At 69.3% G+C, this 111803-nt stretch carries 94 protein-coding genes; 55 read left to right on the top strand and 39 right to left on the bottom strand.

All coding sequences use genetic code 11. The features are described 5' to 3' along the window. Positions 1 to 130: 130 nt before the first annotated feature. The 4 genes from ACGFSB_RS27410 to ACGFSB_RS27395 form a co-directional block, all read right to left on the bottom strand. Positions 131 to 808: a potassium channel family protein gene (locus tag ACGFSB_RS27410; RefSeq protein ID WP_393404510.1), complete on the bottom strand. Its 678-nt coding sequence runs from the start codon at positions 806 to 808 to the stop codon at positions 131 to 133. Further along, positions 808 to 1476, bottom strand: coding sequence for a potassium channel family protein (locus ACGFSB_RS27405; protein WP_393404507.1), 669 nt, complete (start codon positions 1474 to 1476; stop codon positions 808 to 810). The genes ACGFSB_RS27410 and ACGFSB_RS27405 overlap by 1 nt, the downstream gene beginning before the upstream one ends. A gap of 175 nt (positions 1477 to 1651) precedes the next feature. Beyond that, positions 1652 to 1891 (bottom strand): hypothetical protein, encoded by a 240-nt coding sequence (locus tag ACGFSB_RS27400; protein WP_393404504.1) that lies wholly within the window; start codon positions 1889 to 1891, stop codon positions 1652 to 1654. Further along, complete coding sequence (locus ACGFSB_RS27395) at positions 1891 to 2220, bottom strand: ArsR/SmtB family transcription factor (RefSeq protein ID WP_393404501.1); 330 nt, start codon at positions 2218 to 2220, stop codon at positions 1891 to 1893. Before ACGFSB_RS27395 ends, ACGFSB_RS27400 begins: the two co-directional genes overlap by 1 nt. 185 nt (positions 2221 to 2405) lie before the next feature. On the opposite strand from ACGFSB_RS27395, the gene ACGFSB_RS27390 reads away from it, so the two are divergent. The 3 genes from ACGFSB_RS27390 to ACGFSB_RS27380 all read left to right on the top strand — a co-directional run bounded on the left by ACGFSB_RS27390 (position 2406) and on the right by ACGFSB_RS27380 (position 8446). Continuing rightward, on the top strand, positions 2406 to 4784 hold the full coding sequence (locus ACGFSB_RS27390) for an MMPL family transporter (RefSeq protein WP_393404498.1): 2379 nt from the start codon (positions 2406 to 2408) through the stop codon (positions 4782 to 4784). A gap of 73 nt (positions 4785 to 4857) precedes the next feature. After that, positions 4858 to 6918, top strand: a complete 2061-nt coding sequence (locus ACGFSB_RS27385; RefSeq protein WP_393404495.1) for an APC family permease — start codon at positions 4858 to 4860, stop codon at positions 6916 to 6918. A 148-nt stretch (positions 6919 to 7066) separates the two neighbouring features. Further along, positions 7067 to 8446, top strand: coding sequence for a class I SAM-dependent RNA methyltransferase (locus ACGFSB_RS27380; RefSeq protein WP_393404492.1), 1380 nt, complete (start codon positions 7067 to 7069; stop codon positions 8444 to 8446). Positions 8447 to 8695: 249 nt separating this feature from the next. Here ACGFSB_RS27380 and ACGFSB_RS27375 read toward each other — a convergent pair whose 3' ends face one another. After that, positions 8696 to 9112 (bottom strand): PIN domain-containing protein, encoded by a 417-nt coding sequence (locus tag ACGFSB_RS27375; protein WP_393404489.1) that lies wholly within the window; start codon positions 9110 to 9112, stop codon positions 8696 to 8698. Next, positions 9109 to 9372, bottom strand: a complete 264-nt coding sequence (locus ACGFSB_RS27370; RefSeq protein WP_393404486.1) for a CopG family transcriptional regulator — start codon at positions 9370 to 9372, stop codon at positions 9109 to 9111. Before ACGFSB_RS27370 ends, ACGFSB_RS27375 begins: the two co-directional genes overlap by 4 nt. 741 nt (positions 9373 to 10113) lie before the next feature. Between ACGFSB_RS27370 and ACGFSB_RS27365 the strand changes: the two genes are divergently transcribed. Genes ACGFSB_RS27365 through ACGFSB_RS27355 form a run of 3 tightly spaced genes read left to right on the top strand, consistent with a single transcriptional unit; the run spans position 10114 to position 12367 of the window. Beyond that, on the top strand, positions 10114 to 10749 hold the full coding sequence (locus tag ACGFSB_RS27365; protein ID WP_393404483.1) for an ATP-binding cassette domain-containing protein: 636 nt from the start codon (positions 10114 to 10116) through the stop codon (positions 10747 to 10749). Beyond that, positions 10746 to 11612 (top strand): metal ABC transporter permease, encoded by an 867-nt coding sequence (locus tag ACGFSB_RS27360; protein ID WP_393404480.1) that lies wholly within the window; start codon positions 10746 to 10748, stop codon positions 11610 to 11612. The genes ACGFSB_RS27365 and ACGFSB_RS27360 overlap by 4 nt, the downstream gene beginning before the upstream one ends. Further along, entirely contained in the window at positions 11570 to 12367 is a 798-nt protein-coding gene (locus tag ACGFSB_RS27355) for an ABC transporter substrate-binding protein (RefSeq protein ID WP_393404477.1), read from the top strand. Before ACGFSB_RS27360 ends, ACGFSB_RS27355 begins: the two co-directional genes overlap by 43 nt. Before the next feature lie 86 nt (positions 12368 to 12453). Here the strand turns inward: ACGFSB_RS27355 and ACGFSB_RS27350 are convergent, their stop codons facing one another. Further along, a complete protein-coding gene (locus ACGFSB_RS27350) occupies positions 12454 to 14130 on the bottom strand; it encodes a class I adenylate-forming enzyme family protein (RefSeq protein WP_393404474.1) in 1677 nt (558 codons plus the stop codon). A 1-nt stretch (position 14131) separates the two neighbouring features. Further along, positions 14132 to 15889 carry a CoA transferase gene (locus tag ACGFSB_RS27345; RefSeq protein ID WP_393404471.1) on the bottom strand — a complete coding sequence of 586 codons (1758 nt, stop codon included), beginning with the start codon at positions 15887 to 15889 and terminating at the stop codon, positions 14132 to 14134. Positions 15890 to 16011: 122 nt separating this feature from the next. On the opposite strand from ACGFSB_RS27345, the gene ACGFSB_RS27340 reads away from it, so the two are divergent. After that, positions 16012 to 17199: an acyl-CoA dehydrogenase family protein gene (locus ACGFSB_RS27340; protein WP_393404888.1), complete on the top strand. Its 1188-nt coding sequence runs from the start codon at positions 16012 to 16014 to the stop codon at positions 17197 to 17199. Here the strand turns inward: ACGFSB_RS27340 and ACGFSB_RS27335 are convergent. Both ACGFSB_RS27335 and ACGFSB_RS27330 read right to left on the bottom strand, forming a co-directional pair. Continuing rightward, positions 17187 to 18182 (bottom strand): sugar ABC transporter permease, encoded by a 996-nt coding sequence (locus ACGFSB_RS27335; protein WP_393404469.1) that lies wholly within the window; start codon positions 18180 to 18182, stop codon positions 17187 to 17189. The genes ACGFSB_RS27340 and ACGFSB_RS27335 overlap by 13 nt on opposite strands. After that, positions 18179 to 19291 carry an MFS transporter gene (locus tag ACGFSB_RS27330; RefSeq protein WP_393404886.1) on the bottom strand — a complete coding sequence of 371 codons (1113 nt, stop codon included), beginning with the start codon at positions 19289 to 19291 and terminating at the stop codon, positions 18179 to 18181. Before ACGFSB_RS27330 ends, ACGFSB_RS27335 begins: the two co-directional genes overlap by 4 nt. 358 nt (positions 19292 to 19649) lie before the next feature. Here ACGFSB_RS27330 and ACGFSB_RS27325 point away from each other — a divergent pair, with 358 nt between their 5' ends. From ACGFSB_RS27325 to ACGFSB_RS27315, 3 genes are read left to right on the top strand one after another with little or no spacing between them, the layout of a single operon-like run. Continuing rightward, a complete protein-coding gene (locus ACGFSB_RS27325; protein WP_393404466.1) occupies positions 19650 to 19928 on the top strand; it encodes a hypothetical protein in 279 nt (92 codons plus the stop codon). After that, positions 19928 to 22216: a heavy metal translocating P-type ATPase gene (locus tag ACGFSB_RS27320; RefSeq protein WP_393404463.1), complete on the top strand. Its 2289-nt coding sequence runs from the start codon at positions 19928 to 19930 to the stop codon at positions 22214 to 22216. Before ACGFSB_RS27325 ends, ACGFSB_RS27320 begins: the two co-directional genes overlap by 1 nt. A gap of 2 nt (positions 22217 to 22218) precedes the next feature. Beyond that, on the top strand, positions 22219 to 22740 hold the full coding sequence (locus ACGFSB_RS27315; protein ID WP_393404460.1) for a copper chaperone PCu(A)C: 522 nt from the start codon (positions 22219 to 22221) through the stop codon (positions 22738 to 22740). A 105-nt stretch (positions 22741 to 22845) separates the two neighbouring features. Here ACGFSB_RS27315 and ACGFSB_RS27310 read toward each other — a convergent pair whose 3' ends face one another. After that, complete coding sequence (locus ACGFSB_RS27310; protein WP_393404457.1) at positions 22846 to 23631, bottom strand: AraC family transcriptional regulator; 786 nt, start codon at positions 23629 to 23631, stop codon at positions 22846 to 22848. A 120-nt stretch (positions 23632 to 23751) separates the two neighbouring features. Here ACGFSB_RS27310 and ACGFSB_RS27305 point away from each other — a divergent pair, with 120 nt between their 5' ends. From ACGFSB_RS27305 to ACGFSB_RS27280, 6 genes are all read left to right on the top strand, one after another. Continuing rightward, positions 23752 to 24912, top strand: coding sequence for an MFS transporter (locus ACGFSB_RS27305; RefSeq protein WP_393404884.1), 1161 nt, complete (start codon positions 23752 to 23754; stop codon positions 24910 to 24912). Between the two features lie 96 nt (positions 24913 to 25008). After that, entirely contained in the window at positions 25009 to 25788 is a 780-nt protein-coding gene (locus ACGFSB_RS27300) for an amino acid ABC transporter ATP-binding protein (RefSeq protein WP_393404454.1), read from the top strand. Positions 25789 to 25824: 36 nt separating this feature from the next. Further along, complete coding sequence (locus ACGFSB_RS27295; RefSeq protein WP_393404451.1) at positions 25825 to 26664, top strand: glutamate ABC transporter substrate-binding protein; 840 nt, start codon at positions 25825 to 25827, stop codon at positions 26662 to 26664. A gap of 80 nt (positions 26665 to 26744) precedes the next feature. After that, the gene (locus ACGFSB_RS27290; RefSeq protein WP_393404448.1) at positions 26745 to 27410 is read left to right on the top strand and encodes an amino acid ABC transporter permease; all 666 of its coding nucleotides are present in this window, start codon (positions 26745 to 26747) and stop codon (positions 27408 to 27410) included. After that, positions 27407 to 28339 carry an amino acid ABC transporter permease gene (locus tag ACGFSB_RS27285; protein WP_393404445.1) on the top strand — a complete coding sequence of 311 codons (933 nt, stop codon included), beginning with the start codon at positions 27407 to 27409 and terminating at the stop codon, positions 28337 to 28339. Before ACGFSB_RS27290 ends, ACGFSB_RS27285 begins: the two co-directional genes overlap by 4 nt. A gap of 137 nt (positions 28340 to 28476) precedes the next feature. Continuing rightward, positions 28477 to 28860 (top strand): winged helix-turn-helix transcriptional regulator, encoded by a 384-nt coding sequence (locus ACGFSB_RS27280; protein ID WP_393404441.1) that lies wholly within the window; start codon positions 28477 to 28479, stop codon positions 28858 to 28860. Here ACGFSB_RS27280 and ACGFSB_RS27275 read toward each other — a convergent pair. Then, positions 28824 to 30164 carry a phosphatase PAP2 family protein gene (locus ACGFSB_RS27275; protein ID WP_393404881.1) on the bottom strand — a complete coding sequence of 447 codons (1341 nt, stop codon included), beginning with the start codon at positions 30162 to 30164 and terminating at the stop codon, positions 28824 to 28826. The two genes, ACGFSB_RS27280 and ACGFSB_RS27275, sit on opposite strands and share 37 nt — an antisense overlap. A 41-nt stretch (positions 30165 to 30205) precedes the next feature. Then, complete coding sequence (locus tag ACGFSB_RS27270) at positions 30206 to 31186, bottom strand: LysR family transcriptional regulator (protein ID WP_393404438.1); 981 nt, start codon at positions 31184 to 31186, stop codon at positions 30206 to 30208. A 146-nt stretch (positions 31187 to 31332) separates the two neighbouring features. Here ACGFSB_RS27270 and ACGFSB_RS27265 point away from each other — a divergent pair, with 146 nt between their 5' ends. Both ACGFSB_RS27265 and htpG read left to right on the top strand, forming a co-directional pair. Then, complete coding sequence (locus ACGFSB_RS27265) at positions 31333 to 32622, top strand: MFS transporter (RefSeq protein ID WP_393404435.1); 1290 nt, start codon at positions 31333 to 31335, stop codon at positions 32620 to 32622. Beyond that, on the top strand, positions 32619 to 34457 hold the full coding sequence (htpG, locus tag ACGFSB_RS27260) for a molecular chaperone HtpG (RefSeq protein WP_393404433.1): 1839 nt from the start codon (positions 32619 to 32621) through the stop codon (positions 34455 to 34457). The genes ACGFSB_RS27265 and htpG overlap by 4 nt, the downstream gene beginning before the upstream one ends. Positions 34458 to 34486: 29 nt before the next feature. On the opposite strand, the gene ACGFSB_RS27255 is transcribed toward htpG, so the two are convergent. The 7 genes from ACGFSB_RS27255 to ACGFSB_RS27225 all read right to left on the bottom strand — a co-directional run bounded on the left by ACGFSB_RS27255 (position 34487) and on the right by ACGFSB_RS27225 (position 39839). Then, the gene (locus ACGFSB_RS27255; protein WP_393404430.1) at positions 34487 to 35149 is read right to left on the bottom strand and encodes a LuxR C-terminal-related transcriptional regulator; all 663 of its coding nucleotides are present in this window, start codon (positions 35147 to 35149) and stop codon (positions 34487 to 34489) included. Further along, positions 35134 to 36519: a sensor histidine kinase gene (locus tag ACGFSB_RS27250; protein ID WP_393404427.1), complete on the bottom strand. Its 1386-nt coding sequence runs from the start codon at positions 36517 to 36519 to the stop codon at positions 35134 to 35136. The genes ACGFSB_RS27255 and ACGFSB_RS27250 overlap by 16 nt, the downstream gene beginning before the upstream one ends. A 32-nt stretch (positions 36520 to 36551) precedes the next feature. Further along, positions 36552 to 37217 carry a 4'-phosphopantetheinyl transferase gene (locus ACGFSB_RS27245; RefSeq protein ID WP_393404423.1) on the bottom strand — a complete coding sequence of 222 codons (666 nt, stop codon included), beginning with the start codon at positions 37215 to 37217 and terminating at the stop codon, positions 36552 to 36554. Further along, on the bottom strand, positions 37217 to 38110 hold the full coding sequence (locus ACGFSB_RS27240; RefSeq protein ID WP_393404421.1) for a metallophosphoesterase family protein: 894 nt from the start codon (positions 38108 to 38110) through the stop codon (positions 37217 to 37219). Before ACGFSB_RS27240 ends, ACGFSB_RS27245 begins: the two co-directional genes overlap by 1 nt. 84 nt (positions 38111 to 38194) lie before the next feature. Further along, a complete protein-coding gene (locus ACGFSB_RS27235; RefSeq protein ID WP_393404418.1) occupies positions 38195 to 38614 on the bottom strand; it encodes a hypothetical protein in 420 nt (139 codons plus the stop codon). A 131-nt stretch (positions 38615 to 38745) separates the two neighbouring features. Next, entirely contained in the window at positions 38746 to 38991 is a 246-nt protein-coding gene (locus ACGFSB_RS27230; RefSeq protein WP_393404415.1) for a DUF397 domain-containing protein, read from the bottom strand. Next, a complete protein-coding gene (locus ACGFSB_RS27225) occupies positions 38988 to 39839 on the bottom strand; it encodes a helix-turn-helix domain-containing protein (protein WP_393404413.1) in 852 nt (283 codons plus the stop codon). Before ACGFSB_RS27225 ends, ACGFSB_RS27230 begins: the two co-directional genes overlap by 4 nt. Positions 39840 to 39999: 160 nt before the next feature. Here ACGFSB_RS27225 and ACGFSB_RS27220 point away from each other — a divergent pair, with 160 nt between their 5' ends. Beyond that, positions 40000 to 40473 (top strand): ATP-binding protein, encoded by a 474-nt coding sequence (locus ACGFSB_RS27220; protein WP_393404410.1) that lies wholly within the window; start codon positions 40000 to 40002, stop codon positions 40471 to 40473. Between the two features lie 95 nt (positions 40474 to 40568). Here ACGFSB_RS27220 and thrS read toward each other — a convergent pair whose 3' ends face one another. The 4 genes from thrS to ACGFSB_RS27200 all read right to left on the bottom strand — a co-directional run bounded on the left by thrS (position 40569) and on the right by ACGFSB_RS27200 (position 45552). After that, a complete protein-coding gene (thrS, locus tag ACGFSB_RS27215) occupies positions 40569 to 41798 on the bottom strand; it encodes a threonine--tRNA ligase (protein WP_393404878.1) in 1230 nt (409 codons plus the stop codon). A 424-nt stretch (positions 41799 to 42222) separates the two neighbouring features. Beyond that, positions 42223 to 44007 (bottom strand): coagulation factor 5/8 type domain-containing protein, encoded by a 1785-nt coding sequence (locus ACGFSB_RS27210; protein ID WP_393404407.1) that lies wholly within the window; start codon positions 44005 to 44007, stop codon positions 42223 to 42225. A gap of 184 nt (positions 44008 to 44191) precedes the next feature. Further along, positions 44192 to 44680 carry an ATP-binding protein gene (locus ACGFSB_RS27205; RefSeq protein WP_393404405.1) on the bottom strand — a complete coding sequence of 163 codons (489 nt, stop codon included), beginning with the start codon at positions 44678 to 44680 and terminating at the stop codon, positions 44192 to 44194. An 8-nt stretch (positions 44681 to 44688) separates the two neighbouring features. Further along, positions 44689 to 45552 carry an MEDS domain-containing protein gene (locus ACGFSB_RS27200; RefSeq protein WP_393404402.1) on the bottom strand — a complete coding sequence of 288 codons (864 nt, stop codon included), beginning with the start codon at positions 45550 to 45552 and terminating at the stop codon, positions 44689 to 44691. 144 nt (positions 45553 to 45696) lie between these two features. Between ACGFSB_RS27200 and ACGFSB_RS27195 the strand changes: the two genes are divergently transcribed. Then, positions 45697 to 46605 (top strand): aminoglycoside phosphotransferase family protein, encoded by a 909-nt coding sequence (locus tag ACGFSB_RS27195; RefSeq protein WP_393404876.1) that lies wholly within the window; start codon positions 45697 to 45699, stop codon positions 46603 to 46605. A 21-nt stretch (positions 46606 to 46626) separates the two neighbouring features. Here the strand turns inward: ACGFSB_RS27195 and ACGFSB_RS27190 are convergent, their stop codons facing one another. The 4 genes from ACGFSB_RS27190 to ACGFSB_RS27175 all read right to left on the bottom strand — a co-directional run bounded on the left by ACGFSB_RS27190 (position 46627) and on the right by ACGFSB_RS27175 (position 51017). Next, positions 46627 to 48588 carry an ABC transporter permease gene (locus ACGFSB_RS27190; RefSeq protein WP_393404399.1) on the bottom strand — a complete coding sequence of 654 codons (1962 nt, stop codon included), beginning with the start codon at positions 48586 to 48588 and terminating at the stop codon, positions 46627 to 46629. 193 nt (positions 48589 to 48781) lie between these two features. Further along, the gene (modA, locus tag ACGFSB_RS27185; RefSeq protein WP_393404397.1) at positions 48782 to 49618 is read right to left on the bottom strand and encodes a molybdate ABC transporter substrate-binding protein; all 837 of its coding nucleotides are present in this window, start codon (positions 49616 to 49618) and stop codon (positions 48782 to 48784) included. Positions 49619 to 49696: 78 nt separating this feature from the next. Continuing rightward, complete coding sequence (locus tag ACGFSB_RS27180) at positions 49697 to 50104, bottom strand: helix-turn-helix transcriptional regulator (protein WP_361052082.1); 408 nt, start codon at positions 50102 to 50104, stop codon at positions 49697 to 49699. Positions 50105 to 50240: 136 nt separating this feature from the next. Then, the gene (locus tag ACGFSB_RS27175) at positions 50241 to 51017 is read right to left on the bottom strand and encodes an arylamine N-acetyltransferase (protein ID WP_393404394.1); all 777 of its coding nucleotides are present in this window, start codon (positions 51015 to 51017) and stop codon (positions 50241 to 50243) included. Positions 51018 to 51115: 98 nt separating this feature from the next. Here ACGFSB_RS27175 and ACGFSB_RS27170 point away from each other — a divergent pair, with 98 nt between their 5' ends. The 5 genes from ACGFSB_RS27170 (at position 51116) to ACGFSB_RS27150 (ending at position 55099) form a co-directional block, all read left to right on the top strand. Further along, on the top strand, positions 51116 to 52270 hold the full coding sequence (locus tag ACGFSB_RS27170) for an epoxide hydrolase family protein (protein ID WP_393404391.1): 1155 nt from the start codon (positions 51116 to 51118) through the stop codon (positions 52268 to 52270). A 113-nt stretch (positions 52271 to 52383) separates the two neighbouring features. Beyond that, complete coding sequence (locus ACGFSB_RS27165) at positions 52384 to 52764, top strand: cell division protein SepF (RefSeq protein ID WP_393404388.1); 381 nt, start codon at positions 52384 to 52386, stop codon at positions 52762 to 52764. A 107-nt stretch (positions 52765 to 52871) separates the two neighbouring features. Then, positions 52872 to 54038, top strand: coding sequence for an ATP-binding protein (locus ACGFSB_RS27160; protein WP_393404385.1), 1167 nt, complete (start codon positions 52872 to 52874; stop codon positions 54036 to 54038). Further along, the gene (locus ACGFSB_RS27155; RefSeq protein ID WP_393404382.1) at positions 54035 to 54358 is read left to right on the top strand and encodes a nucleotide pyrophosphohydrolase; all 324 of its coding nucleotides are present in this window, start codon (positions 54035 to 54037) and stop codon (positions 54356 to 54358) included. The genes ACGFSB_RS27160 and ACGFSB_RS27155 overlap by 4 nt, the downstream gene beginning before the upstream one ends. Positions 54359 to 54613: 255 nt before the next feature. Continuing rightward, a complete protein-coding gene (locus ACGFSB_RS27150) occupies positions 54614 to 55099 on the top strand; it encodes a DUF6099 family protein (RefSeq protein ID WP_393404873.1) in 486 nt (161 codons plus the stop codon). A 68-nt stretch (positions 55100 to 55167) separates the two neighbouring features. On the opposite strand, the gene ACGFSB_RS27145 is transcribed toward ACGFSB_RS27150, so the two are convergent. Beyond that, positions 55168 to 56091 (bottom strand): LLM class F420-dependent oxidoreductase, encoded by a 924-nt coding sequence (locus ACGFSB_RS27145; protein ID WP_393404379.1) that lies wholly within the window; start codon positions 56089 to 56091, stop codon positions 55168 to 55170. 172 nt (positions 56092 to 56263) lie between these two features. Here ACGFSB_RS27145 and ACGFSB_RS27140 point away from each other — a divergent pair, with 172 nt between their 5' ends. From ACGFSB_RS27140 to ACGFSB_RS27115, 6 genes are all read left to right on the top strand, one after another. Continuing rightward, positions 56264 to 56713 (top strand): cold-shock protein, encoded by a 450-nt coding sequence (locus ACGFSB_RS27140; protein WP_393404376.1) that lies wholly within the window; start codon positions 56264 to 56266, stop codon positions 56711 to 56713. Positions 56714 to 56883: 170 nt separating this feature from the next. Next, a complete protein-coding gene (locus ACGFSB_RS27135; protein ID WP_393404870.1) occupies positions 56884 to 58410 on the top strand; it encodes a 3' terminal RNA ribose 2'-O-methyltransferase Hen1 in 1527 nt (508 codons plus the stop codon). Further along, complete coding sequence (locus ACGFSB_RS27130; RefSeq protein ID WP_393404373.1) at positions 58407 to 60995, top strand: polynucleotide kinase-phosphatase; 2589 nt, start codon at positions 58407 to 58409, stop codon at positions 60993 to 60995. The genes ACGFSB_RS27135 and ACGFSB_RS27130 overlap by 4 nt, the downstream gene beginning before the upstream one ends. A gap of 83 nt (positions 60996 to 61078) precedes the next feature. Then, the gene (locus ACGFSB_RS27125) at positions 61079 to 62305 is read left to right on the top strand and encodes an arginine deiminase (protein ID WP_393404370.1); all 1227 of its coding nucleotides are present in this window, start codon (positions 61079 to 61081) and stop codon (positions 62303 to 62305) included. Positions 62306 to 62400: 95 nt separating this feature from the next. After that, positions 62401 to 63399, top strand: coding sequence for an ornithine carbamoyltransferase (argF, locus tag ACGFSB_RS27120; RefSeq protein ID WP_393404367.1), 999 nt, complete (start codon positions 62401 to 62403; stop codon positions 63397 to 63399). A gap of 104 nt (positions 63400 to 63503) precedes the next feature. Beyond that, positions 63504 to 64967, top strand: a complete 1464-nt coding sequence (locus ACGFSB_RS27115; RefSeq protein ID WP_393404364.1) for an amino acid permease — start codon at positions 63504 to 63506, stop codon at positions 64965 to 64967. Here the strand turns inward: ACGFSB_RS27115 and ACGFSB_RS27110 are convergent. Further along, a complete protein-coding gene (locus ACGFSB_RS27110; protein WP_393404361.1) occupies positions 64948 to 65364 on the bottom strand; it encodes an ATP-binding protein in 417 nt (138 codons plus the stop codon). The genes ACGFSB_RS27115 and ACGFSB_RS27110 overlap by 20 nt on opposite strands. Positions 65365 to 65706: 342 nt before the next feature. Here ACGFSB_RS27110 and ACGFSB_RS27105 point away from each other — a divergent pair, with 342 nt between their 5' ends. Both ACGFSB_RS27105 and ACGFSB_RS27100 read left to right on the top strand, forming a co-directional pair. Beyond that, on the top strand, positions 65707 to 66534 hold the full coding sequence (locus ACGFSB_RS27105; protein ID WP_393404358.1) for an enoyl-CoA hydratase family protein: 828 nt from the start codon (positions 65707 to 65709) through the stop codon (positions 66532 to 66534). A 2-nt stretch (positions 66535 to 66536) separates the two neighbouring features. Then, complete coding sequence (locus ACGFSB_RS27100; protein ID WP_393404356.1) at positions 66537 to 68849, top strand: bifunctional salicylyl-CoA 5-hydroxylase/oxidoreductase; 2313 nt, start codon at positions 66537 to 66539, stop codon at positions 68847 to 68849. 22 nt (positions 68850 to 68871) lie between these two features. Here ACGFSB_RS27100 and ACGFSB_RS27095 read toward each other — a convergent pair whose 3' ends face one another. Together ACGFSB_RS27095 and ACGFSB_RS27090 are read right to left on the bottom strand one after the other, a co-directional pair. After that, positions 68872 to 69699 (bottom strand): PaaX family transcriptional regulator C-terminal domain-containing protein, encoded by an 828-nt coding sequence (locus ACGFSB_RS27095; RefSeq protein WP_393404353.1) that lies wholly within the window; start codon positions 69697 to 69699, stop codon positions 68872 to 68874. A gap of 18 nt (positions 69700 to 69717) precedes the next feature. Then, positions 69718 to 71358 carry an AMP-binding protein gene (locus ACGFSB_RS27090; RefSeq protein ID WP_393404350.1) on the bottom strand — a complete coding sequence of 547 codons (1641 nt, stop codon included), beginning with the start codon at positions 71356 to 71358 and terminating at the stop codon, positions 69718 to 69720. Between the two features lie 103 nt (positions 71359 to 71461). Here ACGFSB_RS27090 and ACGFSB_RS27085 point away from each other — a divergent pair, with 103 nt between their 5' ends. The 3 genes from ACGFSB_RS27085 to ACGFSB_RS27075 are packed head-to-tail and all read left to right on the top strand — an operon-like array spanning position 71462 to position 74020. Continuing rightward, a complete protein-coding gene (locus ACGFSB_RS27085; RefSeq protein ID WP_393404347.1) occupies positions 71462 to 72727 on the top strand; it encodes an acyl-CoA dehydrogenase family protein in 1266 nt (421 codons plus the stop codon). Continuing rightward, complete coding sequence (locus tag ACGFSB_RS27080) at positions 72724 to 73122, top strand: RidA family protein (protein ID WP_393404344.1); 399 nt, start codon at positions 72724 to 72726, stop codon at positions 73120 to 73122. Before ACGFSB_RS27085 ends, ACGFSB_RS27080 begins: the two co-directional genes overlap by 4 nt. A 55-nt stretch (positions 73123 to 73177) precedes the next feature. Then, entirely contained in the window at positions 73178 to 74020 is an 843-nt protein-coding gene (locus ACGFSB_RS27075) for an alpha/beta fold hydrolase (protein ID WP_393404341.1), read from the top strand. Positions 74021 to 74266: 246 nt separating this feature from the next. Here the strand turns inward: ACGFSB_RS27075 and ACGFSB_RS27070 are convergent, their stop codons facing one another. Next, on the bottom strand, positions 74267 to 75796 hold the full coding sequence (locus ACGFSB_RS27070) for a helix-turn-helix domain-containing protein (protein ID WP_393404339.1): 1530 nt from the start codon (positions 75794 to 75796) through the stop codon (positions 74267 to 74269). 134 nt (positions 75797 to 75930) lie between these two features. Continuing rightward, on the bottom strand, positions 75931 to 77820 hold the full coding sequence (locus ACGFSB_RS27065; protein WP_393404337.1) for an amidohydrolase: 1890 nt from the start codon (positions 77818 to 77820) through the stop codon (positions 75931 to 75933). 156 nt (positions 77821 to 77976) lie between these two features. Between ACGFSB_RS27065 and ACGFSB_RS27060 the strand changes: the two genes are divergently transcribed. Further along, complete coding sequence (locus ACGFSB_RS27060) at positions 77977 to 78975, top strand: LacI family DNA-binding transcriptional regulator (protein ID WP_393404335.1); 999 nt, start codon at positions 77977 to 77979, stop codon at positions 78973 to 78975. Here ACGFSB_RS27060 and ACGFSB_RS27055 read toward each other — a convergent pair. Further along, positions 78957 to 80069 (bottom strand): alkene reductase, encoded by a 1113-nt coding sequence (locus ACGFSB_RS27055; protein WP_393404332.1) that lies wholly within the window; start codon positions 80067 to 80069, stop codon positions 78957 to 78959. The genes ACGFSB_RS27060 and ACGFSB_RS27055 overlap by 19 nt on opposite strands. 87 nt (positions 80070 to 80156) lie before the next feature. On the opposite strand from ACGFSB_RS27055, the gene ACGFSB_RS27050 reads away from it, so the two are divergent. The 4 genes from ACGFSB_RS27050 (at position 80157) to ACGFSB_RS27035 (ending at position 87628) form a co-directional block, all read left to right on the top strand. Then, the gene (locus tag ACGFSB_RS27050) at positions 80157 to 81074 is read left to right on the top strand and encodes a sigma-70 family RNA polymerase sigma factor (protein WP_393404330.1); all 918 of its coding nucleotides are present in this window, start codon (positions 80157 to 80159) and stop codon (positions 81072 to 81074) included. Positions 81075 to 81208: 134 nt separating this feature from the next. Then, complete coding sequence (gene acnA / locus ACGFSB_RS27045) at positions 81209 to 83938, top strand: aconitate hydratase AcnA (protein WP_393404328.1); 2730 nt, start codon at positions 81209 to 81211, stop codon at positions 83936 to 83938. 175 nt (positions 83939 to 84113) lie between these two features. Continuing rightward, positions 84114 to 86114 (top strand): ATP-binding protein, encoded by a 2001-nt coding sequence (locus ACGFSB_RS27040; RefSeq protein ID WP_393404325.1) that lies wholly within the window; start codon positions 84114 to 84116, stop codon positions 86112 to 86114. Beyond that, a complete protein-coding gene (locus ACGFSB_RS27035; RefSeq protein WP_393404323.1) occupies positions 86111 to 87628 on the top strand; it encodes an ABC transporter substrate-binding protein in 1518 nt (505 codons plus the stop codon). The genes ACGFSB_RS27040 and ACGFSB_RS27035 overlap by 4 nt, the downstream gene beginning before the upstream one ends. A 60-nt stretch (positions 87629 to 87688) precedes the next feature. Here ACGFSB_RS27035 and ACGFSB_RS27030 read toward each other — a convergent pair whose 3' ends face one another. The 3 genes from ACGFSB_RS27030 to ACGFSB_RS27020 form a co-directional block, all read right to left on the bottom strand. Next, the gene (locus ACGFSB_RS27030) at positions 87689 to 88081 is read right to left on the bottom strand and encodes a VOC family protein (RefSeq protein ID WP_393404321.1); all 393 of its coding nucleotides are present in this window, start codon (positions 88079 to 88081) and stop codon (positions 87689 to 87691) included. 94 nt (positions 88082 to 88175) lie between these two features. Next, entirely contained in the window at positions 88176 to 88424 is a 249-nt protein-coding gene (locus ACGFSB_RS27025) for a hypothetical protein (RefSeq protein ID WP_393404318.1), read from the bottom strand. Positions 88425 to 88566: 142 nt separating this feature from the next. After that, positions 88567 to 89133, bottom strand: coding sequence for a DUF1062 domain-containing protein (locus ACGFSB_RS27020; protein ID WP_393404315.1), 567 nt, complete (start codon positions 89131 to 89133; stop codon positions 88567 to 88569). A 195-nt stretch (positions 89134 to 89328) separates the two neighbouring features. On the opposite strand from ACGFSB_RS27020, the gene ACGFSB_RS27015 reads away from it, so the two are divergent. After that, complete coding sequence (locus ACGFSB_RS27015; RefSeq protein WP_393404312.1) at positions 89329 to 90423, top strand: trypsin-like serine peptidase; 1095 nt, start codon at positions 89329 to 89331, stop codon at positions 90421 to 90423. Here the strand turns inward: ACGFSB_RS27015 and ACGFSB_RS27010 are convergent. Next, entirely contained in the window at positions 90366 to 94241 is a 3876-nt protein-coding gene (locus tag ACGFSB_RS27010; protein WP_393404309.1) for a GH92 family glycosyl hydrolase, read from the bottom strand. The two genes, ACGFSB_RS27015 and ACGFSB_RS27010, sit on opposite strands and share 58 nt — an antisense overlap. Positions 94242 to 94712: 471 nt before the next feature. Here ACGFSB_RS27010 and ngcE point away from each other — a divergent pair, with 471 nt between their 5' ends. From ngcE to ACGFSB_RS26945, 13 genes are all read left to right on the top strand, one after another. Then, positions 94713 to 96146 (top strand): N-acetylglucosamine/diacetylchitobiose ABC transporter substrate-binding protein, encoded by a 1434-nt coding sequence (gene ngcE / locus ACGFSB_RS27005; RefSeq protein WP_393404307.1) that lies wholly within the window; start codon positions 94713 to 94715, stop codon positions 96144 to 96146. A 201-nt stretch (positions 96147 to 96347) separates the two neighbouring features. Further along, positions 96348 to 97262: a carbohydrate ABC transporter permease gene (locus tag ACGFSB_RS27000; RefSeq protein ID WP_393404867.1), complete on the top strand. Its 915-nt coding sequence runs from the start codon at positions 96348 to 96350 to the stop codon at positions 97260 to 97262. Between the two features lie 21 nt (positions 97263 to 97283). Beyond that, on the top strand, positions 97284 to 98177 hold the full coding sequence (locus ACGFSB_RS26995) for a carbohydrate ABC transporter permease (RefSeq protein ID WP_393404305.1): 894 nt from the start codon (positions 97284 to 97286) through the stop codon (positions 98175 to 98177). A gap of 148 nt (positions 98178 to 98325) precedes the next feature. Then, on the top strand, positions 98326 to 99588 hold the full coding sequence (locus ACGFSB_RS26990) for an extracellular solute-binding protein (RefSeq protein WP_393404302.1): 1263 nt from the start codon (positions 98326 to 98328) through the stop codon (positions 99586 to 99588). Between the two features lie 135 nt (positions 99589 to 99723). After that, positions 99724 to 100602, top strand: coding sequence for a carbohydrate ABC transporter permease (locus ACGFSB_RS26985; RefSeq protein WP_393404300.1), 879 nt, complete (start codon positions 99724 to 99726; stop codon positions 100600 to 100602). Continuing rightward, complete coding sequence (locus ACGFSB_RS26980; protein ID WP_393404297.1) at positions 100602 to 101486, top strand: carbohydrate ABC transporter permease; 885 nt, start codon at positions 100602 to 100604, stop codon at positions 101484 to 101486. Before ACGFSB_RS26985 ends, ACGFSB_RS26980 begins: the two co-directional genes overlap by 1 nt. Before the next feature lie 209 nt (positions 101487 to 101695). Further along, entirely contained in the window at positions 101696 to 102895 is a 1200-nt protein-coding gene (locus ACGFSB_RS26975; RefSeq protein WP_393404294.1) for an ROK family protein, read from the top strand. A 120-nt stretch (positions 102896 to 103015) separates the two neighbouring features. Beyond that, entirely contained in the window at positions 103016 to 104134 is a 1119-nt protein-coding gene (locus ACGFSB_RS26970; protein ID WP_393404291.1) for a substrate-binding domain-containing protein, read from the top strand. A 180-nt stretch (positions 104135 to 104314) separates the two neighbouring features. Beyond that, complete coding sequence (locus tag ACGFSB_RS26965; RefSeq protein WP_393404288.1) at positions 104315 to 105103, top strand: ATP-binding cassette domain-containing protein; 789 nt, start codon at positions 104315 to 104317, stop codon at positions 105101 to 105103. After that, the gene (locus tag ACGFSB_RS26960; protein ID WP_393404284.1) at positions 105100 to 106389 is read left to right on the top strand and encodes a sugar ABC transporter permease; all 1290 of its coding nucleotides are present in this window, start codon (positions 105100 to 105102) and stop codon (positions 106387 to 106389) included. The genes ACGFSB_RS26965 and ACGFSB_RS26960 overlap by 4 nt, the downstream gene beginning before the upstream one ends. A gap of 189 nt (positions 106390 to 106578) precedes the next feature. Beyond that, positions 106579 to 108513, top strand: coding sequence for a 1-deoxy-D-xylulose-5-phosphate synthase (dxs, locus tag ACGFSB_RS26955; protein WP_393404281.1), 1935 nt, complete (start codon positions 106579 to 106581; stop codon positions 108511 to 108513). A gap of 161 nt (positions 108514 to 108674) precedes the next feature. Then, on the top strand, positions 108675 to 110177 hold the full coding sequence (locus ACGFSB_RS26950; RefSeq protein WP_393404279.1) for an amino acid permease: 1503 nt from the start codon (positions 108675 to 108677) through the stop codon (positions 110175 to 110177). 5 nt (positions 110178 to 110182) lie between these two features. Then, positions 110183 to 111676, top strand: a complete 1494-nt coding sequence (locus ACGFSB_RS26945) for an ArnT family glycosyltransferase (protein ID WP_393404277.1) — start codon at positions 110183 to 110185, stop codon at positions 111674 to 111676. The last annotated feature ends 127 nt before the right edge of the window (positions 111677 to 111803 follow it).

The raw sequence follows: 111803 nt of genomic DNA, 5'->3' as shown, positions 1-111803 counted from the left end.
GGGTGGTGGTGGGGCGGGTTGGCGTCGGTGTTGGCGTTGATCTTCGCCCGGGGGGGGTTGTGTCGGTTGTGGTGGGGGGGGGGGGGGGCCCCCCCCCCCCCCCCCCTCCACGTACAAGCAAGCGCAGCGCCTAGCTGGCCGCGTCCTCACGGCGTACCGAAAGCAGGTCCTCCAGCTGCTCCTCGCGGGCCTGTGCCGCCACGAAGAGGAGCTCGTCACCCGCCTCGAGGGAGTCCTCCGCGGTCGGCGCGAGGACGCGCGTGCCGCGGATGATCGTGACGAGCGAGGTGTCCTCGGGCCACTGCACATCGCCGACCCGCGTGCCCGCGAGGGCCGACTCGGGCGGCAGGGTCAGCTCGACGAGGTTCGCGTCGCCGTGGCTGAAGCGGAGCAGCCGGACGAGATCGCCGACGCTGACCGCCTCCTCGACGAGCGCGGACATCAGACGCGGGGTCGAGACCGCGACGTCTACGCCCCAGGACTCGTTGAAGAGCCACTCGTTCTTGGGGTTGTTCACACGGGCGACGACCCGGGGGACGCCGTACTCGGTCTTCGCGAGCAGCGAGACGACGAGGTTGACCTTGTCGTCGCCGGTCGCGGCGATCACCACGTTGCAGCGCTGGAGCGCCGCCTCGTCGAGCGAGGTGATCTCGCAGGCGTCGGCGAGCAGCCACTCCGCCTGCGGGACGCGCTCGACCGAGATGGCCGTCGGCGCCTTGTCGATGAGCAGAATCTCGTGCCCGTTCTCCAGGAGCTCACCGGCGATGGAACGTCCCACCGCGCCCGCTCCGGCAATGGCGACCCTCATCAGTGACCGCCTTCTTCAGGGCCTTCGGCGAACGCCGCTTCGACCTTCTCCACGTCGTCGGTGCGCATCATCACGTGCACCAGGTCGCCCTCCTGGAGCACCGTCTGGGAGGTCGGCAGGACCGCCTCGCCCAGCCGGGTGAGGAAGGCCACGCGGACGCCGGTCTCCTCCTGCAGCTCGCTGATCTTGTGGCCGATCCAGGCCTCGGACGCGTGCACCTCGGCGAGCTGTACGCCGCCGGTGGGGTCGCGCCACAGCGGCTCGGCCCCGGAGGGCAGCAGCCTGCGCAGCATCTGGTCGGCGGTCCAGCGGACCGTGGCGACGGTGGGGATGCCCAGGCGCTGGTAGACCTCGGCGCGGCGCGGGTCGTAGATACGGGCCGCGACGTTCTCGATGCCGAACATCTCGCGGGCCACGCGGGCGGCGATGATGTTCGAGTTGTCGCCGCTGCTGACCGCGGCGAAGGCGCCCGCCTCCTCGATGCCGGACTCGCGCAACGTGTCCTGGTCGAAGCCGATGCCGGTGACGCGGCGCCCGCCGAAGCCGGAGCCAAGGCGGCGGAACGCGGTGGGGTCCTGGTCGATCACGGCGACCGTATGCCCCTGTTGTTCCAGGGTCTGCGCGAGAGCCGATCCGACTCTCCCGCAGCCCATGATGACGATGTGCACGCCCGTCCTTCCGGCTGTGTCAATACTTTTTGCTCAGGCTGAACGGTAAAAGCGTCTCAGACCGAGGCCCAAGCTACACACGCACGGTCCCCGCAGGGCACCCCCGTGCACGGGCCGGTGCTCAATCGCCGCTGCGGACTCAGTCCACGCTGCGGACTCAGTCCACGCTGCGGACTCAGTCCACGCTGCGCAGCAGGCCCTCGACGGACTTCAAGCGGTACCCGATCTCGACGAGCTGCAGCCTCGCCGCCTCCTGCTCGGACCTGGCGCGCTCGACGACGTCCCGGTACTGCTCCATCGCCTCGGCCCACTGGCGGTCGCGCTCGCGGTTGCGCTGCGACTGGAAGTAGGCGACCGCCACGACCGCGCCGGCGAGTATCAGGAAGAAGGCGACCGGGATGATCACGTCGTCCATTAAGACCCCTCAGGTGAGTGCTGTCCGGCCTCGTCGGAGGCGTCCTGCCGGACGGCCGCGAGGATCGTTTCCAGGTTCAATCGCACGTCGAACGGCGCCAGTTCGAAGTACTTGAGCGCCTTGCCGTCGTCGGAGAGTTCCAGGCGGCCGACGACGAGACCGGCCTTCTCCAGACGTTCGAGGTGCATGTAGAGCAGGGGCCGGGAGACACCGAGCCGCCGCGCCAGTTCGCTGACGTACAGCTGTCCGGGGGCGAGCTCGGTGATGATCCGGATGCGCTGGGCGTGGCCGACCGCGGAGAGGAAGGCGAGCAGCTCTTCGCTGTCCATGGCCCGCCTTCTCATTGGTCTTCTCGCTGGTCTTCTCACTGGTCCCGAAGCCTGTCAGCCAAGACTTACGCATGACGGGATCCACTGTCAATCCGCCTTCCCTCGCTTCGAATGACAGTTGACGGGCTGTTCCTACACCTGTCAGTCTCCACTTACATATGAAGGCTGAAAGGGCGGGGATGGTCATGAGGAAGCGATCGGTCACGGTGCGCGTGGCGAGATGGAGCGCGCTGCACCCAGGGCGAGCGGTCATCGGCTGGCTGCTGTTCGTGGTGCTGTGCCTGGGCGGCGGGATAGCCGCCGGCATGAACAGCGCGACCTCGGAGGACTTCCGGGTGGGCGAAGCGGGGCGGGCGGAGGCTCTGGCGACCGAGGGCGGGGTGCAGCTGCGGTCCACGGAGCAGGTGCTGATCCGAGCCGATTCGGGACCGCTCGACAAGGCGGGATCCCTCGACAGGCCGGGACCGCTCGACAAGGCGGGACCCCTCGACAGGCCGGGACCGCTCGACAAGGCCGCCGCGGGCGCCGCCGTGAAGGACATCACCACCCGGATGAAGTCGCTGCCCGAGGTCGCCTCGGTGGCACCGCCGGTGCGGTCGGCCGACGGGCGGGTCCTGCGGGTCCAGGTGGAGCTGAACGGCTCCGAACAGGACGACCAGGAGAACGTCCCGCCGCTCCAGGCCCAGACCGAGGAGGCCGCGAAGGACCACCCGGGCCTGGTGATCGAGGAGACCGGCGACGCCTCCGTGAGCAAGGGCGTCGACGACCAGCGCGACGAGGACCTGCAGTTCTCCGAGGCGATCACGCTGCCCGTCACGCTGATCACGCTGGCCGTGGTCTTCGGCTCGGTCGTCATGGTCGGCGTACCGCTGCTGCTCGCGGTCACCTCGATCATGGCGACGATGGGCCTGGCGATGCTGGCCTCGCACCTGCTGCCGGACACCGGCGTCGGGATGAGCATGATCCTGCTCATCGGCATGGCCGTCGGCGTCGACTACACGCTCTTCTACCTCAAGCGCGAACGCGAGGAGCGGGCCCGCGCGGGCGGCCGACTCACCTCCGAGGCCCTGGTCGAGGCCGCCGCCGCGACGGCGGGCCGCGCCATCGTGGTCTCCGGGATCGCCGTGATCGTCTCCACCACCGCGCTCTTCCTGGCCCGTGACGTCATCTTCGACTCCCTCGCCACCGGCACCATCCTGGTGGTCGCCGTGGCCGTGGTCAGTTCGGTGACGGTGCTGCCCGCGCTCCTCGTCATGCTCGGCCGCCGTGGTGAGCGGCGTACGGCCAAGCGCGCCGCTAAGCGCATCGCCCGGGGCAAGTCCGTCCAGGCGTACGGCGAGAAGAAGCCGGGGCGCGTCTGGAACGCCCTGCTCGCGCCCGCCCGCAGGCGCCCGGCGCTCACCCTGTGCCTCGCGGTCCTCGCCATGCTGGGGCTCGCCCTGCCCGCACTGAACATGAACCTCAAGTACCCCGCGCGGGACAGCTTCTCGCGCGACATCGAGGCGATGAAGGGGTACGACAGGCTGCTCGACGCCTTCCCCGAGCAGCGGATCCGGCACCTGGTCGTGGTGCGGGCCGAGGCCTCGCAGGCCGCCGATGTGCGGGCCGCCCTGCACGATCTCGACCGGGAGGCGGCGGCCGACCCTCTCTTCTCGCACCCCTCCCGTACTCCGCTTGTCCGCTCCTCAGAGGACCGGAGGACCACCACACTGGAACTGAACGCCCCGCACCCGACGTACTCGAAGAAAGCCGAAGTCTCGCTCGACCACCTCCGCGACGACTACCTCCCCGCGACCGTCGGCAAGCTGCCCGGCGTCGAGACGGCCGTCACCGGCGAGGTGCCGCGCGGCACCGACTACGTGGAGCACCAGAACCAGAAGCTGCCGCTCGTCCTCGGCTTCCTGCTCCTGATGACCTTCGCCATGACGGTCTTCGCGTTCCGCTCCGTCGTCCTCGGACTGCTCGGCATCGTGCTCAACCTGCTCTCCGCCGCGTCCGCGCTAGGGCTGCTCGTCCTGGTCTTCCAAGGGGAGTGGGCCGAGGAGTTGCTCTCGTTCATCTCGCTCGGCGGGATCTCGTCGCGGGTGCCGCTCTTCCTCTTCGTGATCCTCTTCGGGCTCTCGATGGACTACCAGGTGTTCGTGGTCAGCCGGATCCGGGAGGCCGCACTGAACGGCGTACCCACCCGACAGGCCGTCATCCACGGCATCAGCTCGTCGGCCAAGGTCGTCACCAGCGCTGCCATCGTGATGGTCACCGTCTTCGCGAGCTTCGTGATGCTGCACATCCTGGAGATGAAGCAGATGGGCTTCGTCCTCGCGGCGGCCGTCCTGCTCGACGCGTTCGTGATCCGCATCATGATTCTGCCCGCGGCGCTGCTGCTCCTCGGGCGCGCCACCTGGTGGCCGTCCCGTGCGATCCGCCGGGCCGAGGAGCGGGCGGCCGAGCGCTACGGGACCCACGGGGCACACGGGGCGGAGGAGGTTCCTGAAGCACCGGAGGACGCCGACCCGCGTCCGCTTTCCGGGCATTGGGCGGAGCCCCGGACGGCGCGTCGTGGCTAACCGGAGCAGTTGCCGGAGCAGTTAGGGGGTGGTGGGTGGGCGGGCACCCATTCGAACGCTTACGATCCTCTGCGTGTCCAAACTGACCGACGTGCCCAAACGGATCCTCATCGGGCGCGCTCTGCGCAGCGACCGGCTAGGGGAAACCCTCCTGCCGAAGCGCATCGCACTACCCGTGTTCGCGTCCGACCCGCTCTCCTCCGTGGCGTACGCGCCGGGGGAAGTGCTCCTCGTCCTCTCGATCGCGGGTGTGTCGGCGTACCACTTCAGCCCCTGGATCGCCGTCGCGGTCGTCGTGCTGATGTTCACCGTCGTCGCGTCGTACCGGCAGAACGTGCACGCCTACCCGAGCGGTGGTGGCGACTACGAGGTCGCCAACACCAACCTCGGCCCCAAGGCGGGCCTCACCGTGGCCAGCGCGCTCCTTGTCGACTACGTCCTGACCGTGGCGGTGTCGATCTCATCGGGCATCGAGAACCTCGGCTCGGCGGTCCCGTTCGTCGTCGAGCACAAGGTGCTCTGCGCCGTCGCCGTCATCGTGCTTCTGACGGTGATGAACCTGCGCGGCGTGAAGGAGTCGGGCAAGCTCTTCGCCATCCCGACGTACGTCTTCGTGGCGGGCGTCTTCATCATGATCGCCTGGGGTTCCTTCCGCGGCATCGTCCTCGACGACACGATGAAGGCGCCCACCGCCGACTACGTGATCAAGCCCGAGCACCAGGGCCTCGCGGGCTTCGCCCTGGTCTTCCTGCTCCTGCGCGCCTTCTCCTCCGGCTGTGCCGCACTCACCGGTGTCGAGGCGATCAGTAACGGCGTCCCGGCCTTCCGCAAGCCCAAGAGCAAGAACGCGGCGAGCACCCTGGCCCTGATGGGCGCCCTCGCCGTCACCATGTTCTGCGGCATCATCGCGCTCGCCATGACGACCAAGGTCAGGATGGCCGAGAACCCGGCCAAGGACCTGTTCCACAACGGTGCGTCGGTCGGCGCCGACTACGTCCAGAACCCGGTGATCTCCCAGGTCGCCGAGGCCGTGTTCGGCAGCGGCAGCTTCCTCTTCATCGTCCTCGCCGCGGCCACCGCCCTCGTCCTCTTCCTCGCGGCCAACACCGCGTACAACGGCTTCCCGCTGCTCGGCTCGATCCTCGCGCAGGACCGCTACCTGCCGCGCCAGCTGCACACCCGCGGCGACCGGCTCGCCTTCTCCAACGGCATCGTGCTGCTCGCGGGCGCGGCCGTACTGCTCGTCTGGATCTACGGCGCGGACTCCACGAAGCTGATCCAGCTCTACATCGTCGGCGTCTTCGTCTCCTTCACGCTCAGCCAGATCGGCATGGTCCGGCACTGGAACCGCCATCTGCGCACCGAGAAGGACCAGGCCAAGCGCCGCCACATGATCCGCTCGCGGGCGATCAACACCTTCGGCGCCTTCTTCACAGGCATGGTCCTGATCGTCGTACTCGTCACGAAGTTCACGCACGGCGCCTGGGTCGCGCTGCTCGGCATGGTGATCTTCTACGCGACGATGTCGGCGATCCGCCGCCACTACGACCGCGTGGCCGAGGAGATCGCAGCCCCGGAGACCCCGTCCGACGACAGCGTGCGCCCCTCGCGCGTGCACTCCATCGTCCTGGTCTCCAAGATCCACCGCCCGACGCTGCGCGCCCTGGCCTACGCCAAGCTGATGCGCTCGGACTCGCTCGAAGCGCTCAGCATCAACGTCGACCCGGCGGAGACCAAGGCGCTCAAGGCGGAGTGGGAGCGGCGCGGCATCACCGTGCCGCTGAAGATCCTCGACTCGCCCTACCGGGAGATCACGCGGCCGATCATCGAGTACGTCAAGGGGCTCCGCAAGGAGAGCCCGCGCGACGTGGTCAGCGTGATCATCCCCGAATACGTGGTGGGCCATTGGTACGAGCACCTGCTGCACAACCAGAGCGCGCTCAGGCTCAAGGGCCGCCTGCTCTTCACCCCCGGTGTGATGGTGACGTCCGTCCCCTACCAGCTCGACTCCTCCGAGGCCGCGAAGAAGCGGGCCCGGAAGCGGTCGGAGTGGAACGCGCCGGGTGCGGTGCGGCGGGGCCCGGTGGAGAAGCGCACGAAGGAACCGAGCAAGAGCAGCGGCAACAAGCCCTGACCTCCCGCGCAGCTCCTTCCCGTTCCTATGCCCCTTCCCCTTCTCCTTGCTGTTGGTGAGCGGCCGGACGACACCCACGTAGACTGGTGGGCTGTTGTCCGGCCGTTTTTTCGACCGATCCCCTTTTACGTTGTGGAGTCACCCCGCCATGCAGGCAGAACCGACGAATTCGCAGGCGGGGAACTCGCAGGAGGGCTCGCCCGAGAAAGCGCCCGAGAACTCGCTCGTGGGCAAGGAGTACGAGGTCGAGGTGGGCGCCGTCGCGCACGGAGGCCACTGCGTCGCCCGCACGGCCGAGGGCCGGGTGCTGTTCGTCCGCCACACGCTCCCCGGCGAGAAGGTCATCGCGCGCGTGACGGACGGTGACGAGGACTCCCGCTTCCTGCGCGCGGACGCGGTGACGGTCCTCGAGCCCTCCAAGGACCGCGTCGAGGCACCCTGTCCCTACGCGGGCCCCGGCCGCTGCGGCGGCTGCGACTGGCAGCACGCGAAGCCGGGCGCTCAGCGCCGCCTCAAGGGCGAGGTCATCACCGAGCAGTTGCAGCGCCTCGCGGGCCTGACCCCCGAGGAGGCGGGCTGGGACGGCACGGTCCTCCCGGCGGAGGGCGACAAGCTTCCCTCGGGCCAGGTCCCGGCCTGGCGCACGCGCATGCAGTACGCGATCGACGCCGACGGCAACGCGGGTCTGCGCCGCCACCGCTCGCACGAGGTCGAGCCTATCGAGCACTGCATGATCGCGGCGCCCGGCGTCTCGGAGCTCGGCATCGAGAAGCACGACTGGTCCGGCATGGAGTCGGTCGAGGCGATCGCGGCCACGGGCTCCCAGGACCGCCAGGTGATCCTGGAACCGAAGCCGGGCGCGCGCCTCCCGCTGGTGGAGCTGGACAAGCCGGTCTCAGTCCTCCGAGTCGCCGAACAGGACGGCGGCATCCACCGCGTCCACGGCCGCCCCTTCGTCCGCGAGCGCGCCGACAACCGCACGTACCGCGTCGGCAACGGCGGCTTCTGGCAGGTCCACCCGAAGGCCGCGGACACGCTGATGCTCGCCGTCATGCAGGGCTTGACGCCCCGCAAGGGCGACACGGCCCTCGACCTCTACTGCGGCGTCGGCCTCTTCGCGGGCGCGATCGCCGACCGGGTCGGCGACAAGGGCGCGGTCCTCGGCATCGAGTCCGGCAAGCGAGCGGTCGAGGACGCCCGCCACAACCTCGCTGCCTTCGACCGCGTCCGCATCGAACAGGGCAAGGTCGAGGCCACCCTGCCGCGCACCGGCATCACCGAGGTCGACCTGATCGTCCTCGACCCGCCGCGCGCGGGCGCGGGCAAGCAGACGGTGAAGCACCTGGTGGGCCTGGGTGCGCGGAGGATCGCTTACGTCGCGTGCGATCCGGCCGCGCTGGCGCGGGACTTGGGGTACTTCCGGGACGGGGGGTATCGGGTGCGGTCGTTGCGGGCGTTCGATCTGTTTCCGATGACGCATCACGTGGAGTGCGTGGCTATTTTGGAGCCCATCGCGAAGGCCGCCTGACCTGCGGTTTGTGGACGCGGGCACGGTTTCGACCTCTTTCCCTGATGGAAAGAGGTCGAGGCGTGATGGCTTGGCTATACGGTCTCTGACCTGGGCTTTTTCGTTGTGATGGCTGATTGTTGCTCGGTCTGCGAACGGGGCCTTCCAGAAGTCCTGACGCTGGAATGACGCTCGTTCTGACGGCCTGTCGGGTGCGGTTCTGCCGGGCGCGGGCGGCTGGCCGTACAGCCCGAAGCGGGGTGGTTTCCGTCAGACCTTGATCACGGTGACCCGTGTTCCGCAGAGGGCGATGAGGTCCTCCGGGGCGGAGGTGAGCACGGTGGTGGGCCCAGGGGCGGCGAGCGCGGTCGCGGCGAGCATGGCGTCGATGGCGTATTTGTGGCCGTGGAGCCCGGCGTCGGTGAGAAGTGTGGCGGCGTGCCGGGCGAGTTCGTCGGTGACCGGTTCCACGACCAGTCGGGAAAGGGTCCACTCCAGGGCGGGGCGGTTGATCCGGGGGTGGATGACCTCGACCAGGGTGGCCGCGGAGGTGATGACCCGGAGATCGTCGGCGCGGGCGAGGGCGAGCCAGGCGGTGACCGTGCGGTCGCGGAGGACGGCTTTCGCCAGTCCTCCGCTGTCCAGGACGAGGGTGCCGCCCGGGATCGCGGGGGAGGTGCGGGTCACGCGGCGTCCGCCCGGTCCGAGCCCTGCTGCTGCCGGGCTTGGTGGAGTTCGTCGCGCAGGGCCTGGATCTCCTCGTCGGTGACGGGGCCGTGCTCGGCCTCCGCGACAGCGATGAGTTCGTTGAGGCTGTCGCGTTCGACCTGGCGGGCGACCGCTGCGGCGACGTAGGCAGAGAGGCCGGAGGGCCCGCTGCGGTCGCGGGCTGCCTCGGCGAGACCCCGCGGCATGGTGATGGAGTACTTGCCGGTAGCTTCACTCATGCCATCTATCCTACCGTTAGTACTCCTCCTGATCCGGTGTCGTTCGGGCAGCAGGGAGCAGTGTGGTGACAAGAACTTGTCCACGCAGTCGCCGACCGATCTCATCGAGGGTGGGAGGCACGAAGCCTGGGCGCGTTCGGCGAAGGGACTGTGTCGCCGGAGATGAGCTACCGGCCGAGGCGCAGTTTCTCGTCGGAGAGCTGCAGAGGTAGGAGTTGCCAGGCGATTTCCTGGTGCAGGACGTACGAGATGCCTTGCGGGCAGAGCTGGTCGGGCGCCGGTTTCGGCCCCGGTGGGCAGGTGCTGCCTCAATGTCGGATCGACCTGGGTGACGCTCGACTGCGCCGGAACGGCGGCGAATGCTGGATGCGAGCTACTTGACCGCATCCAGCAGCTCGCGGCACACGGTGGCAGCGGCGCCCGTCGTCTCGGAGCAGATCCGGCAGTGCTCGTGGTGCTGGGCGTGGTGGCACAGTCCAGGTCCTGGTTGATGGCGGTGCGCAGTTCGTCCGCGTCCTTCTCGGCGAGCATCCCGGCGGCGCAGGCAGTGACGGCCTGCTCGCACGATGCGAGGGCCTCCGTGGCGCGGGCGAGGAGTTCGTTGCCGAGGGGGCTTGAGGTGGCGACGCTGTCGAAGAGTTCCCGTGTCTGGAGCATGACGTCCGATACGAACTGCTTCGGGGGCTCGGGAACTGGGCGCCTTTCCCATCCGACTGCTCTCCCGTGACCAGGGAGGTGGGAGTGGGCGGACTGGACGTACGGATGCGTGGCGTCGGCTGTCGGCACGGGCGCGTGGATGCCGTACGCGGGGTGGATCTCGATGTCGCGGCCGGCGAGCGGGTGGCGCTGACCGGTACCAATGGCTCGGGCAAGACCACGCTGCTGCGGGCGCTGCTCGGACTGCACCGCACGGTGGACGGCGAGATCACGGTGGGGGACCGGTCGGCGCGTACGTCGGCCGAGTGGGCCTGGCGGAGGCGCGCGTGCGCGTGGATTCCGCAGAAACCCGCAGCGGGCCGGTTTCCGCTGCTCGCCGAGGAGTTGCTGACCAGCAGCGGCGCTGCGGGCGAGGCAGTGGAGGCAGCGGAGAAGCTGGAGGTGGGGGCGTACGTCGACCGGCCCCTGCACACATTGTCCGGGGGCCAGCTGCAGCGCATGTATCTGGCGCGGGCGGTCGGGTCCGTCGCGGCCGGGGCCGGGGTGTTGCTCGCCGATGAACCCACCGCTGCCCTGGACTTCGCCGGTCAGGAAGAGGCTGCTGATCTGCTCCTTTCGCTGTCGGTCACGCTGATCGTGGTCACCCATGACCGGGCGCTGGCCGATCGGTGCGAGCGGGTGCTCGAGATGGCCGCGGGCCGGCTGCGGCAGGTCGTATGAACCTCGCCCTGACCGACCTCGGTGCGTTGCTGCAGCTCATACCCGTGCAGCGGGCCGGTGCCGCGCTCCTGCTCGCCGCTGTCGGGCTTCCGGTGATCGGCGTGGTGATCGTCGGGTTGGACATCATGCCGGTGCGGTTCGCGATGATGCACGTGGCTCTGCTCGGCATCGCTGTCGGGCTGCTGACGGGACTCGACCCGATGGTGTGCGCGCTGATCGCCTGCGCGCTCGCCGGAGCCGGCGTCGCGCCGCTGGCCCGCACCCCGGACGGACTCTCCGGTGCCATGGGCCTGTTGATGAGCTTGGCCATCGCGGCCGCGCTCCTCACGCTCTCGGTGTCGGGGGTCAACGCCTCCGGTGCGTTCGCCCTGTTGTGGGGGTCGATTCTCTCGGTGGGCTCTGCCGACCTGTGGGTCCTTGGCATCCTCGCCGTCCTGGTGCCGGGTCTCTTCTGGTGGCGTCGGCGTGATCTCGCGCTTTTGCTGTACGACCGTGAACTCGCCCTCTGCTCAGGGGTCCGCGTCGAGCGGCTGACCCTGCTCCTGCTGGTCCTGGTCGCCGTGGCGGTGGCCGGGGCCATCAAGCTGACCGGCGCGCTGCTGGTGGACGCGCTGACCCTGCTGCCGGCGCTGGCGGCCCGCCGCCTGGGCACCTCACTGACCTCGATCACGCTGTGGGCCGTGTGCATCGGGATCGCCGTCAATACGACCGGCTTTCTCATCGCGCTGTCCTTGGACCTGCCTCCCGGTCCGGTCCTCGTCCTGACGGCGGGGGCCGTGGCCCTCGGCGCCCATCTCATTCCCGAACGGAGAACCCGCTCATGGCGCGCACCCGCGTCCGCATCATTTCCCTCCTCGCACTGACCGGAGTCCTGTCTCTCACCGCCGCCTGCGGTGATTCCGCAGACTCCTCGGACGGTGAGCATCCGCACAACGGTGATCCGAAGATCGTGGCCACGACCGCCTGGGAGGGCGCCTTCGCGAAGGCTGCGGGGGCCAAGGACGTACAGGTCATCGTCCCGCAGTCGGTGCACCACGCCCCTGACTACGACCCGAAGCCGTCCGACCTGGCGGCGGTCGCCGAGGCCGACTTCGTCCTGTACGCGCCGTTCGAGCCGTACGCCGACAAGATCAAGGAAGCTGCGGGCTCCGACGCCGAACTCATCAAGGTGAATCTCGACAACGACGCCGACAACGCCACGGCCCAGGTGTCCGCGCTGGGCGCGAAGTTCGGAACCGAGGACGCCGCTGCGAAGTGGAAGAAGTCCTTCGACGCCGAGTACGGCAAGCTGCAGGGTGAACTGAAGGCCGCGTGGCCGGACGGCAAGGCTCCGGTTGTCGTGGCTCAGGTCTTCTCCGCCTGGTCGGCGAAGATGGCCGGCGCTGATGTGGTGGGCATGTACGGCCCGGAGGCGGTTACCGCCGGACAGCTGTCCAAGCTGTCGGCGAAGAAGCCCGCCTTCGTCCTGGACAACGCGCACATGTCGACAGGGCCGGTGCTGCCCGATGCGGGCGCCAAGCAAGTGGAGATCGTCAACTATCCGGGCAAAAACCTGGAGCTGTTGCCCGTCTACCGCAATGCGGCGGAGGTCGTGAAGAAGGCCATGGCCGGTTCCTGAGCCTCTGCGAGGCACGGGAAGGAGACGTCCCGGGGCGTGCTGGAGGCGTCCAGGGGCCGTCCCCGGGGCGCCTCCTTCCCGCTCGGTCAGACTGCCTGCGCCACAGGAGCGGGATCTGGTGCCGTGTCCTCGGTGAACCGCGCCCGCAGCACGGCCCGGTCGGGCTTCCCGGCAGGCGTCAGCGGCAGCACCTCCACCACAAGGAGCCGCTCCGGATGCTTACGCCGCTCCAGGCCGTGTGTGTCCAGATGGGCGCAGAGTTCCTCCAGGGTGGGCGTCTGTCCTTCGCGGGTCACTACGCAGGCCGCGAGCCGCTCGCCCATCAGCGGGTCAGGGATGCCCACACACACGACGTCCCGGATGCCCGGGTGTGCGGCCAGCTCGATCTCGACCTCGGCGGGGCTGATGTTGGCCCCGCCGCGGATCACCACATCCTTCAGGCGCCCCACCACACGCAGCATCCCGTCCTGCCCGAGTACGCCGAGGTCACCGGTGCGTACCCAGCCGTCGGCGGTGCGGTAGCGGGCATCCAGCTCGGGGGCCCCGACGTAGCACAGTGGTGTCATGGGCCCGCGGGCGACGATCTCGCCGACCGTGCCGAGCGCCACCTCCTCCATCTCCCGGGTGCCGGGGACGGCGATGCGGATGTCCGCGACCTTGGCATCCGGATGGCCCGCCAGCACACCGGGCCCCTTCGTCTGCTCCAGCGGTTCACCAAGCCCTGTATGGCAGTTGACTCCATCTGCCGACCCGTACAGGTTGACGACCGGGCAGCCGAAGGCACGTCGTGCCTCCTCGGCGGTGGCCGCGTCGAGGGCGGATCCGCCGAGGACCAGTGCGGTGGGCGCGGGCAGGTCACGAGGCGCTTCGGCGAGCCGGTCGAGCATCATCCGGATCATCGTCGGCACGCCGAGCACATGCGTCGGCTCGTGCTCGGCGATCGCTTCCAGGGCGGCCTCGGGCGTGAAGTGGTCGAGCAGGACCAGGGTTCCGCCGTGCCGGGCGAGTGCGACAGCGGTGCCGTTGCTGCCGAAGGCGGAGGCGAGCGGCACGAGGAAGAGGCAGCGGGGCGGTGTCCCATCGGGCATCAGGGACGCCAGGAAATTGCCGCGGCCGCCGGCCAGCGCGTTGTGCGAGTACGCGACCATCTTCGGCTCGGCCTCGGAGCCCGAGGAGACCAGGATGCGCGCGGCGGAATCAGGGCCGGGACGTGCGGGGACGAAGGCTGCCGCAGCCGAGCGCAGCAACTGCGAGAGCGGCACAGTGCCCTCCGGTGCGGTGCCTGGGCCTGCCGCGATCACCGTATGCAGCGCGGGCAGTTCGCCGGCCGATTCCAGCAGTTCCTCCGCATGGCGACAGCCCCGGTGTTCGATGGCGGCGATCACCGCGACCGCCTCGGACCTGCGGAGCAGGGATGCCGCCTCACGGCCGCCGCGCCCGATCGGGAAGGGCAGCGCGATGGCGCCAAGTGCGGCCAGGGCGAGGTCGGCGATAACGGCATGGCGTCCATTGGGCAGTTGTACGCCGACGACATCGCCCTGGCGTATCCCGAGCCCGGCGAGCCCGGTGGCCAGACATCGCACCTTGCGGTCGAGCGCGGTGTAACAGAGCTTTCCCTTGGCGTCGATCACCGCGGTGCGATGGAGGTCGGTGATCTGGTGGGCCCGGTAGAGGCTGTAGAGGTCGAGGTCGGGGCAGGTGCCCTCGACCGCCCAGGAGCGGCGCAGCTGGGCGGGAAGCAGGTCGTGCAGTTCGACGGTCATCTCAGAAGCTCCAGGGGTCGGGAACGGTGGGCGCCCCATGTGCGTCGCGGCTGATCGAGCCGGAGAAGCGCGGGTCGTGGTGCAGGGCGGCCAGGTCGGTGGTGACGGCGGCGGCGGTCAGCCCGTGGGTGCGCAGTTGGGACAGGGCGTCGTCGGTGGGCAGGCCGCTCAGGTCGTACGCGGCGGCTGCGGCGGCGCAGGAGTCGCTGGGGGCGATCCAGCCATCGGCGGTGGGCAGGGGGCGGCGGAAGCCGGCAGGTTTCCTGGCCCAGGTTCCGGCGGCGGCCTGCCGCAGGGCGGGCGCGGTGAGCACGTCCGCCGCGCCGAGGAGAGAGGAGTCCACGTGCACGCCACGGCCGGTGCGTTCGCGAAGCACAAGACCGGCGAGGACGGCCTCGGCCCCGAGTAGCCCACCGAGCACGTCAAGGAGGGTCATCAGGGAGGGCGCGGGCGGCTCGTCGGCGGGCCGCGCCGCCTCCCCGACACCCGTGCGGGCCTGCACCATGAAGTCGGTGCCCATCGGGGCGTCCGTGAGCCGGTCGGCCCAGCCGCTCGTGTACGCGTACACGAGCGCCGGGTTCCCTGCGGCCAAGTCCTCTCTGTCCAGCCCGAGTTGGGCGGCCTTGCCCGGCGCCCAGTTGTGCAGGAACACATCGGCGGCCGCGGCCATCTCGCGCAGCCGCTGCCTGCCGCTCGCCGACTTGATGTCGACCTCGACGGCCTTCTTGCCCCGGTTGAGGGCCAGCCACCGCGCGGAGATCCCGGAACAGGCAGGCGGCATACCGCGCAGCGGATCCCCGCCCGGCGGCTCGACACGGATCACTTCGGCACCGAGCAGGCCCAGCAGGTGAGCGGTGAGGGGGGCCTGGATGCGGCGCCCTGCTTCCAGGACCGTCAGGCCCTCAAGCGGCCTCCCACTGCAAGGTTTTGGGGCATACGTGGCTTCGTGCGAGGTCAGTGTCCAAGGGGGCGCCCCATCGTGCTCGGCAGCCCGCTCGGTCAGGGATCGCAGCGGGCACACCTCCGCGCCGGATGCCCCGGCGGCGTACCGGATGCGCTCCCACGCGCTCGCCCGCACCGTGTCGTGCAGCACCTGCGGGAACGGGGCGCAGGCGGTGGCGTACCGGAACTGGAAGGGCCGCCAGCCCGCGCGCAGCGCATCCTCGGGTGCATCGAGTGCGCGCCAGAAGGCGGCCCATGCCCCGGGGTCGAGCGTCTCCAGCTCGAAGACGGTCCCGTCGGCGGCCGTGAACGGAGGCCCTCCGCGGGCGGCTGACACGGCTTCGCCTTCGTCGGCCCCGGCTGCGGCCAGATACTGCGAGACGGCCAGGAGACCGGCCCGCTGCACGCTCGTCCGCACCTGCTTGACCTGCCCTCCGCGGGCCTGGGCCAGCAGACCGGCGAGCAGCCCCTGCACGGTGAGCACACCGGTGGCGGTGGCGGCGTAGTCGACGGCCAGGCCGCGCGGGGAGCCGTCGCGGCGGCCGTGCACCGCCATGATGCCGGTGGCGGCCTGCGCCGTGGCCTCATCGGTCAGACCGTTCGACTCACCCCAGGTCACCTCGGCTGTGACGTCATCGAACCCGTCGCCCCCCAGGGCGAGATGCTCGCTCGGCGCCTCATTCGCCTCATTCGCCGGAGCCCCCAGGAGGCGCAGATGTTCCCGGACAAGTTCCGCACCGGGGGCGGGTGGCCCGCAAGCCTGAAGCCGCAGCCCGTCCAGTGGCCGGACCGTCCGCGCGGTGGATGGTGTCGCCATGCCTCTCCTCACCAAGATGTGCTGGTGTGCAGGGAACCCGGGAGCTGTCGCGCCCGACCTGTTCTTCGTAGGAAGCAGTCGGACTGCCGTTCCCATGGGTTCCCGGGAGGCTGGAGGAAATGATGGAAAGTCATACGAGTGCGCTGCGTGGGCTTCCCCCGTGTCCCGCTGCAACAGCCGAGTTGCGAGAGCAGGTGGCGTCATTCGTACGCCGGAACGTGATGCCCTGCGAACCCGTTCTGGACGCCGGCGGACCGGAGGCGGCAGCGGCGTTGCGCTCCCTCCAGGAAGAGGCGAAGGAGCAGGGCCTGTGGGCCTTGCCGCTTCCCGCCGACCTCGGCGGCCAGGGGCTGCCGCTGGCCGAGTACGCCCATATCGCCGAAGCCGAAGGCGCCAGTGATCACGGACCCGCGGCGCTCGGCTCCGCACCGCTCCTCGACGGGCTGATGTTGCGGCGCCACGGCAGCAGCCGCGTACGCGAGCTGTATCTGAAGCCTCTGGCCGCCGGCGAGATCCGTATGTCGTACGCGATGACGGAACCCGACACGCCCGGCACCGACCCCTTCCTCACCGAGTCCACCGCCACGCAGTCGGCCGCCGGAGACTGGACGGTCAACGGCCGCAAGTGGTTCATCAGCGGCGCCGCCGACGCCGACCTCATCACAGTCCTCGCCCGCACCGACGGCACCGCTCCGGACCGCGAGGGCCTGTCCCTGTTCCTGGTGCCCACTTCAAGACCCGGCTTCACAGTGGTGCGCGACCTGCCGGTCCTCGGGGCGGGCGGACAGTGCGAGATCGCCTTGGAGGAGGTCACCGTGGACGCGGGCCACCTGCTCGGCGAGCGCGGCCAGGCTCTCGCCATCGCGGGTGAACGGCTGCTGCTCGGCCGCACCCTGCGCTGCCTGCGCTGGCTGGGGCAGGCCCAGCGAGCCTTCGACTTGATGCGCGAGCGCGCCCAGACCCGTACCCGGTCCCGAGGACCTCTCGGTGACCTGCAACTCGTCCAGCGCCATCTCTTCGAGTCGCTGCTCGCCCTGCGTTCGACCCGGCCGCTCGTGTACGAGGCGGTGGCGCAGCTCGACGCCGGACGGGATGCCCATGTGGAGGTCGGCCTGGCGAAGGTGGCCGCCGCCCGTACGCTTCAGCAGGTCGCCGACGCCGCGATCCAGGTCCATGGCGCGGCGGGCCTCGGCCCCGACACCGCGCTGCCCGCGCTGTTCCGCACCGGCCGGATGGCCCGCATTCTGGACGGCCCGGACGAGCTGCACATCACGTCGGTCGCTAGGCGGGTACTGCGTCAGATGTCGTGAGGGCCGACCAGTCCCGTGAGGATGGCGAGGCCGAGTGCGAGGAAGAAGTCGCCCCAGATCAGCTCGTGTCGGGTGGCTGTATTCGCGGCGAGGTCGTAGCAGCCGTCAAGGAGTTGGCCCGTCGGCGTCAGATGGCGGTGGACCAGCTGCTCGAGCAGGGCGATGGCCGGCTCGTGCCGGCCGAGTTTGAGCAGAGCGACCGCGGTGATCGCTGCGGCCGAGGTGTCGAGCGGCCCCTCGGTCCTGTCCTCGTCGGCCAGGGGAATCTCCGGCGGCCCCGCCAAGTGGTCCGCGACGTCGAGGCGTTCGTCCGCACCTAGCTGCGTCAGGGCATCGGAAGCTGCGAGCAGGAGCCAGGCCCGTCCCCGGCTCCAGCCCGGCGGTGGTTCCTCGCACGGAATCCAGCCTGTCGCAGGATCGAATCGCGAGGCCATCTGCCCGGCGCAGAGTGCGAGATGCCTCCGTAGATGCGACTCGGCCGCCGATGGGTCGACGGTGGCCAGGAGCGGTACGAGCCCCGGCACCGCGTCCGCGCGGGCGATCAGCCGCGGCCCGCCGAAGGCCGAACCCCAAGGAACGAGACCGAGTTCGGGGTCGTACGCATCCAGGCAGGCCACGGCCGCGCGGTGTCGTAGCTCTGCCGCACCGGGTTCGTCCGCGAGCGTCGTCCCGTACCAGAGGATCAGTCCACGCGTGGCGGTGTCGGCGTCCACCCGATCCGCAAGCCGGTCCGTGCACCGCCTCGCGGCCTCACGGTCGTGCTTCTCGCCGCTGTGCCGGGCCCGCAGCCACAGCAGTCCCGCCCAGAAACCGCCGGTCCACGATCCGCGCCGCGTCGTGGTCCAGCGCCCGCTGTCCGGCTCCGCGAACAGCGGGAAGCGATCGCCTGCTTCGGCATGGGTGAGGGCGGCCCGGTCGAGCAGGGCGATCAAGGCAGGGGCGGCCCAGGCAGGCGCGGCCCAGGCAGGAGCGGTCCGGGTCATGCCATCGCCGTCCGGTCCCGTACCGCCCAGATCACCGCGACCACGCACGCTCCCGCGAACTCACCGGCGACAAGCAGCCAGCCACCTGCGTAGTGCCCGCCCGCCGCGAGGAGTCCGAACAGCGGCGGCCCGAGCGCGAAGCCGGCGAAGAACCCTGCGGAGACCAGAGCCGAGTCCTGTCCGGCCCGCCCGGGTGCCGCACGCTGCATCACGAGGACCATCGACACCGCGTTGGCCGCGACCGCGAAGACGCCCACGGTCACCGCGCCCAGCCAGACCAGCGGATGCACACATGCGGCGGCAGCGAGGAGCAGTGCGGCTCCCACCGCGCCTGCGGCCAAGAGCCCCGGAAGCCGCACGGCGCGCCCCGGATGGCCGGCTATCTTCGCCCAGCCCACGCGGCCCGCGATCCCTGCGACTCCCAGGACCGCGACCAACGCTCCTGCCGACGTGGGCCCGAGCCCGAGCCGCTGCGTGCCGTACAGCGCCACGTACGTGTTCACCGAGGCGATCCCACAGCCGAGGAACAGCGAGAACACCGCGAGCCACGCGGTAGAACCGCGCGGTACCCAAGCCGTGGCCACGGCCTTCGCAGGTGGGTCGGCGGGCAGTGCCCGTGCCGCCCAGTACGCAGCGATGACCGATGCCCCGGCCGCCGTCCATATCGCGACCCGCCACCCCGCGCCCCCGGCCAGAGCGGCCAGTGGCAGCCCGGCCATGAAGGCGCCCAGCTGCACCCCGGACTGCTTCATACCGGTGACCGGACCGCGCTGATCCGGGGCGAAGGACGCCAAGATGGCCCTGTTCGTCGCGGGATTGGCCAACGCCTGTGGCAACCCGCCGAGCGCGACCGAGGCGAGGAGGATCCCGACACCCGACGCCGAACCGATCAGTGCCAGTGCGACGGCGGAGATCAGCAGCAGCGCGACGAGGCAGCGGCGTGGGCCCACGCGGTCCACCAAGCGCCCGCCGAACGGCGAGAGCACCGCCGCGGCACCGAACCCGACCGTGGTGGTCAGACCGAGGACCGTGGGCGAGATGCCCAGATCATCGACGATGCGCGGGCCAAGGGCCCCGAGCAGGAACAGCTGCAGCATCGAGAACGCCATGGCACCGGTCAGCAGCGCGGTCAGCGCCCCGCCCCGGCCGTCACCGCCTGGAGCATCTGTGCCGGCCGCCGCCCGCACTCCTTGGCGTTCCGCCTCCACGGTCCCTCCGTTCCTTGCCGGTCCGAACCATTCGGACTTGGTGAGGAGTCGGTTCGCGCGGGCCCCAAGTTCCCGGCATTTTCCATGTCTTGCGTCACGGCGCGTGGAACGGGCTGCGGGCGGGCCATGTATGTGATGCGCATCACATATTGAGCCGGGAACGCGTCCGTTCCCGTATCCGACCACTGGCAAGACACCCTGCGCCCTGCGCCATGACATGACGCGGGGGAGCGGGTGGCCGACACGATCGGGAGAAGCAGTGAGCCAAGCCTACGGAGGCGAGCAAGCCTCCGCGTCACCGTCCTCCGAGCGCTCGAAGCTCCGATGGCTCCCGCCACCTGCGCTCTTCGGGTTCATCCTGTTGCTCGCCGTGATGTTCGGGCTTTCCTACGCCGTGGGGCACGCGGTCGGTCCGGTCGCTCCAGGCATGCACGGGACGAGCAGCGGCGATGACCCCGGTGGGCATGGCGGCGCGCCGGACTCCGGCGATACGGGCGGCATGGACGGGACGGACATGGACCACGGGAGCGGTGGCTGATGGGGGCCGTCTCTGTGCCGTCCCTGACGGTCACCGACATCGCGGTCGGCGGGATGACGTGTGCCGCGTGTGTGCGGCGCGTCGAGAAGAAGCTGGCCAAGCTCGACGGGGTCGCGGCGAGCGTGAACCTGGCGACGGGCAATGCGCGAGTCAGTCACCCTGCCGAGGTCAGCCCGCACGAACTCGTCGCCGCTGTGGAGCAGGCGGGCTATACGGCCCGGCTGCCCCGACCGGAGCGGGCGGGTGACACGGACGAGGACGGCCAGGAGTCGGCGGCGGACCGCGCCGAGCGGTTGCGGCTGATGGTGGTCGCGCTGCTTTCGGTTCCGGTGCTTGTGCTCTCCATGGCTCCGGCGCTGCAGTTCGGCAACTGGCAGTGGTTCTGTTTCATGCTGGCCGCGCCGGTCGCGGTGTGGGGGGCCTGGCCCTTCCATGAGCGGGCGTTGCGCGGGGTGCGGCACGGGGCGGCGACGATGGACTCGCTGGTGTCACTCGGCGTGGTGGCGTCATTCTGCTGGTCGGTGTACGCGCTGTTCTTCGGCGGCGCGGGCCGGGCGGGGATGCGGATGCCGTTCACGCTGATGCCGTCCGCCGCCGACGGGGTCGCCCACCTGTATCTGGAGGCGGCGGTCGGCGTGCCCCTGTTCGTGCTCGCCGGCCGGTTCCTGGAGGCACGGGCGCGGCGGGGGACGGGGGCGGCACTGCGGTCGCTGGCCCGGCTGAGTGTGAAGGACGTCGCCGTCCGTGAGGGGCGTCATGAGCGCCTGATCCCCGTGGAGCAGCTGACTGTCGGTGACACCTTCCTCGTCCGTCCGGGCGAGCGCGTAGCCACTGATGGTGTCGTGGTGGAGGGGAGTTCGGCTGTCGACCAGGCCCTGGTGACCGGTGAGAACGAGCCGGTGGAGGCGGGCCCCGGAGACACGGTGACCGGGGGCGCGGTCAACGCCGGCGGACTGCTGGTCGTGCGGGCCGCCGCGGTCGGCGCGGACACCCAACTGGCCTGTATCACACGGATGGTGACCGAGGCGCAGGCAGGCAAGGCACGCGCGCAGCGACTCGCGGACTCCGTGGCCGGCGTGTTCGTCCCGGTGATCCTCGCGCTCGCGGTGACCACGCTGGCCTTCTGGCTCGGTGCGGGGGCCGACGCACAGGCCGCGGTCACCGCGTGCGTGGCGGTCCTGGTCGTGGCGTGTCCGTGCGCGCTGGGACTTGCCACGCCGACGGCGCTGATGGCCGCGACCGGGCGCGGTGCGCAGCTCGGCGTGCTGGTGACGGGACCGCAGGCGCTGGAGGGCTTGCAGCACATCGACACCGTCGTCCTGGACAAGACCGGCACGCTCACCTCGGGCCACATGAGCGTCGCCCGGGTCACCGTCGTTCCCGACGCTCCGGCGGAGAGCGAGGTGCTGCGTCTGGTCGCGGCGGTCGAGGAAGCGTCCGAACATCCGCTGGGAAGGGCGATCACCGTGCATGGTGTGCGCACGCTCGCTGACGAAGTCCTCCCCCCAGTACGGGACTTCGTCGCTGTTCCCGGCTTCGGTGTACGAGGCCGGGTCGAGGAGCACCTCGTCGAGGTGTCCGCCGTCCCGGAGGATGTGCCCGACACGCTCGCCGAGGCGTTGCGGACCGCCGAGGAGGCCGCACACACCGCCGTCCAAGTCAGCATCGACGGGACGGTCGTGGCGCTCATCGCCGTGGGAGACGTGATCCGCCCCGGCAGCTATCGGGCCGTGGACCGGCTGCGCCGACTGGGTGTGCGCCCGGTCCTCGCCACCGGCGACCGCCAGGCCCCGGCCCGCGCGGTCGCCGCGCAACTGGCCATCGATACCGTCCACACCGCCTGTTCACCCGAGGACAAGGCGGCCCTTGTCGCCGCGCTCAAGGCCGAGGGCCGCCGGGTCGCGGTCGTCGGTGACGGCGTCAACGACGCGGCGGCCCTCGCCTCGGCCGACCTCGGAATCGCCATGGGCGCGGGAACGGACGCGGCGATCGGGGCCGCCGATGTGACACTCGTACGCGGCGACATCGAGGCTCTGGCCGACGCGGTGTGTCTGTCCCGCACCACGCTCGCCACCATCCGGGCCAACCTGGTGTGGGCGTTCGGCTACAACGTGGTGACCGTGCCGCTGGCCATGGTGGGACTGCTCAATCCGATGCTGGCCGCCGCGGCCATGTCCGTCAGTTCGGTCCTTGTCGTCGTCAACAGCCTGCGCCTGCGGACCTGGCAGCCCGGGTCCACCCCCGCCCGTACGCACAAGCCCCGGCAACGGGCGAGGAGCAGCTGGTGACCATGTCCGGATCCACCGCCGGGCCTGCCCGACTGGTGCAGCGTCTCAAGCAGTCCGCGGTCGCCGCCGCCGCTCCGGTAGCCGCGTGCCTTGTCGCTCTCGGCGGGCTGACCGCCTGGACCTCCCTCGGCCACGCCGGCACACCGCCTGACCTGAGCGTCACCTGGGCCTACGTGTTCCAGCCGACGGGCGGGACTCCCGAAACGGTGGCCCTCTTCCGCATCACCAACAAGGGCAGTTCGGCTGACGAGTTGACCGAGGTGACCTCGCCGGACGTGCCGGCCGGGATCGCCCTGAGCCAGCACCGGATGACCCCGGACGGCGCGGCCTACCGAGCCGCCGCGGACCGGCTTCAGGTGCCCGCGCGGGGCACGCTGGCCATGACGCCGATGTCGAGCGATGTGTCGGTGCCCGCCGACCGTGACTGGCGTGTGGGCGACCGGATCTCGTTCGACCTGCACTTCGAGCACAGCGGCACGGTGCGGGTCCGCGCGGAGGTCATACGGCCGGGATCTTTCGGCTGACCACAACTTGCCCGACGCCCACTGTGGACAGCCGTCTGCTGGCGCTCGTCCTCCTTGCGCTCGGACTGGGCGTTACTCCGCGAACGTGCTTGCCGCCTTGGCCCGTCATTCCTGCTGCGGTTTGCCCATGCCTGCCATGCCTGCCATGCCTGCTCGGTAGGAACCTGGCGTGCTGCCTGCCGACTGCGCGAAGGTCTGGACGAAGGCGCTGGTTGTCGCCCATCCGCAGGCGTGGGCGGTGTCGGTGACGGTGGCGCCCTCGGCGAGCATGACCATTGCGCTGAAGATCCGGGCACGGGTGCGCCACTGGGGGAAGGTCATGCCGAACTCGTCGCGGTAGAGGCGGGAGAGGGTGCGCTCGCTGGTGTGCACGCGGCCGGCGAGCTGGGCGAGGGTGCAGGGCCGGTGCAGGTCTTCTTCGACGAGGCGGCAGGCGTCGGCCAGTCGTTGGTCGCGGGCTGCGGGCAGGGCGACGGGCTGGGCTGTCACGCGGCGTAGCCGGTCGCGCAGCACTGATTCGATGTGCCGGGTCTCGGTCTGCGTGAGGGTGGTGCTGGTGAGTGCGATGAGCAATTCGCGTACGAGAGTGTCGACGGCGATGACCGTGGGGCGTTCGGCGTCGAGCAGGGGCGTCCTGCCGTGGGCGGGGAAGCCGAGGGTGTGGAAGCGGCTTTGGCCGTAGAAGCGGTGTTGGTGCCAGGTATTCGCCGGAATCCACAGGGCGCGGTCGTTGGAGGCGATCCAGGAGCCGTGTTCCGTGGTGATCGCGAGCACGCCCGAGCTGACGTAGATCAGCTGGTGGTCGTCGTGGCGGTGCCGGTCGATGGTCTCGCCGCCCCCGTGGAACCGTGTAACGGTCGGCGCGATGGGCTCGTGGCGGATCTGCGACATAGGTAGGCAGAATACGGGAAGTGCGCCCGGGGTGCTCCCGTCCATCGTGAGTGTGTGACAACGATCCAGGAAACAAGTACTCCCCATGAGGCGGGTGTTCCACCCGGGCACTGGCGGCGGATGCGGATCTGGGCCGGCGCCCATGCCGTCGACGACTTCTACCAGGGCCTCGTACCCGCCGCGGTCCCCTACTTCGTGCTACACCGCGACTTCAGTTACGTGCAGGCTTCGGGTCTCGCACTTGCCGCGACGCTCGGCAGCGCATTGCCGCAGGTGCCGATCGGGCTGCTCGCCGACCGGTTCCGGCTGCGATGGATGTCGCCGCTGGGGGTCAGCCTGGCGGGTATCGGGGCAGGCTTGTCGGGTCTTGTGCCCTCCTACCCGCTGGTTTTCGCCCTCCTGCTGATGGCGGGTGTCGGTATCGCCATGTTCCATCCGCCGGCGGGGCGCGATGCGCGCCGTGCGGCCGGGGGCAGTGCCACCGCGATGAGCTACTTCGCTGCGGGCGGCAGCGTGGGGTTCTTCGTCGCCCCGGCGCTGGTCACACCGGCCCTTGGCAACCTGGGGATGGGCGCGACCGCGCTGTTCATCCCGCCTGCCGTCCTCATGGGCTTCGTCCTGCTGCGCCACCACAACCGCACGTCCGATACGGCGGTCAAGAAGGTGCAGCGCCAGGGCAGGGACCGGCCGGGCCTGTTCGCGACCCTGACCGCCGTCGAGATCGTGCGGTCCACCATCTCGACCGGGCTCAACACTTTCATCTCGCTGTACTGGATCCGTCACCTGGAAGCGAGCACGGGCCTCGGTGGTCTCGCCCTGACACTCGCACTCGGCGGCGGTGTGGCCGGCACGCTGCTCGGCGGGCGTCTTGCAGACCGCATCGGCATGGTGCGCACCGTACAGATGGGCAACGCGGCAATGCTGCCCGCCCTGTGGCTCATGCTCATCTGCGACGACAAATACGTCGCGCTGCCACTTGCGCTGCTGGTCGGCCTGATCTCGAACATCCCGTTCGCCGTCCTCATCAAGCTCGGTCAGGACTACCTGCCCAGCCGGCCCGGGACCGCCGCCGGAGTCACTCTCGGCCTCGCGATGAGCGCCGGCGGCCTGTTCATGCCGCTGCTGGGCCTCATCGCAACCCACTACGGTCCCCGAGGCACGCTCGCGGTACTCGCCACCGTGCCGGTGCTCGCGATGCTGCTCTCCGCCTTCTTGCGCGAACCGGTCCAGGACGAACCGGTGCCCGCCGAGGACACACCCCTCACCGTCCCACCGCAGTAGCACGGGCGCCGACGGGTCCCGACGGCCTTGAGCGAACCGTCGTAAACCCCCGCTCTCGGCGTGCGGCTTCCTTTTGGAAGACGGACCATGAAGCCAATGAGCGGAGTAGGTGTGACCAAGGAAGTTCCCACCCCGGCCACGGGCGATCTGGTCGTGCTGAGCAACGTCAACAAATACTTCGGCGAGCTCCACGTCCTCCAGTCCATCGACCTGACCATTGCCCGTGGCGAGGTCGTCGTCGTCATCGGGCCGTCCGGGGGCGGGAAGTCCACGCTGTGCCGCGCCATCAACCGCCTGGAGACCATCGATTCCGGCGAGATCGTCATCGACGGAAAGCCCCTGCCCGCCGAAGGCCGCGAGCTGGCCGCGCTGCGGGCCGATGTGGGCATGGTCTTCCAGTCCTTCAACCTCTTCGCGCACAAATCCGTGCTGCACAACGTGACGCTCGGCCAGGTCAAGGTGCGCAAGAAGGACAACAAGGCCGCCGAGGAGAGGGCACGCCAGCTGCTCGACCGGGTGGGTGTCGGCTCCCAGGCGGAGAAGTACCCCGCGCAGCTCTCCGGTGGCCAGCAGCAGCGCGTCGCGATCGCCAGAGCGCTGGCCATGGACCCGAAGATCATGCTCTTCGACGAGCCGACCTCTGCGCTCGATCCCGAGATGATCAACGAGGTCCTTGAGGTGATGCAGCAGCTCGCCCATGACGGAATGACCATGGTCGTCGTCACCCACGAGATGGGATTCGCCCGTTCGGCCGCCAACCGCGTGGTGTTCATGGCGGATGGCCGCATCGTGGAGGAGACAACGCCCGCTCAGTTCTTCAGCAACCCGAGCAGCGAGCGGGCCAAGGACTTCCTCTCGAAGATCCTTCACCACTGATCCGGGGCGGGGCCCTTCAGCACTAGGAAGATCACTATGAAGTTCCACAAGGCCACTGTCGCGGCCGCCGCCGCGCTCGTGCTGTCCCTGACCGCCGTCGGCTGCAGTTCGGACGACAGCGGCGGCGGCGACACGAGCTCGGACGGCAAGAAGATCACCATCGGCATCAAGTTCGACCAGCCGGGCATCGGCCTGAAGACCCCGGACGGCAAGTACACGGGCTTCGACGTCGACGTGGCCACGTACGTCGCCAAGGAGCTCGGACATGACCCCGGCGACATCGAGTGGAAGGAAGCCAAGAGCGCCGACCGCGAGACGCTGCTCCAGCGCGGCGATGTCGACTTCATCGCCGCCTCGTACTCGATCAACCCCGAGCGCGAGAAGAAGGTCGACTTCGCCGGCCCCTACCTCCTGGCGCACCAGGACGTCCTGATCCGGGCCGACGACGACTCCATCAAGAAGCCCGCGGACCTGAACAACAAGAAGCTCTGCTCGGTCACCGGCTCCACCTCGGCGCAGAACGTCAAGGACAAGATTGCGCCGAAGGCTCAGCTACAGGAGTACGGCGGCTACTCGGAGTGCCTGACCGGCCTGGAGAACAAGGTCATCGACGCCCTGACCACCGATGACTCGATCCTCGCCGGCTATGCCGCGCAGCCCGACTTCAAGGGCAAGTTCAAGCTCGGCGGCTTCAAGCTGAGCAACGAGAACTACGGCGTCGGCGTCAAGAAGGGCAGCGATCTCAAGGCCCAGATCAACACCGCCCTCCAGAAGATGGTCAAGGACGGCTCCTGGGACGACGCCGTCAAGAAGAACTTCGGCCCGGCCCACTACAAGAACGAGCCCGCACCGAAGATCGGCGTCATCGTCAGCTGAAGCCGGTGCCCCAGGGCGCGCCGCCCTCGAAGCGGCGCGCCTCGCCCTTGACTCACGCGGAAGGCGGGAGGCGGGAGACGGTGTTCGACTTTCTCGAGGGTTACGACCTGCTGGCCGCCTTCTGGGTGACAGTGCAGCTCACCTTCTACTCCGCCGTCGGCGCCCTGATCTGGGGAACGGCACTGGCTGCCATGCGCGTCAGCCCGGTGCCCCTGATGCGTGGCTTCGGCACCGCCTACGTCAACGTGGTCCGGAACATCCCGCTCACCGTGATCATCGTCTTCACCTCGCTGGGCCTGTTCCAGACGCTCGGCGTCACCCTCGGCGCCGACAACTTCACGACGATCAACTTCCGGCTCGCCGTGCTCGGTCTGATCGCCTACACCTCGTCGTTCGTCTGTGAGGCGCTGCGGTCCGGCATCAACACGGTGCCCGTCGGCCAGACGGAGGCGGCGCGTGCCATCGGCCTGAACTTCCCCCAGGTGCTGAGGCTCATCGTCCTTCCACAGGCCTTCCGTTCCGTGGTGGGCCCGCTGGCGAACGTGCTGATCGCCCTGACCAAGAACACCACCGTGGCCGCCGCGATCGGTGTCGCGGAGGCCGCGGCGCTGATGCGGGAGATGATCGAGAACGAGGCTCAACTCATCCTCATCTCCGCCGTCTTCGCGGTCGGATTCATCTGCCTCACCCTCCCGACCGGTCTTTTCCTCGGCTGGGTGAGCAAGAAGGTGTCGGTGAGGCGATGAGTGCCCAGAACGTCCTGTACGACGTCCCGGGGCCGCGTGCCAAACGGCGCAATGTGCTGCTCACGGTGGTGTTCCTGGTCGCCGTCGCCGCCCTGATCTGGTGGGTGGTCCAGAGCCTCGCTGACAAGAACCAACTCGCATGGGTCAAATGGCGGCCCTTCTTCACGGACTCCCGCGCCTGGCAGACGTACCTCCTGCCGGGGCTCAAGAACACGCTCATCGCCGCTTCGCTTGCCATGGTCATCGCGCTGCCGCTCGGAGCGCTGTTCGGCATCGCCCGGCTCTCCGACCACGGGTGGGTGCGGGGTGCGGCCGGCACCGTCGTGGAGTTCTTCCGCGCCATTCCGGTACTGATCCTGATGCTCTTCGCGAACGCGGCGTACTCCGAGTACACCGACATCAGCCCCGGCAGCCGGCCGCTGTACGCCGTGGTCACCGGTCTCGTCCTCTACAACGCCTCCGTACTCGCGGAGATCGTACGAGCCGGAATCCTGTCCCTCCCGCGGGGCCAGACCGACGCGGCCAAGGCGATCGGTATGCGCAAGAACCAGGTCATGCGCCACGTGCTGCTGCCGCAGTCGGTCACCGCGATGCTGCCGGCGATCGTCAGCCAGCTGGTGGTCATCGTGAAGGACACGGCGCTTGGCGGCGCGCTGCTCGGCTTCTCGGAACTCCTTGCGTCGGTCCGCCCGATGAGCGCGAACTACGGTGCGAACACCATCGCCAGTTTCACCGTGGTCGCAGTGATTTTCGTCGCGCTGAACTTCGCGCTCACGTCCTTCGCGAGCTGGTTGGAAGGCAGGTTGAGGCGCGGCAAGAGGTCAACCGGCGCGGTGGTCGGCGCGGACGCGGTCGACCAGCTTGCGACGCCGGGCGAGCATGTGAGCCACGACGATCTCGGCGGGGCGGGCGGCACCTCCAGTAAATGACGACGGCCCCGTGACGCACAGCCGGTATCCTTGGTCAGACGGGGGTCTGCGGCGGTGCGGGCCTCTTCGACGAGCCCGCGCAGGCCGAGTCCGATGGCGGCGGCTGCTGCGCCGCCCCGGCCGTGGTCAGGAATCTGATGGTGCCCAAGCAGCTGCTCAACGGCCTACCCGAGGACGCCGATCTGAGGCGCTCGGACTCCCTGGCGCGGGAGATCTTCTCGGACGTCGCCAACAAGTGGGCGCTCCTGATCATCGAGGCGCTCGGCGAGCGCACCCTGCGCTTCAGCGAGCTGCGCAACGAGGTCGAGGGCATCAGCCACAAGATGCTCACCCAGAATCTGCGCATGTTGGAGCGCAATGGCCTGGTTGACCGGAAGGTGTACCCCACCGTGCCGCCACGAGTCGAGTACACCCTCACCGAGCCGGGCCGGGGCCTGCGTGCCGCGGTCGATGTCATGTGCGGCTGGACCCACCAGCACCTCGGTCACATCGAGAGTGCACGCGGCCGTTTCGACGTCTGAGGGGCGCACGGCACCACTCTCGGTTCCCATCGTTCGGTGGTCCGTACGTAGCCGTAGATGACCGAGGCCAGGGCAAGGAGGAGCAGAGGTCCTGCCACCCACGGATGCTTCGCCATCTCCATCGGCAGATAGCGGTACGACACCAGGAGCGCGGCGAAGACCGTCGTGCCGTAGGTGATCAGCTGGATTCCTGAGCGGTCCCAGCCGTGGTCGAGCGAGCGCAGAGCCGCCTCGACCGTGAGCGCGAACACCACGCCGGCGATGAGGTCCACGCCGTAGTGGTAGCCGAAGCCCAGCGTCGCGCAGAGCGTGGCGGTCAGCCAGAACGTCCCCGCGTAGCGCAGAAATCGTGGGCCCTTGCGGGAGTGGATGAAGATCGTGGTGGCCCACGCCGTGTGCAGGCTGGGCATGCAGTTGCGTGGGGTGATCCCGTCGTACGGAATCGGGTGCGGGGCACTGAGGGGTGGTGGCGTGTGCGGCCACAGGTCCGCCCATGCCCACTGCAGGCCGCCGGTGCCCGAGGTGCCCGGACCGTAGGCGAAGATCGGGCCGACCACCGGGAAGATCATGTAGATGCCCGGCCCGAGGAGGCCGATCACCAGGAACGTACGCACCAGGTGGTGGCGCGGAAAGCGGCGCTCGGCCGCCACGTCGCGCAGCTGGTACACGGCGACGACGATCGCGGCCACCGCGAGCTGGGCGTAGACCAGGTCGAGAACGTGGGTGCCGAGCGGCCCTGTGGCCTCGAGCAGTCGGCCTGCCAGCCAGGACGGGTTGCCCAGCGCGTGATCGGCGGTCGCCACGTACTGGTCGAGCACGGTCGGGTGGGTCTTCGACGTGATGAGCAGCCAGGAATCGCCTGTCTTGCGGCCGGTCACCAGGAGCAGGCCGAGGCCGACGCCCTTCAGTAGAAGGGTGCGTTCCTGGCCGGTGCGGCGCGTGAAAGCGATGACCCCGCAGCCCAGCATCACCCACAACGCGCCATTGCCGAAGAACTGCCCCTCGGGCACCTCGGCGCCGACCGCCCACCGCACCAGCACGAAGACGACGTCGATGCCGATCGCGGCACCGGCCGCGATGAACCGCTGCCGCCAGGTGAGCACCACCATCATCAACGCCAGACCGCCGTACAGCGGACCCGGTTTGGGCGCGAATATCACCTCGCGCGCCTGGTTGGTGATCGGCCCCGGCACGCCGCCGTAGCGACGCGAGGCGATCTCCAGCGCGATGAGGAATCCGAGGGACACCACAGACGCCGTCGCCCACAGCACCGCCCGTGGGCTGCGCCACGCGGTGGACTTGATCCCGCGGTCTATTCGTGAAAACAGCCGCGGAGGTATAGGTATCAATTGTTTGACCGATTTGGTAGGTGATATTTCCCGCGAGGCTGATCATGCCATCGGCGTGCCCAGGAGGGGAGCCAGGCTGTCTCGGGGAGCGGTGCCAGGCCGGTGAAGTGGTCGATGACCGACCGGAGTTCCGGGTGCGGATTCGCGCTCGGGAAGATGAGCGAGAGCGGGTACACGAGCGCCGGATTCACGAGCGGGATGCGGCGTATGTCGTAGTTCGTCGGCCAGATGTACCGGTCGCGCGCGCCTACGAGGGTGGCCACGTCCGCGGAGTCCGCGAGGGTGTCGAGGAGTACCTCGTTGCCGAAGTTCGGGCCCGTGGCGTCGATGCGGAGGTCGAAGGCGGTGGCCAGCTGGGCGTAGAACTCCGCCCATTCGCTCAGTGGCGCGATACCGGGCACCCAGATCCGGTGCCCGCGCAGCTCGGAGGGTGTCAGCGTCCGTGCGGCGGCGAGCGGGTGTCTCGGGCCGACCAGGAGTTCCAGCGGGGAGCCGAACGCGGGGATCATCCGCACGTCGCGCGGCAGCGTGGCCGGGTCGGTGATCGTGCGGAACGAGGCGTCGACATCGCCTGCCTGGACGGCGGCGACGGCCACGCGCGGGTCGTCGACCCTGAGGGTCACCACGTCGAGGTCGGTCCCGGGACGCGACCGCCAATAGTCGTGCAGGATCACGGCCTGCGCGGACCGCAGGCCGAGAACGTCGATGCGCAGGGCCCGCGAGCCCGGTCTGATCGCGGTGACGGCGCGATCGACACCCGCGATGATGCTCCGGGCGTGCGGGAGGAAGGCCTGACCGTCGAGCGTCAGCTCGACCCCTCGGGCGGTGCGGGTGAACAACCGGACGTCGAGTCCGCGCTCTAGGGTCGCGATCCGCTTCGACACGGCCTGCTGCGTCACGCCGAGCTCGTCGGCCGCGTGGCGCAGCTGTCCGAGATCGGCGGCGCGGACGAACGATCGCACCGCCTCGGTATCCATCGAGCCAGCTTATGCGTGCCCCTGTGCGTGCCGCTGTGCCTGCCCAACCGATCGTTGTGGCCAGGCAGGGAGTCGGTTGTTTGATCCTGTGGCTGTGCTGCTGATGTGATGCGGAGAACCAAGGATCGGTTGTCGCGAGGAGCCGTATGCACGTGCAGTTGGGGCGCAGTTTCGGCTGGCTGTGGTCTGCCTACGCCGTCAGTACATACGGTACGTGGCTCGCCTTCGGGGCTTTCCCGCTGATCGCGGTCCGAGTGCTGGATGCGACGGCGTTCGCCGTCTCGCTCCTGGAGGCGGCCGGGCTCGCGGTCGCGGCGATCGTCGCGTTCTCGCTCGGGCCGTGGGTCGAGCACCGGGCCAAGCGTCCTGTGATGATCGCGATGGACCTGATCCGGTTCGCCGCGATGGCGAGTGTGCCGATCGCGTACGTCATCGACCTGCTGTCCTACGCCCAACTGCTGGTCGTCTCGGTCATCTCCGGGACCGCGAACATCGCCTTCAGCGCCGCGTCCGGCGCCTATCTGAAGTATCTCGTCCGTAGCGATCAACTCCTCGTGGCGACCGGGAGGTTCGAGGGCACGAGCTGGGTGGCGACCGCGGTGGGCCCGCCCCTCGGCGGCGCGCTCATCGGGCTGCTCGGTCCCGTCATGACCGTCATGGCCGACGCCCTCAGCTATCTGCTGTCCGCGCTCGGAGTCCTCCGTATCCGCGGCGGCGACGTCGCGACACCCCGCCGCGACCAGGCCACCAGATTGCGCCCGGCCGACCTGCTGGGCGGCTGGCGGTTCATCGTCGGCGACCACGTACTGCGGTGCCTGTTCCTCAACTCGATCCTGGTCAGCGGTCTCATCATGGCCACCGCCCCGCTCATGGCCGTCCTCCTGCTCGGCCAGTACCACTTCCCTGCCTGGCAGTACGGTCTCGCCTTCGGCATCCCGGCACTCGGCGGCTTCGTCGGCGCCCGCCTCTCCGCGGGCCTCGTGACCCGCTACGGACAGGACCGGGTCATGGCCGTCTCCGGCTGGCTGCGATCGATCTTCCCGCTCGGGCTCGCCTTCATCCAGCCCGGCATCCCCGGACTCCTCACCGTGATCGTCGTCGAGGGTCTGCTGATCACCTGCATGGGCATCTTCAATCCGATCTACGCGACGACACGCCTGCGACGCGTTCCCGCGGATCATGCCGCCCGGGTCCTCAGCACATGGAGCGCAGGCAGCAAACTCCTCCAGGCCGCCCTGATGGTGATCTGGGGCTTCCTCGCCACACTGACCAGCCCTCTCACCGCGATCACCATGTCCGGCGTACTCCTGCTCGCCACCCCGCTCCTGCTGCCGAGGCGGAAAGGAGCCGGGTCCGGGGACCGGGGCGTGCGCAGCTCCTCGGCTCCTGGAAGTGTGGGCGCCGCACAGATCAATTCACCGGAGGGGAAGTCATGACTACCGAGACGCTGGAGTTCCAGGCCGAGGCGCGGCAGTTGCTGGAGTTGATGGTCCATTCGATCTACTCGAACAAGGACATCTTCCTGCGCGAACTCGTCTCCAACGCCTCAGACGCCCTGGACAAGCGGCGCCTTGCCGGTCTGCAGGACGAGGGTCTCAGCGCGGATGACCTGCACATCGAGATCGAGGCCGACAAGGAGGCCCGCACGTTGACCGTGCGGGACAATGGCATCGGCATGTCGCGCGACGACGTGGTGGAGCTGATCGGCACCATCGCCAGGTCCGGCACGGCCGAGATGCTGCGCAGGCTCAAGGAGAGCAAGGAATCAGCCGAGTTGATCGGCCAGTTCGGGGTCGGTTTCTACTCCGTGTTCATGGTGGCCGACAAGGTCACTCTGCTCACCCGCAAGGCCGGTGAGGAAACCGGGGTGCGCTGGGAGTCGGACGGCGACGGCACCTACACGATCGAGCCCGTGCAGTCCGTGGAGGAGGCCCCGGAGGGCACGTCGGTCTGTGTCCACCTGCGGCCCACCGACGAGGACGACGCACTCTACGACTACGCCGACGAAGGGAAGATCCGGGAGATCGTCAAGCGGTACTCGGACTTCATCTCGTTCCCGGTCCTGATGGCGGGCGACACGCTCAACTCGATGAAGGCGCTCTGGGCCCGCCCGCGTTCGGAGGTGAGCGAAGAGGAGTACCGGGAGTTCTACCGGCACGTCAGCCATGACTGGACGGACCCGCTCGACGTCATCCAGATGCGCGCGGAAGGCACCTTCGAGTACGAGGCCCTGCTGTTCCTCCCGTCGCGGGCCCCGCACGACCTCTACCAGCGTGACGCCCGCCACGGCCTCCAGCTGTACGTCAAGCGCGTGTTCATCCTGGACGACAGCCGCGAACTCCTGCCCGACCACCTCCGCTTCGTCAAGGGAGTCGTGGACGCCGCCGATCTGTCGCTGAACATCTCCCGCGAGATCCTCCAGCAGGACCGGCACATCCAGCTGATCCGACGCCGCCTCGCGAAGAAGGTCCTCGCGTCCGTCAAGGACCTGATGACCAAGGACGCCGAGAAGTACCGCACGTTCTGGGGCGAGTTCGGCCCCGTGGTCAAGGAGGGCCTCCTCGACGGAAGCGAGGATCACAAGGCGATTCTCGACATCGCCTCCTTCGCCTCCACCGCCGGCGAGGAGCCCACCACCCTGGCCGACTACGTCGCCCGGATGCCGGAGGGCCAGGACAAGATCTACTTCATGACCGGCGACAGCCGCGCACAGGTCGAGAACTCCCCGCACATGGAGGCGTTCAAGGCCAAGGGGTACGAGGTCCTGCTGCTCACCGACAGGGTGGACGAGATCTGGGTCGAGGCGGTCCGCGAGCACGCGGGTACGGAGTTCAAGGCCATCACCCGCGGCGCGGTCGACCTGCCGTCCGACGAGGAGCCGTCGGTGGAGGAGGCCGGGGCCTACGCGGCGGTCCTTGCCTGGCTCAACGAAACCCTCGACGACGTCAAGGACGTACGCCTGACGACCCGGCTCACCAACTCACCGGCGTGCCTGGTCAGCGACACCGATGGCCTCACGCCGGCCCTGGAGAAGATGTACAAGGCGATGGGCCAGGAGCTCCCGCCGGTCAAGCGCATCCTCGAGCTCAATCCACAGCACCCGCTGGTCGGCGCGGTGAAGACGGCGTACGACCAGCGCGCGGGAGACCCGGAGCTCGCCGAGACGGCCGAGCTGCTCTACGGCACCGCCCTGCTCGCGGAAGGCGGCGATCTTGCCGACCCGGCACGGTTCGCCGCGCTGCTCGCCGATCGCCTCAGCAAGACGCTCTGAGCTCTGGCTCTTGAAGACGCTCTGCGCTCTCACTCCTCCAGCGGCGCGTCGGCGCCGAGGTAGGTGAGGACCGCCCTGACCCGGCGGTTGGTGTCGTCGTCGGTGGTGAGGCCGAGCTTGGCGAAGATCGTGGTCGTGTACTTGCTGATGGCGCCCTCGCTCAGGAACAGCCGGGCCGCGATCGCCGTGTTGGAGAGGCCCTCGGCCATCAGCGCGAGCACCGAGCGCTCCCGCTCGGTGAGCGCGGCGAGCGGATCGGCCCGCAGGGGTCTGCCGAGGAGCTTCGCCACGACCGTCGGGTCGAGTGCCGTACCGCCGTCGGCGACGCGGGTCAGGGCGTCCATGAACTGGCCCGCGTCGAGGACGCGGTCCTTGAGCTGGTAGCCGATGCCTCCGTGCCCGTCGGCCAGCAGCTCGCGCGCGTACAGCTGTTCCACGTGCTGCGAGAGGATGAGGACGGGCAGTCCCGGAATCTCGCGGCGGGCGGCGAGAGCGGCCTGTAGCCCTTCGTCGGAGAACGTCGGTGGCAGCCGGACGTCCACGATCGCCGCGTCCGGCTTCAGGGCGAGCAGCGCGTCGAGCGTGGCGGGCCCCGTGTCGACCGCCGCGACCACGGTGTGCCCGTGCGCCTCGATGATGCGGACCATCCCGTCGCGAAGCAGGAAGAGGTCTTCGGCTACGACAACGCGCACGGCACCGCCACAGTGATGTGAGTGGGACCCCCGGTGGGGCTGACGATCTCCAGGCGGCCACTGAAGGCCGCCATCCGACGCTGGATTCCGTGCAGCCCCGAGCCCGCCGACGCGGCGGCTCCGCCGACCCCGTCGTCGGTCACCGCCACGGAGAGCGTCTGCTGCGTATAGGCGAATGCGACCGTCACCCGGGAGGCCTCGGCGTGCTTGGCGACATTCGCCATCAGTTCGGCGACGGCGAAGTAGACGGCCGACTCGACGGGACGCTCGACCCTGGAGGGCACCGTGCTGTGCACGGTGATCTTGACGGGAACGTCGAGTGCCAGGGCCTGTACGGCGTCCACCAGACCGCGCTCGGCGAGTACGGGCGGGTTGATGCCGCGCACCAGTGAGCGCAGCTCCGCGAGCGCGGTCGCGGAGGCGCCGCGGGCCTCCGCGAGGAGTGCCTTCGCCGCGGCGGGATCGGTGTCGACGAGCAGCTCGGCGGCCCCCACCGACATGCCCATGGCGAGCAGCCGGGCCTGGGTCCCGTCGTGCAGGTCCCGCTCGATGCGCTCCAGTTCGGCCGCCTGGGTCTGGGTCAGGTCCGCCTGGATGGCCTCGAGTTCCTTCACCCGCCCGCCGAGCCAGGAGCGCGGGATCGGTCCGAGGAACCGATGTGCCACGGGCCGGAAGATCCGCCACGCGAACGGGGCGGCGGCCAGAGCGGCGACGATCAGTGCGATGCCGTATCCGATGAGATCCGGCGTCAGAACCATGTACACGCCCCCGGCGAGCCCGAGCAGCGGCAGGGCGGCGACCGGAAGGACGGTCACACCCGCGACCAGCCCCCACAGCCCGTCCCAGTGCAGCTGGGGGTCGTGGAACCGGGCGTGCACCTTCGCCCGGCGGCGTGCTTCCCGCTCGGAGCGGTGGTACTCGTGGCCGTCCCACCAGTAGCCCGTCGACATGCGGCTGACCTGGGGAACGGAGCGGTAGGTCACCTCGAACCGCTCGTCGGACCGCTCGTCGAACCGCTCGTCGGACTGCCCGGTGGGCCGCCCGGTGGACCGCTCGCCCAGCCAGCTTTCCGCGCGACGGCGCGCGGCCTTGGCGAGCGGGCGGCTGGTCGCCGGGTGCACGACCCAGAGGGCCACGGCGATCCACAGGATCACCATCAGTGTCTGTCCGATGCCCACAAGCGCCCGTACGGCCAAGGGGGCGCTCAGCCCCTCGGACCAGGAACGGACCACGTGGGAGCCGCCGATCCCGACGGTCAGACACACCGCGGGCAGCAGCAAGGTCAATCCGGTCAGTACCGCGGACCGGTACAACCCACGCACGATCTCGACCCACCAGCGCAGTGGACCGCCTCCCGCGGGCAGCCTCATCCGTCTGATCCTTTCGCCACTACGCCATTCTGTCAGCCGGGGTGGGGAACCGTCAGCGCGCTGATGATCAGGCCGTCGCGGGCGACCCACCGCCCCTCGAAGTGACTGAGCCGCCGTCCCCCCACCAGCGGTCCGGGGACAAGCAGTTCGGCACGGAAGCGTCCGTCCTGGTGGACCTCGATGTCCGCCTCCTCGAAGCCGAGCCACTTCCCGGTCAGCGGAAACCACGCCTTGTAGACGGACTCCTTGGCGCTGAACAGCAGCCGGTCCCAGTGGACGGAGGGCTGCCCGGCGGCGAGGAAGGCCAGGCGTTCCCGCTCCGCGGGGAGCGAGACGGAGTCCAGGACGCCGTCCGGGAGCGGGCCGTGCGGTTCGGCGTCGATGCCGATGGAGGCCAGGTCGGTGGCGCGGACGAGGGCGGCGGCGCAGTAGCCGTCGCAGTGGGTCATGCTGCCGAGCAGGCCGTCCGGCCAGCGCGGGGCGCCGCGCTCACCGGGCAGGACGGGCTGCGGCGGGACGCCGAGCTTCCGCATGGCCCGGCGGGCACAGGCGCGCACGGCGGCGAACTCGTGACGCCGCTTGTCCACCGCCCGCGCCACCACCGCCTCCTCCTCTGGGTGGAGCACGGCGTGGTCGGCCTCGTCGCCCGCCCGGCTCTCCACGGCCACCACGGAGTCGGGGAGCAGTTCCTCGATCATCAGCCCTGCCCTTGCTGCGGTTTCATCGGGTTCATCGGGTTCATCGGGTTCGTCTGCTTCGTCGGCAGGATGGGGCGCAGCCTGCCGGGCGCAGCCGGACGGCGGCGCCACTCACGCGGATAACCGACCGATACCTCTTCGAAGCGGACACCGTCGTGCCAGGTGGTCCTGGGGATGTGGAGATGGCCGTAGACCATGGCGGCCACCCGGAACCTGCGGTGCCAGTCGGCGGTGAGACGGGTGCCGCACCACATGGCGAACTCGGGGTACCACAGGACATCCATGGGGTGGCGGTCCAACGGGTAGTGATTGACGAGGACCGTGGGCAGGTCGTCGGGAAGCGCCGCGAGCCGGCGCTCGGTCCCGGCCACCCGGTCCTGGCACCAGGCCTCACGGCTCGGATAGGGGTCGGGGTGCAGCAGGTACTCGTCGCTGCAGACCACGCCGGTCTTGTGCGCGTAGGCGAGACCCTCGTCCTTGGTGGCGCAGCCGGCCGGCAGGAAGCTGTAGTCGTACAGCAGGAACAGCGGCGCGACGGCGACCGGGCCGCCGGGTCCGTCCCAGACCGGGTAGGGGTCCTCCGGGGTGATCACGCCCAACTCCCGGCACATCTCGACCAGGTGCTCGTAGCGTGCGGCGCCTCGGAGGGTGACGACGTCCTTCGGGTGCGTCCACAGTTCGTGGTTGCCGGGAGCCCAGATGACCTTGCGGAAGCGGCTCGCCAGCGTTTCGAGGGCCCATCGGATGTCGGCCACCGTCTCGGCGACGTCTCCGGCCACGATCAGCCAGTCGTCGTCGGATTCGGGCGCCATCTCCTTCACCAGGGCACGGTTCTCGGCATAGCTGATGTGCAGATCGCTGATGGCCAGGAGTTGCCCGGTACCGTCGGCCATCGATGTCCCCCTCGTTGCCGCCCACGTGACAGCGACCACGACAACACACCTCACGGCATTCGGACAAGCGTTCAAGAGCCCGGCTCAAGCGGTCTTGGGGAACGTGGCGCGCAGGGCCGCCCCCCTGGTGACGACCGCACCGAGGACGAGGGCCAGGGCGGACACACCCTGCATCACGGCGAACCACGCCGGGCAGAGGCCGGGGATCAGGTCGACACCGATGATGGCGATCGGCAGGATGACGGTCAGGGCACTCAAGCGCTCGTACGCCTGTCGCGATCCCTTCGAGACATCGACGGCCATCTTGTGGAGCAGCGCGGTGGCCGCGAGCAGGAGGGCGGACCGCACCCACATGAACGAGGACACCGAGTGCCCGCTGATCGCCATCACGGCGACCGTGGCGAGAACGATGCCGCTGATGGTGCCGTAGAGCGCGATGCTCTTCTTCAGCGTGTCAACGGCTTCTTGGACCTGCGGGGTGCCGGGCTGCGCTTCCTTGCTCATGGCTTTCTTCCTCCGTCTCGTGGCGATGACGATGACGCTACGGAGGGCATGAGCGGCGCGGTATGGGTCTGAACGTACGGGTGGGTGGGCCTAGACCCACCCACTGCGACCAGGCGTTTTACCTTCGGCGTTCAGTCCTTCGCTGCGTACGAGAGGAAGCGCTGCCAAGTCTCTGCGCGGACCGCGAGTTGAGGGCCGTGCTGCACTTTGGAGTCCCGTACGTGCACGGCCTCAGGGCACGCGGCGACCTCGACACAGTCGCCCTCGCTGCCGCTGCTGTAGCTGGACTTGTGCCAGGCGAGGGCCACCTCGACGCAGGAGTCGCCCTGCGAGCCGCTGTAACTGCTCTTGAACCAGGCCAGTTTGGACGTGCTCATAGCGCTCCTCGCATTCGCTTCAATAGGCCCAGGGAGTCCTCGGGGGTCAGGGCCTGTGAGCGCATCTTCGCATAGCGCTGTTGAAGCACGCTGATCTCTCTGGGGTCGGTGATCAACCGCCCGTTCTTCTGGCCCTCCGAATACCCGAACCACCGATTCTCCGGCGTCTCCGCCAGCTGCATCGGCCCATCCAACCCCGCATGCACCGGCTGCCGCAGAGGCATCAGCTGGAACTCCACGTTCCAGTGCCGCTCGACCACGCCCAGCAGGTGGTCGTACAGCTCCCGCGTCACCTGCTCCCCGCCCGTATGCCGCTCAAGCACCGCCTGTTCCACGATGAAGCTGAACGCCGTCGGCGGTTTCCGGCTCGTCGCCAGCAGGTCCTGGCGGGCGAGCCGCGCCGTGACGCGTTCGCTCAACTGCTGCTCGTCCGGCAGCGGTGGCACGCTGAACGACACCGCCCGCGCGTAAGCCTCCGTCTGCAACAGGCCCGGCACCACCCGGCATTCGTACGTGTACAGACTCACCGCCTCCGCCTCGAACTTCGCCCACTGCCGAAACCAACTGGCCAACCCCGGTTGCCGGGACAGATGCCGCGCCGCGCCCCGCAGCGCTCCGAACGCGTCCAGAAGCTCCTCCGCCCGCTCCACGAAGTCCGGCTGCGGAAACCGGCGGCCCTGCTCGATCTTGGCAACCGTCTGAACCGAGTACCCGGCCAACTCGGCGAACTCCTCCTGGGTCAGGCCCGCCCGTTTGCGGAAGGCCTTGAAGACTTCGCCGAACGTCCGCAGACTGTCCGACACCTCCGGCTCACTACAGCCCGGCGACCCGCTCGCACCGTCCGTCATACGAGGACACCTCCATTGCGCCTGCCCCGCATACCGCTCCCAACGCACCTATGGTTACGGTCAGTTGCCACCCCTGTCCACTCTGCGTACTAGTACTCTGACGCAGAGTGCTAGTCGCTGACCTGGTGTGCGGAGCCCGCAGGCGGCCATTTTTGGGGCCATGACGCCCAGTCCAGCTCCCCAAGTGCCCGTCACCGAGCGTTTGTTCGCCCAGCGATTCAGCTCCACTCCGCGTGGCGCGCGCCTCGCCCGGCACCTCGCTCTGCACCGGCTCGACGCCTGGGGCATCCCGTACGACTCCGACGCCTCGGACACGGCCGCGCTGCTCGTCGCCGAGCTCGCAGCGAACGCCGTCACTCACGGCCGCGTTCCAGGCCGTGACTTCGAGGTGCGGCTCAGCCTCGACGCGTACATCCTCCGGATCGATGTGTCGGACTCGCGCGGAGAGTGTCTCCCCGAAGGGTGGCCGGGCGCCGTCGAAGCCCCGTCCGCCGGGGCGGACGGCGGACGGGGGCTTCTGCTCGTCGAGGCGCTGGCCGACCGGTGGGCCGTGCTCGACCGCCTGCCCATCGGCAAGACGGTCCGCGCCGAGCTGTACCTGGGCGCCCCTCGTGACGTGCCGACCGCTGGATAGCTGCACACGTGACCCGCGTGACCTTCGAGACGATCCTGCCGTCGTTGAGACGGCGATCCGGATGAGGAGCATGTTCTCCTCGCCGGTGCCGGTGCCTACCGCGAGGCCGGGCTGTCCCACAGCCCGGTGCTGTGGGCGTCGATGAGCGCGCCGATGCGGGTGAGGAAGCCGTCGGCGGGCTGTGGTTCCAGGCGGCGGCCATCGCGCAGGCGCACGGCGACGTGGTCGTCCGCGGACTCCTTGGTGCCGATGACCGCCTGGTACGGCACCAGGCGGGCCTCTCTGATGCGGGCGCCCAGGGTGCCGCGTTCCGGGCCTGCGATCTCGGCCCGCAGCCCGAGGTCCCGGCAACGCCGGGCGAGGGACTCGGCGTTGGGCAGTTCGGCTTCGGAGATCGGCAGGATCGCCAGCTGGATGGGGGCGAGCCAGGCGGGGAAGGCGCCGCCGTGCTGTTCGATGAGGTGGGCGACGGCCCGTTCCACGCTGCCGATGATGCTGCGATGGACCATGACAGGGCGGTGTTTCGCGCCGTCCGCGCCGATGTAGTGCAGGTCGAACCGCTCCGGCTGGTGGAAGTCGACCTGCACGGTGGACAGGGTGGATTCCCGGCCCGCGCCGTCGATGACCTGGACGTCGATCTTGGGGCCGTAGAACGCGGCCTCGCCTTCGGCCGCTTCGTAGGGCAGGTCGGAGCGGTCGAGGGCGTCGGTCAGCAGGGCGGTGGAGCGCTGCCACATCTCGGGGGCGGCGACGTATTTGCCGCCGGGGCCCGGCAGGGAGAGCCGGTAGCGGGCCGGGGTGATGCCGAGCGCCTCGTACGCCAGGCGGATCATCTCCAGGGCGGACCGTGCCTCCTCGGCGACCTGGTCCAGGGTGCAGAAGATGTGCGCGTCGTTGAGCTGGATGGCCCGGACGCGGGTCAGACCGCCGAGCACCCCCGAGAGTTCGGAGCGGTACATGCCCCCCAACTCCGCCATACGCAACGGGAGTTCGCGGTAGCTGTGCGGGCGGGAGCGGTAGATCACCGCGTGGTGGGGGCACAGGCTCGGGCGCAGGACGACCTGCTCACCGCCGAGGTCCATCGGGGGGAACATGTCGTCGCTGTAGTGGGACCAGTGGCCGGAGATCTCGTACAGCTCACGCTTGCCGAGCACCGGCGAGTACACGTGCCGGTAGCCCGCGCGCCGCTCGGCGGTGCGGATGTACTCCTCCAGGGTGTGCCGGACGGCGGCGCCGTCGGGCAGCCAGTACGGCAGTCCCGCGCCGATCAGCGGGTCGGTGTCGAACAGGTCGAGCTCGCGGCCGAGCTTGCGGTGGTCGTGCATGGCGGTCATGGCGGTCTCCTCGCGTACATCGGGCGAGTGGCCGCAGCGCGAAGCCCCGGGGCACTCGCCCCGGGGCTTCGACTAGGACATCGGTCAGCGCGCCGGGACACTCTCCGGCGTCGTCGTCATAGCGGCGCGCTTCATGCCGGGCACGCTAACAGGAGAGCCCCGATGTCCGCCCGGTCTTTTTCGTCGGCCGCGAGCCTGGGCCGGCAGGAGCCGCATCGCCGACTACGCGGCTCCTGCCGCAGCCCTTCGTGGTGGGAAATCCCGCGTCTCACCTATGGAGGGCGCCATGCCACCCGCATACGGGGCAGCGGCCACCAACTGGCCGCTCCTCTCGCACAGTTAGGACGGTACTCCGCCCTCGACTTCACCGTCCGCACTCGGGCGAAGTGGGGCGAAGTAGAGACGGGGGTGGAGCTCAGGGGAAGGAGACCACCTTGGACGGAACCGTGTCGGAGCCCGATGTGGGGGAGCCGGTCGCGTTGATGACGTGCGCGTACTGCCCCTTGCCGCCGAGCGAGACGACCAGCAGGTGGTGGAACTTCACGTCCGGCTTGTCCGGGGCGGCGAACCCGTGCTCCTGCACGATGGTCGGGTCGACGTTGTAGAAGCAGTAGCTGCCGAGCCCCCAGCCCTCGTGGGTGGTGACGGAGTCGGCCACCTTGTACGCGGCAAAGCCCCGGAGGCTGCCGTTCTGGATGGCGGCCTGGTCGGGGGCGTCGTACGCCTTCTCGTTCTGATAGAAGATCGTGCGCCCGCGCTCGCCGTTCCACTGCACGTCGTACTTGTTGAAGTGCTCCACGAACAGGCCGGTGGCCAGGACGTCCGCGCCGTTGACCACCACGCCGTAGTCGGCCCGGTTGGTCTCCCAGCCCACGCCGTCGCCGTGGTCGGCGCGCCAGACCCAGGTGTGGTCGACGATGGTGTGCCGGGTGTTCACCACCATGCTGGTGGTGGCCTTGCCCGCGCCCGCCCCGCCGATGCGGATGAACACGTCCTGGACGGTGGTCGGGTTGCCGACGTGCGAGGTGTTCGCCCCCTCGGGGCCGATCTCGACCAGGGTCCGGGAATTCTGCGGGCCCGCGTCGACCAGGAACCCGGCAAGACGCACCCCGTCCACGTCGGCGGTCTTCAGCGCGGTCACGCCGCCGTCCGGGATGAGCGTGGCGTAGCCGATGCCGAGGACCAGGGTGTTGGCCTTCTTGACCTCGATCGACTGGTCGAGGTGGTAAATGCCGGGGGTGAGCAGGAGGTGGAGCCCCCGGTCGAGGGCGGCGTTGAGGGTGGCCGCGCTGTCGCCCTCCTTGGCGAGGTAGAAGGCGGAGAGGGAGAGGGACTGGCCCTGCGGGGTGCCGTTGCCCCAGCTGGTGCCGCGGGCGTTGGTGCGCAGCGCGGGCACGAAGACCTTGTGCTCCCCGCCGTCGAGGTAGAGGAACGGCTTCTCGCGGGAGTACGGGGTGCTGTTCAGGGTGGTGTAGGGCGGGTCGGGGAAGGTGTCGTCGGGGGCGCCCTCCACCCCGGAGAAGACCATGTTCCACACCGCGTTCAGCCAGCCGCCGACCGAGCTGTCACGGGTGTACCACTGCTGCTGGGAGTACGGCTGGACGGTGCCGTCGATCCGGCTGTCGGCTATGTAGCCGCCGCTGGCCCAGCCGTAGCCGTTGGGCGAGAGGTTCAGGTTGCCGCGCACGTGCATCCGGCGGAACGGGGCGGCCTGCGCGACCGCCCAGCGGTTGGTGCCGCTGACGGGGGAGAGGGAGAGGTTCTCCGCCGAACGCCAGAAGTTCTGCGTGGCGTTGCCGTTGAACCAGCCCGCGTCGACGGTGATGTCGCCGTTGATGTGGGTGTCGTCGGGGGTCAGGCCCAGGCCCATGATCGACGTGTAGAAGCCGAGCTGGGCGTTGAGGCCGCTGTAGGTGCCCGGCTTGAAGAGCAGGGCGTAGCGCCCCGCGGCGAACTGCGCCGACTCCTGCCGCTTGAACACCTCGTCCAGCTTGCCCTGGATGCCCGGCGTCGACGGGTCGAAGACGATGACGTTCGGGCCGAAGTCCGGATCGGCGGCGACGGCGGGCTGTGGACGGGCAGTGGCCGCGGTCGCCGGGGCGGCGGTCGCCGGGGCGGCGGAGAGCAGGCCGGTGGCCGGGACCGCCAGAGCCGCGGCGATGGCGGTGCGACGGGAGAGGGTGGATCTCGCGTCAGACATGGGCAACTCGCTTCAGTGGTGGGGGGATTGATGCATTGGGCCGCACTGGGGGTGCATTCTGGGGTGCCTTTAAAAGGTGAACGAGGATCTGCGTGAGAGCGCTCTCACGCGTTGGATAGTTGTGTCTGTGATGAGTCGCGTCAAGGGGTTGCGCACGATGTCCCATGAACCCCATCGCGGCCCCTCAGCCGAGCAGTGCCACCAGAGTGACCGTCGTCCCCGCCGCGCAGGCCGCGACCTCGAAGCGGTCCGCCAGGGCCTCGGCCAGCCACAACCCGCGCCCGTTCTCGGCCTCGTCGCAGTCGGGGAGGGTGCCTGCGGGCGGTGGCTTCCGCTGGGGCAGGCCCGGACCGCTGTCCGTGATGACGCACCGCAACTCGCCATCCGTGTGCGCCAGCTGGAGGCGGCCCTTGCCGCCCCCGTGCACGGCCGCGTTGCTCGCGACCTCGTGCACGGCGAGCACGAAGTCGCTGAGCCGGGGATCGCAGAGGCCCGCGTCCTCGGCCCGGCGGGTGACGTGGAGGCGTACGCGTGCCAAGTCGGCGATGGTGAAGGGAAGTTCCAGGACGGCTGCCCCGGCCGACGCGGGGGCGATGATGCCGGTGAGGGGATCCCGCCGGGGGGCCGGGTCGCCGCCGTCGTGGTCGTTGCCGATACCGCGGTTGAGGATCACAGCGCGGATCACCCTTCGCCCAGGACGAGTTGAGGTACGTCGGCGGCTCCGCAGAGCCGTATCACCTTGTCTTGCACGGGGTGGCAGCGGACCATGAGGACCTGGTCGCGGGGGAGTCCGCGTGCGAGACGCACCAGCCGCGAAGCGCCGTGTACGTCCATGAAGCAGAGCTCGGAGAGGTCGAGCACGCGGGGGCGGCCGGGGCCGGTGAGGGCATGTGCGAGGGCCGAGTCGAACTCCTCGCGCGTGGCGAGATCGACGTCGCCCGCGATCCGCAGCACGGTGCCGGTCCTGCTGATGTCCAGGGCGCCCAGGCGGTGCAGGACCCTCTTGGGATGAGCGACGTGGATCCGGCCGATGAGACCGTCGTCGAACTTCCGCCGGTCGTATTCGCAGATGGCGGTGAACCCGATCTCGGCGAAGAGCGGCGTGAGGCCGCTCTCGTACTCGACCAGCAGGTCCTGGTCGACGTCCGGCTCCGCCGCCCAGCACATGTCGCCGACCGCACGGAGCCCCGCGAAGCCTTGGTGCCGGGCCTGATCGGTCATCTCCACCCAGGTACGGGCCCGTTCGGCCGGGTCGAAGCCGGTCACCGGGTCGTAGCCGGGGACTTCATTGACCACGGAGAGCCGCCCGTCCATGAGCGCGGGGCCGAGCGGGAAACCACTGGCGCTCAGGTGCTCGGCAGCGATGGCGGGCGTGGTGGCCGGGTCGGTGAAGAACACCACACGCTCGCCCCGCGAGAGTCCGATGTCCGCGTACGCGGCGCGGAGTTCCCAGCGGCTCTCTTCGTCGTCGAACCCGAGACAGGCATGGTCCCCGGAGTTCATCCGGGTGACGGAGACCGCCCTGCCCGCGGAGCTGGCATCCATGGGTCAGACCCTAAGGGCCGATCAAGGAGCGATGGCAGCGGTGATCACAGTTGACCGAAGTCGTTCCGTTCGCTGGATAATTCGTTGCGTGGCGCGATCGTCGGAGGCGATGATCGCCGCATGGATCCGACTCCGCCCGACGGCATGGTTCCGACTCCGCCCGACGGCCGTGCCGGAATCGACGCGGCCTTGGTGAAACGTCTGGTCGCCGCGCAGTTTCCGCAGTGGAGCAGTCTCTCCGTGCGTCCGGTGCAGGTCGACGGCTGGGACAACAGGACCTACCGCCTCGGCGACACCATGACGGCCAGGCTGCCCACCGCCGCGGGCTATGTCCCCGCGGTCGCCAAGGAGAACGAATGGCTGCCCCGGCTCGCGCCGTCCCTGCCGTTCGCCGTACCGCCGATCCTGGGCCAGGGCGCTCCGGGCGAGGGATACCCCTTCCCGTGGTCCGTCCGCGGCTGGCTCGACGGAGAGACGGCGGCCCGCGAACGCATCGCCGACATGACGCGGTTCGCGCTCTCGGTGGCCGAGTTCCTCCTCGCCCTCCAGCACTGCGACACCACCGGCGGTCCGCTCGCGGGCGAGCACAGCTGGTATCGGGGAGCGTCTCCCGCGTACTACGACGAGGAGACCCGGCGGTGCATCGCCGCTCTCGAGGGGCGCGTCGACACCGCTCGGGCCACCGCCGTCTGGGAAGCCGCCCTCGCCGCCGAGTGGCGTGGGGCGCCCGTGTGGTTCCACGGCGACATCGCCTCCGGCAATCTGCTGGTCGCCGAAGGGGAGCTGACCGCCGTCATCGACTTCGGCACATCGGGGGTCGGCGACCCGGCCTGCGATCTGGTGATCGCGTGGGGGAAATTCTCCGGTGCGAGCCGGGAGGCGTTCCGGCAGGCGGTCGGCCAGGACGACGGCACGTGGGCGCGGGCCCGCGGGTGGCTGCTGTGGAAGTCCCTGCTTGTCCTGAGCGGGTGCGTCGACACCGATGAGGAGCAGGCCGCGGTCAACCAGCGGTTGATCGCGGAGGTCCTGACCGACCATGAGCTCTTCGGCTGACGCCGCTCATGCGAGCAGGACTCAGGTAGGAACGACCGTCGCCTCCGTCGCCTTCACGCTGGTCCACACCGATGTCCCGTCGGTGAGCCCGAGTTCGGCGGCGGCCTGCGGGGTGATCTCGGCGACGAGGTCCGGAGCCTGCGGCGAGGTGATCAGGAGGCGCAGGCGGCTGCCGCTCGTGGTGATCTCGCGGATGGTGCCGGGCCATACGTTGCGGGGGCTGCCGGTGGGCTTGTCGCGGTGCACGGAGACCGCCTCCGGAGCGATGATCGCCAGGGCTTCGGTGCCCGGCGGGATGGGGTCGGCGATCACGAGGGTGCCGCCGCCGGGCAGGGCGAGGCCGTCGGGAGTGCCGGTGCCGGGCCAGGCGTTGCGGCCCAGCATCCTGGCCACCCACGGGGAGCGCGGGTGCCGGGTCACCTCGGCGGGCGTCTCGTCCTGGAGGGCGAGGCCCTGGTCGAGTACGAGCACCCGGTCGGCGAGCGACACCGCCTCCACGGGGTCGTGCGTGACGATCAGGCAGACACCGCCGAAGGTGTCGAGGTGCGTACGCAAGGTGTGGCGCACATGGGCCCGGGTGGTCTGGTCGAGCGCGGCGAGCGGCTCGTCCAGGAGGAGCAGCCGGGGGCGGGCCGCCAACGCCCTCGCGAGCGCCACCCGTTGGGCCTGACCGCCGGAGACCTGGGCGGGCCTGCGGTGCGCGAGGTGGCCGACGCCGAGCCGGTCGAGCCACTCCTGCGCGCGACGCCGGGCCTCGGCCCGCGGGACGCCGTGGGCGCGTGGGCCGTACGCCGTGTTGGCGAGTGCGCTCAGGTGCGGGAACAGGGCGCCGTCCTGCGGGACCCAGGCGACGTGGCGGCGGTGCGGCGGAAGGCCTGTGACGTCGGTGTCGCCGAGGCGGAGTTCGGCGTGGGCGCGCGGGGTGAGGCCGAGCAGTGCGCGAAGGAGCGTGGTCTTGCCCGCGCCGTTCGGCCCTACGACGGCGATGGTGGTGCCCGGTTCCGCGTCCAGGGTCAGCTGGTTGAAGCCGGTGACTTCGGCGTGCAGGGGCCAGCGTTCATCGGGAGGCGGGGGGCTGGTGAAGGGGCCGGTCGCGGGGGCTTCGGGGAGCGCGGGCGCGACAGCCTCGTCCGACACTCGCTCGGAGGGCTTGTCGCGTCGCCCGTCGCGTCGCCCGCTCGGCGTGCTCATCCAACGGCCGCGCAGCGCGACGAGCACCACCATGGCGATGGCGAGCAGCAGCAGCGACACGGACGTCGCGGCCTCGGGGGAGCCCTGGAGCAGGAGGTACACCTGTAGCGGCAGGGTCTGCGTACTCCCTGGGAGGTTGCCCGCGAAGGTGATGGTCGCGCCGAACTCGCCGAGGGCCCGCGCCCAGGTCAGCGCCGCCCCCGCGATGAGTCCGGGGGCGACCATGGGCAGCGTGACCGTGCAGAACACCCGTACCGGCGAGGCCCCCAGGGACGCCGCGGTCTCCTCGTAACGGGGGCGAAGACCGCCGAGCGCGCCTTCGAGGCTGATGACGAGGAACGGCATCGCGACGAACGTCGCCGCGATCACCGCCCCGGACGTGTGGAACGGCAGGGTGATCCCGAACGTTTCCTCGAGCCACGGGCCGAGAAGGCCGCGCCGCCCGAAGGCGAGGAGTAGAGCGACGCCGCCGACGGTGGGCGGAAGCACCATCGGGAGCAGTACGAGGGAACGGACGACCGCCTTGCCGGGAAAGTCGACGCGGGCGAGCAGCCAGGCCAACGGCACCCCGAGCAGGAGCGAGAGCCCCAGCGCCCAGAAGGAGACGATCAGCGAAAGCTTCAGCGCCTCTGTGGTGCCTTCGCTGGTCAGATGGGAGCCGAGGTCGCCCCATTCGGTGCGGACGAGAATGCCGAGCAGCGGCAGCATCAGGAACGCGATGGCGAGCAGCGCGGGGATCGCGAGGGCGATCGGGGTGCGGGGGCCAGGGGTGCGGCCGGGGAGGCGTTTCATCGTGGTCCCTGGGTGCGCTCGGTGCGAGGGTGTTGCGAGGGTGTGAGGTGAGGGGGCGCCCGGGGCGAGCCGGGGGATGGCCCGGTCCGCGCCCCGTCCGGGGAGGCGGTCGGCCCCCTCACCCCGGCTGGTGCGTGCTGCGGCTACGGCTTCGTGAGGCCGGTGCGGCTACGGCTTCGTGAGGCCGGTGCGGCTACGGCTTTTCGAAGCCCGCGTCCTGGAGGATCTTCTGCGCCTCGGGCGTGGAGAGCCACTTGACGAACGCGGCCGAGGCCTCGGCGTGCTTCGACGACTTCAGCGTGGCGGCGGGGTAGTCCGCGATCGCGTTCTGGCCGTCGGGGATCTTGACCGCGTCGACCTTCTTGGTGGCGGTGGCCGCGTCGGTCTTGTAGACGAGACCGGAGTCCGCCTCGCCCAGCTCGACCTTGCTCAGGACCGCGCGGACGTTGGGCTCCTGCGAGACCGGCTGCACGTCGATCTTCTGGGCGTCCAGGATCTGCTTGCTGTAGCGGCCGACCGGCACCTCGGGAGCGGCGAGGACGACCTTCAGCTTGCTGTCGGAGAGGTCCTTCAGCGCGTCGATCTTCTTCGGGTTGCCCTCACCGACCGCGATGACCAGGCGGTTCTTGGCGATGACGGACGGCTTTCCGGTGTCGGACTTCAGACCGTCCATCGTCTTGGTGTCGGCAGTGACCAGGGCGTCGGCCGGGGCGCCCTGCTTGACCTGGGTGGCCAGTTCCTGGGAACCGGCGAAGGAGAAGTTGACCTTCGTGCCCGGGTTCTCCTTCTCGTACGCGGCACCGGCGGTCTCGAAGACGTCGGTGAGCGAGGAGGCGGCGAGCACCGTCAGGTCGGCCTTCGGGGCGCCGCTGGAATTCGCGGCCTGCTCGCCGCTGCCGCTGTCGCCATCGCTCTTGTCGTCGTCACTGCCGCAGGCGGCGAGCGGGACGAGCAGGGCGGCCATCAGTACGGCGGCGGCCGTGCGGCGACGGGCGGGCGTGAGCCAGGTGAAGGCGGGAGTGAGGGACATGAGTGTGGAACTCCTTGGGAGCGAGGCCGGCGGCGCGGTCCGGCCCGTGGTTGCGGACCCTGGCGTGCGGACCAGGGGTCAGGTGCGGTCGATGTGCACGCTGGTGGACTTCACGCGGGCGGTCGCCTGCATACCGACCTCGAGCCCGAGCTCCTCCACGGCCTCCCGGGTCAGGAGCGAGACGAGCCGGTGCGGACCTGCCTGGATCTCGACCTGGGCCGCGACATCGCCGAGCTTGACCGCGGTGACGATGCCGGGAAAGGCGTTGCGGGCGGAGGTGTAGGGGACGTCGTCCTCACCGTTGCCCCCCTGCGCCTGCCCCTGCGCGACCTCGACGGAGAACGCGGCGAGATCCCGGCCGTCGATGAGCCGACGGCCGCCTTCGTCGCGGTGGGTCGTGACCCGTCCGGCGTCCGCCCAGCGACGAGCGGTATCGGGACTGACGCCGAGCAGCCGCGCTGCCTGTCCGATGGTGTAGGACTGCATACGCGACACGATATGCCGCTTCATCTGGCATCTACAACACGTATAGGTGATTGTCCATGGCAGATGCCACCTTCCTTGTAGGAAAGGTCAAGAGCTGGCCGCCAGGAAAGGTCAAGAGGTGGCCGCAGCTCCCGCCTCAGGCCTTCACCTGCGGGACCTGCTTCAGCGTGATGCCGAAGTGCGTGGCGTACGCGTCGAGCACGTCGGCGTCCGTGGCCAGCTCGACGGTGTGGCGCTCACCGGCGGCCGTCGTGGTGAGGGTGCGGCCGCTGAGCGTGATCCGGCCGGTCTCGGTGAGAGTTGAGCAGACCAGTGACCGGGTGAAGTGGGACCGGGGCGAGGTGCGGTGCCACCAGGCGCCGGACCTGAAGTCGTCCAGGGCACGCGGGCGTCGCTCGACCACGTACTGCGCCTCGCCGTCCCTGTGGACGGCCAGATCCCCTTCGGGCGTCTCGGTGATCCGGAAGGTGCCGCCGGGGTCGGGCTGGTCGCCGCGTTCGCCGAAGGCCAGCGGGAAGTGGCTGTGGGTGCCGAAACCGATGTCGGCGAGCCAGTCGCCGCCGTCGGAGGTGCGCACGCGCAGCGCCAGGTGGTCGTACGGGATTCCGGGGCGCCCGGAGTCGTCGTACCCACGTCCCTGCAACAAGGTGACCTCGAAGCCGATGGCGGTGAGCAGCGCGGCGAAGGCCCCGTTGAGCTCGTAGCAGAAGCCGCCGCGGCGGGCGCCGACGACCTTCGCGACCAGCGCCTCATCGGTGAGTTCGATGTTCTCGCCGAGGTGGATGGAGAGGTTCTCGAAGGGGACGGTGCGCAGGTGCGCGAGGTGCAGATCGCGCAGCGCCTGTGTGGTGGGAGCGGCGGGGCGGCCGGCGCCGATGCGGCGCAGATAGGCATCCGTCTGTTCGAAATCCATGCGCCTATTCTCCCGCGTCACGCATCATGGGCCTGCCCGCCGAGTCGCTTTGGACCGCGGCGATCCGGCGACCCGATGCCCCCTGCCATGAAGGAATCATGCGAGCCGAGCCCGCCCCTTTCCGGACCTCCGTCTCCGATGACGTGCTGAACGACCTGCGTACGCGCCTCGAGCGCACCCTCTTCACCCAGCCGTCCGACTCCACCTACTGGGCGGCAGGCGTCGATCCCGGATATCTGCGCGAACTCGTCGCCTATTGGGCGGACGGCTTCGACTGGCGCGCCGCCGAGGCCGGGCTCAACGCCTTTCCCCAGTACGTCGCCGAAGTCGCCGGACGGCGCGTGCACTTCGTGCACCTACGGGGCCGGCGCCCCGAAGGCGCCCCCGCACCACTGCCGTTGGTCCTGAGCCACGGCTGGCCGAGCAGTTTCGTGGAGATGCTGCGGGTCGCGGGGCGCCTCGCCGACCCCGCCGCGCACGGCGGCGACCCGGCCGACGCCTTCGACGTGGTGATCCCCTCGCTGCCCGGCTTCCTCCACTCCGAGCTGCCGCGCGAGCCGTTCACCCGCAGGGGTGTCGCCGAGATCTGGCACGAGCTGATGACCGGGACCCTGGGCTACGAACGCTTCGGGGCCTTCGGCGGGGACATCGGGGGCGGTGTGACGCAGTGGCTCGGCGCGCTCTATCCGCGGGATGTGACCGGGGTGCACGTCACCTCTGGGGTGATCACGGAACAGTTCGACGACGGGCCGCCGACTCCCGATGAGCGGACGTTCCTCGACGCGCTGGCCGCGTACGACGTGAAAGACCAGGGCTACAGCGAGATCATGTGGACCCGCCCGGACACCGTCGCCGCCGCCCTGATGGACTCCCCGGCCGGGCTCGTCGCCTGGATCGCCGACAAGTACCGTGACTGGAGCGACTGCGACGGCGATCTGGAAGCCCGCTGGGACAAGGACACCCTACTCACGGTCGCCACGCTGTACTGGGCCACCGGCAGCATCGGTTCGTCCTTCCGGCAGTACTACGACTACCCCCGGAACAAGCCGGTGCCGCCCGTCACCGTTCCCAGCGCCGTCACCCTCAGCAGCGAACCGGCGTTCGCGAATTTCCCGAGGCGCATGGCCGAGCGCACCCTCACGGACCTGCGCCACTGGAGCACTCCGAAGCGCGGCGGGCACTTCATGGCGCACGAGGAGCCGCAGCAGGTCGCGGAGGAACTGCGTACGTTCTTCCGGCCACTGAGGGCGTGATCATCGATGTGATCATCGACAACCGCCCCGTGTCGCAGTTGGGCTGAACGGGTGAGGTCGCGTAAGAATGAGCCAGTGCAGATATCGAGTACGAGCCAGGACGGGGTGGAGCGTTGAACAGCCACGACGTCACAGATGAACAGTGGGAAGGGCTCGCCCAGGTCGTACCGCTGCGCAGCCGCAACGAATGGCCGTCCTGGCCCGGCCACCGTGCGCTGCCCGACGCGGAGACCGAGGCGCGAAGGCGCTTCGTGGTGATGCGGGTCAACGTCTTCGCGGACGCCCGCGAGGTCGCCGAGACGGTCATGGCGCAGATTCCGGTCCTGCTCGATCTGACAGGGGCCGAGACGGAAGTCGCCAAGCGCGTCCTGGACTTCAGCAGCGGCGTGGTCCTCGGGCTCGGCTGCGGGATGCACCGGGTCGACAAGAACGTCTTCCTGCTCGCGCCGCCCGGCACCGAGGTGCAGGGGCTCGTCGCGGCGGCGCAGCAGTAGGGACAGCAGCAGACAGCGGGTCGCTCCTCCGCCGGTAATCCCTCATTAGTAGGAAGGTCACTTGGGCGGAACGGTTCAGCAGAACCGGGTCCGCCTACGGTCCGGGCATGACTGTGCACCTCCCGGAGACGGTCGCCGAGCCGCCGTCGGGTCCGGACCGGAGTCGCGTCACCGAACTGCGGCTCTCGGCCTTCGCCTCGCACCGTGGTGCCGTGTTCCCGCTCAGGCCGCTGACCCTCGTCGCGGGGCCGAGCGGGAGCGGCAAGTCCACCGCGCTCGCCGCGTTGGAGGCGCTCGCGCGGCTCGGCGCCGGGGAGGAACTCGCCGAAGTCTTCGCCGATCCGGTGGCCTGTGTGCCGGACCTGGCGCAGGCGGACGGGCAGCAACGCCGCGGTTTCCGGATCGGCTGCACGGTCGAAGGCCCCGTGGGATCGGTGCGGCTCGACCTCGCTGTACAGGCCGAGCCCGAACTGCGCGTCGTCGGCGAGCGGCTGACCCGGGGCGGGCTCACCTTGCTGGAGACTGCGTTGCGCGATCCGGGGCGGCCCGCGGTGCAAGCGGCCTGGCACACGGCAGGCACGACACCGGTGACGCGTGGCCCCCTGCCGGACGACCGGCTCGGCACGGCGCTCCTTCCGCTGCGCGTCGCGGGCAAGACCGCCGGGCAGCGCCTGGTGCTCGCGGCGGCCGAGCAGATGGTGATCGCGCTGCGCTCGGTGTTCCCGTGCGTTCCCCGGCCCGGACTCATGCGGCTGCCGGTGCCCCCTGGACTCATCGGAGGGGGACGCCTGCTGAGCGGCTGCGACAACCTCGCCGAGGTCCTTCTTCGTACGAGGGAGGAGTGCGGCACGCGTCATGCGCGGTTGGTGTCCGCGGTGCGCGCGGGATGCGCGGGGCCGGTCGCGGATCTCCTGGCGGAAGTGGCCGACGACGGGTCCGTCCACGCGTTCATCGACCGGGGCGCCGGGATCAGGTCGCCCCTGGGCCGGCTCGGGGACGGCGAACTGCGGTATCTGGCACTCACCCTGGTGCTGCTCACCGGGCCCGGAGTGCTCGAGGTCGACCCGGTGGCCGAGGTGCCGTGGCCGTACCAGAACCTCACCGTGCTCGCCGACGGCCTCGATCACTGCCTCGACCCGCGCCAGAAGCGCGCGCTCGGTGAACTGGCCGCGCATACCTGTGAGCGAGGGCACATCCGCCTGGTCGGGGCGGTGAGTGACACGTCGTGGGCCGGTGAAACAGGCGGGGCCGCAGTGGTAAACCTGGAGCTGTGACGGAACTTGATGTAGCGGGACTGCAGCGCAGACTGGCCGACTTCGCGGCGGCACGGGACTGGGAGCAGTACCACACCCCTAAGAACCTGGCCGCCGCGCTCAGCGTGGAGGCTTCCGAACTGGTCGAGATCTTCCAGTGGTTGACGCCCGAGCAGTCGGTGCGGGTGATGGACGACCCGGAATCGGCCCACCGGGTGGCGGACGAGGTCGCCGACGTGCTCGCCTATCTGCTGCAGTTCTGCGAGGTGCTCGGCATCGACGCGTTGGCGGCGCTCGCCGCGAAGATCGACCGGAACGAGCGGCGTTTTCCGGCGACGTGAGGTCATAGATCCGATTCGCACCCCCAATCTGCACTCCCATTCCGCACCCCGATTCCGCACCCCCATTTCGCACCCCCATTTCGCACTCTCGTCACTCTCCGGAGTGGACGAGTTATCCATGTTCGATAACTTGTCCACAGATTTCCTGGTTGCTCTGGCTTTTCGCTCGGCTGGCACTCACTGTAAGTAGTGGACGTGGACAGGGGAGTTCGGGCGAACGTGCGGAGGCTGCGCGCGGGATGGGTGGGGGTGCGCATGGAGGCGATGCGGCTCATCGAGGCGAGCAGGCACGCTCTGGCGCTGAGCCAGGAACCGTCGGACATCGTGGCGGAGGTGTGGCAGTCCCAGGCCCTCGCGCAGGCGATCGGCAGCCGGCTCGCGGTCGCGGGGCCACCGGAGTTGCGGAGCGAGGCGCTCGGTCTGAGCGAGGTCGGCGGCAGAGGGTGCGGGGCCCTCGATGCTCCGGGCCTCGGGAAAGAGGGGATACGGGCGGCGCGGCTGACGGGGATCGGCCAGGCGCACGAGCTGTTGCGGGGGCTCGACGAGCTGCTCGGTGAGGTGGGGATCGCGCTGGTCGGCGTGGCCATGGGCGCGGACGACGAGGGGGTGTACTGGCAGTGCATGGAAGCGATCGACGCCGCCGACGAGTCGAGGGACCGGGTGCTCGAGATGGTGCGCAGGCTCGCGGTGCGCGAACAGAGCCTGGCCGGGCCCGACTCGGCGGCGGAGCCGTCACCATGAGCCGGCCCGGTGACGGGGCCGCGGGCGGTCCGGCTCCGCCCGGGAATCCGCCATGGTTGCCGCCGCGGTCAGCTCAGCTGCGGCATGACCTGCGAGGAGATCAGCTCCAGGTGATCCAGGTCGTCCAGGTCGAGGATCTGGAGATACATGCGCTGAGAGCCGACAGACTGGTACTCAGCGATCTTCTCGACGACCTCCGCGGGGGACCCGGCGAGCCCGTTCGCCTTCAGGTCGTCCACCTCGCGACCGATCGCGTCGGCGCGCCGCTTCACCTCCGCGTCCGTCTTGCCGACACATGCGACCAGGGCATTGGAGTAGACGAGGTCATCGCCCTTGCGGCCGATCTCCTCGGCGGCGGCGCGTACGCGCTTGAACTGCTGCTCGGTATCGCTCAGAGAGGCAAAGGGAATGTTGAACTCACTCGCGTACCGCGCCGCGAGGGCAGGTGTCCGCTTGGCGCCGTGGCCGCCGACGAGGACAGGCACCTTGGGCTGTGCGGGCTTGGGAAGGGCGGGGGAATCGGTGAGCTGGTAGTAGGTGCCGTCGTAGGTGAAGCGTTCACCGGCAGGGGTCCCCCAGAGGCCCGTGACGATGGCGAGCTGCTCCTCAAGGCGCCCGAACTTCTCCTTCGGGAAGGGGATTCCGTACGCGGCGTGCTCCGCCTCGTACCACCCCGAGCCGAGCCCGAGCTCGATGCGGCCGCCCGACATCTGGTCGACCTGCGCGACCTGGATCGCGAGGACACCGGGCAGCCGGAAGGTGCCCGCGGTCATCAGGGTGCCGAGCCGGATCCGCCGCGTCTCACGGGCGAGTCCCGCGAGGGTGATCCAGGCGTCCGTGGGGCCGGGAAGGCCGTCGGACGAGCCCATCACGAGGTAGTGGTCGGAGCGGAAGAACGCGCTGTAGTCGAGGTCCTCGGTGGCCTTGGCGACGCGGAGAAGCGTCTCGTAGGTCGCACCCTGCTGCGGTTCAGTGAAGATTCGAAGGTCCATACAGCCATCTTGCCCGGATGCCGGGCGCGGTTTCAGTCCCGCACCACCCGTGTTGCCGACACCGGCCGACGGGATGCGATTGGCCACTGGACCGCACGGCGCGCTGATCAGGAGGCTAGGCTTCGACACTGGCTGTCCGGGCAAGGGGCCCGGGGACGTTGGTGGGGTTGAGATGGTTGCTGGCAGGGTTGTCCGGTTCGACGGTGCGCGGGGTTACGGATTCATCGCCCCCGATACGGGTGGGGAGGATGTGTTCCTGCACGCCAACGATCTGCTGATCCCGGAGCCTTTGGTGTATACGGGGGCCCAGGTCGAGTTCGAGATCGAGGAGGGCGATCGCGGCCCGAAGGCGTCGTCCGTGCGGCTTCCCAAGGGGGTGGAGGCGCCGACGGCACCTCCGTTCTCCAGCCGGGCCCAGGTGCCTCCGTCGATTCAGGCATCCGCCGCGGGGTTCGACGACGGCGAAGAGCCCACATGCGATGTGCTCAGCGTCGCGGAGTACTCGTTCGAGCTGACCGAGCTGCTGCTCAGCACGGCTCCGTGGCTGACCGGTGAGCAGATCAAGCAGCTTCGCGAACAGCTGGTGCAGCACGGCAAGAGCCACGGCTGGGCGGAGAGCTGAGCGGAGGACTGGGCAGAGGGCTGAGTGGAGGACTGGGCGGAGGCTGAGCGGGGACTCAGGGGGAGCGAAAACCCCTGAGTGAGTGAGCGGTGTTCGCTGTACGGTCTAGAGGCGCGCTGGCGCCGCAACCGTAAGTTTCCGCAGTTCAGATGGCGTTTTGAGGCATGCCCGTGTTCCTGACGATCAGTACCTCCGGTACCCCTGAGAGCCCCGCGACCGACCTCGGGTTCCTGCTGCACAAGCATCCCGACAACGCCCAGGCGTTCTCCACCTCCTACGGCACCGCGCACGTCCTCTACCCCGAGGCGTCCGTGGAGCGCTGCACGGCCGCGCTGCTCCTGGAGGTGGACCCCGTGGCGCTTGTGCGGCGCGGGAGGGGTAAGGAGAAGGGGCGGGGCGGGGCGCCCGACGCGGCGCTCGCGCAGTATGTGAACGACCGGCCGTACGCTGCGTCTTCGCTGCTCGCCGTGGCGCTGAGCGCGGTGTTCTCCAGCGCGCTGCGCGGGGTGTGCAAGGCCAGGCCCGAGCGGGTGGGGCAGCCGCTGCCGTTGCGGATCGAGGTGCCCGCGCTGCCCGCGCGTGGCGGTGCCGATCTGGTGCGGGGGCTCTTCGAGCCGCTGGGCTGGACGGTGGACGTGACGCCGGTCCCGCTGGACGAGCAGTTTCCCGAGTGGGGCGACTCGCGGTACGTGAGTCTCGTACTCGACGTGCCCGACGGGAAGTTGACCCTGAGCGAGGCGCTTCGGCACCTCTATGTCCTCCTCCCCGTGCTCGACGACGCCAAGCACTACTGGGTCTCGCCCGACGAGGTCGACAAGCTGCTGCGGGCCGGTGAGGGCTGGCTCGCGGACCACCCGGAGCAGCAGGTCATCACCAGCCGCTATCTGGCGCGTCGCTGGTCGCTGACCCGGGAGGCGATGGACCGACTCGAACTGGTGCGGCTCGCCGACGCGGACGACACGGACGTCGAGGAGATCGACAACGCGGTCGACGAAGAGGCCGACACTGACGAGGCGCCGGTGCCGCTCGCCGTGCTGCGGCGCGAGGCGATCCTGACGGCGCTGACCGCGGCCGGGGCTGGGCGTGTGCTCGATCTCGGGTGTGGGCAGGGGCAGTTGGTCCAGGCGCTGCTCAAGGACGCCAGGTTCACCGAGATCGTCGGTGTCGATGTGTCGATGCGGGCGCTGACCATAGCCTCGCGGCGATTGAAGCTCGACCGCATGGGTGAGCGGCAGGCCGATCGCGTCCAGCTCTTCCAGGGGTCGCTCGCCTACACCGACAAGCGGCTCAAGGGCTACGACGCCGCCGTGCTCAGCGAAGTCATCGAGCACCTCGACGTGGAGCGGCTGCCCGCCCTGGAGTACGCGGTGTTCGGCTCGGCCCGGCCGCGCACGGTGCTCGTGACGACGCCGAACGTCGAGTACAACGTGCGCTGGGAGACGCTCCCGGCCGGGCACGTCCGGCACGGCGACCACCGGTTCGAGTGGACGCGCGAGGAGTTCCGCGCCTGGGCCCGGAAGGTAGCCGAACGCCATGGCTACGACGTGGAGTTCGTGCCCGTCGGAGACGACGACCCCGAGGTGGGACCGCCGACCCAGCTGGCCGTGTTCACGCAGGCCGACAAGGCCGACAAGACAAACAAGAACGTCGAGAACGGCGAGAACGACAAGAACGCGAAGGAGGTGCGGGCGGCATGACGAATGAAACCAGCACCGGCAGCAGTACCGGATCCGGCTCCAGCACCGAAGCCCCGCGCGCGGGACGCGTGCTGCCCGTCACCGACCTCTCCCTCGTGGTCCTCGTCGGCGCCACAGGATCCGGCAAGTCCACCTTCGCCCGCAGCCACTTCAAGCCCACCGAAGTGCTCTCCAGCGACTTCTGCCGTGGCCTCGTCGCCGACGACGAGAACGACCAGGGCGCGAGCCGCGACGCCTTCGACGTGCTGAACTTCATCGCGGGCAAGCGCCTCGCCGCGGGCCGCCGCACCGTCGTCGACGCGACCAACGTACAGAGCGACAGCCGCAAGCAGCTGATCGAGCTCGCCAGGCAGTACGACGTGCTGCCCATCGCCATCGTCCTCGACGTGCCCGAGGAGGTCTGCGCCGCACGCAACGCCGAGCGCGCCGACCGGGTGGGTATGCCGCGCCGTGTCATTCAGCGCCACCAGCGCGAACTGCGGCGCTCCCTGCGGCACTTGGAGCGCGAGGGGTTCAGGAAGGTCCACATCCTCAAGGGCGTGGAGGAGGTCGACGGCGCCACCATCGTCACCGAGAAGCGCTATAACGACCTCTCGCACCTCACAGGCCCCTTCGACATCATCGGCGACATCCACGGCTGCGCCTCTGAGCTGGACACACTGCTCGGCAAGCTCGGATACGTGGACGGCGCGCACCCCGAAGGGCGTACGGCCGTCTTCGTCGGCGACCTCGTCGACCGCGGCCCTGACACCCCGGGTGTGCTGCGCCGCGTGATGTCGATGGTCGGCGACGGCACCGCCCTGTGTGTACCGGGCAACCACGAGAACAAGCTCGGCCGCCACCTCAAGGGCCGTAAGGTCCAGCACACCCACGGACTCGCCGAGACCATCGAGCAGTTGGAGGCGGAGAGCGAGGAATTCCGGGCGGGGGTGCGGGAGTTCGTCGACGGGCTCGTCTCGCACTACGTCCTCGACGGGGGCAAGCTCGTCGTCTGCCACGCCGGTCTGCCCGAGAAGTACCACGGGCGTACGTCGGGCCGGGTGCGCTCGCACGCGCTCTACGGAGACACGACGGGCGAGACCGACGAGTTCGGCCTGCCCGTGCGCTACCCGTGGGCCGAGGAGTACCGCGGCAGCGCGGCCGTGGTCTACGGCCACACCCCCGTGCCCACCGCGACCTGGTTGAACAACACCATCTGCCTGGACACCGGCGCCGTGTTCGGCGGCAAGCTCACCGCGCTGCGCTGGCCGGAGCGCGAGCTCGTCGACGTACCGGCGGAGCAGGTCTGGTACGAGCCCGCCAGGCCACTCCTCACCGAGGCGCCCGGCGGCCACGACGGGCGGCCGCTCGACCTGAACGACGTGCACGGCCGCCGCGCGGTGGAGACCGGGCAGGCCGGACGCGTCGCCGTGCGCGAGGAGAACGCGGCGGCGGCCCTTGAGGTCATGAGCCGTTTCGCCGTCGACCCGCGGTTGCTCCCGTACCTCCCGCCGACGATGGCACCCACCGCGACATCGCAGAAGGAGGGCTATCTGGAGCACCCGGCCGAGGCCTTCGCGTCGTACGCCCAGGACGGGGTCACCCGCGTCGTGTGCGAGGAGAAGCACATGGGTTCGCGCGCCGTCGCCCTGGTGTGCCGTGACGCGGACGTGGCCCGCGAGCGTTTCGGCGTGGACGGCCCGACCGGTTCGCTCTGCACCCGCACGGGCCGCCCCTTCTTCAGCGACCCGGAGGTCACCGAGGAGGTCCTCGACCGTGTGCGCACCGCCGTCACCGAAGCGGGCCTCTGGCAGGAACTGGCGACCGACTGGCTGCTGCTCGACGCGGAGTTGATGCCCTGGTCGCTCAAGGCGTCCGGCCTGCTCCGCACGCAGTACGCGGCCGTGGGCGCCGCATCCGGAGCCGTCTTCCCCGGCGCGATCGCCGCCCTGGAAGCGGCGAAGGCACGCGGCGTGGACACCGGAGAGCTCCTGCCAAGGCAGCGCGAACGGGCCGTGGACGCCGCCGCGTTCACGGATGCCTACCGACGCTACTGCTGGCCGACCGAAGGCCTGGAAGGTGTGCGTCTCGCGCCGTTCCAGATCCTGGCCGTCCAGGGCCGCAGCCTCGCCGCGCTCCTGCACGACGAGCAGCTCGCCCTGATCGACCGCATGGTGGAGCACGAAGGCACCGGTCTGCTGCAGACCACCCGGCGGCTCTATGTCGACACCGGCGACGAGGCATCGGTCCAGGCAGGCATCGACTGGTGGCTGGAGATGACGAACCGCGGCGGCGAGGGCATGGTCGTCAAGCCGGTCGAGGCGCTGGTCCGCGACGGCAAGGGCCGGATCGTGCAGCCCGGCATCAAATGCCGGGGACGCGAGTACCTCCGGATCATCTACGGCCCGGAGTACACACGGCCCGACCACCTGGACAAGCTGCGCGGCCGCTTCCTCGGCCACAAGCGCTCGCTCGCGATCCGTGAGTACGCGCTCGGCCTGGAGGCCCTGGACCGCCTCGCGGCGGGCGAGCCGCTGTGGCGGGTGCACGAGGCGGTCTTCGCGGTTCTGGCCCTGGAGTCGGAGCCGGTGGACCCGCGGCTCTAGACGTGGGCCCGCGGCTCTAGGGCCTGTCCGCGGCTTTGGGCAACATCGGGCGTCAGCCGCCCGGCAGGGGAAAGATGGACTCCATGGGATTCCATGTCGACTCCGAGGCCGGGCGGCTGCGCCGCGTGATCCTGCACCGCCCTGATCTGGAGCTCAAGCGGCTCACGCCGACCAACAAGGACGCGTTGCTCTTCGACGACGTGCTGTGGGTCCGCAGGGCCCGCCAGGAACATGACGGATTCGCCGACGTCCTGCGCGACCGTGGGGTGGCCGTCCACCTCTTCAGCGATCTCCTCACCGAGGCCATGGATGTGCCGGAGGCCCGTCTTCTCGTCCTGGACCGGGTCTTCGACGAGAAGGAGTACGGCCCGCTGGCGACGGACCATCTGCGGGCCGCGTTCGATATGTTGCCCGCCGCCGAGCTCACCGAGGCGCTGATCGGCGGGATGACGAAGCGCGAGTTCCTGGAGCGCCACGCCGAGCCGACGTCCGTGCGCTTCCACTGCATGGACCTGGACGACTTCCTGCTCGGCCCGCTGCCCAACCACCTCTTCACGCGCGACACATCGGCCTGGATCTACGACGGCGTCTCCATCAACGCGATGCGCTGGCCCGCACGGCAGCGCGAGACGGTGCATTTCGAGGCGATCTACCGGCACCACCCGCTGTTCCGGGCCGAGGACTTCCATGTCTGGTCGGAGGGGCAGTCGGACTATCCGTCGACCATCGAGGGCGGCGACGTCCTGGTGATCGGCAAGGGCGCGGTCCTGATCGGCATGAGTGAGCGCACCACGCCGCAGGCCGTCGAGATGCTCGCGCACAAGCTGTTCGCGGCGGGCTCGGCGCAGACGATCGTGGCCCTCGACATGCCGAAGAGGCGCGCGTTCATGCATCTCGACACGGTGATGACGATGGTCGACGGCGACACCTTCACGCAGTACGCGGGCCTGGGGATGCTCCGCTCGTACACCATCGAGCCGGGCGTGGACGGCCGGGAGCTGAAGGTCACCGACCATCCGCCCGAGCACATGCACCGGGCGATAGCCGCGGCCCTCGGCCTGAGCGAGATCCGGGTCCTCACGGCCACCCAGGACGTCCACGCGGCGGCGCGCGAGCAGTGGGACGACGGCTGCAACGTCCTGGCGGTCGAGCCGGGTGTGGTCATCGCGTACGAAAGGAACTCGACCACGAACACGCATCTGCGCAAGCAGGGCATCGAGGTGATCGAGATCCTGGGGAGCGAGCTGGGGCGCGGCCGTGGCGGGCCCCGGTGCATGAGTTGTCCGGTGCAGCGGGATCCTGTCGACTGAGGTAGTGACCGTATAGGGCCGTATAGAAATGTGGAGCATCGTATAGACTTACAGTCCCCACAGTGTCCCCGTACGCGTACCCCAGGAGCGCCACCATGGCCATCGACCTCACCGGCCGCCACTTCCTCAAGGAGCTGGACTTCACCGCCGAGGAGTTCCGCGGCCTGATCGATCTTGCCGCCGAGCTGAAGGCGGCCAAGAAGGCGGGTACGGAGACGCAGCGGCTGCGCGGCAAGAACATCGCGCTGATCTTCGAGAAGACCTCGACCCGTACGCGCTGCGCCTTCGAGGTCGCCGCCGCCGACCAGGGCGCTTCCACCACGTATCTCGACCCCTCGGGCTCGCAGATAGGGCACAAGGAGTCGGTGAAGGACACCGCGCGCGTCCTCGGCCGGATGTTCGACGGCATCGAGTACCGCGGGGACAGCCAGCCCGGCGTCGAAGAGCTCGCCGCCTACGCGGGCGTGCCCGTCTACAACGGCCTGACCGACGACTGGCACCCCACCCAGATGCTCGCCGACGTGCTCACGATGACGGAGCACAGCGCGAAGCCCCTCACGCGGATCGCTTTCGCCTATCTCGGTGACGCCCGTTTCAACATGGGCAACTCCTACCTCGTCACCGGCGCGCTGCTCGGCATGGACGTACGCATCGTCGCGCCGAAGGCCTACTGGCCCGCCGCCGAGATCGTCGCCGAGGCCCGCAAGCTCGCCGAGACCAGCGGTGCGCGCATCACGCTCAGCGAGGACGTCGCCGACGGTGTCGCGGGCGCCGATTTCGTCCTGACCGATGTCTGGGTCTCCATGGGCGAGCCCAAGGAGGTCTGGGACGAGCGCATCGCCGCGCTCGCTCCGTACGCCGTGACGATGGACGTCCTTCGCGCGACGGGCAACGCCGACGTGAAGTTCCTGCACTGCCTCCCGGCCTTCCACGACCTGGGCACGAAGGTCGGCCGCGAGATTCACGCGCGGCACGGTCTAAGCTCTCTCGAGGTCACCGACGAGGTCTTCGAGTCGGCGTACTCCGTCGTCTTCGACGAGGCCGAGAACCGCCTGCACACGATCAAGGCGGTCCTCGTCGCCACGCTCGCCTGAACGCAACGCGTTACCAGCTAGCTCACACTGGTGGGGCCGGGGAACACCATCCCCCGGCCCCACTTCTCTGCGGCACCACCCCCGCCGCACCCAGCACCACCGAAATGAGAACCACCGCCATGCGCTCGACCGGTCCGGCAGGACTCCGCATCAAGTCCCCCGAACTCCTCGTCGCCGAATCGGGCGCCGACCTCGAAGGCCACGGCCTCAAGCGCACCATGGGCCTGTTCCAGTTGGTCTGCTTCGGCGTCGGCGCGATCGTCGGCACCGGCATCTTCGTCGGCCTCTCCGACAGCGTCGCCGAGGCGGGCCCCGCGGTCGCCGTCTCGTACTTCCTCGCGGCCGTCACCTGCATCTTCACCGCCTTCTCGTTCGCCGAGCTGGGTGGCGCGATCCCGGTCTCCGGCAGCTCGTACTCCTTCGCGTACGCCTCGCTCGGCGAGCGCACCGCGTTCCTCGTCGGGTGGTGTCTGCTCCTGGAGTACGGCGTCTCCGTCTCGGCGGTGGCGGTCGGCTGGAGCCAGTACCTGAACGAGCTGCTCGAAAGCCTCACCGGCTGGCAGCTGCCCGACGCGCTCTCCGCGGGGCCCGGTGAGGGCGGCGTCGTGAACCTGCCCGCCGTCGTCGTGATCCTGCTCGCCGCGGTGCTTCTCGTGCGCGGCATCCGCGAGAGTGCGCGGGCGACGGCCGCCATGGCCGTGCTCAAGATCGGGATCCTGCTGTTCTTCCTGGCGATCGCGTTCACCGCGTTCGAGGCCGGCCACCTCACGCCCTTCGCGGGCGCCGGAGCCTCCGGCATCACCGCGGGTGCCTCGCTCGCCTTCTTCTCCTTCATCGGCTTCGACGCGATCACCACGGCGGGCGAAGAGGTCAAGAACCCCCGCCGGAACATCCCGATCGCCATCCTGATCTGCATCGGCGTCGTCACGCTCCTGTACGTCGCCGTCGCACTCGGGGCGATCGGCGCACTCGGCGCGGACGCGGTCGCCGACAAGCCCGCCGCGCTCTCGCTGGTCGTCAACCAGGTCACCGACTCGGCCGTCGGCGGCGGCATCATCGCCTTCGGCGCCGTCGTGGCCATCGCGTCCGTCGTACTCGCCGTGATGTACGGGCAGACCCGCATCCTGATGTCGATGTCCCGCGACGGGCTCATCCCGCGTGTCTTCGAGCGCGTCTCGCCGAAGACCTCGACGCCGGTCGCCAACACCTGGATCGTCGCGGCGGTCTTCGCCGTCCCCGCGGCCTTCTCGTCACTCGACGTGGTGGTCAACCTGACGACGATCGGCACGCTCTCGGTCATGGTCGTGGTGAACATCGCGGTGCTCGCGCTGCGCCGCTCGGCCCCGGGCCTCAAGCGCACGTTCCGGGTGCCGTTCTACCCGGTGAGCCCGATTCTGGGCGTCGGCTTCTGTCTTTACCTCATCTGGGGCACGGGCTGGACGACGTGGGTGCAGTTCGCCGTGTTCCTCGTGGTGGGCACTCTCGTGTACGCGCTGTACGGGCGCCGTCACTCGCGCCTGGGTCAGGCCGAGGCGGATTCGCCTGCGTCTACGCCGCGGGGAGTGTGAACCAGACCGCCTTGCCGGAGTCGGTGGGGCGGTGACCGCAGGACGAGCTGAGGGTGCGGATCAGGAGCAGGCCGCGCCCGTGCTCCTGCCAGGGGTCCGGCGCGCTCATCGGCGCGGGATCGCTGAGATCGCCGGGCGGCAGCGGGTTCGAGTCGTGCACCTCGACCTGGCAGCCGGTCGGCAGCAGCTCTATGACCAGCTCTATCGGGTTGTGCCCCGAGGTGTGCTCCACCGCGTTCGCCACCAGCTCGGCCGTGAGCAGCTCAGCGGTATCGCTGTCGGCGGGCGACTCGATCTCCGTGAGCGCGGTACGCACCAGTGCACGGGCGATCGGTACGGCGGCCGTGGTGTGCGGCAGCGCGATGCGCCACGAGGCAGGAGCGGGAGGTTCGTGCAAGGTGAATCCGTTCAGGGCAGCAGGAGGTCCTGCTTTCAACCGTACGAATCTTAAGCGCTATGTCGACAGGGTCGACGGTCGGGCATGTCCGGGACGTCCGACCCTGTGACGTCTCGGGGGACAAGACGCGCATTTCGCGATTTCCGTTCCCATTCCCGCTCCCGCTCCCGTTCCCGTTCCCGCTCACGCGGATCAGCGCGGGCGATGACGTATCGCGGCCTCATGACGACAGTCACAGATAGGTGATAACTTCGAAGAGCAGAAAGATGCGAAGAGCAGAAAGAGCAGAAAGAGCAGACGGCCCGCCCGCCGCCGCCCCGACCGAGGAGGCCGCACGTCGTCATGAGTCCCTTCACCGGCTCAGCCCCCCGCACCCCCGACTGGCAGCACCTGCGCTTCGAGGTGGACGACGGGGTAGCCACGGTCACCCTGGCCCGCCCCGACAAGCTCAACGCGCTCACCTTCGGTGCCTACGCCGACCTGCGCGATCTCCTGGCCGAGCTGTCCCGCGACAAGTCCGTACGCGCCCTGGTGCTCGGCGGAGAGGGGCGCGGCTTCTGCTCGGGCGGTGACGTCGACGAGATCATCGGCGCGACCCTGGGCATGAACACCGCGGAGCTGCTCGACTTCAACCGCATGACGGGCCAGGTCGTCCGTGCCATCCGCGAGTGCCCCTTCCCGGTGATCGTCGCCGTGCACGGGGTGGCCGCGGGTGCGGGCGCCGTCCTCGCACTCGCCGCCGACTTCCGGGTGGCGGACCCGTCGGCGCGGTTCTCCTTCCTCTTCACGCGGGTCGGCCTGTCCGGCGGTGACATGGGGGCCGCGTATCTCCTGCCCCGCGTCGTCGGCCTCGGCCACGCCACCCGCATCCTGATGCTCGGCGATCCGGTGCGCGCCCCCGAAGCCGAACGGATCGGCCTGATCAGCGAGCTGACGGACGAGGGCAGGGCGGCCGATTCCGCACAGTCCCTGGCCCGCCGCCTCGCCGACGGTCCCGCCCTCGCGTACGCGCAGACCAAGGCCCTGCTGACCTCGGAGCTCGACATGCCGCTCGCCGCCGCCGTGGAGCTGGACGCGGCGACGCAGGCCCTCCTCATGAACGGCGAGGACTACAAGGAATTCCACGCGGCGTTCACGGAGAAGCGCCCGCCCAAGTGGCAGGGGCGCTGACGATGAAGGACCCTGTACGCCCCGCACGCGAATCCGCTCACCGCATCGCCGTCATAGGCGGCGGACCCGGCGGGCTCTACGCCGCGGCCCTCCTCAAGCGGCTCGACCCGGAGCGCGAGATCACCGTCTGGGAGCGCAACGCCCCCGACGACACCTTCGGCTTCGGAGTCGTCCTCTCGGACGAGACGCTCGGCGGCATCGAGCACGCCGACCCCGTCGTCTACCGCGCACTACAGGCGGAGTTCGTGCGCTGGGACGACATCGACATCGTGCACCGGGGGAGCCGCCACACCTCGGGCGGGCACGGTTTCGCGGCGCTCGGTCGGCGCAGGCTGCTCGGCATCCTGCACGCGCGGTGCCGGGAGCTGGGCGTGGACCTGCGCTTCCGTGCCGAGGCGCCACCCGCCGCCGAGCTCTCGACGGCGTACGACCTGGTGATCGCGGCGGACGGCGTGCACAGCCTCACGCGCGAGGCGCACAACGAAGCCTTCGGGCCGAGCGTCGAGACACACCGCTGCCGCTACATCTGGCTCGCGGCCGACTTCGCCTTCGATGCCTTCCGCTTCGAGATCGCCGAGACCGAGCACGGCGTGATGCAGCTGCACGGCTATCCGTTCTCCACGGCAGGGAGCGGCGAGTCCACCGTCATCGTCGAGATGCGCGAGGAGGTGTGGGAGGCGGCCGGGTTCGCGGAGCTCGACGAGCCGGAGTCGACCGAGCGCTGCGCCAAGATCTTCGCCGACGCGCTCGGCGGCCGGTCGCTGCGCGGCAACAAATCCTCCTGGATCAACTTCCGCACGGTCGTCAACAAGCGCTGGTCGTACGGCAACACGGTCCTCCTCGGCGACGCCGCCCACACCGCCCACTTCTCCATCGGCTCCGGCACCAAGCTCGCCGTCGAGGACGCCCTCGCGCTCGCGGCCTGCGTGGAGGAGCAGCCGGACATCGCGCAGGCCCTCGCCGCGTACGAGACGGAGCGCCGTCCCGTCGTCGAGTCCACGCAGCGCGCCGCCCGCGCGAGCCTGGAGTGGTTCGAGCGGCTCCCGGACTATCTCGGCCAGCCACCGCGCCAGTTCGCGTTCAACCTGCTCACCCGCAGCCGCCGCGTCACGCACGACAATCTGCGCCTGCGCGACGCCCACTTCACCGAGTCCGTCGAGCGCGACTTCGGCTGCCCGGAGCGCACACCGCCGATGTTCACGCCCTTCCGGCTCCGCGACCTCACCCTGCGCAACCGCGTGGTCGTCTCCCCCATGGACATGTATTCAGCGGTGGACGGCGTTCCCGGCGACTTCCACCTCGTCCACCTGGGCGCACGGGCGCTCGGCGGCGCGGGCCTCGTCATGACCGAGATGGTGTGCGTCAGCGAGCGGGGCCGCATCACACCGGGCTGCGCCGGGCTCTACACCGACGAACACACCGACGCCTGGCGCCGGATCACCGACTTCGCGCACGCGCAGGCACCGGGCACCGCGATCGGCGTCCAGCTCGGCCACTCGGGCCGCAAGGGTTCGACGAAGCTGATGTGGGAGGGCATCGACGAACCCCTCGACGAGGGCAACTGGCCGCTGGTGGCCCCGTCCCCGCTCCCGTACAAGGAGAACAGCCAGCGCCCGCACGAGCTGGACAGGGCCGGACTCGCCGAGATCCGCGAGCAGTTCACATCCGCGGCCCTGCGGGCCGAGCGCGGCGGCTTCGACCTCCTCGAACTGCACTGCGCGCACGGCTATCTGCTGTCCGGGTTCATCTCGCCGCTGACCAACCACCGCACGGACGAGTACGGCGGCACGCTGGAGAACCGGCTGCGCTTCCCGCTCGAAGTCTTCGACGCCGTACGGGAGTTGTGGCCCGAAGGCAAACCCATGACCGTCCGCATCTCGGCCACCGACTGGGCGGACGGCGGCACCACGGCGGACGACGCCGTCGAGATCGCCCGCGCCTTCGCCGCGCACGGAGCCGACGCGGTCGACGTCTCGACGGGCCAGGTCGTCTCCGACGAGCGCCCCGCGTACGGCCGCTCCTACCAGACCCCGTTCGCCGACCGCATCCGCAACGAAACCGGCATCCCCGTCCTCACGGTCGGTGCCATCTCCTCCTGGGACGACGTCAACTCGCTGATCTTGGCGGGCCGTACGGACCTGTGCGCGCTCGCACGCCCGCATCTGTACGACCCGCACTGGACGCTGCACGCGGCGGCCGAGCAGGGATACGCGGGGCCGGGCGTGAGGTGGCCGCAGCAGTACGGGGCAGGCAGCCGCCGCCCGCAGACGGGACGTACGGACGCACCCAAGCCCCGTCTCACACTGGGGAGTTGATGCCTCAGACGCCTCAGGTGCCTCAGGCGCTGTAGCCGCCGCCCGGCGTCACGAACCGCGCTCCCGCGTCCCGCAGCCGCCCGTCCAGAGCCCCGAACACCTCCGCGGACCGTTCCCCGGGCCACCCGGCCGGCAGCAGTTCCCCCGGAAGGCCGGGGTCCGCGTAAGGCAGCCGGCGCCAGGAGTCCAGGGCCAGGAGATAGTCGCGGTACGCCTCGTCCGGCGGGGTGTCCGTCCGGCCCTGCCAGCCCCGGAGCACCGGCTCGTGCCGGTCGAGGAACGCCTCGTGCTGCTTCGCGATCGCGGAGAGGTCCCACCAGCGGCCCACCGCGTCCGCCGTCGCCGCGAAGCCCAGGTGCTCCCCCCGGAACAGATCGACGTACGAGGAGAGTTGGAGGCGCTCCAGGGTGTGCCGGGTCTCTTCGTAGAGGTGCGCCGGAGCGATCCACACCCCCGGAGCGGCCGTCCCGAAACCGAGTCCGGCGAGGCGGGAGCGCAGTACGTGCCGCTTCTGGCGCTCCGACTCCGGCACGGAGAAGACGGCGAGCACCCAGCCGCTGTCCTGCCGCCGGGCCGGGGGAGCCGCGTAGATGCGCCGGTCGCCGTCCTCCAGGAGCTGCCGCGCGTCCGGCGACAGGGCGTACCCCGCCGCGCCGGCCGCCGTCCGCGCCGGGACGAGAAGCCCGCGCCGCTTGAGCCGGGACACGGACGAGCGCACCGACGGGGCGTCCACGCCGACCGGGGCGAGGAGCCTGACGAGGTCGGCGACGGGCACCGGGCCGGGGGCCGCGCGCCCGTAGGCGCCGTAGAAGGTGACGATCAGGGACCGTGGAGTGTGCTGCTCTGACACGTGATCACTCTACGGTCATCACTCCGCGGTCCCGGGCTCCCGAAGCCGGAACCGTTGCAGTTTGCCGGTCGCGGTGCGCGGCAGGGCGTCCAGATAGACGATCTCGCGCGGACACTTGTACGGCACGAGCTCGCCCTTCACGAACTCGCGAAGGCGGACGGGGTCCCGTTCCGTGCCCGCGCGCGGGACGACGTACGCGACGACTATCTGTCCCCGCAGCTCGTCGGGGCGCCCCACGACGGCCGTCTCCAGGACGTCGGGGTGCCGCAGGAGCGCCTCTTCGACCTCCGGGCCCGCGATGTTGTAACCGGCCGAGATGATCATGTCGTCCGCGCGGGCCACGTAGGTGAAATAGCCGTCGGTGTCGCGGACGTACGTGTCACCGGTGACGTTCCAGCCATGGCGTACGTACTGAAGCTGCCGCTCGTCGCCCAGATACCGGCAGCCGACAGGGCCGCGCACGGCGAGCAGACCCGGTTCGCCGTCGGGCACCGGAGCTCCCGAAGGGTCGACCACGCGCGCGTGCCACCCGGGGACGGGGCGTCCCGTGGTGCCGGGCCTGATCGCCTCGTCGGCGGCCGAGATGAAGATGTGGAGCAGCTCGGTGGCGCCGATGCCGTTGATGATGCGATGCCCGGTGTGCTCGTGCCAGGCCTGCCAGGTGGCGGCGGGCAGATTCTCTCCGGCGGAGACGCACCGCCGGAGCGTGGAGACGTCGGACGCGTCCGGCTTGCTCAGCTCGTCGAGCATCGTGCGGTAGGCGGTGGGTGCGGTGAAGAGGACCGTCACGCCGTGCTCGGCGATCGCGGGCAACAGCTGCTTGGGGCCCGCCTGTTCGAGCAGGAGCGATGAGGCGCCGACCCGCAGCGGGAAGATGACGAGGCCGCCGAGCCCGAAGGTGAAACCCAGGGGCGGGCTGCCCGCGAACACGTCGTCGGGCCCCGGTTTGAGGACGTGGCGCCCGAAGGTGTCGGCGATGGCGAGCACATCGCTGTGGAAGTGCATACAGCCCTTGGGGCGCCCGGTGGTGCCGGAGGTGAAGGCGATGAGGGCGACGTCGTCGGCCGCGGTGTCCACGGGCTCGTACACATCGGGCTGCCGGGTGGCACGGGCCAGCAGATCGTCGTCGCCGTCCCCGCCGAAGGTCGTGACACTGAGCCCGGGAATCCCCGCCTTGACCAGGTCGTCCACGACGCGCACGTCACACAGCGCGTGGCCGACCTCGGCGATCTCGCACATCGTGGCCAGCTCCTGCGAGCGCTGCTGGGCCAGGACGGTGACCGCGACCGCGCCCGCCTTCATCACCGCGAGCCAACAGGCCGCGAGCCAGGGCGTGGTGGGGCCGCGCAGCAGGACGCGCTGTCCGGGCAGCACGTCGAGTTCGCCGGTCAGGACGTGCGCGATGTGGTCGACGTGCCGCTGCAACTCGCCGTACGTCCACGCCTCGCCGGAACCCGAGAGGAACGCGGTCCTGTCACCGCCGAGCCGCTCCACGGTCCGGTCCAGGAGCTCGGCGCCGCAGTTCAGGCGGTCGGCGTAGTGCAGTTCGGGCCGGTCGCGGACGAACGCGGGCCACTGCTCCGACGGCGGGAGATGATCCCGGGCGAAGGTGTCGACGTGCGCCGATGGGTGGAGTCTGAGTGCACTCTTGGCGTCCACAGCGGGTCGCCCCCTTGCCGTTCGGGCTTGTGGTGAGCTCGTTCAACGAGCGTATCGTGATGGTGACGACAGTCAACGGTGCGCGATAAAGGAGGGGCCCGGCATGACGGCATTCTCTCTCAATCCAGAACAAATCGCCTGGTGCGCGGAGCTACGCACCCTTGCGCATGAACGGCTGCGCCCGCTGGCGGAGAAGGGCGAGCCGGGTCGGGTGAACCGCCCGCTGGTGGAGGCGCTGGGCGAGCTCGGCCTCCTTGGCCGCTTGTTCGAAGCGGATGGCGCGAGGCCGGGCGCGGGGGAGGGTTCTGGCGGCGCTCCCGCCGCACGGGCCCCGCACGCCACATCCGGCGCCCTCGGCCTCTGCCTCCTGCGCGAGTCCCTCGCCTACGCCTGCACGGAGGCCGAGACCGCGCTCGCCCTGCAAGGGCTCGGGGCGCATCCCGTCGCCGCGTACGGCTCCGTGCGCCAGCGCGAGCAGTGGCTCGCCCCCGCCCGCACGGGGCGCGCCGTCGCCGCCTTCGCGCTCTCCGAGCCGGGCGCGGGCTCGGACGCCGCCGCGCTCGCCCTGCGCGCCGCGCCGGACGGCCCGTCGTCCTGGCGGCTCACCGGCGAGAAGTGCTGGATCTCGAACGCCCCCGAGGCCGATTTCTACACCGTCTTCGCCCGTACGACCCCGGGCGCCGGCGCCCGCGGCGTCACCGCCTTCCTCGTGCCCGCCGACCGCGCGGGCCTCACCGGCGCGCCCCTGGACATGCTCTCCCCGCACCCGATCGGCTCCCTCGCCTTCGACGGCGTACGTGTCACAGGCGAGGACGTACTCGGCGAACCCGACCGCGGCTTCCGCGTCGCCATGACCACCCTCAACCGCTTCCGCCCCAGCGTCGGCGCCTTCGCGGTCGGCATGGCGGGCGCGGCCCTCGACGCGACGCTCGCGCACACCGCCGAACGGGACGCGTTCGGCGGCAAGTTGAAGGACCTTCAGGCGGTGGCGCACCAGGTCGCGGAGATGGCGACCCGGACCGAGGCGGCCCGCCTCATGGTGCACGCGGCAGCGGCGGCCTACGACCGCGGGGAGCCGGACATCGCCCAACGCGCCGCGATGGCCAAGCTGTTGGCCACGGAGACGGCGCAGTACGTGGTCGACGCCGCGGTCCAGCTGCACGGTGCGCGCGCCTTGCAGCGAGGGCACCTCCTTGAGCACCTCTACCGTGAGGTGCGGGCGCCGCGCATCTACGAAGGGGCGAGCGAAGTCCAACGGACCATCATCGCCAAGGAGTTGTACGCAGCGCAGTCCGCGGCCCAGTCCGCCACGCAGCCCGTCCCGCAGCCCGTCCCGCAGTCCGCCACCCGCGAGGAGCCCTCCGCATGAGCCTCGACCGCCTCAACCCCGTCGAACTCTCCCCGCCCACCGGCTTCTCCCACGCCGTCGCCGTGACCGGCGGGCGTCTCGTCTTCCTCGCGGGGCAGACCGCGCTCGACGCCGAGGGCAAGGTCACCGGAGCGACGCTGCCCGAGCAGTTCGAGAAGGCGCTGACCAATCTCCTCACCGCCCTGCGCCACGCGGGCGGCACTCCCGCCGACCTCGCCCGCGTCACCGTCTACGCCACGGACGTCGCCGACTACCGCGCCCAGGCAGCCGAACTCGGCGGAATCTGGCGAAGGTTGGCGGGCCGCGACTACCCCGCCATGGCGGTGATCGGAGCCGTCCGCCTCTGGGACGAGGAGTGCCTGGTGGAGCTGGACGGGGTAGCGGTCGTCGACTGATCCGCATAGCGTCGGCTCGACGATCAGGCGAGGCGAGGCGAGGGAACGGGCGGCCATGGCACAGATCGAACTCACCGCGGGACCCATCGAGTACGAGGACACGGGAGGCTCCGGAACCCCCCTCGTCCTCCTCCACGGCCTCGTCCAGGACGGCAGCGTATGGCGTCATGTCGTCGAGGATCTCGGGGACGAGTTCCGCTGCCTCGTGCCGACCCTTCCGTACGGCAGCCATCGCGTACCACTGAAGCCGGGTGCCGAGCTGACGCCGCCGGCCATGGCCCGGCTGATCGGCGAGTTCGCGGACAAGCTGGAGCTCGGCGACGACGCGGTCTTCGTCGAGAACGACGCCGGACGGCTCCAGCAACTGGCGGCCGAACGCCCCGAGCGCGTGGGCCGGATGGTCGTCGCGGGCTGCGAGACCTTCGACAACTACCCGCCGCGCGCGGGCGGCAAGATGCTGGACGCCGCCGCGCGCGTCCCCGGCGGCATCGCCTTCCTGGTCCGCGCCCTCTCCGTACGAGCCCTGCGCCGCGTCCCCGGCACGGGATACGCGGTCATGGCCCACCGCCCGGTCCCGCACGACCTGATCGACCGCTGGCTGCGGCCCCTGCGCACCGACTCCGAGGCCCGCGCGGTCCTGGTCCGGTATCTGCGCGCCACGCACAAGGCGGAGATGATGGAGGCGGCGGACGCACTGCGCACCTACGAAAGGCCCGCCCTCGTCGTCTGGGGCAAGCAGGACAAGATGATGCCGCCCGCACACGGCCGCAGGCTCGCCGAGTTGCTCCCCAAGGGCCGCCTGGTCGAACTCGATGCCTGCCGCACTTTGATCCCGCTGGACCGGCCGGACGGCTTGGCGGCGGCGATCCGCGAGTTCGTGACGGCTACGGCGGCATAGGCGATAGGCGGTAGGCGATATGGGGGCGACGACGCCTCAGCCGCGTCCCGCGACGGCGACTTGTCCGCCGTCGCCGACCCGTCGCCGCAGCCCGCTGCCGAGAGGGCGAGTGCGGCGCACAGGGCGAGGGCGCGGGCGCCGGGGATGCGGGTGCGATCTGCCATGCGCCCACCCCAACACCGCGCCCTCGCCTGCCTCCAGGGACGACGGGTGATCGTCGCCCAGTCGTAGCCGGAGAAATGGGGCCTAGATGTCCCGGAACGTCTCGATCTGCGCTCCCACGGAGTTGAGCCGCTCGGCCAGTTCCTCGTAGCCGCGATTGATCACGTACACATTGCGCAGCACGGACGTGCCCTCGGCCGCCATCATCGCGAGCAGTACGACCACGGCGGGCCGCAGCGCGGGCGGGCACATCATCTCGGCGGCGCGCCAGCGGGTCGGGCCCTCCACCAGCACGCGGTGCGGGTCGAGGAGTTGGAGACGCCCGCCGAGGCGGTTCAGGTCGGTCAGATAGATCGCGCGGTTGTCGTAGACCCAGTCGTGGATCAGGGTCTTGCCCTGCGCCGCCGCCGCGATGGCCGCGAAGAAGGGGACGTTGTCGATGTTGAGGCCGGGGAACGGCATCGGGTGGATCTTGTCGATCGGCGCCTCCAGTTTGGAGGGCCGGACGGTCAGGTCGATGAGGCGCGTACGGCCGTTGTCCGCGAAGTACTCCGGGGTGCGGTCGTGGTCGAGCCCCATCTCCTCGAGGACCGCGAGCTCGATCTCCAGGAACTCGATCGGGACGCGCTTGACCGTCAGCTCCGACTCCGTGACGACCGCGGCGGCGAGCAGGCTCATCGCCTCGACCGGGTCCTCGGAGGGGGAGTAGTCGACGTCGACGTCGATGGTCGGGACGCCGTGCACGGTGAGGGTCGTAGTGCCGATGCCCTCGACCTTGACTCCCAGCGCCTCCAGGAAGAAGCACAGGTCCTGGACCATGTAGTTCGACGAGGCGTTGCGGATGACGGTCGTGCAGTCGCTGCGCGCCGCGGCGAGCAGGGCGTTCTCCGTCACGGTGTCGCCGCGCTCGGTCAGCACGATCGGGCGGTCGGGGACGACGTCGCGTGCGACCTCGGCGTGGTAGAGCCCCTCGGTCGCGGCGATGTCGAGCCCGAAGCGGCGCAGCGCGATCATGTGCGGCTCGATCGTGCGGGTGCCCAGGTCGCAACCGCCCGCGTACGGCAGCTTGAAGCGGTCCATGCGGTGGAGCAGCGGCCCCAGGAACATGATGATCGAGCGGGTGCGGATCGCCGCCTCGGCGTCGATCGCCTCCATGTCGAGCTTCGCGGGCGGCACGATCTCCAGGTCGACACCGTCGTTGATCCAACGGGTGCGTACGCCGATGGAGTTCAGCACCTCGAGAAGGCGGTAGACCTCTTCGATGCGCGCCACGCGGCGCAGCACCGTGCGCCCCTTGTTGAGCAGGGACGCGCAGAGCAGCGCCACGCACGCGTTCTTGCTCGTCTTGACGTCGATGGAGCCGGAGAGGCGGCGATTGCCGACCACTCGCAGATGCATCGGCCCGGCATACCCGAGCGAGACGATTTCGCTGTCCAACGCTTCACTGATGCGGGCGATCATCTCAAGACTGATGTTCTGGTTGCCGCGCTCGATGCGGTTCACGGCGCTCTGACTTGTGCTGAGCGCCTCGGCAAGCTGCGACTGTGTCCAGCCCCGGTGCTGGCGGGCGTCGCGGATGAGCTTGCCGATACGTACGAGGTAATCGTCTGCCATGTTTCGAAGGTTATCTCAGATATGAGATGACGCATGTGCTGGGGTGGGCCATACGGGAAATGACCGATTAGCTACGTAAGTTCCCGTAAGTCTCTTCCGTCAGTCTCTCCCGTGCGCCACTTCCCTACGCCCCGTCAGCCGCAACCGCACGAGGCGTGCCGCCCGCCGTGCACCGCGGCCTGGGACGCTGGCCGCGGACCCGCCGCGGCACGCGTCACCCGGGCGGCGGCAGCGCGCCCGGCCGACGATTCGGCGTCATGCACCACTGTGCCCCCGGTCAACGTCAGACGCACCTCGGCAGAGCTGATATCAGCCACCGGACACCGCGTCACATCGCGGTCGAGGAGGACCAGATCGGCCGACTTTCCCCGCTCGACGGTGCCCGTGAGATGGTCCATGCGGAGCTGACGCGCGGTGCCGAGCGTATGCATGAGCAGGGAGGACGCACGGCTGAGACCTTCCTGCTCGCGATACAGATCGCCTTCGGCGTCGGCCTCGGCCCCGAGCCGGTCGACGGCGGTCCGCACCTGGTTCCACACCTGGAGCGGATCGACAGGCCAGTCCGAGCCACCGGAAAGCCGCGCCCCGTGCCGCTCGAGGCTGCGCGCCGGGTACTGCCAACGGTGCCGCTCGGCGCCGATGTAGGGCAACAGGGCGTCCATGGTCCAGGTGTTGCGCGTCGCCCACTGCAACTGCATACAGGGGATGACGCCGAGCGGGGCGAAGCGGGGCAGGTCGGCGGGGTCGACGAGTTGGAGATGGGCGGTGGTGTTGCGCAGGTCGCGCCGACCGGTCTTGCGCAGGGCGTACGCGTACCCGTCGAGGGAGGTGCGGACCGCGCGGTCGCCGATGGCATGCGCGTGCAGCTGCCAGCCGTCCTTGTTGAAGGCGGCGGTGAGGCGGCCGTAATCGGCGGCGGACACGTACAGCTCGCCGCGGTGGTCGGTCGGCTTCCCGTCCTTGTCCAGATAGGGCTTGAGCAGCGCGGCGGTCTGGGCGGGGTACTCGATGACTCCGTCGAGGAAGACTTTCACCGTGCCGAAGCGGAGGCCGCGTACACCGCCGAAGTCGGCCCGCAGCCCGCGTGCGTACGCCAGGGCCGCCGCCGGATCCTTGGCCAGGTCCGAGTCGATCCGGAGCGCGGGCACGATGCGCTGCGGCAGAGCGCCGCGTTCGGCGAGCGTCTGATAGATGCCGAGCTCGCCCTTGCCGACGACCGCTTCCATGAAGGTGGTGATCCCGGATGCGGCGGCCTCGGCGAAGATTTTCGCGGCGGCGGCGACGAGCTGCTCGCGGTCCGGCTCGGGGATGTGCCGGGTCACCAAGGGCTGTGCGTCGTCCTTGAGAACCCCGCTCGGCTTGCCGTCCGCGTCCTTGACGATCTTTCCGCCGGCCGGGTCCGGAGTACTGGCGGTGATCTTCGCGATGTCGAGGGCGCGCTGGTTGACCCAGATGTTGTGCCCGTCGCCGCCGACCAGGGTGACGGGCCGCCGGGTCGGCAGGGCGTCGAGCATCGAGTGATGCGGGGCGGTCCCGTGCGGAAGCAGCCCCACCGGGTTCCAGTCCTCCACGACCAGCCATCCGTCGGGTTCCTGATCGGCGGAGTCCTTCAGGAATCCGGTGAGGGTCTTCTGGAGTGCGTCCACGGTCTGTTCGGCCCCGGCGAGGGACGGCTTCAGCGAACGGTCCGCGGCGCTCATCGGATGGGCGTGCCCATCATGGATCCCGCTCATGAGGGTGCCACCACGCCCGTCCACGACCTCGGTGTCCCGCCCGATGAACCGCTTCAGCGAGGAGTCGTTCCCGACGGCAAGGATCTTCCCGTCCCGCCCGACGGCGACGCCTTCGGCGTGGGTGTGCTGCCGGGTGCCGCTGAAGACACGGGAGTTGTGCACGACCAGCGCGGCGGACCGCCGCTGAGTGGCAGCCCCGGCGGGCGCACCCACCGCGGCGAGCAGCCCGGCGGCCCCGGCGGAGGCGAGGAGGCCGCGCCGGGAGAGAGGGGAGGGGTGCGGAGAGGACATGGGCGCTCCTGGGTGAGGGGTGAGGGGGCGGGAAAGATCCGCCGCGAAGCGGCGGTACAGACACTGGCCGAGTAACCCGTTAACCAGAAGCGACCGCCCGCAACGGAATCCGCGGCCCCCTGCCCCTGGGACGGGGGATTCCGTAGGATCCCCCGTGTGCCAGGGCCCACCCTCACCGACATAGCCCGCGCAGCGGAGGTATCGACTGCGACGGTCTCGCACGCCCTGAACGACACGGGCCGCCTCGGCGACTCGACCCGCCGCCGGGTGCGCGAGGTAGCCACGGCCCTGGGCTACGGGGCGCCCCAAGCCCCCCGCACACGCACCCTCGGCGTAGCCGTCACGATGTACCCGAGAGCCTGGAACTACACCGAGGTCGCCTACTTCTCCCGAGCCCTCACCGCGGCGACCGCCGCCGCCCACGCCAAGGGCTACGCCCTCACCACACTCCCCGCGGACCGGGTCGCGGAGGACACCTGGCACAGCCTCGCCGTCGACGGCATGTTGATCATGGACAGCCCGCGCGGGGACCCGATGGTCCACGCGCTGCGCGCCCGCGGCATCCCGCTCGTCTTCGACGGCGTACCCGGCGATCCGCGCCCCGGCGATCACTGGGTCGACAACGACCACGAGGCGACCACCCGCGAGGTCCTCGACCACCTCGTGGCGTCCGGCGCCCGCCGTGTCGCCTTGCAGTCCGGCGACGGCGACGAACATTACGCGCGTGCCGTGACGGCGGCGTACGCCGGGTGGTGCGCGGAGCGCGGCGAAGACCCGCTGGTCGTGCCGTTCGACGTGGCGGACGGCCAAGGCCGGGCGTTCGACGCGCTGTTGCGGGGCCAAGACCGCCCCGACGCCGTCTACGCGGCGTACGACCCGGGCGGCCACCAGCTCCTGACGGCCGCGGCCAGGCTGGGCCTGCGCGTCCCGGACGAACTCCGCGTGGTGTGCGCGAGCGAGGACCCCGGGTACGCGGCGACGGAACCGCCCGTGACCACGGTGACCCTCGACCCGGAGCGGACGGCGCGCGCGGCTGTGGGCCTCCTGGTCGGCCTGGTCGAAGGCGGCGGCGAGGCGAGGCCAGGACCGGTGGTCGTCCCGGCCGCCCTCCTCGTACGCGCATCGTCGTCCGGCCCTCAGCCCGCGGCCGGATAGTCGACGTACCCCTCGGCGCCGCCCTGGTAGTACGTGGCGGGGTCACCGGCCGCGAGATCGCGCCCCAGGGCGAACCGGCTGACCAGGTCGGGGTTGGCGACGAAGTGCGTGGCGAAGGAGACGGCGTCGGCGAACCCGGCCTCTACTAGGGCGTTCGCGGAGTCCCTGTCGAAGCCGTTGTTCGCGATCAGCGGTCCTTCGAACCGCTTCCGGTAGCGCGCGAACGCTTCGAAGGAGGGGGCCTCGCCCGGCCGCCCCACGAGGTCGGGGCCACGCAGATGGAGATAGGCGAGACGCCGGTCGCTGAGCACCGTCACCACCTCCTCGTAGTCGGCGAGCAGTTCCTCGTCGACTACGAAGCGGTCGGTCGCGGCCATGTACGGCGAGAGGCGCACGCCCACCCGCCGTCCTTCCCACTCGGCGGCGACCGCGTCGACGACGTCGAGCAGCAGGCGACGCCGACCCGCACGGTCACCCCCGTAGGCGTCGGCGCGGTGGTTGAGGCGGGGGTTGAGGAACTGGGCGAACAGGAACGCGCCGAGTGCGCCGATCTCGACCCCGTCGAACCCGGCGCGCCGGGCGTTGGCCGCCGCCGTGCGGAATTCGGCGACGGTGGCCCGGATGTCGTCGCCGGTCATCTCACGAGGCGTGAGCGTCTCCTTGAACCCGCCGGGGGTGAAGGTCTTCGCGCGGGGGTCGACCGCCGAAGGACCCGCGGGCAGCGCGCCGCCGAGGTGGTCGGGGTGCGAGGCGGCGCCGGTGTGCCAGAGCTGCTGCACGATGCGGCCGCCGAGGGCGTGGACGACATCCGTGACCCGGCGCCACCCGGCGACCTGCGCCTCGCTGTAGCCGCCGGGGACATTGACGAACCCGATGGCCCGCTCGCTGACCCAGGTCCCCTCGGTGACGATGAGCCCGGCACTGGCCCGCTGCCCGTAGTAGGCGGCGTGCAGTTCCGTGGGGACGAGACCGGGGTTGTCGGCGCGGGCCCGGGTGAGCGGGGCCATCACCACGCGGTTGGGCAGCCGCAGTTCGCCCAGGCGGGTGCCGTGCAGGAGAGTCTGGTCGAGGGCAGTGGGCAGGGTGGCGGTCATGGTGGTGCTCCTTCGTCGGGCTACTGTCACGGCGGCAGGGCCGCGGGGGACACGAAGGTGACGGCGTACGACGGGGAGAGGTGACCGATGCACGGCCAAGAGGCGCTCGCGGATCGTTTCGAGGAACACCGAGGCCATCTACGAGGTGTCGCCTACCGAATGCTCGGCTCGCTGAGCGACGCCGACGACGCCGTCCAGGAGGCCTGGCTGCGCCTCAGCCGCACCGCTGCCGACGCCGAAGCCGCCGAGATCGAGAACCTCACCGGCTGGCTCCGCACGGTCGTCTCCCGCCTCTGCCTGGACATGCTGCGGTCGGCCGCGACGCGTCACGAGCAACCGGCGGCCTGGCACCTGCCCGACCGGATCTCGGAGACCGGCGACGGCGGGGACCCGGAGGAGGAAGTGCTCCTCGCCGATTCGGTGGGCCGCGCGCTGCTCGTGGTCCTCGACACGCTGGGCCCCGCCGAACGTGTCGCCTTCGTACTGCACGACCTGTTCGCCGTGCCGTTCACGCAGATCGCCCCCATCGTGGAGCGCACCCCGGGCGCCACCAAGAAGCTCGCGAGCCGCGCGCGCCACAAGGTCAAGGGCCCGCCCGAGGCCCTCGCCGCCCCCGAGCTCGCGGAGGACCGGCAGGTCGTCGACGCCTTCCTCGCGGCCGCCCGCAGCGGTGACCTCGAAGCGCTGCTCACGGTCCTCGCCCCCGACGTCGTACGCACGGCAGACCTCTCCGCGGTGATCCGCGGCGCACGGGCCGTGGCGGAGGAGACGGTGCTCCTGAAGCGCAACGCCCGCTTCGCGGAGCCCGCGCTCGTCAACGGCACGGTGGGCGTGGTCGTGGCCCCGTACGGACGGCTGGTCATCGCCCTCCTGATCAGGACCGATGGCGGGCGGGTCGCCGCGTACGAAGTGATCGCCGATCCGGAGCGTCTGCGCACGCTGAAGGTGTCCGTCCTGCCGCCGGCAGACGGGCGCGCCTCGTCGGACGCGCGGGTGATGTACTAGAGTTATCTCGACATCGAGATATCTGCCGAGGCGCACCAGAAGCCGCCACTCGGTAAGGGTTACCTAACTAAGCCTTACCTTAGCGGATCGACGAGGAGTCGTGGCGGCAGGATGTGACGGAAACGCGCACATATATGAAGGAGACTGTCGTGTCGGCGAACAGCTTCGACGCCCGCAGCACGCTGCGCGTGGGCGACGAGTCGTACGAGATCTTCAAGCTGGACAAGGTCGAGGGCTCCGCGCGCCTCCCTTACAGCTTGAAGGTGCTGCTGGAGAACCTGCTCCGCACCGAGGACGGCGCGAACATCACCGCCGACCACATCCGTGCGATCGGCGGCTGGGACTCCCAGGCCCAGCCCTCGCAGGAGATCCAGTTCACGCCGGCCCGCGTGATCATGCAGGACTTCACCGGCGTGCCCTGCGTCGTGGACCTCGCCACCATGCGCGAGGCCGTCAAGGAGCTCGGCGGCGACGCCGACAAGGTCAACCCGCTCTCCCCGGCCGAGCTGGTCATCGACCACTCCGTCATCGCCGACAAGTTCGGTACGAAGGACGCCTTCGGCCAGAACGTCGAGCTGGAGTACGGCCGCAACAAGGAGCGCTACCAGTTCCTGCGCTGGGGCCAGACCGCGTTCGACGACTTCAAGGTCGTCCCCCCGGGCACCGGCATCGTCCACCAGGTCAACATCGAGCACCTGGCGCGCACGGTCATGGTCCGTAACGGCCAGGCCTACCCCGACACCCTCGTCGGCACCGACTCGCACACCACGATGGTCAACGGCCTGGGTGTCCTGGGCTGGGGCGTCGGCGGCATCGAGGCCGAGGCCGCGATGCTGGGCCAGCCGGTCTCCATGCTGATCCCGCGCGTCGTCGGCTTCAAGCTGACCGGCGAGCTGCCGGCCGGCACCACCGCCACGGACCTCGTGCTGACCATCACCGAGATGCTGCGCAAGCACGGCGTCGTCGGCAAGTTCGTCGAGTTCTACGGAGAGGGCGTCGCCGCCACCTCCCTCGCGAACCGCGCCACCATCGGCAACATGTCGCCGGAGTTCGGCTCCACCGCCGCGATCTTCCCGATCGACGACGAGACGCTGAAGTACCTCCGCCTGACCGGCCGTGACGCCCAGCAGGTCGCGCTCGTCGAGGCGTACGCCAAGGAGCAGGGCCTCTGGCTCGACCCGGCCGCCGAGCCCGACTTCTCCGAGAAGCTGGAGCTCGACCTCTCCACGGTCGTCCCCTCCATCGCGGGCCCGAAGCGTCCGCAGGACCGCATCGTCCTCGCCAACGCCTCGCAGCAGTTCGCGCAGGACGTCCGCAACTACGTCGAGGACGACGACGAGGCGGGCAAGGAGTCCTTCCCGGCCTCCGACTCCCCGGCCTCATCGAACGGCGTTCCCTCGCGTCCGACCACCGTCACCGCCCCCGACGGCTCGACGTACGAGATCGACCACGGCGCCGTCACCGTCGCCGCGATCACCTCCTGCACCAACACCTCGAACCCGTACGTGATGGTCGCCGCCGCGCTCGTCGCGAAGAAGGCCGTCGAGAAGGGCCTGACCCGCAAGCCGTGGGTCAAGACCACCCTCGCGCCGGGCTCCAAGGTCGTCACCGACTACTTCGACAAGGCGGGGCTCACCCCCTACCTCGACAAGGTCGGCTTCAACCTCGTCGGCTACGGCTGCACCACCTGCATCGGCAACTCGGGCCCGCTGCCCGAGGAGGTCTCCAAGGCGGTCAACGAGCACGACCTGGCCGTGACGTCCGTCCTCTCCGGCAACCGGAACTTCGAGGGCCGCATCAACCCCGACGTCAAGATGAACTACCTGGCGTCGCCGCCGCTGGTCGTCGCGTACGCCATCGCGGGTTCGATGAAGGTGGACATCACCAAGGATGCGCTCGGCGCCGACCAGGACGGCAACCCCGTCTACCTGAAGGACATCTGGCCCACCGAGGCCGAGGTGAACGACGTCGTCGCCAACTCCATCGGCGAGGACATGTTCAACAAGTCCTACCAGGACGTCTTCGCGGGCGACGCCCAGTGGCAGGCGCTCTCCATCCCCACCGGCAACACCTTCGAGTGGGACCCGCAGTCGACCTACGTCCGTAAGCCCCCTTACTTCGAGGGCATGACGATGGAGACCACCCCGGTCTCCGACATCACGGGCGCCCGCGTCCTCGCCAAGCTGGGCGACTCGGTCACCACCGACCACATCTCTCCGGCCGGTGCGATCAAGGCCGACACCCCGGCCGGCAAGTACCTCACGGAGCACGGCGTCGAGCGTCGCGACTTCAACTCCTACGGCTCACGCCGTGGCAACCACGAGGTCATGATCCGCGGCACGTTCGCCAACATCCGCCTGCGCAACCAGATCGCGCCGGGCACCGAGGGCGGCTTCACCCGCGACTTCACGAAGGAAGACGCCCCCGTCTCCTTCATCTACGACGCCTCGCAGAACTACCAGGCCGCCGGTACGCCGCTCGCGATCCTCGCGGGCAAGGAGTACGGCTCCGGTTCGTCCCGCGACTGGGCCGCCAAGGGCACCGCGCTGCTCGGCGTGCGCGCCGTCATCGCCGAGTCGTACGAGCGCATCCACCGCTCGAACCTCATCGGCATGGGCGTCCTGCCGCTCCAGTTCCCGGAGGGCCAGACCGCGGAGACCCTCGGCCTGACCGGCGAGGAGGCCTTCTCCTTCACCGGCGTGACCGAGCTGAACAACGGCACGACCCCCCGCACGGTCAAGGTCACCACCGACACCGGCGTGGAGTTCGACGCGGTCGTCCGCATCGACACCCCCGGCGAGGCGGACTACTACCGCAACGGCGGCATCATGCAGTACGTGCTGCGTTCGCTGATCCGCAAGTAGGCGGCAGCAGGCAGTGACCGAGGGCCGCACCCCAGGACGGGGGTGCGGCCCTCGGGCGATTCCCGGGCGAAATTGAGCGTTCCGCTGCGAACTCCCTTGCCAGGCAGGGATATTGGCCAGTCGCCGAAGGATGGCGCCACAACGGAGTGGCGCCCGCACGGGGAGGCGCGGCCTGATGCCGAGGGAGTGGGCGGGTGAGTCCGACCGGGACCGCTCGGTTCAGACGTATCTCGAATCGCTGGTCCTGCCCGAGCCGGGCACCCGAACCATGGAACAGCACCCCGTCACGCTCCTCCTCGGCCCGCGCGGCAGCGGCAAGACCACCCTGCTGCGGGCTCTCGCCGACTGGGCTCAGGACGCACCGGTGGCTTCCGTCGACCTGGCCGTGCTCGCCCGCGAGGAGCAGCGCCCCCTCGACGTGCTCGGGGCGCTGGCCTACGCACTCGAACCCCGCAAGAAGTATGTGCCGCACGTCTCCTTCGCGGCGTTCAAGCTGGTGCGCACCGCACTCGCGGCCGACCTGGACCCCAGCAACCGTGCTGCCGCGCGCCGCCAACTCGACCAGGAGCTGACCGTACCGCCTGCCCGCTGGCTGGCCATCGTCTACCAGATCGCGCAGATCGTCGCGTCGCTCCTCGGACTGCCGGCCGCCGTGAGCAACGCCGTCCAGCTCCTGCCGCCCGGCGAACAGGGCTGGCTGTGGGGCAGACTGCGCTGGAGGCTGGCCGGTCTGCGGCGCCGCCCCGCCGCCATCAGCTCCGCCCTGGACTTCCTCATCGAGCTCAACACCGCCTACCACGGCGACGCGGAGAGCCGGGCCCGCACCGAGCGCATCGCCTGCGAGGTCTTCCTGCACGACCTGCGCCGCCGCTACCGGAAGCGGGCCTCGGCGGTGCGCTGCCTGGTCCTCCTCGACAACGCGGACAACGCGCTCGGTGGCGAGACCCTGCGCCTGCTCCTGGAGGAGCGCCAGGGCAGCGCCCCGGACCCGCTCGTCGTCCTCGCCACCGCGGGCAGCTATCCCGAGACGCTGCGACACGTCGAGTACGGCTGGCAGCAGCAGCCCGGCGGCGCCTATCCGGGCGGCTGGCTCCCCGGCGCGCCCTTCGCCCCGGACCAGGTGTGCCCCGGACTGCGCGTGGGGCAACTGCGCGACCTGAGCCGCACCGAGGTGGAAGCGCAGGCGGCGGAGGTCCTGACGGCCACCCACGCGCCCGCCCCGCGCGGCGACTCGGGGGTGCGCTGGCTCGGCTGGGCGGTGCACGAACTCACCCGCGGCCAGCCCGAGGGAACGGCCCGCGTGCTCGCCGCGCTGCACGGATACGACGCCAGGGTGCGCTGGGAGGAGCGGCTCACGCGCATCTGGGACCCGTCCGGCGGCCTCGTCGGGGGACTGCTCGAACGGCTGCTCCCGATAGACCCTCCGGAAGGGCTGCGTGAGCTGCTCGCCTCGGCCGCCGCCGCGCCGGACCTGGCCCAGGCCCTGATCACCCACCGGCTGCGGGACGAGACCCCGGGCTATCTGCGCACCGAGTTCCACGACTTCTCGCGGGACCGGATGTCCTCCATGCACATCGACACCGGCGAGACCCAGGCAGACGGCAGGCCCGAGACCCCGCACCCCCTCCTGCGCCGCCTGCTGCTGTGCGAACTCACCGACGCGGTGGCCCTGCACGCACGGCTCCAGGCGGAGGCCGAGAGCCGCGGCGAACCCGGCACGGCCGCCTACCACGCGCTGGCCACGGGCGATCTGCCCACCGCCGCCGCCTACTTGGAGTCCATCTTCGAGCAGACACCGCCCGAGGACTGGTGCCGGGAACTGTGCAGGCTGCGCCGTGCGCCGCTGCCCGCGCCGACCGGCGACGCCGAAGCCTCGCCCTGGGCACGCTACGAGCAGCTCGTCACCCACCTGCGGGACGACTCCGTAGGGCCCCGCCTGCGCACCGTCACCCGGCTCCTCGCCGCCAGTTGGATCGCCCCGGAGCCGCGCGAGGCCATCGCCACCGACCTGGTCGGCGACCCCTTCCGCGATCCGCTCGGCGATCCGTACGCCACGCTCTACCGCGAGATCAACGCACGCTTCCACACCTTGGCCGCCGCCCACGCCGCACGTGTCGCGTGGCCGCCCGTTCTTCTGGACAAGGCACAGCAGTACGAGATGGAGCCCTGGCGATGAACCAACGCCTTCCCGTACCCCGCCCTCCGATCAACAAGCTGCTCGTCGTGTCGGTGGTGCTCGTGCTGCTCGCCGCCGCCGGGTACGGCGGATACCAGATCTACTGGCACCAGCACTGGTGCGCGGACGGCATCTCCAAGGAGTCCGGAGGCGAATGCGTCGGGGTGACCGACGGGGGCTTCCGCTTCCCGGGCCTTGCCGACATCTCGAAGCAGATCGAGCGGCAGAACCAGAAGGTGGGGGAGGTGGACGAACACACGGTGACCATCGCCCACCTCGAATCGATGTCCGGCGGTACGGAGGACCGTGGCCCGGAGGGCACCCGTCAGGCGATCGCCGGGGCGCACATCGCCCAGCTCACCCTCAACGCCGAGCGCCGCACCGTGCCGCGTGTGCGTCTGCTGCTCGCCAACACCGGCAAGGGCGACAAGTACGCGGACCAAGTCGTCGACCAGCTCCTTGAGTTGAAGGACGAGCAGCACCTGGTCGCGGTCACCGGTATCGGGCAGAGCAACGAGAACACCCGTGCGGCGGTGCGGAAGCTGCGTGACGCCGGGGTGGCCACGATCGGTGCGACGGTCGCGGCCAACGAGTTGAGCGCCGTCAGGAAGCCGGGCTTCTTCCGGGTCTCCTTCCCCGCGAACGCCCAAGCGGCGGCAGCCGTACGACACTTGAAGGAGGAGCAGGACGGCAGCGACGACTACCGGGTGGACGTGGTGCGGGACAGCAAGGTCGGCGACATCTACGACGCATCGCTCTACACCGGCTTCCGCTCGGCCGCCGAGCGCATGAACCTCAAGGTCCACGACGTCATCCCCTTCACCTCCGGCGCCGCCACCGGCGAGGGCAACGCCCTGCGGGTCGCGGCGCAGAAGGTCTGCGAAGGGGGCGACCGCCCGAAGGCCGTGTACTTCGCGGGGCGCGGACGAGAATTGCGCAGCTTCATCGAGGCCGTCGGCGAGACCCGGCGCCACTGCCCGGTCACCGTCCTGTCCGGATCGAGCGCGGTCGGCGTGTACTTCGACACCAGCCACGGCGGCAGCGAGGAGGAGCTCGCCGAACTCGACCGGCGCTGGAAGGCCAGCGGCATGAAGGTCTCGTACACCGCCTACACACACCCCGAGGCGTCGAAGAAGATCTACGGCGGCCTCAAGAACAACCCCTACAGCGACTTCGAGCGCCGCTACCAGGAGGTGGGCGGTGGCACACCGGACACGCTCAACAACGGTCAGGCGATGGTCGGTTACGACGCGTTGTACGCGGCAGGCGTCGCGGCCCGCCATGCGGTCGACACCTACGGCGACCGACAGGTGACCGCGGCCAAGGAGCTGGACCTGCTGGGGCAGACCAACGGTTCGTTCGAGGTGCGCGGCGTCAGCGGCAAGATCGCCTTCGATCCCGACACGGGCGAGCCGACAGGGCGCCCGATGGCGCTGGTGGAACTCAAGCCGCCGGGGCAGGGCGGGGGCACCGACGGATCGCGCTACCACTTCGTCGATACCCTCGCGCCTTGACCCCGAGCCTCCTGCTACGAGGCAGCGAACCCGCCGTACGGCACGGTCCCGAGCCTCCTGCTACGAGGCAGCGAACCCGCCGTACGGCACGGTGATGATCTCCATGGCGTGCCCCGCCGGATCCAGGAAGTACACGCCCCGGCCGCCGTCGTTGGTGTTGAACTCGCCCGGCTGCTTCTGCTGCGGGTCGGCCCAGTGCTCGATGCCGCGCGCCTTGATCTTCTCGTACGCCGCCTTGAACTCCGCCTCGGAGATCAGGAACGCGTAGTGCTGCGGGGTGATCTTGTCCGCGGGGATGCTGGCGAAGTCCAGGGTGACGGAGTTGCTCAGTTCCACCGCGATGAACGGGCCCCACTCCGAGGTGATCTCAAGTCCCAGCAGGTCCGCGAAGAACTCGGCGGACTCCCGGTTGTCCCGGGCGTGGATGATCGTGTGGTTCAGCTCGACTGACAAGGAATGCCTCCAGAAGGCATCTCCCGACACCTCCATGCCTCACCCAGCCGGTGACCGACACGCGATGTCGTCGTGGATCTTAGGCACGGAGACATCACACTGTCGAGCTATTTCCCGCGGGCGGCCACGGCCCGCCGGTGGAGCGCACCTCGCCCCCCACACGCCACCCCCGCTGCGGGTCGGCGCTCTGGCGCTCGCCGCCTGGATCGCGCTGTGCCAGGGGGACCGGTCGGCCGCCGAGCGGTTCCTGGCCGACGCCGTGCGGCTCGGTGACGCGGTCACGGACGGTGAATCGCTGGGCGTGCTCTCCTACCTGGAGGGCGCCTTCGCCTTCCTCGTCCACGGGGGCGAGGCTAGCCGCCGGGGCCTCCGGGGCGCACCCGGTTATTCGGGCAGGGCCAGGAAGGCGGTCCAGGCGTCCGGGGGGCCACGGTGGGGCCTGTCCGGCGGAACATGCCGGACAGGCCCCTGGTCCCGAAGAGGGCTCAGTGCTTGAGCGTGAAGGTGAAGTCGCCGGAGAGCTTGCCGCTCAGCCGGACTGCCGAGACGAGGTTCCCCTCCGTGATCAGTCTCTCGACCTCGGCCCGCGAAAGACCGCGGCCTTCAGCGATCAGTCGTACCGGCCGGACGGGTATTCGTGCCGCGAAGCGGACCGAGACGTCGATTGCCTCGTCCATCGCCGCGTGGTCCAGGCGATGGCGATCCGGTCCGCCAGTATCGAGACGCCAGGCGTTGTCCCAGTCGAGGGCTATGCGATTACGGCGCCGCACGACCGGATCCTGGAGCAGTTCAGCTGTCAGGCCCGGGTCGTTGTCATGCAGCCGGTCGAGGAGATCTGATCGTACGGAGCGCACATTCACCCGCTCCAGGACCGTGAGCTTCGCGGTTTCCCCGCAAGCGGTACAGAGCACGAGGAGCCAGGCGTCGATGAGTTTGTGGTGTGCGTTCACGCGGAATTTGCTGCTTGCCCTGAAGCGCTCGGACGCGCACGCGTGGCAACGGCGGAGAACAAGCGGTAGGCAGGTGGGCATGACCACCCAGTTTTCGAGCACAGAAGTACACCGGTTTCAGTGAGAAGTCCGCAGCAGAAAGGGGCACGCCGCAGATGCGCGACGCGCGACGAATCAGCGCTCGGGAGGTCTCACAGGGTGTACAAGGGCACGTCCTTGCCTTGGCGACTTGCTGGCGACTTGGCTCGGCAGCAAGGTAATGGCGTACAGCGGCGCTGCTCCACTGGTTTTCGAGCGATGAAACGCAGCCTGACCGCGACAGCCGCCGTGGCCGCGCTCCTGGCCGCCACGGGACCTGCCTGGTCCGCTCCGGATCGGGCCTCGGCCGCGGACCAGGCCCGCGAGCTCGAGAAGTTCTGGACGCCGCGGCGCATGGCCGAGGCCGAGCCGGTCGAGGAGCAGCAGGCCCGCGAAAGACCGCCGCCCTCGGCCTCGCCCTCGCACACCTTCAAGGGCATCAAGGAAGTCGGCACCTTCTACTGGGCGCAGAAGGCGGGCGACGACTACCCGGACCGCTACGACTACCGCTTCTGCGGCGGCACCGTCGTCCCGTCACCGGGCAAGAACCTGGTCGCGTCGGCGGCGCACTGCTTCGACAGCGACGGCCGGAGGCGAAAGAACTTCGTCTTCGTGCCGCAGCACAGCGCGAAGAGCCCGATGCCGCACGGCATGTATCCGATCAACGAGGGCCACATCTTCAAGGACCCCGGATACACGGGGTCAAAGGAGAGCGAGGAGAACTTCACCGACGTCGACGTCGCGTTCCTCGCCACCGAGCCGCGCGGCGACGGCAAGGAGGTCGAGAGCGTCGTCGGGGCCGTCCCGATGGGTTTCAACACCGGCTTCCACCACACCGTGCACGCCATCGGCTACCCGTATCTGTACGGCGGCGGCAACTACAGGCCGAAGCAGGACCCGCTCAGCTGCACCACGCCGACGAAGAAGTACGTCACGGGGAACACGGAGGACAGCGGCGGCCGGCTCTGGCGCGGCGGCACCTTCACCGAGATCAACTGCGATGGATACGTCGGTGGGACCTCGGGCGGCCCCTTCATCACCGCGGGTGGCGAGCCACCCAGGCTGATCGGCGTCACCGGCGGCTGGATGACCGGCGGCCACAGCGCCGACACCTCGTTCGCGTCGTACTTCGACGACGACGTCAAGCGGATCTACGACACCGCGAAGGCGGGAGTGAATGTGCCACTCCCGCCTTCACGTCGACCCGTTCCTCCCGCAGCTGCGGGTCCCGCCGAGGCGGCTCCCGCAGGTGCGGGTCAGCTCAGCAGCTCCACCTCCGCGAGCGTCGCCGAACCGTCCGGGACGAGCCGGTAGTGCCGGTACGTCCCCGGATCGCCGATCGTGAACACCCGGGTCTGCTTGTCCCAGGCGAAGGACTCGCCGGACCGCTTGTCCAGTTCCTTCCACTTATCGCCGTCGGTCGAGCCCTCAAGGACCCAGCCGTGCGGCGCCTTCGCCTTGTCGGCCGACGACGTCAGCGTGTACTGCACGGCCTTGGTCTCCTTGCCGACCGGCAGCTCCACGGCGGATGCCGAAGTGGCGTCCGTGTCCGACGTGTTGTCGAAGAGCGCGCCCTCACCCTTGATGGCGTCACCGCGCGGCGACGGCACCTTGTCGTCCTGCGTGATGGACGACGGCTGGGCGTCCTTGCCCGTGCCCCATGCCGAGGGCTTGGGTCCCATGTCGAACTCCAGGACACCGCCTCGTGCGATCTCCTTGTGGGGAAGGGCAGTTGACGTCCACTTCTTGCCGTTGACCTTCAAGCCCTGGACGTACACGTTCTTCGCGCTGTTCTTGGGTGCCTTGACGACCAGGTCGCGACCGCCGTCCAGGTGCACCGTCATCTTGGTGAACTGAGGCGAACCGATCGCGTATTCGCCGCTGCCCATGACCAGCGGATAGAAGCCGAGCGAGGAGAAGAGATACCAGGCCGACTGCTCGCCGTTGTCCTCGTCGCCGTGGTAGCCCTGCCCTATCTCGCTGCCGGTGTAGAGGCGGGAGAGGACCTCGCGGACCTTCTCCTGCGTCTTGGACGGCTGGCCGGCCGCGTCGTACATGTAGGCGACATGGTGAGCGACCTGGTTGGAGTGCCCGTACATGCCCATGCGTACGTCGCGTGCCTCGGTCATCTCATGGATGACACCTCCGTAGGAGCCCGCGAACTCGGCGGAGCCTGTCTCCGGAGTGGCGAAGTACGTGTCCAGCTTGTCTCCCAGGCCCTTCCGGCCGCCGTACAGGTTCGCCAGACCGCGCGAATCCTGCGGGGCGGTGAAGGCGTAGCCCCAGGCGTTCGTCTCCGTGTAGTCGTAGCCCCACACGCGCGGGTCGAACTTCTCCGAGGGGACGCGCCAGTCGCCCTTCTTGTCCTTGCCCTGGAAGAAGCCGGGGGCAGTGCCTCCTCCTGCCGCCTTGCCGTCGAAGAGCTTCACGTACTCGCGGGCGCGGTTGAGGAAGTACGCGGACTCCTCCTTGTAGTGCTTCTTGCCCGTCTTCTTGAAGAGGGCGTCACCCATCTTTGAGATGCCGTAGTCGTTGAGATAGCCCTCAAGCGCCCAGGACAGGCCCTCGTGGGTCTCGCTGGGGGTGTAGCCGAGGAAGGGCGACGTCTCCATGCCCTTGCGTCCGACGCCCGAACTCGGCGGCACCACCGTCGCGTTCTTCAGTGCCGCGTCGTACGCGTCCTCGGCGTCGAAGTCCACGCCCTTGACGTACGCGTCGGCGAACGCGACGTCGGATGACGTGCCCGTCATCAGGTCCGCATAGCCGGGTGATGACCAACGCGACGTCCAGCCACCGTCCTTGTACTGCTGGACGAAGCCGTCGACCAGCTCACCCGCCTTCTTCGGGGTGAGTAGGGAGTAGGCGGGCCAGGTGGTGCGATAGGTGTCCCAGAAGCCGTTGTTGACGTACGGCTTTCCGTCGACGATCTTCGCGCCGGTGTGGGTCGGGGTGTCCGGTCCCGTCTGCGGCGAGAAGGGAGACGCGTACTGGTACTTCGACTTTCCGCCCGCCGAAGTCACCTTCTCGAAGCCCGAGTTGGGGTAGAGGTACAGGCGGTAGAGGGAGGAGTAGAGCGAGGTCCGCTGGCCCTCGCTCGCGCCTTCCACCTCGACCTTGCCGAGGATATCGTCCCAGCTCTTCTGGGCGCGGTTCCGCACGCCGTCGAAGGACGTGCCGGACGGGATCTCGCCGTCGAGGTTGGCCTTGGCCTGGTCGAGGCTGATGAGCGAGGTCGCGAGGCGCAGGTTGACCGTGCGGTCCTTGCCCGCCTTGAAGCGCAGATAGCCGGTGACATCACCGCCACCGCCGCCGTCGAGCTTGCCGCCCGCGGTGACGGGCGCGTCGAAGGTCCCGTACACGAAGAGCCGGGTGGCGCCGGTCGACAGGCCGGACTTGACGTCCGAGAAGCCGCTCACCACACCGCTCTCCTTGTCGAGGGTGAGGCCGCCCTTCTCCGAGACGTTGTCGAAGATGACGCTGGCGTCGTCACCGGGATAGGTGAACTTCATCATCGCCGCGTGATCGGTCGGCGCCATCTCGGCCTTCAGACCGTTCTCGAACGTCACGCCGTAGTAGTGCGGCTTCGCCGTCTCCTTCTCGTGCTTGAAGGGCAGTGCGCGCTTGGTGCGGTCCGCGGACGGCGTGTCCTTGTCGACCGACGGCATCATCTGGAATGTCTGCCGGTCGCCCATCCACGGGCTCGGCTCATGGCTGGCGCTGAACGCCTGGATCGTCGGCAGGTTGTCCGCGTTGTTGCCGCGCGCGTAGTCGTAGAGCCAGCTCAGGGAGCCCGCGTTGGTCACCGGCGTCCAGAAGTTGAAGCCGTGCGGGACGGCCGTCGCGGGGAAGGTGTTGCCGCGCGAGAAGCCGCCGCTGGAGTTCGTGCCGCGGGTGGTGTCCGCGTAGTCCGAAGGATGGGCCTTCGGCTTCGCGGGCGCCTTCTCCTTCAGGGATACGTCGTCCACCCAGCCGCGGAACTTCGCCGGGCCCTTGGGGGAGTCGTACGCGACGAGCACCCGGTCGACGGTCTTGCCGCCCGCGACCTGCCCGATCCGCGCGGCCACGTTGTTCCACTGGTTGACGTAGAGACCCTTCGCGGCGCCCTGGCCCTGCGGGTCCAGCGGGAAGCCGTGCTGGTCCATGGCCTTGAGATCACTCAGATAGGTGCCATCGGTGAAGGCCAGGTCCACGGACACGTTCGTGGCGTCGTAGTCGAGGTCGCCTTCCGCCATCGAGGGGAAGATCCGGTAGGACAGCTCGGTGTCACGCCGCACCGAGACGTTCACGTCGAAGACCTTGTTGTACGAGTAGCCGCGGGCGTCCACCTTGTGGGTGCCCGCGTAGCGCAGCGCGCGCTTGCCGGTGAACCCGGCGCCCGACTTCGCGGTCGGGGAGCCGCTGGGGCCCCGGTCCACGAGGGAGAGCATGTCCTCGGGGGCGGGCGTCTCGCTGCCGCCGACGGAGAGCTGGACGTCGGAGAGCTGGAGGGCGTCGGACGCGCCGTTGTTGGCGGTGACGTCCAGGCGGTAGTGCGCGTACGCGGTGCCGTTCTCGAACTCGTACTTCTTGGTCTGGTGGCGCTTGTCGAACGCCTCGCCCTTTCGGCTGTCCAGATCCTTCCAGTCCTTGCCGTCCGTGGAGCCCTGGAGGGTCCAGTCCTTGGGGTCGCGCTCGTCGTGGTCGTTCGCCGACGTCAGGGCGTACGTCACGACCTTCGCCGGCTCGTCGAGGTCGAACTCGGCCCAGCCGGTGGGCTTGAAGGTGAGCCACTTGCTGGTGGGCTCACCGTCGATCAGGTTCTCCTTGACCTCGCCGCCGCCGGAGTTCTCGCCGCTGGCGCGGACCTCGGTGACGTGGTCGTTCACACTGCCGGGGATCCCCGCACTGAACGCGCCGTTGACACCGGCGGTCCGCTTCTTGCCGTCGGGTCCCGTCTCCACGGTGTTCAGCCAGTCAGGCTGGGCGTCGCCCTCCTCGAACGAGGAAACGAACGCCTCGTCGGCTTTGGGCGGTTCCTCCGGTTTGGCGACCGCGGCGCCCTGCGCCGTCGCGACGAGCGTGAAAGCCGCCGCTCCGAGGACCGCGGCCGAACGGTGGTGTCTGAAGCGAGGTCTGCGTGATCTGTGCGGCATCCCCGAGCCCCTCCCTGCGAGTTGGACAACGTTGTCACATCGCTGCGCAAGGTCCAGTAGGGCCGCAAGTGGCGTGTGGTGTCAAGGCTGTTGAAACGGTCAGAAGGAGTCGGTGGTGGACCGGGGAAAGTCCAAAGGGATCGGAGGAGGGAAGCGGGGCCGGGCCTCGGCGCCACCGATTCCCCCGGTCGAATTTGCTCACGCCGTGAACGAACCAGTCCATATCTCCGAGAGGTCTCAACTCGGGAAAGACTGCTGGCCGAAGCTGCATTCGATCTTGCTCTGTCGCCGAAGAGTGGACTATACCTATCGGCACCCTGAGTGGCGGGTGTGCGAGCCCTTGCCAAGTAGATTTCGCACGTTCAGCACGACCGAGCTTCAAATGACCCGCGGTGTCGGGCCCTTCGCCACTGGCGAGCTGTCGGGAGCCCCGTACGCCGCCTGAGTCCTGGAGAAGGCGAGGACTTGAGCATGGGATCCACCAGCATCAACCGTCGTGACGTGATGAAGAGGGCGGCGGCCACCGGCCTTCTCGCGGTACCGGCCGTGGGCGCGCTGAGTTCCTGCGCCAGCAGTGGCGGCGACGAGAACAAGGCCGAAAAGGGCAAGAAGTCCAAGAAGAATCCGCTCGGCGTGAAGGCGGACGCCGGACTCGCGGTCTACATCTTCAACGGTGGATACGGCGACAAGTACGCCCAGTTCGTCACGGACATGTACGCCAAGAAGTACCCGAAGGCCGCACCGAACCAGAAGGCCACCGAGAGGATCGCCACTCAGGTACAGCCGAAGATCGTCCGTGGCAAGCCGACGGCGGACGTGGTCAACAACTCCGGCGCCGAGCAGATGAACATCGGCAAACTGGTGCACAACAAGCAGGTCGCCGACCTCGGCGAGGTGCTCGACGCCCCCTCGTGGGACAACCCGGACGTCACGGTGCGCGAGACGATCGTGCCGGTGGTCGAACAGCAGGGCACCTTCGGCGGCAAGGAGTGTTACCAGCTCAACATCGCGTCGACGGTCTACGGCAACTGGTACTCCAAGAAGCTGCTCGAACAGGGCTTGGACTCCGAGTACCCGAAGACCTGGGACGAGATGCTCGCGGTCTGCAAGAAGGCCAAGGCCAAGGGCATCCACGGCTGGAGCTACCCGGGCGGCCACCCCCGCTACATGTTCTTCAGCATGTACGCGATGTTCGCTCAGCGCGGCGGCCGCGACGTCATCGACGCCATGGACTACCTGGAGCCGAACGCCTGGAAGCACGACGCGGTGAAGGACGTCTTCGAGGCCTGGGAGGAGCTCGTCGCCAAGAAGTACGTCCTTACCGGCTTCGACGGCAAGGAAGCGCACACGGAGATGCAGACCGCCTGGACGAAGGAGGGCAAGTGCGTCTTCGTGCCCGACGGCTCCTGGGTGGAGAACGAGGCCAAGGACACCACGCCGAAGGACTTCCAGATGGCGGTCGGCGCGACCCCGTCCCTGGACTCGAGCGACAAGATGCCGTTCGGCACGCTCTACGCCCCCGCCGGTGAGCCGTTCATCGTCCCCTCCAAGGCCAAGAACGTGCAGGGCGGCATGGAGTGGATGCGGATGATGTACAGCAAGGAGGCCGCCCTGAACCTGTTCAAGGAGGTCGGCTCGATCCCCGTGGTCAAGGGCGCCATCGACGGCGAGAAGCTGCCGTCCGGTACGGCGAGTGCGAAGGCGGCCATCGAGGCGGCCGGTGAGAACGTCGTCATCCCCAAGTTCTACGACTGGTACAACGAGCTGTTCCGCGAGGACTTCAACAACATGATCGCCAAGTTCATGCTGGGCCAGATCGGCACCAAGCAGGCGATGGACATCATGCAGAAGGCTTCCGACCGGGTCCTGAAGGACCCGGACATCAGCAAGATCAAGAAGGCCTGAGCAGCAAGGCCTGAGCAGCACCGGAACCGAGAACGCGGGCACGTGAGCGAGGCGGGGCGGAGTGGCGTGACGACTGACACCCGGGTGGACGATCCCCCACCTTCGAAGAAGGCACCGGACCGGCCAGGCGGGACCAAGAGGCCGAACCGGCTGCTGTTCGTCATCGCGGTGCTGCTTCCGCCCCGCTTCACCCCCGAGAGCGTGCGCTACGACCGGCGCTACCGGACGCTCGACAAGTACCGCTTCATCGTGGGGTTCCTGGCGCTGCCGCTCGCGTTCTACGCCCTGTTCGTCATCTCGCCCTTCATCCAGGCGATCTACTACTCGTTCACCGACTGGTCCGGCGGACCGGTGGCGAACTTCATCGGCTTCGACAACTTCACGAAGATGTGGAACGACGAGCGCTTCTGGGACTCCCTGAAGGTGAGCGTCACCCTGGCGGTCGTCGCCCCGGTGGTCACTCTGGTGCTCGGCATGTTCTTCGCGTACATGATCACGTCGGGCGGCAGGCACCGTAAGGGCCAGGCCATCGCCGGTGTCGCGGGCTCGGCGGTCTACAAGGTCGTCTACTTCTTCCCGCAGGTCCTGTCCGTCGCCATCATCGCCGTCGTCTGGGGCCGCGTCTTCAACACCAACAGCGGCCTGATCAACGGCGGCCTCGGCAAGATGGGCGTCGAAGGACCCGCCTGGCTCGGCGGCGACCGCTCCCTCGCCCTCATCGCCGTACTCGTCGTGCTCTCCTGGAGTTTCGTCGGCTTCTACGTGGTGCTGTTCTCCGCCGCGATGGGTGCGATCCCCAAGGACATCTACGAGGCCGCGCTGCTCGATGGAGCGGGCCGGGGGCGGACCTTCTTCAGCGTGACGCTTCCGCTGATCTGGGACACGGTCAGGACCGGCTGGATCTACATGGGCATCCAGGCGCTCGACTCGTTCGCGATCGTCCTTGTCATGGTGCCCGAGCACGTCCTGAAGGTCACTCCGGTCTTCCTGTACGAACGGTTCCGTGACGGGCAGTACGGCTATGCCACCTCCATCGGCGTCGTCCTCCTCCTCCTCAGCATGACGTTCTCGCTGATCGTCATGAGGATCGGGAATCGCGACCGGATCGAATACTGAGACCGCGGGAGCCACTGCATCATGACCACGACCACCGCGCCCCGCACCGATGGAGCCGACGCACCCCGCCGCGAGGGCGGCAAGGCGGGCGGCGCGACCCTGAACGTCTTCTCGCACGCCTTCCTCGTCCTGTGGGTGGTCCTCGCGGCAGGCCCCCTCGTCTGGGTCGCCCTCACCGCGTTCCGGCCATCGGTCGAGATCCTCAGCGATCCGATGGGCTGGCCGTCCTCCTTCCACTGGGAGAACTTCACCCATGCGTGGACCGAGGCGAACATCGGGCAGTACGCCCTCAACTCGCTGATCATCCTCGCGGGTTCGCTGACCGGCACCATGCTGCTCGGTTCGATGGCGGCGTATGTGATCGCCCGCTTCACCTTCCCGGGCAACCGGCTGATCTTCATGCTCTTCGCGGGCGGCATGATGTTCCCCGTCATCCTCGCCCTCGTCCCGCTCTTCGCGGTCATGGAGAACTTCGGCCTCCTGGACACCCGTCCCGGCCTGATGATCGCGTACATCGCGTACTCGCTGCCCTTCACCGTCTTCTTCCTGACGTCGTTCTTCCGTACGCTGCCGACCGGCGTCCAGGAGGCGGCGATGGTCGACGGGGCCTCGCACACGCGCACGTTCTTCCAGATCATGCTGCCGATGGCGAAGCCGGGCCTGATCAGCATCGGCATCTTCAACTTCCTCGGCCAGTGGAACCAGTACCTGCTTCCGCTGCTGCTCAACAACGAGGAGGAGAGCAGGTACGTGCTGCCGCAGGGCCTCGCGTCGCTCGCCGTGTCGCAGGGCTACCGGGGCGACTGGGGAGCGCTTTTCGCAGGCCTGACCATCGCGATGGTGCCGGTACTCGTCGTGTACGCGGTCTTCCAGCGGCAGGTGCAGGCGGGCCTCACCGCGGGGGCTCTCAAGTGACCCCGACCGCCGGTGATTTCAGCTTGGCCACGAAAGTGGTCTAGGCCTGTTGCGGCAATTCCGGCCGTGAGTAATGTCGGCCCCACGGCGCTGCGGGGGGATCTTTGCCCGCGTTCAAGTCGACACCGATGTCGAAGGGTTGAACAGCATGAGGAATCGAGTAATCGCCACCGGTGCGGCAACGCTCGCGATGGCACTGGGACTCAGCGCCTGCGGCGGTGACAGCGACAGCGGGGACAGCAAGACCATCAAGCTCGTCGCCGCCGACTACGGGGACAAGGCTTCCAACGCCTCCAAGAAGTACTGGGACGGCGTGAAGAAGGAGTTCGAGAAGGAGAACAAGGGCTACAAGGTCGACGTCCAGGTCATCAACTGGAACGAGATCGACAAGTCCGTCAAGAACATGATCCAGGCGGGCAACCAGCCCGACCTCCTGCAGACCGGCGGCTACGCCGACAAGGTCGCGGACGACCTGCTCTACAAGGCCGACGATGTCCTGTCGCCCAAGACGCAGGAGAACCTCATCCCCACCTTCGCCAAGGCCGGCGAGGTCAAGGGCACGCAGTACGGCATCCCGTGGGTCTCCTCGAGCCGCGTGATGTTCTACAACAAGGCCGTCTTCAAGAAGGCGGGTGTGAAGACGCCGCCCAAGACGTGGGACGAGGTCGCAGCGGCCGCCAAGAAGATCAAGTCCTCCAAGGCTGCCGAGACCCCGTACGCCCTCCCGCTCGGCCCCGAGGAGACCCAGGGCGAGACGATGATGTGGGAGCTCGGCAACGGCGGTGGCTACACCGACGCGAGCGGCAAGTACACGCTGGACAGCGCGAAGAACGTCGAGACCTTCGACTGGCTCCAGAAGAGCCTGGTCAAGCCCGGCCTCACGTACTCCAACCCGGCATCCACCGACCGCAAGACGGCCTTCGCCGACTTCGCGGCGGGCAAGGTCGGTATGCTCAACGGCCACCCGAGCCTCATCCAGATGGCCAAGGACGGCAAGGTCGACTACGGCGTCGCGCCGATCCCCGGCAAGACGGGCCCGCTGGACTCCACCCTCGGTGTCGCCGACTGGATGATGGCGTTCAAGGACGGCGGCGCGGAGAAGGAAGGCGTGAAGAAGTTCCTGGACTTCACGTACTCCAAGAAGATGCTGCAGTTCGACGAGATGTACAACCTGATGCCTGTCACCCAGGACACGCTCAAGACGATGCAGTCCAGCGGCAAGCACAAGGACCTGGAGCCGTTCTTCAAGGTCCTGCCGAACGCCAAGTTCTACCCGCTCGGCGACACCTCGTGGGACGTCATCTCCGCCGAGATGAAGAAGACCGGTGGCAAGGCCGCGAGCGACGACCCGAAGTCGGTCCTCGGTGACCTGCAGAAGAAGGCGGAATCCGCGGCTGCCGAGAACAAGTAGCAGCCGAGCGGCCCCACTTCATCCCGTACGCCTTCATCCCGTACGTCCCGTTCGCTAGGAGACCTTGTGTCACTGAAGGCCCCTCCGCCCCCGGCCGACACCGGCCGGGGTCGGAGCGGGCGCGCACCCAGGCCGGTGAGCCGTCGCAGCGGGATCGCCCGGCTCGGCCCGCTGCCCTGGATAGCGCCCGTCATCCTGCTGATCCTCGCCGTGGTCATCTGGCCGGTCGTCGAGCTGATCCGCACCTCGTTCCTCAACATCTCCATCGCCGGCATCGTGCGCGGCAGCGCGGGGACCGACAAGTACAAGAAGCTCTTCGACGAGACCGACTTCGGGGCCGTGCTGCTCTGGACGGTCGTATGGACCGTCGTCGTCGTGAGCGTGACGATGCTGCTCTCGCTGGCCCTCGCCCAGCTGTTCAACCAGAAGTTCCCCGGCCGCACCGTCACCCGCTGGGCGCTCATCGCACCCTGGGCGGCGTCCGTCCTGATGACCGCCATCGGCTTCAAGTGGATGCTCAACCAGACCGCGGGCGTGCTCAACACGGTGATGCTGGACCTCGGCCTCATCGACCATTCCAAGGACTGGCTCGGCAAACCGGAGACGGCCTGGCCGTGGATGATGGCCGTCGCGGTCTTCGTCTCGCTGCCCTTCACCACGTACACCCTGCTCGCCGGATTGCAGACCATCCCGGGCGAGGTCTACGAGGCGTCGCGGATCGACGGGGCGAGCCCCTGGCAGACGTACCGGCACATCACGCTGCCGATGCTGCGGCCCGCGTTCCTCGTCGGTGTGGTCATCAACCTCATCAACGTCTTCAACTCCTTCCCGATCATCTGGGCCATGACGCAGGGCGGTCCCGGCTATGACACCTCCACGACCATGGTGTTCATGTACAAGCTGAAGGAGACCGACATCGGCGAATCCGCCGCCATGTCCGTGGTCAACTTCGCGATGGTCGTCGTGCTCGTGCTGATCTTCCTGAAGGTCAGCCGGTGGAACGAGGAGGACTGATGGCCACCGCGACGGCGCCCCGCGCGGGGTCCCCGAAGGGCCCCCCGCAGCAGCTCAAGCCCAAGCGCACGTTCCGGCCGCGCACGCTGGTCATCACGGTCGTCGCCTGGGCGCTCGCGGCGATCTTCCTGGCGCCGTACCTGGAGATGATCGTCACCGCGCTCCGCCCCAAGGGCGAGCTGCGGGACCGGACGTATCTGCCGCAGCACCTGGAGTGGTCGAACTTCATCGAGGTCTGGAAGGAGTCGGAGCTCGGCCAGAACCTCCAGGTGACCTTGCTGGTCGCGGGCGGGGCGACGCTCCTGGTGCTCCTGGTCTCGCTGCCCGCCGCGTACTACACGGCGCGTATGCGCTACCGCGGACGCAAGGCCTTCCTGCTCCTGGTCCTGATCACTCAGATGTTCCAGCCCACCGCCCTGCTTGTCGGTCTCTACCGTGAGTTCCACCAGCTGGACATGCTCAACTCGGTCTGGACGCTGATCATCACCAACGCGGCGTTCAACCTCGCGTTCGCGGTGTGGATCCTGACGGCCTACATCAGCTCGATCCCGCCCGAGCTGGAGGAGGCGGCCATGGTGGACGGCACGAGCCGCTTCGGCGCCATGGTGAAGGTGACCCTGCCGCTCGCGCTGCCCGGTGTGGTGACGGCCGTGATCTTCACCTTCATCACCTCATGGAACGAGTTCGTGATGGGCCTCACGCTCACCACCGAACCCGACAAGCAGCCGCTGACCGTCGGCATCAACAACTTCATCGGTGCCTACACCGTGGAGTGGAACTACCTCTTCGCGGCGTCCGTGGTGGCGATCGTGCCGGTCATCGTGCTGTTCGCCTTCATCGAGCGGCATGTCGTCTCGGGTCTCACCGCGGGATCGGTCAAATAACGGATCGGCCCTCTCAGGCCGGGTCTGGGTGGTTTGGGGTGCATCCTCACCACTTGGACCCGGCCTGTACCGCTGTTCAGGAGTGCCTATTTCCGTCAAGGACTTGACTGCGCCAACCCGTTCAGCAGAGCTTGGAGTTCACAACTTGTACGGGCGGCGAAGGTGCCGTTACGTCATCAACGTCATACGGAATAAGGGTGGCTGAGTCAATGGAGACTCCGGGGTCGCAGTCGTCGCTGCACCGGGCCAATCTCGAGCGGGTCGTACGTGCCGTACGGCTCGCCGGGTCGCTCACTCAGGCGGAGATCGCAAGGACGACGGGTCTGTCAGCGGCCACGGTCTCCAACATCGTCCGGGAGCTCAAGGACGGCGGAACGGTCGAGGTCACGCCCACCTCGGCAGGCGGCCGCCGGGCCCGCAGCGTCTCCCTCAGCGGCGACGCGGGCATCGTCATCGGCGTCGACTTCGGCCATACGCACCTGCGCGTGGCCGTCGGCAACCTCGCCCACCAGGTGCTCGCGGAGGAGGCCGAGCCGCTGGACGTGGACGCGTCGGCGGCGCAGGGCTTCGACCGTGCCGAGCAGCTGGTCAGCAGGCTGATCGCGGCGACCGGCGTCGACCGCGCGAAGATCACCGGCGTCGGCCTCGGCGTGCCGGGACCCATCGACGTGGAGTCCGGGACGCTCGGCTCGACGTCGATCCTGCCGGGCTGGACGGGCACCAAGCCCGCCGAGGAGCTGGGGGGCCGTCTCGGCGTCCCCGTGCACGTCGACAACGACGCCAACCTCGGCGCGCTGGGCGAGCTGGTCTGGGGGAGCGGCCGAGGAGTCAAGGACCTCGCGTACATCAAGGTCGCGAGCGGTGTCGGCGCCGGTCTGGTGATCAGCGGCCGGATCTACCGCGGCCCCGGCGGCACGGCGGGCGAGATCGGGCACATCACTCTGGACGAGTCGGGCCCGGTCTGCCGCTGCGGCAACCGCGGCTGCCTGGAGACCTTCACGGCGGCCCGTTATGTGCTGCCCCTGCTCCAGTCGAGCCACGGCACCGATCTGACCATGGAGCGCGTGGTCGCCCTCGCGCGTGACGGGGACCCGGGCTGCCGGCGGGTCATCGCGGACGTCGGGCGGCACATCGGCAGCGGTGTGGCGAACCTCTGCAACCTCCTGAACCCCAGCCGTGTCGTCCTCGGCGGTGACCTCGCGGAGGCCGGTGAGCTGGTCCTGGGGCCCATCAGGGAGTCCGTGGGGCGCTATGCCATCCCCAGCGCCGCGCGTCAGCTCTCCGTGCTTCCAGGGGCCCTCGGGGGCCGCGCCGAAGTCCTTGGCGCACTGGCACTCGCGCTCAGTGAAATGGGCGATTCGACCCTTTTGGACGGCTCGCTGCCCGCGACCGCACCTGCCTTCACTTAGATAACGCATGGCACCGTTGTCATCTCGTTAAGGATTTACTCCTTGACGCTGGTGTGGCGGCCGAGTTGACTTCGAGCCACCTCGGCCGCAACGACGCGGCCACGTCAGGGAGGTTCCCAGATGAACACGCGTATGCGTCGTGCCGCTTTTGCCGTTGCCGCCACCACCATGGCCGTCACCCTCGCCGCTTGTGGCAGTGCGAAGGAGTCCGGTGGTGACAAGAGTGATGAGAGCTCGGGTGCCAAGAAGGGCGACGCGCTCAACATAGGTCTGCTCCTGCCGGAGAACGAGACCGCGCGTTACGAGAAGTTCGACAAGCCGCTGATCGAGAAGCACGTCAAGGAGCTGACCGACGGCAAGGGCAAGATCACCTACGCGAACGCCAAGCAGGACGCGAACACCCAGAACCAGCAGGCCGACACGATGATCACCAACAAGGTGGACGTGTTGATCGTGGACGCGGTGGACTCCAAGGCGATCGCCGGGTCGGTCAAGAAGGCCAAGGAAGCCGGTATCCCGGTCGTGGCGTACGACCGCCTCGCCGAGGGCCCCATCGACGCGTACACCTCGTTCGACAACGAAGAGGTCGGTCACGTCCAGGGCAAGGCCCTCCTCGAGGAGCTCGGCGACAAGGCGAAGGACGGTGAGATCGTGATGATGAACGGCGCGATCACCGACCCGAACGCCAAGCTCTTCAAGAAGGGCGCCGAGGCCGAGCTCAAGGGCAAGGTCAAGATCGGCAAGTCGTACGACACCAAGGAGTGGAAGGCGGTCAACGCCAACGCCAACATGGAGGGCGCGATCTCGGCGATCGGCAAGGACAAGATCGTCGGCGTCTACTCCGCGAACGACGTCATGGCGGGCGGCATCATCACCGCCCTCAAGGCCGCGGGCATCTCCAAGCTTCCGCCGGTCACCGGCCAGGACGCCGAACTCGCCGGTGTGCAGCGCATCGTCTCGGGCGAGCAGTTCATGAGCGTCTACAAGTCGTACCCGAAGGAGGCCGAGGTCGCCGCGAAGATGGCCGTGGCGCTCGGCAAGGGCGAGAAGCTCGACTCCATCGCCAAGACGACCGTCGACAGCCCCACCGCCAAGGACGTTCCCACCGTGCTCGTGCCGGTCGTCTCGCTGACCGACAAGAACATCAAGGAGACCGTCATCAAGGACGGCATCTACGCGGTCGACGAGATCTGCACGGCCAAGTACAAGGCCGACTGCTCCAAGGTCGGCCTGAAGTAAGTCCCCCCGATTCTCCGGGACTTCACCACCATTGAGGCCTGTCCGGTGTCCCGCTCCAACAGCCCCGCAGCTCAGGCGGGGCACCGGACAGAAACGCGCACCGGCCGCTGAGCCAGTTCTCGTTTCTCGTTCTTCTCGTTCTCTTCTGTTCAACCTCCCGCCGGTCAGGCGGCGAAGGAGATGGTTCACGTGTCCGCTACGCCCGTGTTGGCGTTGCGCGGGGTCTCCAAGCGATTCGGTGCCGTCCAGGCGCTCACCGATGTAGAGCTTGAGGTCCACGCCGGTGAGGTGGTCGCCCTGGTCGGCGACAACGGCGCAGGAAAGTCCACGCTGGTCAAAACGATCGCCGGCGTGCATCCCATCGATGACGGCGTCATCGAGTGGGAGAGCAGGACCGTCCAGATCAGCAAGCCGCACGACGCCCAGGACCTGGGCATCGCGACCGTCTACCAGGACCTCGCGCTGTGCGACAACATCGACGTCGTAGGAAATCTCTACCTCGGGCGTGAGCTGCGCAGGCGCGGTGTGCTCAACGAGGTCGAGATGGAGCGCCGCGCCCGCGAGCTCCTCACCACGCTCTCGATCCGCATACCCAGCGTCCGCATCCCGATCGCCTCGCTCTCCGGCGGTCAGCGGCAGACGGTGGCGATCGCCCGCTCGATGCTCGGCGAGCCCAAGCTCGTCATCCTCGACGAGCCCACCGCCGCCCTCGGCGTCGAGCAGACCGCACAGGTCCTCGACCTGGTGGAGCGGCTGCGCGAGCGTGGCCACGCGGTCATCCTCGTCAGCCACAACATGGCGGACGTCAAGGCCGTCGCGGACAAGGTGGCGGTGCTCCGGCTCGGCCGGAACAACGGGATCTTCGATGTGAAGACCACCTCGCAGGAAGAGATCATCTCCGCGATCACGGGCGCCACGGACAATGCCGTGACCCGTCGCGCGGCGCGCAACGTGGAGGTCCAGAAGTGAGTATCGAGAAGACCTCCACACCGGGCGGCGCGCCCGTCGACGCCCCGGCCGCCGCAGCCGACGCCGTCACCGCGGTGGACCCCCGCCTGCTCGTGCGCGAGCAGGGCTTCGCGGGCTACCTCACCGAGTTCAAGCGGAAGACGCGCGCCGGTGACCTGGGTTCCATCCCGGTCGTCGTCGGCCTCATCATCATCTGGGCGATCTTCGCCAGCATGAACTCGCGCTTCATGACCGCGGAGAACCTCAGCAACATCTCCGTCGCCATGGTCGGCACCGGCATGATCGCGGTCGGCGTCGTCTTCGTGCTGCTGCTCGGCGAGATCGACCTGTCGGTCGGCTCGGTCAGCGGTGTCTCGGGCGCGGTCGCCGCCGTGCTCGCCGTCACCCACGGCACACCCGAGTGGGTCGCGATGATCGCGGCCGTCCTCACCGGCACCGTGATCGGCACCATCCACGGCTTCTTCTTCGCGCGCATCGGCGCCCCGGCGTTCGCCGTCACCCTGGCAGGCCTGCTGTTCTGGCAGGGCTTCATGCTCCAGATCCTGGGCGACAACGGCACCATCAACCTGGACTCCGAAGGCCCGATCGCCAAGCTGACCTCGTACTACTTCACGGACGTCGCCGCGGCCTACGGCCTCGCGGTGATCGGGGTCGTCGCCTTCTTCCTGTCGTCCTTCCTGGACAGCCGCCGCCGTGACGCGGCAGGTATCCCGTCGAGGCCGCTCAGCGAGATCGTGGTGCGCACGGTGGCCCTCGCCATCGGCGCCTTCGCCGCCGCGATCATGTTCAACCAGTACAAGGGCCTGCCCCTCGCCCTGGTGATCTTCCTGGTCTTCCTGGTCGGCACCGACTTCGTGCTGCGCCGCACGACGTACGGCCGCAAGGTCTTCGCACTCGGCGGCAGCGTCGAGGCGTCCCGCCGTGCGGGTATCAACGTCACCCTGGTCCGTACGTCGGTCTACGCGATCGCCGGCACGTTCGCGGCGGCGGGCGGCCTCTTCATGGCCTCCAAGATCGCCGCGGCCAACCAGGGCGCCGGTACCGGTGACCTCCTGATGAACGCCATCGCGGCGGCCGTCATCGGCGGTACGAGCCTCTTCGGTGGCCGTGGCCGCACCTGGAACGCCCTCCTGGGCGTCATGGTGATCACCTCGATCCAGTACGGCCTGGCACTCGAGGGCATCGCGACTCCGGTCCAGTACATGATCACCGGTGGCGTACTGCTCGCCACGGTCGTCATCGACTCCGTGACCCGCAGGACCCAGAAGACGGCAGGACGCGCCTGACCTGCCAGAACCCAGTGCAGGGCTGCCCGGTACCGCAATGGCGCGGTGCCGGGCAGCTCTTTTCGTACCGCCGATCGCGTGACGCGGAACTCGCATCCCGGACGCCGTCGTCAACCGAGGAACATTAGACTCAACAGGCCCGGCAACATCCGGTCAACGCTCGAACAGCTCTACTGCAAGGAGGCACGGGTGCCGCTGCTGACCCGCATCAGGGGACCGCGCGATCTGGACCGGCTCAGCCCGGAAGAGCTGAACCAGCTGGCCGGTGAGATCCGCGCCTTCCTCGTCGACGCAGTCTCCAAGACAGGCGGCCACCTCGGCCCCAACCTCGGCGTGGTCGAGCTCACGATCGCCATGCACCGCGTCTTCGAGTCGCCGCAGGACAAGGTGCTCTTCGACACCGGCCACCAGAGCTATGTGCACAAGCTGCTCACCGGCCGCCAGGACTTCGGCAAGCTGCGCACCAAGGGCGGCATCTCCGGCTACCCCTCGCGCGCCGAGTCCGACCACGACGTGATCGAGAACTCCCACGCGTCGACGGTCCTCGGCTGGGCCGACGGCCTCGCCAAGGCCAACGAGGTACAGGGCAAGGACGACCACGTCGTCGCCGTCATCGGCGACGGCGCGCTCACCGGCGGCATGGCCTGGGAGGCGCTGAACAACATCGCGGCCGCCAAGGACCGCCCCCTGGTGATCGTCGTCAACGACAACGAGCGTTCGTACGCCCCGACCATCGGCGGCCTCGCGAACCATCTGGCGACCCTGCGCACCACGGACGGCTACGAACGCTTCCTGGCCCGCGGCAGGGACCTCCTGGAGCGCACCCCGGTCGTCGGCAAGCCCCTCTACGAGACGCTGCATGGCGCGAAGAAGGGCCTGAAGGACTTCATCGCCCCGCAGGGCATGTTCGAGGACCTCGGCCTGAAGTACGTAGGCCCGATCGACGGCCACGACATCGAGGCCCTGGAGTCCGCCCTGGTGCGCGCCAAGCGCTTCGGCGGCCCGGTCATCGTGCACTGCATCACCGAGAAGGGCCGCGGCTACAAGCCCGCCGAGGAGGACGAGGCCGACCACTTCCACGGCATCGGCCCCATCCACCCCGACACGGGCCTGCCCATCAGCGCGGGCGGCATGGACTGGACGTCCGTTTTCGGCGAGGAGATGGTCAAGCTCGGCCATGAGCGCGAGGACATCGTCGCGATCACGGCGGCCATGCTCCAGCCGGTCGGCCTGCGGAAGTTCGCCAAGGCGTTCCCCGACCGGGTCTACGACGTGGGCATCGCCGAGCAGCACGCCGCCGTCTCCGCGGCGGGCCTGGCCACCGGCGGCCTGCACCCCGTCTTCGCCGTGTACGCGACGTTCCTCAACCGCGCCTTCGACCAGCTCCTGATGGACGTGGCGCTGCACAAGTGCGGCGTCACCTTCGTCCTGGACCGCGCCGGGGTCACCGGCACGGACGGCGCGTCGCACAACGGCATGTGGGACATGTCGATCCTCCAGTGCGTGCCCACCCTGCGGATCGCCGCCCCGCGCGACGCCGACCAGGTCCGCCTCCAGCTGCGCGAGGCCGTCGAGGTCAAGGACGCCCCGACCGTCGTGCGCTACTCGAAGGGCGCGGTCGGCCCGGCGGTCAAGGCCGTCGGCAAGGTCGGCGGCATGGACGTCCTGCGCAAGGCGGGCACGCGGCGGCCCGACGTCCTCCTGGTCTCCGTGGGCGCGCTCGCTCCCATGTGCCTGGAGATCGCCGACCTCCTGAACAAGCAGGGCATCACGACGACCGTCGTCGACCCCCGCTGGGTCAAGCCCGTCGACGAGGCGCTCGCCCCGCTCGCCGAGCAGCACCGCGTGGTCGTCACCGTCGAGGACAACTCCCGCGCCGGAGGCGTCGGTTCGGCCGTCTCCCAGGCGCTGCGCGACGCGGGCGTGGACGTACCGCTGCGTGACTTCGGCATCCCGCCGCGCTTCCTGGACCACGCGTCGCGCAAGGAGATCATGGCCGAGATCGGCTTGACCGCCCCGGACATCTCCCGCCAGGTGACCGGTCTGGTGGCCAAGCTGGACGGCAGGTTCGAGCGGACGGCACCCGTGGACTCGGTCGACGCGGCGGAGCCCGCGCGGGACTGAGGCTGCGCGCGACTGAGTCAACCAGCACCGCCGATGGGCCGGTTTCAGCACCCTGTACGGGTGGTGGAACCGGCCCATTCGCGTGAATAGGCTCGCGCCGGGACCTGCGGGGTACTCGCCCTCTCGATCATGTCGGGGACGACAAGCGTGGAGGTAGGTCCGTGGCAAGCAGTCTTTTCAGAACGAAGAGCATCGAGCAGTCCATCGAGGACACCGAGGAGCCCGAGCACGCGCTCAAGAAGTCGCTCTCCGCCCTCGATCTCATGGTCTTCGGCGTCGGCGTCATCATCGGCACCGGCATCTTCGTCCTGACCGGGAAGGTGGCCAAGGAGAACGCGGGACCCGCGACCGCGCTGGCGTTCGTCGCCGCCGCCATCGTCTGTGCCCTCGCGGCCCTGTGTTACGCCGAGTTCGCCTCGACCGTCCCGGTGGCCGGGTCGGCGTACACCTTCGCCTACGCCTCCATCGGTGAGCTGCCCGCCTGGATCATCGGCTGGGACCTCGTCCTCGAATTCGCCCTGGGTACGGCCGTCGTCGCGGTCGGCTGGTCCGGCTACGTGCGCTCCCTGATGGACAACGCGCACTGGCATCTGCCGAGTGCGCTGGAAGGCCCCGATGTGCCGGGCGGCACCTTCGACATCCTGGCTTTCGTGCTGGTCCTGGTACTGACCGCGATCCTGGTGGTCGGCATGAAGCTGTCCGCCAACATCACCGCGGTCGTCGTGGCCGTCAAGGTGACGGTGGTCATGATCGTGATCATCGCGGGTCTCTTCTTCATCGTGGGTGACAACTACTCGCCGTTCATCCCCGACGCGGTGACCCCGGAGGCCGGGGTGGGCTGGGAAGACGCCCCCATGGCTCAGCTGATCTTCGGCTACGAACCCACCAACTTCGGCATCATGGGCATCTTCACCGCGGCCTCCGTCGTCTTCTTCGCCTTCATCGGCTTCGACGTGGTGGCCACCGCCGCCGAGGAGACCAAGAACCCGCAGCGCGACATGCCGCGCGGCATCCTCGGCTCGCTCCTCATCTGCACGGTGCTTTACGTGGCCGTCTCGCTCGTGGTCACCGGTATGCAGCACTACACCAAACTGTCCGTCACCGCGCCCCTCGCCGACGCCTTCAAGGCCACCGGACACCCCTGGTACGCCGGCGCCATCAGCTTCGGTGCCGCCGTCGGCCTGACCACCGTGTGTCTGATCCTGCTGCTCGGGCAGACGCGTGTGTTCTTCGCGATGAGCCGCGACGGTCTGCTGCCGCGCTTCTTCTCCGTCACGCACCCGCGCTTCAAGACCCCTTACCGCCCGACCATCCTCCTTGGCGTCCTCATCTCCGTCATCGCGGGCTTCACCAGCATCAACGAGCTCGCGACCCTGGTGAACATCGGCACCCTCTTCGCGTTCGTCGTCGTGGCCGTCGGCGTGCTTGTCCTGCGCCGCACCCGCCCCGAACTGCACCGCGCCTTCCGCACCCCGCTGGTGCCGCTCGTGCCCATCCTTTCGGTGGCCGCGTCGGTGTGGCTGATGCTGAACCTGCCGGGCGAGACCTGGCTGCGGTTCGGCGTCTGGATGGTGCTCGGCTTCGTCGTCTACTTCGCGTACGGGCGCTCGCACAGCCGACTGGGCAGGCGGGGGAAGCAGACCGCGGCCGGTGACACCCCGTAGTCCGTATGCTCGGCGAGCCCCCCGCCCCGCTACGCTCCGTACGCACGCTCGGGCCGCCGCGCCCGCGTGCGGAGCGGGCCCCGGCGCCCTCCGCGAGGTACTGGCCGCGCCTGATCCCCCTCCTCGCGGCACTGGCCTGCGTCACCCGGATCCCTTCCTTCCGGTGGCCGCTGTGGAGCCCGGACGAGGGCTATCTCGCCGTCCAGGCAAGGATGCTGGCGGACGGGGGGGTGCTCTACGAGACGGTCGTCGACCGCAAGCCGCCGCTCGTCCCCTGGCTGTACGAGGGTGCGTTCGCGCTCTTCGGCGACGCGACGCTGCTCCCGCTGAAGGTGCTCGCTGTGGCGGCCCAGCTCCTGACCGCCGTCCTCCTCGCCTGCATCGCCCGGCGCCGCTGGGGCGACCGCGCGGGCCGCACGGCGGGCGTGCTCTACCTTCTCGTCTCGGTCGGGCTCAACCCCGAGGACGCCCAGGCGGCCACCTTCGAGGTCTTCATGCTGCCGTGCGCGACGGCCGCGATGTGGTGCGCGGACCGGCGCCGATGGGCGGCGGCCGGGACCGCGGTGGCCTGCGCGTTCCTGGTCAAGCAGACCGGGGGAGCGGTGCTCGTGCCGGTGGCGTGGCTGCTGTGGCGTGGCGGGGCGCCCCGGCGGCACGTGGCGCGCCTCGCGGCGGGCCTGTGCGGCCCCGTCCTCGCCGTGGCCGTCCTGACGACCCCTGCGGGTTTCGCGTTCTGGACGGTGACCGGTTCGGGCGCGTACGCCTCCTTCGCAGGATCCGAACTCCATGTCTTCGGCCGGGGGCTGGCGAATTCACTGATCCTCGCGGGGGCCTGTGCGGGGATCATCCCGCCGGTCGTACGCGTCCTGCGCGTCGCCCGCACCGGGGCGGCGGAGCTGTGGCTGTGGCTCGCGTCCTCGGTGGCCGCGGTACTGCTCGGCTTCCACTTCTTCGGCCACTACTACCTGCAACTCATGCCGCCGCTCGCCCTGTTGGGCGCGGCGGCGCTGCAGATCCTGCCACGGGAGCGTACGGCCAGGGCGATCGTCGCCACGGGGTGCTCGTGTGCGGTGTTCCTGGCCTGGGGTCTCCTGGCTCCGCGCCCCGAACTGGCACATGCGGCACGGCTCGCGAAGGTGATCGAGTCCCGTACGGGACCCGCGGACAAGGTCCTCGTGTGGGGGATACACCCAGAGACGTACTGGCTCGCCGACCGCGCTCCCGCCAGCCGCTACCTCACGGCCGGGCTGCTCACCAACTACAGCGGGGGCCGCAACGGACCGCAGGTGGGGGAGAAGTACGCGGTCGACGGCGCCTGGCCCGTCTTCCGGGAGGAGCTGCGGCGGCAACCACCGGAGCTGGTGGTCGACGACTCCCGGGGCAAGCCGTACGGCCCGGACCGGGTGCCGTCGCTGCGGCGGGCGCTCACGACGGCCTACCGGCCGGTGCTGCGGGTCGGGGGAGCGGTGGTGTACGCGCGGGTGGACCGGGGGCGGTGAATCCGCGTTCGGGCAGCGGGACGGCTGGGGCCCTAGGGCGCTTCTGATGGATCTCCGTGGGAGAAGGAGCGGCGTTCGGTGCGTGCGCTCGGCGTGCGGTGTGAAGGGTCATGTGGCGGAGCCACCT

The organism is Streptomyces sp. NPDC048441 (assembly GCF_043200235.1).
Classification (GTDB): domain Bacteria; phylum Actinomycetota; class Actinomycetes; order Streptomycetales; family Streptomycetaceae; genus Streptomyces.
Note: the sequence above shows the minus strand (reverse complement) of the source record. Positions and strands in the feature narration are given on the sequence as shown.

What these genes read in the sequence shown, in the direction of transcription:
- ACGFSB_RS27410 (WP_393404510.1), bottom strand. Translation starts at nt 808, where the DNA reads ATGAGGGTCGCCATTGCCGGAGCGGGCGCGGTGGGACGTTCCATCGCC.
- ACGFSB_RS27400 (WP_393404504.1), bottom strand. Translation starts at nt 1,891, where the DNA reads ATGGACGACGTGATCATCCCGGTCGCCTTCTTCCTGATACTCGCCGGC.
- ACGFSB_RS27395 (WP_393404501.1), bottom strand. Translation starts at nt 2,220, where the DNA reads ATGGACAGCGAAGAGCTGCTCGCCTTCCTCTCCGCGGTCGGCCACGCC.
- ACGFSB_RS27390 (WP_393404498.1), top strand. Translation starts at nt 2,406, where the DNA reads ATGAGGAAGCGATCGGTCACGGTGCGCGTGGCGAGATGGAGCGCGCTG.
- ACGFSB_RS27380 (WP_393404492.1), top strand. Translation starts at nt 7,067, where the DNA reads ATGCAGGCAGAACCGACGAATTCGCAGGCGGGGAACTCGCAGGAGGGC.
- ACGFSB_RS27370 (WP_393404486.1), bottom strand. Translation starts at nt 9,372, where the DNA reads ATGAGTGAAGCTACCGGCAAGTACTCCATCACCATGCCGCGGGGTCTC.
- ACGFSB_RS27360 (WP_393404480.1), top strand. Translation starts at nt 10,746, where the DNA reads ATGAACCTCGCCCTGACCGACCTCGGTGCGTTGCTGCAGCTCATACCC.
- ACGFSB_RS27355 (WP_393404477.1), top strand. Translation starts at nt 11,570, where the DNA reads ATGGCGCGCACCCGCGTCCGCATCATTTCCCTCCTCGCACTGACCGGA.
- ACGFSB_RS27350 (WP_393404474.1), bottom strand. Translation starts at nt 14,130, where the DNA reads ATGACCGTCGAACTGCACGACCTGCTTCCCGCCCAGCTGCGCCGCTCC.
- ACGFSB_RS27345 (WP_393404471.1), bottom strand. Translation starts at nt 15,889, where the DNA reads ATGGCGACACCATCCACCGCGCGGACGGTCCGGCCACTGGACGGGCTG.
- ACGFSB_RS27340 (WP_393404888.1), top strand. Translation starts at nt 16,012, where the DNA reads ATGGAAAGTCATACGAGTGCGCTGCGTGGGCTTCCCCCGTGTCCCGCT.
- ACGFSB_RS27335 (WP_393404469.1), bottom strand. Translation starts at nt 18,182, where the DNA reads ATGACCCGGACCGCTCCTGCCTGGGCCGCGCCTGCCTGGGCCGCCCCT.
- ACGFSB_RS27330 (WP_393404886.1), bottom strand. Translation starts at nt 19,291, where the DNA reads ATGGCGTTCTCGATGCTGCAGCTGTTCCTGCTCGGGGCCCTTGGCCCG.
- ACGFSB_RS27320 (WP_393404463.1), top strand. Translation starts at nt 19,928, where the DNA reads ATGGGGGCCGTCTCTGTGCCGTCCCTGACGGTCACCGACATCGCGGTC.
- ACGFSB_RS27315 (WP_393404460.1), top strand. Translation starts at nt 22,219, where the DNA reads ATGTCCGGATCCACCGCCGGGCCTGCCCGACTGGTGCAGCGTCTCAAG.
- ACGFSB_RS27310 (WP_393404457.1), bottom strand. Translation starts at nt 23,631, where the DNA reads ATGTCGCAGATCCGCCACGAGCCCATCGCGCCGACCGTTACACGGTTC.
- ACGFSB_RS27305 (WP_393404884.1), top strand. Translation starts at nt 23,752, where the DNA reads ATGCGGATCTGGGCCGGCGCCCATGCCGTCGACGACTTCTACCAGGGC.
- ACGFSB_RS27300 (WP_393404454.1), top strand. Translation starts at nt 25,009, where the DNA reads ATGAGCGGAGTAGGTGTGACCAAGGAAGTTCCCACCCCGGCCACGGGC.
- ACGFSB_RS27295 (WP_393404451.1), top strand. Translation starts at nt 25,825, where the DNA reads ATGAAGTTCCACAAGGCCACTGTCGCGGCCGCCGCCGCGCTCGTGCTG.
- ACGFSB_RS27285 (WP_393404445.1), top strand. Translation starts at nt 27,407, where the DNA reads ATGAGTGCCCAGAACGTCCTGTACGACGTCCCGGGGCCGCGTGCCAAA.
- ACGFSB_RS27280 (WP_393404441.1), top strand. Translation starts at nt 28,477, where the DNA reads ATGGTGCCCAAGCAGCTGCTCAACGGCCTACCCGAGGACGCCGATCTG.
- ACGFSB_RS27270 (WP_393404438.1), bottom strand. Translation starts at nt 31,186, where the DNA reads ATGGATACCGAGGCGGTGCGATCGTTCGTCCGCGCCGCCGATCTCGGA.
- ACGFSB_RS27265 (WP_393404435.1), top strand. Translation starts at nt 31,333, where the DNA reads ATGCACGTGCAGTTGGGGCGCAGTTTCGGCTGGCTGTGGTCTGCCTAC.
- htpG (WP_393404433.1), top strand. Translation starts at nt 32,619, where the DNA reads ATGACTACCGAGACGCTGGAGTTCCAGGCCGAGGCGCGGCAGTTGCTG.
- ACGFSB_RS27250 (WP_393404427.1), bottom strand. Translation starts at nt 36,519, where the DNA reads ATGAGGCTGCCCGCGGGAGGCGGTCCACTGCGCTGGTGGGTCGAGATC.
- ACGFSB_RS27245 (WP_393404423.1), bottom strand. Translation starts at nt 37,217, where the DNA reads ATGATCGAGGAACTGCTCCCCGACTCCGTGGTGGCCGTGGAGAGCCGG.
- ACGFSB_RS27240 (WP_393404421.1), bottom strand. Translation starts at nt 38,110, where the DNA reads ATGGCCGACGGTACCGGGCAACTCCTGGCCATCAGCGATCTGCACATC.
- ACGFSB_RS27235 (WP_393404418.1), bottom strand. Translation starts at nt 38,614, where the DNA reads ATGAGCAAGGAAGCGCAGCCCGGCACCCCGCAGGTCCAAGAAGCCGTT.
- ACGFSB_RS27230 (WP_393404415.1), bottom strand. Translation starts at nt 38,991, where the DNA reads ATGAGCACGTCCAAACTGGCCTGGTTCAAGAGCAGTTACAGCGGCTCG.
- ACGFSB_RS27225 (WP_393404413.1), bottom strand. Translation starts at nt 39,839, where the DNA reads ATGACGGACGGTGCGAGCGGGTCGCCGGGCTGTAGTGAGCCGGAGGTG.
- ACGFSB_RS27220 (WP_393404410.1), top strand. Translation starts at nt 40,000, where the DNA reads ATGACGCCCAGTCCAGCTCCCCAAGTGCCCGTCACCGAGCGTTTGTTC.
- thrS (WP_393404878.1), bottom strand. Translation starts at nt 41,798, where the DNA reads ATGCACGACCACCGCAAGCTCGGCCGCGAGCTCGACCTGTTCGACACC.
- ACGFSB_RS27210 (WP_393404407.1), bottom strand. Translation starts at nt 44,007, where the DNA reads ATGTCTGACGCGAGATCCACCCTCTCCCGTCGCACCGCCATCGCCGCG.
- ACGFSB_RS27200 (WP_393404402.1), bottom strand. Translation starts at nt 45,552, where the DNA reads ATGGATGCCAGCTCCGCGGGCAGGGCGGTCTCCGTCACCCGGATGAAC.
- ACGFSB_RS27195 (WP_393404876.1), top strand. Translation starts at nt 45,697, where the DNA reads ATGGTTCCGACTCCGCCCGACGGCCGTGCCGGAATCGACGCGGCCTTG.
- ACGFSB_RS27190 (WP_393404399.1), bottom strand. Translation starts at nt 48,588, where the DNA reads ATGAAACGCCTCCCCGGCCGCACCCCTGGCCCCCGCACCCCGATCGCC.
- modA (WP_393404397.1), bottom strand. Translation starts at nt 49,618, where the DNA reads ATGTCCCTCACTCCCGCCTTCACCTGGCTCACGCCCGCCCGTCGCCGC.
- ACGFSB_RS27180 (WP_361052082.1), bottom strand. Translation starts at nt 50,104, where the DNA reads ATGCAGTCCTACACCATCGGACAGGCAGCGCGGCTGCTCGGCGTCAGT.
- ACGFSB_RS27175 (WP_393404394.1), bottom strand. Translation starts at nt 51,017, where the DNA reads ATGGATTTCGAACAGACGGATGCCTATCTGCGCCGCATCGGCGCCGGC.
- ACGFSB_RS27170 (WP_393404391.1), top strand. Translation starts at nt 51,116, where the DNA reads ATGCGAGCCGAGCCCGCCCCTTTCCGGACCTCCGTCTCCGATGACGTG.
- ACGFSB_RS27160 (WP_393404385.1), top strand. Translation starts at nt 52,872, where the DNA reads ATGACTGTGCACCTCCCGGAGACGGTCGCCGAGCCGCCGTCGGGTCCG.
- ACGFSB_RS27150 (WP_393404873.1), top strand. Translation starts at nt 54,614, where the DNA reads ATGGAGGCGATGCGGCTCATCGAGGCGAGCAGGCACGCTCTGGCGCTG.
- ACGFSB_RS27145 (WP_393404379.1), bottom strand. Translation starts at nt 56,091, where the DNA reads ATGGACCTTCGAATCTTCACTGAACCGCAGCAGGGTGCGACCTACGAG.
- ACGFSB_RS27140 (WP_393404376.1), top strand. Translation starts at nt 56,264, where the DNA reads ATGGTTGCTGGCAGGGTTGTCCGGTTCGACGGTGCGCGGGGTTACGGA.
- ACGFSB_RS27130 (WP_393404373.1), top strand. Translation starts at nt 58,407, where the DNA reads ATGACGAATGAAACCAGCACCGGCAGCAGTACCGGATCCGGCTCCAGC.
- ACGFSB_RS27125 (WP_393404370.1), top strand. Translation starts at nt 61,079, where the DNA reads ATGGGATTCCATGTCGACTCCGAGGCCGGGCGGCTGCGCCGCGTGATC.
- argF (WP_393404367.1), top strand. Translation starts at nt 62,401, where the DNA reads ATGGCCATCGACCTCACCGGCCGCCACTTCCTCAAGGAGCTGGACTTC.
- ACGFSB_RS27115 (WP_393404364.1), top strand. Translation starts at nt 63,504, where the DNA reads ATGAGAACCACCGCCATGCGCTCGACCGGTCCGGCAGGACTCCGCATC.
- ACGFSB_RS27105 (WP_393404358.1), top strand. Translation starts at nt 65,707, where the DNA reads ATGAGTCCCTTCACCGGCTCAGCCCCCCGCACCCCCGACTGGCAGCAC.
- ACGFSB_RS27100 (WP_393404356.1), top strand. Translation starts at nt 66,537, where the DNA reads ATGAAGGACCCTGTACGCCCCGCACGCGAATCCGCTCACCGCATCGCC.
- ACGFSB_RS27085 (WP_393404347.1), top strand. Translation starts at nt 71,462, where the DNA reads ATGACGGCATTCTCTCTCAATCCAGAACAAATCGCCTGGTGCGCGGAG.
- ACGFSB_RS27080 (WP_393404344.1), top strand. Translation starts at nt 72,724, where the DNA reads ATGAGCCTCGACCGCCTCAACCCCGTCGAACTCTCCCCGCCCACCGGC.
- ACGFSB_RS27075 (WP_393404341.1), top strand. Translation starts at nt 73,178, where the DNA reads ATGGCACAGATCGAACTCACCGCGGGACCCATCGAGTACGAGGACACG.
- ACGFSB_RS27070 (WP_393404339.1), bottom strand. Translation starts at nt 75,796, where the DNA reads ATGGCAGACGATTACCTCGTACGTATCGGCAAGCTCATCCGCGACGCC.
- ACGFSB_RS27065 (WP_393404337.1), bottom strand. Translation starts at nt 77,820, where the DNA reads ATGTCCTCTCCGCACCCCTCCCCTCTCTCCCGGCGCGGCCTCCTCGCC.
- ACGFSB_RS27055 (WP_393404332.1), bottom strand. Translation starts at nt 80,069, where the DNA reads ATGACCGCCACCCTGCCCACTGCCCTCGACCAGACTCTCCTGCACGGC.
- ACGFSB_RS27050 (WP_393404330.1), top strand. Translation starts at nt 80,157, where the DNA reads ATGCACGGCCAAGAGGCGCTCGCGGATCGTTTCGAGGAACACCGAGGC.
- acnA (WP_393404328.1), top strand. Translation starts at nt 81,209, where the DNA reads ATGAAGGAGACTGTCGTGTCGGCGAACAGCTTCGACGCCCGCAGCACG.
- ACGFSB_RS27040 (WP_393404325.1), top strand. Translation starts at nt 84,114, where the DNA reads ATGCCGAGGGAGTGGGCGGGTGAGTCCGACCGGGACCGCTCGGTTCAG.
- ACGFSB_RS27035 (WP_393404323.1), top strand. Translation starts at nt 86,111, where the DNA reads ATGAACCAACGCCTTCCCGTACCCCGCCCTCCGATCAACAAGCTGCTC.
- ACGFSB_RS27015 (WP_393404312.1), top strand. Translation starts at nt 89,329, where the DNA reads ATGAAACGCAGCCTGACCGCGACAGCCGCCGTGGCCGCGCTCCTGGCC.
- ACGFSB_RS27010 (WP_393404309.1), bottom strand. Translation starts at nt 94,241, where the DNA reads ATGCCGCACAGATCACGCAGACCTCGCTTCAGACACCACCGTTCGGCC.
- ngcE (WP_393404307.1), top strand. Translation starts at nt 94,713, where the DNA reads ATGGGATCCACCAGCATCAACCGTCGTGACGTGATGAAGAGGGCGGCG.
- ACGFSB_RS26995 (WP_393404305.1), top strand. Translation starts at nt 97,284, where the DNA reads ATGACCACGACCACCGCGCCCCGCACCGATGGAGCCGACGCACCCCGC.
- ACGFSB_RS26990 (WP_393404302.1), top strand. Translation starts at nt 98,326, where the DNA reads ATGAGGAATCGAGTAATCGCCACCGGTGCGGCAACGCTCGCGATGGCA.
- ACGFSB_RS26980 (WP_393404297.1), top strand. Translation starts at nt 100,602, where the DNA reads ATGGCCACCGCGACGGCGCCCCGCGCGGGGTCCCCGAAGGGCCCCCCG.
- ACGFSB_RS26975 (WP_393404294.1), top strand. Translation starts at nt 101,696, where the DNA reads ATGGAGACTCCGGGGTCGCAGTCGTCGCTGCACCGGGCCAATCTCGAG.
- ACGFSB_RS26970 (WP_393404291.1), top strand. Translation starts at nt 103,016, where the DNA reads ATGAACACGCGTATGCGTCGTGCCGCTTTTGCCGTTGCCGCCACCACC.
- ACGFSB_RS26965 (WP_393404288.1), top strand. Translation starts at nt 104,315, where the DNA reads ATGGTTCACGTGTCCGCTACGCCCGTGTTGGCGTTGCGCGGGGTCTCC.
- ACGFSB_RS26945 (WP_393404277.1), top strand. Translation starts at nt 110,183, where the DNA reads ATGCTCGGCGAGCCCCCCGCCCCGCTACGCTCCGTACGCACGCTCGGG.